The organism is Pseudomonas sp. S2_B10, assembly GCF_054668425.1.
The window spans coordinates 4,227,295-4,339,952 of sequence record NZ_CP162768.1 but is presented as its reverse complement, the minus strand read 5'-3'; the positions used below and the strand labels follow the sequence as shown (position 1 = coordinate 4,339,952).

Here is a 112,658-nt window from a genome sequence, read left to right as displayed (position 1 = left end):
TCGACCTTCGGCCTGCCTATCTACCGCTGGCAGCCGCAGGCGCAGATCTTCGCCGAGATCAATCAGTGGTGGGCGGCCAATATCGCCGCCGGCAAGGCCAGCGTGCTGTTCTGCTATTCCTTCGGCAAGGCCCAACGCATCCTCCACGGCATCGACGAAACCCTCGGGCCGATCCTCAGCCACGGCGCGGTCGAACCGTTGAACCGTGTGTACCGCGATGCCGGTGTGTACCTGCCGCCGACGATCTATGCGGGCGACGTGAAAAAAAGCGATCCGATCATGCGCCAGGCTTTGGTCATTGCTCCGCCGTCGGCGGGCGGCAGCACGTGGATGCGCCGTTTTGGCGACTTCAGCGATGCCTTCGCCAGCGGCTGGATGCGCTTGCGCGGGACCCGGCGGCGGCGCGGCGTCGATCGCGGTTTCGTCCTCTCCGATCACGCCGACTGGCCCGGCCTGCTCTGGGCGATCAACCAGACCGGCGCGGAGCGGGTGATGGTCACTCATGGCTCGATCGGCGTGCTCGTACGTCATCTGCGCGAACAGGGTCTTGATGCACAAGGCTTCACCACTGAATACGGCGATGACGAAGACGACAACATCGCCACCGAACCCACCGTTGCCGAGACGTCCCCATGAAAGCGTTCGCCGAGTTATATGCCGAACTCGACGCCACCACGTCGAGCAACGCCAAGCTGGCGGCGATGCAGGTGTACTTCGCGCAGGCCGCGCCGGAAGATGCCGCATGGGCGGTGTATTTCCTCTCCGGTGGTCGGCCTCGTCAACTGGTCCCGGTGCGCATCCTCCGTGAGCTGGCGGTAGAAGTTTCAGGGTTGGAGCCGTGGCTGTTCGAAGAAAGCTATCAGGCCGTCGGCGATCTGGCCGAGACCATTTCTCTGGTGCTGCCGGAAAATTCCCACAGCTCCGAGGCCGGTCTAGCCGAATGGATCGAAGACAAGCTGCTGCCACTGCGCGGTGAAACCCCGGAATATCTGGCGCGCCAACTGCCGATGTTGTGGGCGCAACTGGACCGGCCGAGCCTGATGCTGTGCATCAAGCTGATCACCGGCAGTTTCCGCGTCGGCGTGTCGAAGTTGCTGGTCACCCGCGCCCTGGCGTCGATGGCCGGCCTCGACAGCAAACGCGTGGCTCAGCGTCTGGTCGGTTACACCGATCTGTCGAACCGGCCCAACGCCGCGAGTTACCTGAAACTCATCGCCCCGGAATCCGCCGACGAACATGCCCAGCGCGGCGGCCAGCCCTACCCGTTCTTTCTTGCCCACGCCTTGGCGCAACCGGTCGAGGAATTCGAAGCGCTGCTCGGCCCGGCCAGCGACTGGCAGGTGGAATGGAAGTGGGATGGTATTCGCGCGCAAGTGGTCAAGCGCGACGGCAAGCTGTGGGTGTGGTCGCGCGGCGAGGAACTGGTGACCGAGCGCTTCCCCGAGTTCGATGTGCTGGTCCACGGCTTGCCGGACGGCACGGTGATCGACGGCGAAATCGTCGTGTGGAAGAGCACCCATCCGACCACCGAAGATGCCTTCGATCCGCAATCCGATGAGCCGCCGGCCGTGCAACCGTTCGCCCTGCTGCAACAACGCATCGGTCGCAAGACGCTCGACAAGAAGATTCTCGAAGAAGTGCCGGTGGTGGTGCTGGCCTACGACCTGCTGGAATGGCAGGGCGAAGACTGGCGCAACCAGCCGCAGGTCAAGCGGCGGGCGCAACTCGAGGAAGTCATCGCGCGCTGCAACAGCCCGGTACTGCTGCCCTCCCCCGTATTGACCGGCGAAGACTGGCTCGACCTCGGCCGCCAGCGCGAAGCGTCACGCAAACTCGGCGTCGAAGGCATGATGCTCAAGGCGCGCGAATCGCTTTATGGCGTCGGCCGGACCAAGGACATGGGCGTGTGGTGGAAGTGGAAGGTCGACCCGTTCAGCGTCGACGCGGTACTGATTTATGCCCAGCGCGGACACGGTCGTCGCGCCAGTCTGTACAGCGATTACACCTTCGCGGTGTGGGACGGCCCGCCGGAATCCAGTCAACGCTCGCTGGTACCGTTCGCCAAGGCTTATTCGGGGCTGACCGATGAAGAGATGCGCCAAGTCGACAGCATCGTGCGCAAGACTACCGTGGAGAAATTCGGCCCGGTCAGCAGCGTCAAGCCGAGCCTGGTGTTCGAACTCGGCTTCGAAGGCATCGCCCTGTCGCGCCGGCACAAGAGCGGCATCGCCGTGCGTTTCCCGCGCATGCTGCGCTGGCGCAAGGACAAGACCGTCGAAGAAGCGGACAGCCTCGCTACCCTTCAAGATCTGTTGGCCTAACCCCTTTTCACTGATCGTTCCCACGCTCTGCGTGGGAACGCAGCCTGGGACGCTCTGCGTCCCCCTCAGAGCCGAACGCGGAGCGTCCGTTGATGCATTCCCACGCAGAAGCGTGGGAACGATCAGTCATCGGGGACAAACCCCTTGCCACAGTTTTTCCCTGCTCTGAGCTACGCGTTTGAACCGAAACAGTGCATGCAAACAGCAATGCCCGTTTCCGTGCATTCAACTACCCTTGCCTCTCTCCGCTCAACCTTTTAAAACACCTGTTCGGCACTCTGGTTCGGAAATTGCTACTTTCTATAGGTCGTAAGCGTTGCAGTAACAATAATTCTGCGCCACAAGCGCTCATATTGGTTCTTAGGGATTGAATAATGAAAAAAGCATTGCTGACCCTTTCTGCACTGGCGTTGTGCATGGCCGCCGGCTCCGCGCTGGCCAAGGAATACAAAGAGCTGCGCTTTGGCGTTGACCCTTCGTACGCACCGTTCGAGTCGAAAGCGGCCGATGGCAGCCTGGTCGGGTTCGATATCGATCTGGGCAACGCGATCTGCGCCGAACTGAAGGTCAAGTGCAAATGGGTCGAAAGCGATTTCGACGGCATGATTCCGGGCCTCAAGGCCAACAAGTTCGACGGTGTGATCTCGTCGATGACCGTGACCCCGGCTCGCGAGAAGGTCATCGACTTCTCCAGCGAACTGTTTTCCGGCCCGACCGCTTACGTGTTCAAGAAAGGCTCCGGCATCACCGCCGACGTCACTTCACTCAAGGGCAAAACCGTCGGTTACGAGCAAGGCACCATTCAGGAAGCCTACGCCAAAGCCGTGCTGGACAAGGCTGGCGTGAAAACCCAGGCCTATCAGAACCAGGATCAGGTGTATTCCGACCTGACCTCCGGTCGTCTCGACGCCGGTATCCAGGACATGCTGCAAGCCGAACTGGGCTTTCTGAAGTCGCCAAAAGGCGCTGATTATGAAATCAGCCAGCCGGTCGACAGCGAATTGCTGCCAGCCAAAACCGCTGTCGGTATCAAGAAAGGTAACACTGAGCTGAAAGCACTTTTGGATAAAGGTATCAAAGCGTTACACGACGACGGCAAATACGCCGAGATTCAAAAGAAACACTTTGGTGACCTGAATCTGTACAGCGGCAAATAATGCCCCGGCGCCCATCCTCGATGGGCGCCTTTTCCATCCGCTCAGGTTGCTGATTTATGTTTGAAACCCTCCTGCAAAATCTGGGGCTGGCCTCGTTCAGTCTGCAGGGCTTCGGCCCGTTGCTGCTGCAAGGCACCTGGATGACCATCAAATTATCGGCGATGTCGCTGCTGGTGGCCGTGTTGCTCGGCCTGCTCGGCGCCAGTGCCAAACTGTCGAAAGTCAAACTGGTGCGCCTGCCCGCGCAGCTCTACACCACGCTGATTCGCGGCGTGCCGGATCTCGTGCTGATGCTGTTGATCTTCTACAGCCTGCAAACCTGGCTGACGTCGCTGACCGACTATATGGAATGGGAATATATTGAAATCGACCCGTTCAGCGCCGGCGTGCTGACGCTGGGCTTCATTTATGGCGCGTATTTCACCGAGACCTTCCGTGGCGCCATCCTCGCGGTGCCGCGTGGTCAGGTCGAAGCCGCCACCGCGTATGGCCTCAAACGTGGCCAGCGTTTTCGCTTCGTGGTGTTTCCGCAAATGATGCGCTTCGCTTTGCCGGGCATCGGCAACAACTGGATGGTCATGCTCAAGGCCACCGCGCTCGTGTCGATCATTGGCCTCGCCGATCTGGTCAAGGCTGCCCAGGACGCCGGTAAAAGCACCTATCAACTGTTCTACTTTCTGGTCCTCGCCGCTTTGATCTATCTGCTGATCACCAGTGCTTCGAACTTCATCCTGCGCTGGCTCGAACGCCGCTACGCCGCCGGTGCCCGGGAGGCCGTAAGATGATCGAACTTCTCCAGGAATATTGGCGCGCCTTCCTTTATACCGACGGCCAGAACATCACCGGGCTGGCGATGACGATGTGGCTGCTGAGCGCCTCGATCTGCATCGGCTTCGTCGTCTCGATTCCGCTGTCGATTGCCCGCGTCTCGCCGCACTTCTACATTCGCTGGCCGGTGCAGTTCTACACCTACCTGTTCCGGGGCACGCCGCTGTATATCCAGCTGCTGATCTGCTACACGGGCATCTACAGCCTCGCCGCCGTGCGCGAACAGCCGATCCTCGACAGTTTCTTTCGCGACGCGATGAACTGCACGATCCTCGCTTTCGCTCTCAATACCTGCGCGTACACCACGGAAATTTTCGCCGGGGCGATTCGCAGCATGAATCATGGCGAAGTCGAAGCGGCCAAGGCTTATGGCCTGACCGGCTGGAAGTTGTACGCCTACGTGATCATGCCGTCGGCATTGCGCCGCTCGTTGCCTTACTACAGCAACGAAGTGATCCTGATGCTGCACTCGACCACCGTGGCGTTCACCGCGACCATTCCCGATATTCTGAAAGTCGCGCGGGATGCCAACTCGGCGACCTTCCTGACCTTCCAGTCATTCGGCATCGCCGCGCTGATCTACCTGACCATCACTTTTGCGCTGGTCGGCCTGTTCCGCCTCGCCGAACGCCGCTGGCTGGCCTTCCTCGGGCCGACTCACTAGCACCGGTTTGAAAAAAGAGATAACAATGCGCCACCAGATCCATGACTTGCTGGCCCCGCTGCCGGGGACCGCACGGCAGATTCACAGCTTCCACTTCGGCCCACCGCAGGCCAAGGGCAAGGTTTACATCCAGGCGTCGCTGCACGCTGACGAACTGCCGGGCATGCTGGTCGCCTGGCACCTGAAACAGCGTCTGGCCGAACTGGAAGCTGCCGGCCGCCTGCGCAGCGAAATCGTCCTGGTGCCGGTGGCCAACCCGGTCGGCCTCGAACAAGTGCTGATGGACGTGCCGCTGGGCCGTTACGACCTGGAGAGCGGGCAGAACTTCAATCGCTGGTTCGTCGACCTCAGCGAAGAAATCGGCAACGCCATAGAAGGCCAACTCAACGACGACGCGCAGCACAACCTCGAACTGATCCGCGCCAGCCTGCGCAACGCCCTCGACCGTCAGAAGCCGACCACACAACTGCAATCCCAGCGTCTGACCCTGCAACGCCTGGCCTGCGATGCCGACATGGTGCTGGACTTGCACTGCGACTTCGAATCGGTGGTGCACCTGTACACCACGCCCGAGGCGTGGCCACAGGTCGAGCCCTTGGCGCGCTACATGGAAGCGCAGGCCAGCCTGCTCGCTACCGATTCCGGCGGGCAATCGTTCGACGAGTGCTTCACCCTGCTCTGGTGGCAACTGCGCGAGCGCTTCGGTGAGCAGTTCGAGATTCCGCTGGGCAGCTTCTCGGTGACCGTCGAATTGCGCGGCCAGGGCGACGTCAATCACCCGCTGGCCAGCCGCGATTGTCAGGCGCTGATCGACTATCTGATCCAGTTCGATGCCATCGTCGGCGAGACCAAGCCGCAACCGCCACTGCCGTACCCGGCCACGCCGCTGGCCGGGGTCGAACCGGTGACCACACCAGTCGGCGGCCTGCTGGTGTACTGCGCCACGCCCGGCCAATACCTGGAAGCCGGCCAGCAGATCGCCGAAATCATCGACCCGGTCCACGACAAGGTCACCCCCATTCATTGCACCGCCGCCGGCCTGCTGTATGCGCGCTCGCTGCGGCGCATGGCCACTGCCGGCATGGTCATCGCCCACGTCGCGGGCGCCCAGGCCTATCGCAGCGGCTACCTACTTTCGCCTTGAGGATGCTCGTCCATGTACAAACTGACCGTTGAAGGCCTGCACAAAAGCTATGGCGATCATCAGGTGCTCAAAGGCGTTTCGCTCAAGGCCAAAACCGGCGACGTGATCAGCCTGATCGGCGCCAGCGGCTCGGGCAAAAGCACCTTCTTGCGCTGCATCAATTTCCTTGAACAACCGAATGACGGCGCCATGAGCCTTGATGGCCAGGCGATCCGCATGGTCACCGACCGCCACGGCATGCACGTTGCCGACGCCGATGAACTGCAACGCCTGCGCACGCGGCTGGCGATGGTGTTCCAGCATTTCAACCTGTGGAGCCACATGACCGTGCTGGAAAACATCACCATGGCCCCGCGCCGGGTGCTGGGCTGCAGCAAACAGGAAGCCGAGGATCGCGCCCGACGTTATCTGGACAAAGTCGGCTTGCCGGCGCGGGTCGCCGATCAATACCCGGCGTTTCTGTCCGGCGGCCAGCAACAACGCGTGGCGATCGCCCGGGCACTGGCGATGGAACCGGAAGTGATGCTGTTCGACGAACCGACCTCGGCACTCGACCCGGAACTGGTCGGCGAAGTGCTGAAAGTGATTCAGGGCCTGGCCGAAGAAGGTCGGACGATGATCATGGTCACCCACGAAATGAGTTTTGCGCGCAAGGTGTCGAATCAGGTGCTGTTTCTGCATCAGGGTCTGGTGGAAGAAGAAGGTGCGCCCGAAGAAGTGCTGGGCAATCCGAAAAGCGAACGGCTGAAGCAATTCCTCAGCGGCAATCTTAAATAAGGTTGGCAACCCACCCCTGTGTGGGAGCGAGCCTGCTCGCGAAAGCGGTTTATCAGTCAACATCAATGTTGAATGTGCAATCGCATTCGCGAGCAGGCTCGCTCCCACAGGAGGAATCCATCGACCGACAAAGTTAAACTTGTCGCCCCGCTTCGCTGTCTCTGAAACAACACCTCCAGAGCGCACGCAGCCGGCATGGCGAAATCCCCCGACTTTGCAAAAACCTGGTTCAGCGCCCGCGACTGGAAGCCGTTCGCCTTTCAGAAACAGGTGTGGGCGGCGGTGAAAAACGGCGAGTCCGGCTTGCTCCACGCCAGCACCGGCGCCGGCAAAACTTATGCGGTATGGTTTGCTGCGCTCAATCGCTTCGCCCGCCTGCAACCGCCCGTGGCTACACCGCGCAAACGCAAACCTCCGGCCGAACCGCTGACGGTGCTGTGGATCACGCCGATGCGCGCCCTCGCCGCCGATACCGCCCGCGCTTTACAAAGCCCGGTCGATGAATTGCAGATTCCGTGGAGCATCGGCCTGCGCACCGGCGATACCAGCAGCAGCGAACGCGCGCGTCAGGGCCGGCGTTTGCCAACGACGCTGATCACCACCCCGGAAAGCCTCACTCTGCTACTAGCCCGCGCCGATGCGCGCACGGCGTTGTCGACCCTGCGCATGATCGTCGTGGATGAATGGCACGAATTGCTCGGCAACAAACGCGGCGTGCAATTGCAACTGGCCCTCGCCCGCCTGCGGCATTGGCAGCCGGAATTGATCGTCTGGGGCGTGTCCGCCACCCTCGGTAATCAATCTCACGCCGAGCAAGTGCTGATCCCACAGGGCGGCGGCGTCAGTGTTCAAGGCAAAAGCGAAAAAACCCTGCAGGTCGACACCCTGCTGCCACCGGCCATCGAGCGTTTTCCCTGGGCCGGCCACATCGGTCTGAAGATGCTGCCGCAAGTGGTCGCCGAACTTGATGCCTGCGCCAGCAGCCTGGTGTTCACCAACACCCGCGCGCAATCGGAGATCTGGTATCAGGCGCTGCTGGAAGCGCGGCCGGACTGGGCCGGGTTGATCGCGCTGCATCACAGCTCACTGTCACGCGATACCCGCGACTGGGTCGAGCAGGCATTAAAGAATGGCCAGTTGAAAGCGGTGGTCTGCACTTCGAGCCTGGACTTGGGTGTGGATTTCCTCCCGGTCGAACGCGTACTGCAGATTGGCTCGGCGAAAGGCGTCGCGCGCTTGATGCAACGTGCCGGGCGCTCCGGCCACGCACCGGGGCGCACCTCGCGGGTGACGCTGGTGCCGACTCACAGCCTGGAACTGATCGAAGCGGTTGCCGCACGCGATGCCGTCGAGCAACGGCGCATCGAGCCGCGCCTGTCACCGCACAAGCCGCTGGATGTGCTGGTCCAGCATTTGGTCAGCATGGCCCTTGGCGGTGGATTTATTCCTGAAGACTTGTACGAAGAAGTCCGAGGCGCCTGGGCCTATCGCGACCTGACAGCGGCAGACTGGGCCTGGGCGCTGGCGTTCGTACGCCATGGCGGGATGTCTCTTACAGCGTATCCGGATTACCGCCGGGTCGAGCCGGACGAACACGGCGTCTGGCGTGTGCCGGATGCGCGTCTGGCGCGGCGCCATCGCATGAGCATTGGCACCATCGTCAGCGACGCGAGCATCAACCTGAAATTCTGGAGCAAGGGCGGCGGTGGCAAACAACTGGGCAGCGTCGAGGAAGGCTTTATCGCGCGACTGAAACCCGGCGATGGTTTCCTCTTCGCCGGCCGCCTGCTGGAACTGGTGCGGGTGGAAAACATGACCGCCTACGTCAAACGCAGCACCGCGAAAAAGGCTGCCGTGCCGCGCTGGAATGGCGGACGCATGCCGTTATCCAACGAACTGGCCGAAGCGGTGGTCACGCGCTTCAGCGCCGCTGCTCAAGGTCAGTTCAAAGGCCCGGAAATGCACGCGCTGCGGCCGCTGCTGGAGACGCAGATACGCTGGTCCGGCTTGCCCACCACGGAAAATCTGCTCGCCGAGGTGCTGAAATCCCGCGAAGGCTGGCATCTTTTTCTCTATCCGTTCGCCGGGCGACAAGTGCATCTGGGACTGGCGAGCCTGTTGGCGTGGCGCGTCAGTCAGCGCCAGCCGGTGACCTTCTCGATTGCCGTGAATGATTACGGCCTGGAACTGCTCAGCGCCACGCCGGTGGATTGGGCCACGCATCTGGACGCGCACCTGTTCAATGCCGATGACTTGTTGCTGGACGTGCTCGCCAGTCTCAATGCCGGTGAACTGGCGTTGCGCCGCTTCCGCGAAATCGCGCGGATCGCCGGGCTGGTGTTCGCCGGGTATCCGGGCGCACCAAAAAGCACCCGCCAGGTGCAGGCGTCGAGTGGCTTGTTCTTCCAGGTGTTCAAACAATATGACGCCGACAACCTGCTGCTAGCCCAGGCTGGGGAAGAAGTCCTACGCGAAGAGCTGGATATTCGCCGTCTGGAACAGACACTGGAGCGCATCAATCAGATGAAACTGGACGTGCATCAGGTTAAACGTCCTACACCGTTGGGCTTTCCGCTGCTGGTGGAGCGGATGCGCGAGAGCATGAGTTCGGAAAAACTGGCTGACAGGATCAGAAGAATGGTTGGTGACCTGGAAAAAACCGCTGATAACGGGAAATCGTCGTGAGTGCGTACCCGGTGCGTTTGGCCGGTGAGGAGTTGTGGCTGCTGCCGGAGAAAGCGCTGTACTGGCCAGCGCAGGAAGCATTGCTGATCGCCGATGTGCATTTCGGTAAGGCGGCGGCCTATCGCAGCCTCGGCCAGCCGGTGCCGCATGGCACGACGGCGAGCAACATCGAGGTAATCGACGCGTTGCTGGCGCGGTTGCCGTGTCGCCAGTTGATCTTCCTCGGGGATTTTCTGCATGGGCCTGGTTCACATGTCCCGACCACGCTGAATGCGCTGGCAGAGTGGCGCGCACGGCACGCTGACCTGCCGATGACACTGATTCGCGGCAACCACGACAAACGCGCAGGCGACCCACCAGCCTCGCTGAATATACGCGTAGTGCCAGAGCCGCTGTTACTCGGACCGTTCGCCCTGCAGCATGAGCCCGATGCGCATCCGGAACGGCACGTGCTCGCCGGCCACGTGCACCCGGTCTATCGGCTGCATGGCAAAGGTCGGCAGAGCCTGCGCCTGGCTTGTTTCAGACTCGGTGAGCGCATCAGCCTGATGCCGGCATTCGGTGCGTTTACCGGCGGCTATCAGGTCGAGCGCGACGACAGTTGCAAAGTCTTCGTGATCGGCGACAACGAAATATGGCCCGTCAGCTAGATCTCACATCGATCAGACTGACGGGCCATATCCATGCCGGTGGATCAGGCGACAGGCGCCGGAGGCGGCTCGTCCGGCAGCGTCGGTTCGCCTGGTTCGGTCGGTTGTTCGTTGGGAGTATCGGGATCGGGCTGGCCGGGCACGCCGCCGGACAGACTCAAAGACGGATTCGCCAGTAACGACCAGGCCAGAACGCCTATCTGATTGGGCTCAAGCCTTGCCAGTTCAGCGCTGATTCGCGGGTCGATCTTCATAGGGCACTCCTCAGTGAAGGCCCGAATCTGTGTGTAACAAAAACGGGCAGTACACCCCATAGAGTGTCTGCCCGCCAAAGAATTCCCGACATCCGTCGGATGGTCGATCAGGTACGCGGCAAGGTCACGCCACGCTGGCCCTGATATTTGCCGCCACGATCCTTGTAGGAAACTTCACATTCTTCATCGGATTCGAGGAAGAGCATCTGCGCCACACCTTCGTTGGCGTAGATTTTCGCCGGCAGGTTGGTGGTATTGGAAAATTCCAGGGTCACATGACCTTCCCACTCAGGCTCGAGTGGAGTGACGTTGACGATGATGCCGCAGCGCGCGTAGGTGCTTTTACCCAGGCAGATGGTCAGCACGTTGCGCGGAATGCGGAAGTATTCGACGGTGCTGGCCAGGGCGAAGGAGTTCGGCGGAATGATGCAGACGTCGCTGTGGATGTCGACGAAGCTGCCGGCGTCGAAGTTCTTCGGGTCGACAATGGCCGAGTTGATGTTGGTGAACACCTTGAAGTGGTTGGTGCAACGCACGTCGTAGCCGTAGCTCGACACGCCGTAGGAAATCACCCGGCTGTCGTCGCTGCCGCGCATCTGGCGCTCGACGAACGGTTCGATCATGCCGTGTTCCTGCGCCATGCGGCGAATCCACTTGTCCGATTTGATGCTCATGGCGGGTTTGTCCTGAATAGCGAGGTGGAAAAATTCTGTCCGGCATCTTACCGGGCGCGTCGCCTCGTTCAAAGTGCGCAACGCAATTCTCGGCGAACACCCCGTATTTACGCGATGTGGCGACGAACCGTCGCACCGCCGATCCCTAAAACACAGAATCCTTTGCAAGAAACATTGGCACGTTCCGGAAAAAGGGTTAAGGTGGCGTCACTGTGTTGCTTGTGTCACTGAGAATCTCTACACGATATGTTGAATTTCGATCCAACCATCTACAAGAATTTTTCCTGCTCTTTGCACTCAGTCTCGGCCAGGGTTCTTCCTGAGTCGCAGTTATCTTTGTTCAAGGAGTTACACCATGTCTAATCGCCAAACCGGTACCGTTAAGTGGTTCAACGATGAAAAAGGCTTCGGCTTCATCACTCCACAATCCGGTGACGACCTGTTCGTTCACTTCAAAGCTATCCAATCCGACGGCTTCAAAAGCCTGAAAGAAGGCCAACAGGTTTCTTTCATCGCTACCCGCGGTCAGAAAGGCATGCAAGCTGAAGAAGTACAAGTTATCTAACTTGTAGCTTCTTTAGAAAAGAGCCCCGCCCTTAAAAGCGGGGCTTTTTTGTGGGCGCCTGTTTTGCGCTGGCAAAAAAAATCGCGACCCTTGAGGCCGCGATTTTTTTGTTTCTGCCCTTACCAGGCGACGCCAAACCCTGCGGTATAACGGGTCTTGTTCAGATCCGCATCGTTGGTGCCACTGATGATGTCGCGCTCGGCCTTGAGGTTGAGCGAGGCCCAGTCGGTGACCTTGTAGCGCAGGCCCAGCTCGGCATCCAGTGCGTAATCGGCAACGCCCGACAGCGGCTTGCCGACTTCGCCATTGGTGAAGAACTCGACCTTCTTGCCGATCAGGTAGCGGTTGTAGTCCCACTTCATCGCGACGGAGTAGAAGTTGTCCTTGCTGCCATCGCGGTATTCATAGTCGGTGCGGTTGAGCAACGAGCCCAGCGAGAACGCACCCAGTTCATCGTCCCAGAACTGGTAACCCGGACCGGTACCGACCACGCGCTGACGCGCCAGCTCTTCGATGTGATCACGCTTGTAGTTGATGCGCCCCTGCCAGAACCACTGATCGGTGAGGAAACGGTCGAGGGAATATTCGGCGCGCCAGTTGTTGGTGGTGGTTTCCGCATCCTGGACTTCGCGGTTGTACTCGCCCTCGCCGGTATGGCGCCAGCGACCATGGCGAGCCGAAGTCTTGAAGGCAACGTCGTAATCGTCGGTGTCCTTTTCGGCGCGCTGATAGTCCAGCGCCAGATCGACGCTGCCCTTCCATACCAGGTCGGTGACGATCGGCTTGGGCTTGAGAATCTGCTGAATGCTCGCCAATTCGACCGTCTTCGGCGCCTCGCCATTGGCCAGAGTAACCTTGCCATCGTCAGCCGCCGTCAGCGACTTCGACACTTCGCCGGCATAGGCGTCTTGCTTCACCAGCAGATGCTGATCGCTGTCGAGGGTCTTGACCTCTTTCCAGTCAATCGCCACTGCGCCGGCGTATTTGGTCTGGATCAACAGCTTGCCGCCGTCGAAAACCGTGATAGTGCCACTCAGCTTGTCGCCGTTTTTCAACCAGACGGTGTCGGCAAGCAGGGGCGTGGACGCGCTGAAAACAGCAAGGCACAACAGGGTTCTGGGGAACATAAGCAGATCGGGGGCTCAGAGTTGGCGAAAAGGGTCGGCATTATCCGTAGGATTTTGCCCATGACAAGGACTGACCGGACTATTTCAATTGAGTTCATTTCTCAACTGCGCCACGAGCGATTACCCTTGTCGCCATCATCACGCCAATGCTCAGGAGCCGCGTACGTGAAAGACCCGCTCGACAGCGTCGAAAACGATGCGCAAATCCGACGCACGGCACTCTACTCAACACTCGCGCAAGTGCCTGAAGGCAAAGTCGTCAGTTATGGCCAGTTGGCCGAACTTGCCGGGCTGGGCCGCGCCGCGCGCTGGGTCGGACGGACCTTGAGCCAGTTGCCCGGCGACACCAGGCTGCCCTGGCACCGCGTACTCGGCGCCGGCGGGCGCATCAGTCTGCCGGTCGGCAGCCCTTCCGGTGACGAGCAGCGCGCGCGATTGCGCATGGAAGGCATCACCGTCCAGAACAATCGTGTGGATATTCGGCGCCATGGCTGGCGTCCGGTAGAGCACAGCGGTTAGAGTGCGCGCTTTGTTTTCGCAATTTTGAGGCAGACTTCAGCCCATGCCCCGTAAAACCTGGCGCGCCGCGCTCGCCGCCTATGCCAGTCCTTCGACGCTCGTGCTGTTGTTGCTCGGTTTTGCCGCCGGCCTGCCGTACATGCTGGTGTTCTCGACGCTCTCCGTATGGCTGCGTGAAGCAGGCGTGGCCCGTGAAACCATTGGCTATGCCAGCCTGATCGGCCTGGCGTACGCGTTCAAATGGGTCTGGTCGCCGCTGCTCGATCAATGGCGCCTGCCCTTGCTGGGCAAACTCGGCCGCCGCCGTTCCTGGCTGGTGCTCTCCCAGGCACTGGTGATTCTCGGCCTGATCGGCATGGGTTTCTGTGATCCGCAGAAGCATTTATCCTGGCTGATCGCCATTGCCGTCGTGGTTGCCTTCGCCTCCGCCACGCAAGATATCGCGGTCGACGCCTATCGCCTGGAAATCGCCGATGACAGCCGCCAGGCCGCTCTCGCCGCCAGCTACATGTCCGGTTACCGCGTCGCCGCCCTGCTCGCCACCGCCGGCGCGCTATTCTTCGCCGAAGGTTTCGGCTCCACCGGCTTCAACTATAAGCACGCAGCTTGGACCGGCACCTATGTGCTGTTCGGCGCATTGATGGTGCCCGCGCTGCTGACCACGCTGTTCATGCGTGAACCACCCGTACCGCTGCGCACGCAGTTGCAGGCCGGGCGCTATACGTTCATGCATCAATTGATGTCGGTGTTCGTGCTGATCGTGCTGCTGGTTTCCGTACCGGCGATGTTCACCCAGCTATACAACACCGATTTCGCCGGCGTGCTGTTCGGCGACATGAGCCCACTCGATTTGCTGCTCGAAGACCGCGCCTTCCTGCGTGCCATCCTCTATACGTTGCTGACGGGGATGTGTCTGTCGGCCATGGGCCGGCGCGGACTGGCGCCGGTACTGACGCCGATCAATGACTTCATCCTGCGTTATCGCTGGCAGGCGCTGTTGCTGCTGGGCCTGATCGCCACTTACCGGATGTCCGACACGGTAATGGGCGTGATGGCCAACGTGTTCTACATCGACCAGGGTTTCACCAAGGATCAGATCGCCAGTGTCAGCAAGATTTTCGGCCTGATCATGACCCTCGTCGGCGCCGGCATGGGTGGCCTGTTGATCGTGCGTTTCGGCATTCTGCCGATTCTGTTTATCGGTGGTGTGTCTTCGGCAGCGACCAACCTGCTGTTCGTCATGCTCGCGGACATGGGCCCGAACCTGCAGATGCTGGTGGTGACCATTTCCCTCGACAACTTCAGCTCGGGCCTGGCGACATCGGCGTTCGTTGCCTACCTGTCGAGCCTGACCAACCTGAAGTTTTCCGCTACGCAATATGCCCTGCTCAGCTCGATCATGTTGCTGCTGCCGCGCCTGATGGGCGGCTATTCCGGCGTGCTGGTCGAGAAGTTCGGTTATCACAGCTTCTTCCTCATTACCGCCCTGCTCGGCGTACCGACGCTGTTACTGATCGCGCTGCACTGGTTCCAGGAGCGCCGCCGCGAAGGACAAACACCGACGCCCGAGCCTGCACCGACGCCCGTCACCGAAGAATCGTAGGACGCTTCGCCAATGGCGGGAGGAATCCCGCCGCTGGCGCCTTCCGCCGGCCACACTTCTGTACGTCAGCAAAACTCGCCGGTACACTGCTCCGTCATTTCCAGTCATAGCAACCGACAACGGCCAACCATGCGCACCAGTCAATTTTTGCTCGCCACACAGAAAGAAACGCCTTCCGACGCGGTCGTGATCAGCCACCAGCTGATGCTGCGCGCCGGCATGATCCGCAAGCTTGCCTCGGGCCTGTACACCTGGCTGCCGATGGGCCTGCGAGTCATGCGCAAGGTCGAAGCCATCGTTCGCGAAGAGATGAACGCTGCCGGTTCTCTGGAAGTGTTGATGCCGAGCACCCAACCGGCCGAGCTGTGGCAGGAATCGGGGCGCTGGGAAGAATACGGCCCTGAGCTGCTGCGCATCAAAGACCGCCATGGTCGTGATTTCTGCGCGGGCCCGACTCACGAAGAAGTGATCACCGATCTGATGCGCAACGAGTTGAGCAGCTACAAACAGCTGCCAATCAACCTGTATCAGATCCAGACCAAATTCCGCGACGAAATCCGCCCACGCTTCGGTTTGATGCGCGGCCGCGAATTCATCATGAAGGACGCCTACTCCTTCCACGCTGATCAGGCGTCGCTGCAGGTCACCTACGACCGCATGCATGAAGCCTACTGCAACATCTTCACGCGTCTGGGCCTGAAATTCCGCCCGGTAGAAGCCGATAACGGTTCGATCGGTGGTGCCGGTTCCCACGAATTCCACGTACTGGCCGAGTCCGGCGAAGACGATATCGTCTTCAGCAACGGCTCCGACTACGCGGCGAACATCGAAAAAGCCGAAGCGGTGCCACGGGAAACCTCGCGCCCTGCGCCAACCGAAGAGCTGCGTCTGGTCGACACACCGGACACGAAAACCATCGCCGCCCTGGTGGAAAAATTCAATCTGCCGATTGAAAAGACCATCAAGACCCTGATCGTCCATGCCGAAGAAGAAGGCAAGCTGATCGCGCTGGTGATTCGTGGCGACCACGAACTGAACGAAATCAAGGCTGCCAACCAGCCTGGCGTGGCCAGCCCGCTGGTGATGGCCTCCGATGCCGAACTGCGTGACGCGATTGGCGCCGGCGCCGGCTCGCTCGGCCCGCTGAACCTGCCGCTGCCGATCATCATCGACCGCTCGGTGGCGATGATGAGCGACTTCGGCATTGGCGCGAACATCGACGACAAGCACTATTTCGGCGTTAACTGGGAGCGTGATCTACCGGTTCCGACCGTTGCCGACCTGCGCAACGTCGTCGCCGGAGACCCAAGCCCGGACGGCAAAGGCACGCTGGAAATCAAGCGCGGCATCGAAGTCGGACACATCTTCCAGCTGGGCAACAAGTACAGCAAGGCGATGAAGTGCGAAGTGCTGGGCGAAAACGGCAAGCCGGTGACTCTGGAAATGGGTTGCTACGGCATTGGCGTTTCCCGCGTGGTCGCTGCAGCTATCGAGCAGAACAACGACGCCAACGGCATCATCTGGAGCGACACCCTGGCGCCGTTCCAGATCGCGCTGGTACCGCTGCGCTATGAAACCGAGCAGGTGCGCGAAGCCACCGACAAGCTCTATGCCGAACTGACGGCGGCCGGCTTCGAAGTGCTGCTGGACGATCGCGACAAGAAAACCAGCCCGGGCATCAAGTTCGCGGACATGGAGCTGATCGGCATTCCACACCGGATCGTGGTCAGCGACCGCGGCCTCGCCGAAGGCAACCTGGAATACAAGAGTCGTTCCGAAGCAGAGGCGCAAGCGCTGCCGGTGGCCGATGTTGTGTCCTTCCTTCAGGCCCGTATCCGCCGCTGAAACCAGATAGAGACGTCATGTTCAAGCGAAACACCTTAGGCCTCGGTGGCGCCGCCCTGTGCGGCGCCCTGCTGGTCAGCGGCTGCGCCAATCACATGTCGCAACGCAGCGAGCACGAAGAGCGGGTCGAGCGAAAGTTGCTCGATCACAGCCTGCAGATCGATGTCGGCGAGCCCAAGGTGCTCGAGCTGCCGCAGCGACGCGTGAAGATAAACGAGCAGAAGACTTTCGAAGTCACCGAGTTCGAGGTCACCCGTCGCTACGACCGCTACACGCCTTACCAACCCTGGCGCGAAGTCTACGAGATTCCGCTGGGCGCGGTGGCCGTGGTCGGTGGTGTCGGTGCCAACGTGGTCAACGTGTTTGCCCTCGGAAACCTGCCGGATAGCGTCACCCGGGATTGGCTGAGCTACGGTTTCGCCGGGCTCAACCCGTTCATGAACGTGCAGTCCAATGGTCGTGCGCAGCAGAACCTCGCGGGCATCGACGAAGTCCAGCGCGACAAGCGCACGGAGTATTCGAGCCTGCCGTGGAGCGAACGACCGGTGCAGGTCAAGGCCGGCAAGCAGACGTTCGACATGACCACCGACCGCAACGGTGTGCTGCGCTTGAATCTGCTCGACAGTCCGTTCGCCGAACATGACCTCAACCATGTCGGCCGCTTGCAGATCAGTGTCGAAGACGCCAAGGACGATGTGCATTCCGACTCGACCCTGATGCTCAGCGGCCACCTGCGCGGCAAGTTGATTGAGGCGCATGGGCTGATTTATGACGATCTGGAAGATGACGAGGTGAGCCAGTGGGTACACCGGGTCAAACGCCTGTCGGAGCTGGGCCTGGAAGAAGAAGCCAGCGAACTGGAACAGAGCCTGATCGAACTGACGCGCAACGATCCGGAGTTGCAGGCTGAGTTTCTCAAGTCTTTGGCCAAGGATGCCGGGCGCCTGGTTGCAGATCCGGGACCGAATTAAAAGCTAAAGGCATCGCGGGCAAGCCCGCTCCCACAGGGTTTATGGGTGTTCACACAATATGTGTTTCACCATCGATCAATGTGGGAGCGGGCTTGCCCGCGATGATTATCTGAATACGCCGCAAATCTACCGCTCAAACAACTCCATCTGCTCAAACCCGCCGCGCAAATCCTCCAGCCTCACTCCCACCCCCAACAGCCGCACCGGCTTGCCGCCGCGATTGAACGCCTGCGTCAGCATCAACTGGTAACTGCCCAGGTCGCGCCCTGCCCCGGCCTGCTCCAGCGTGGTCTGGGTGAAATCATGGAATTTGACTTTGACGAACGGCTTGCCCGGTCGATAACTGCCGTCGATTCGGGCCATGCGGGTTTTCAGGGTATCGAGCAGCTCGGGCAATTTGTCCAGGCAGCTGCGCAAGTCCGGCAGATCAACGTCGTAGGTGTTTTCCACGCTGATCGACTGACGGCGGCTGTCGTTGTGCACCAGCCGGTCATCGATTCCACGGGCCAGATTCCACAAGCGCTCGCCGAAACTGCCGAATTCGCGCACCAGCGCCAGCCTGCCCCACTCGCGCAGGTGCTGGCAGTCAACGATGCCGAGCTTGCCGAGCTTGTCGGCGGTGACCTTGCCGACGCCGTGCAGCTTGCTCACCGGCAGACCACTGACGAACTCCTCGACCTGATCCGGGGTGATCACGAACAAACCGTTGGGTTTTTTCCAGTCGCTGGCGATCTTCGCCAGAAATTTGTTTGGCGCAACGCCTGCGGAAACGGTGATGTGCAATTGGTTGGAGACCCGGCGGCGAATGTCTTGGGCGATGCGCGTGGCGCTGCCGCCGAAATGCGCGCTGTCGGACACGTCCAGATAGGCCTCGTCGAGCGACAGCGGCTCGATCAGGTCGGTGTAGTCGGCGAAGATCGTATGAATTTCCTTCGACGCTTCCCGATAAGCGTCCATGCGCGGCTTGACGATGGTCAGGTCCGGACACAGCTTTAATGCATGCCCGGAAGCCATGGCCGAGCGCACACCATAGGCGCGCGCTTCATAGTTGCAGGTGGCGATCACCCCGCGCCGATCCGCCGAACCACCCACCGCCAGTGGCTTGCCGGCCAGACGCGGGTCATCGCGCATCTCGATGGCAGCATAGAAACAGTCACAGTCGACGTGGATGATTTTTCGCTGGGTCATGTCGGAAAAAGACAACGTGGCAAGCCGGAGCGGCAGTATCTCATTGACACCTGTATATAGCACCAGTGGTTGAATGTTCTTTTCCGACCGTAGGAGATTTCCGATGAATTTATTTTTTCAATCACAGATCAGCGCGCAATAGAGCTGAAAGCCTTGCGCCACTTGCCCTGCGCGCCTACCGCCCGCCGTGAAAATACGCTAAGCGCTTGAACCTCAACAGATTTATCCGGATCGACGGTTGACACACTCGCGAACCTCTGTAGAATGCCGCCACACAGACGCGGGATGGAGCAGTCTGGTAGCTCGTCGGGCTCATAACCCGAAGGTCGTCGGTTCAAATCCGGCTCCCGCAACCAAACATCAGAAAAGGCTACTCGAAAGAGTGGCCTTTTTTGTGCGCGTCTGTTTTGCAAACGGGCGCCCTGCTCAATCTCCAGCGAAACGGCAATTTGTTGCATTTCCGAAACTTACGCATTAACTGCGACCGGTCGCCGCGATTTCGCAGTTATTTGGGCCATTCCAGGATTAGCGGTTGACACCTCGCCGTTCGCCTGTAGAATGCCGCCACACAGACGCGGGATGGAGCAGTCTGGTAGCTCGTCGGGCTCATAACCCGAAGGTCGTCGGTTCAAATCCGGCTCCCGCAACCAAACATCAAAAAAGGCTACTCGAAAGAGTGGCCTTTTTTGTATCTGTTGAAAAAGTCCTTTCGCAACAATGATCTGTCACTGTTCAGTGAACCGCTGGGGATCATCAGAACCACTGACTTGCGACTATGCTTGAGTCGCAGACAGGGTTTCTGCAATCCAGGAACTGCCCTCGCCGATGCCCGACGAGAGGCGTAGTATTTTGTGATTATTTTTTTCTACAGGGATTGGTAACTTGGCTGGATACCTCCATCCTGTCGCGCACAATCCAAGAGGTGATTGATGCGCGCCAACTCGTCTGATCCACAAGACACCGTTACAGCAGAACAACCGATCAAACCCGAGCGTTTGCGCTGGCTGGATCGATTAAGCAAATACCGTCAGCCGATCGGTCTGGCCGTCACGTTGCTGCTGTTTGCCATTGCCCTGATTGCCTGCCGCCATCTGCTCGCCGAGCTCGATCTCGACGCGTTGCATGACTCGATTCTCGACGTGCCGAAACCCGCCCTGCTCGGCGCCATCGGTGCGACCGTGGTCGGGTTCATCATTCTGCTCGGCTATGAATGGTCGGCCAGCCGCTACGCTGGCGTGAAACTGCCGCCGCGCACGCTCGCCCTCGGCGGCTTCACCGCATTTGCGATTGGCAATGCCATTGGTCTGTCGCTGCTGTCCGGCGGCTCGGTTCGTTATCGTTTATATGCGCGACTGGGCGTCGGTGCGTCGGAAGTTGCGCACATGACGCTATTTGCCAGCCTCTCGCTGGGCTGCGCCTTGCCGCCACTGGCAGCGCTGGCCACCCTGAGCAACCTGCCCGCCGCCTCGCAAGCGCTGGGGCTGTCCGAAATCTTGCTGGGCTCGGTCGCCGCTGCCGTATTGATCCTTGGTACGGTGCTGGCGATCGGCATCTATCGTCGTCGCCTGCCGGAACAACCCTACCCCGACAATCTGCTGGTCCGTGCCGGGCGGCGCACCCTGCGCCTGCCGGGTCGGCGTCTGACCTTTCTGCAACTGGTGATCACCGCCCTCGATGTCGCGGCTGCCGCCACCGTTCTCTACTTGTTGCTGCCGGAAGCGCCGCCGTTTGCGCCGTTCCTGCTTGTGTATCTGCTGGCGCTGGCCGCCGGTGTACTCAGTCATGTACCTGGCGGCGTCGGTGTGTTCGAAGCGATTCTGCTCGCCGCGTTTGCCGACAAGCTTGGCGCCGCGCCGCTGGCCGCTGCACTGCTGCTGTATCGCCTGATCTACGTGGTGCTGCCGCTGCTGGTCGCTTGCGTATTGCTGCTGATCAACGAAGGCCAGCGCCTGTTTCAATCCCAGACCATGCGCGCGGCGTCCGGTCTGGCCGCGCCGGTTCTGGCGGTGCTGGTGTTCCTGTCTGGCGTGGTGCTGCTGTTTTCCGGCGCGACCCCGGAAATCGATACCCGCCTGGAGCACATCGGTTTTCTGATCCCGCATCGTCTGGTCGACGCCTCGCACTTCGGCGCCAGCCTGATCGGCGTCCTCTGTCTGTTGCTCGCACAAGGTCTGCGCCGGCGCCTGTCGGCGGCGTGGATGCTGACCACCATTCTGCTGCTGGTTGGCGCCCTGCTCTCGCTGCTCAAAGGCTTCGACTGGGAAGAAGCCACGCTGATGACGTTGACGGCCGCGCTGCTCGGCGTGTTCCGCCGCTCCTTCTACCGTCCGAGCCGTTTGACCGAACTGCCGTTTTCGCCGCTGTATCTGGTCGCCAGTCTCTGCGTGCTGGGCGCTTCGGCCTGGTTGCTGCTGTTCGCCTATCAGGACGTACCCTACAGCCATCAACTGTGGTGGCAGTTCACCCTCGATGCTGACGCGCCGCGCGGTCTGCGCTCGCTGCTCGGCGCGGCGGTGTTGCTGGTGATCATCTCGCTGACCTGGCTGCTGCGCACGGCGCGCCCGGTGATTCATTTGCCGACGCCGGAGGAACTGGATCGCGCGGCAAAGATTCTCATGGCCTCGTCGCAACCCGACGGCGGCCTCGCGCTGACCGGTGACAAGGCGTTGCTGTTTCACCCCAACGATGAGGCGTTCCTGATGTACGCCCGCCGTGGCCGCAGTCTGGTGGCGCTGTACGACCCGATCGGGCCGAGCCAGCAACGCGCGGAAATGATCTGGCAGTTCCGCGATCTCTGCGACATCCATCACACCCGCCCCGTGTTCTATCAGGTGCGCGCGGAGAATCTGCCGTACTACATGGACATCGGCCTGACGGCGATCAAGCTCGGCGAAGAAGCCCGGGTCGATCTGCAACGCTTCGATCTGGAAGCCAAGGGTAAGGAGATGAAGGACCTGCGCTACACCTGGAACCGTGGCACCCGCGATGGACTGTCGCTGGAAATCCATGAGCCGGGGCAGGCGCCGATGGACGAGCTGAAAGTGATTTCCGATGCCTGGCTGACCGGCAAGAACGTGCGCGAGAAAGGCTTCTCCCTCGGCCGCTTCAGCGACGATTACCTGAAGCATTTCCGCATTGCGGTGATTCGCTTCGAAGGCCGCCCGGTAGCGTTCGCCAATCTGCTCGAGACCTACAGCCACGATCTGGCCAGTCTCGACCTGATGCGCGCGCACCCGGAAGCGCCGAAGCTGACCATGGAATTCATGATGGTCGGCCTGATTCAACACTATAAGAGTCACGGATACGCGCGCTTCAGCCTGGGCATGGTGCCGTTGTCGGGGCTGCAACCCCGGCGCGGCGCACCGCTGACCCAGCGGCTGGGCTCGATGGTCTTCCGCCGTGGTGAGCAGCTGTACAACTTCCAAGGCTTGCGCCGCTTCAAAGACAAGTTCCAGCCCGACTGGGAACCCCGTTATATGGCCGTGCCCGCCGGACTTGATCCGCTCGTGGCGCTGGCCGACACTGCTGCCCTGATCGCGGGCGGCTTGACTGGATTGGTGAAACGCTGATGATTCAACGCTCCCTGAAGTACATCCTGGCCGCCCTGCTGGTGCTGGCCGTGATTGCCGGCGGCGGTTACTGGTACCTCAAACGTCCGGCACCGGAACCGACCGTCGAACAACTGAAACCTGCCGATGGCACCGCCATGACCCGCGTGATCCCCGGCAACAAGCCGAAGGCTCAGGTGCTGGTGGCCGTCACCGACGACCAGAAGCTCTCCGAGAAACAACTGACCACCCTCAGCCGCAGCGCTTCGGCGCAGATCGTCCAGGTGATTCTGCCCAAGGACTGCCTGCTGCAAAGCCGCGCCCTGCAATCGGGCCTGCGCGAATTGAACGGCCCGGCCACCCTGGTCAGCGGCATCGGCCCGGGCGCTGTGCTGGCGTGGCGCTGGCTGGCAGAACAGAAAGACGACAAGGCCCAGGCCGTCTCCGTCGATCTGGCCCTGGAAAAACCCGGCTGCACTCACCTGCTGCCGAAATCCGCCGCCCACGGCCACTGGCTGGTGGCGTGGAACGACAACCCGGACGACGCCAGCGCGGGCTTCGTGCGCGATCAGCCGAACGCCGAAACCAGCATCAGCGACTACGACATCAACCTGCCGCAAGTGCTGAACAACGAACTGCGCAAAATCCTCGTCGGCGGCGACAAGGCCAACGGCGGCCTGGCGATCCCGGTCGTGGAAGTGCCGGCCGGTCAGGCCAACGACACCGTGACCCTGTTCCTCTCCGGCGATGGCGGCTGGCGCGACCTCGACCGTGACGTGGCGGGCGAAATGGCCAAGATCGGCTACCCGGTCGTCGGCATCGACACCCTGCGCTACTACTGGCAGCACAAGAGCCCGGAGCAAAGCGCGCTGGATCTAACCGAACTGATGCAGCACTACCGTCAGAAATGGGGCACCAAACGCTTCATCCTCACCGGCTATTCGTTCGGCGCTGACGTCCTGCCGGCGATATACAACCGCCTGCCAGAGAACGAACAGCAACGCGTCGACGCGATCATCCTGCTCGCCTTCGCCCGCACCGGCAGCTTCGAAATCGAAGTCGAAGGCTGGCTGGGCAACGCCGGCAAAGAAGCCGCGACCGGCCCGGAAATGGCCAAGCTGCCAGCGGCCAAGGTTGTGTGCATCTATGGCGAAGAAGAGACCGATGAAAGCGGCTGCACCGACAAGACTGCTGTTGGCGAAGCGGTGAAACTGCCCGGCGGCCACCACTTCGACGAGAACTATCCAGCGCTGGCCAAGCGTTTGGTGGACTTGATTCAGAAGCGCCAGAGCAAGGACTCGGTCGCCGAAGAGTGATCTGAGCCACGCCCACAAAAAGCCCCCGCAACTGCGAAGTTGCGGGGGCTTTTTACATCCCAACAGCCACCAAAATCCCTGTGGGAGCGAGCCTGCTCGCGAAAGCGGTGGGTCAGTTTACAGATTCGTCGACTGACACTGCGTCTTCGCGAGCAGGCTCGCTCCCACAGAGAAAAAAGTGCCAGGTGTTTACTTTCGTTTACTTCCAGTCTCGCAATATCAGATGACGCCCACAGACCTTGTAGGCAAACTCCGAAACTCTTGTTGGGGCGCTGTGCCGCTCTATTGCGCTGTTTTTCGACGGGATACTCTCAGGACGTCGCTGACCCATTCAGCGATCGGGTGTGGTAACCCGGAGAAACCATCGCAACAGCGCGCTCCTCAAGTTATGGCGGCTGTGCGTGGGACGCTTTCGGGCGTGCCGGTTTCCTTGGTTCCCGGTTTACCACCCTGCGTACAGTTGCCTCCCTTTCGCGTGGTAACGAAAGTCGCGGCACTTCGAACTAAGGAGTAACACGATGACCGAAACTGATCTGTACGGACTTGCAAACGCTAAAACCATCGGCTTCAGCCCTTTCCTCTACAACGCGGATCAAGCGTTCTTCAACGTCCGCTCCGGCATTCCGATCATCGATGCCTTGTCCCAATCCTCCGACCTGCTGTCCCTCGCCAAATCCTTCGCCGAGGACGCTGCCTTCATCAAAGACACCGACCGCCATGCCTGGGCTGCGCATTACCTGACCGTGATGGGCAAAGCCTTGGTTGATGACGTGATCCAAGCGCTGATCCCACGACCTGCGCGGACGAAGACTGAATCTGAAGCTGATCTGTCTGAACGCACCTCTTGATTCAACCCAATACCCTGTGGGAGCGAGCCTGCTCGCGAATGCGGTGGTTCAGCCACCACATGCTTCGACTGACACTACGCCTTCGCGAGCAGGCTCGCTCCCACAGGGAATCAGCGGTGGTTTGAGGGATTGGGCACAGGCACAAAAAAGCCCCCGCCAACCACAAGGCTGACAGGGGCTTTTCAGTTGAGGCCAGGCTTACATCTCCACCTGCGTCCCCAACTCAATCACTCGGTTCAGCGGCAGATTAAAGAACCGCAAATTGCCATTGGCATTCTTCAACATGAACGCAAACAGCGCCTCACGCCAACGGGCCATACCTTCCAGTTTCGAGGCAATCACCGTCTCACGGCTGAGGAAGTAGGTCGTGCGCATCGGGCTGAAGTCCAGATCATCCAGATGACACAGCTTCAGCGCTTGCGGCACGTCTGGCTCGTCGGTGAAACCGAAGTGCAGGATCACCCGGAAGAAGCCTTCGCCGTGCGCTTCGACCTCGAAGCGCCGCGATGGCGGTACGCGCGGGATGTCTTCGTAGACCACCGTCAGCAACACCACTTGCTCATGCAACACCTGGTTATGCAGCAGATTGTGCAACAACGCGTGCGGTACGGCGTCGGAGCGTGCGGTGAGGAACACCGCGGTGCCTTGCACCCGATGCGGCGGTTGCACGCGGATGCTGCTGATGAAGATCGGCAGCGGCAGCGCGCCTTCGTCGAGGCGTTCGACCAGCAGCTGTTTGCCGCGCTTCCAGGTGGTCATCAGCACGAACAGCGCGATACCGGCGATCACCGGGAAAGCGCCGCCCTGGACGATCTTCGGTACGTTGGCAGCGAAATACAGACCATCCACCAACAGGAAGCCGATCAACACCGGCACCGCAAGGATCGGTGGCCATTTCCACAGCAGCAGCATGACCGCCGACACCAGAATGGTGGTCATCAGCATAGTGCCGGTCACTGCGACGCCGTAGGCCGAGGCCAGTGCACCGGAGGATTCGAAGCCCAGCACCAACAGCACCACGCCGACCATCAGCGCCCAGTTCACCGCGCCGATGTAGATCTGGCCTTGTTCGTCGCTGGAGGTGTGCTGGATGTACATGCGCGGGATGTAACCGAGCTGGATCGCCTGACGGGTCAGGGAGAACGCACCGGAAATCACCGCTTGCGAAGCGATCACCGTGGCCAGGGTCGACAGGCCGACCAGCGGAATCAGCGCCCAGCTCGGCGCCAGCAGATAGAACGGGTTGCGCGCGGCTTCCGGGTTTTCCAGCAGCAACGCGCCCTGGCCAAAGTAATTCAGCACCAGCGCCGGCAGCACCAGCAGAAACCAGGCGCGGGCGATCGGCTTGCGACCGAAGTGGCCCATGTCGGCGTACAGCGCTTCCGCGCCGGTCAGCGCCAGCACTACCGCGCCGAGGATCGCTACGCCCATGCCTGGGTGCACGACGAAAAAATTCACCGCCCACATCGGGTTAAGCGCATGCAGCACTTCCGGCGTGTGGCTGATGCCGTACACACCGAGCGCGCCGAGGACGAGGAACCAGGTAACCATGATCGGCCCGAACAGAATACCGATCCGCGCGGTACCGTGGCGCTGAATCAGAAACAAGGCGACCAGCACCACCAGCGACAGCGGCACCACCCAGTGATCAATGCCGTCAAACGCCAGGCCAAGGCCTTCGATCGCCGACAGCACCGAAATGGCCGGGGTGATCATGCTGTCGCCATAGAACAGCGCCGCGCCGATCAGCCCGCACACCACCAACAGCGTGCGCAGGCGCTTGCGCCCCGCCGCTGCCCGCCGAGCCAGTGCGGTCAGGGCCATGATGCCGCCCTCGCCCTGGTTGTCGGCGCGCAGGACGAACATCATGTACTTGATCGATACCACCCAGATCAGCGACCAGAAGATCAACGACAGAATGCCCAGCACGCCGTCGTGATTGACCGGCACGCCGTAACCGCCGGAAAACACTTCCTTGAGGGTGTACAACGGGCTCGTACCGATGTCGCCATAAACCACCCCGACCGCCGCGACCAGCATGCTCAGCGGTCTGCTTGCCGAACCCTCGGCGCCCGCCGCATGACTACTTGCCTGACCCATCCAACACTCCTGATCTCGATACCGGCTTCTTTGAAGGAAGCACTATGCTTTGAGTTGCAGCATGCGCTGTTTTACCTGTTGTTACAGACCAATGATTGACTGCAAGAAATCGGCAAAGCTCAACGGCGCGAAGCATAGCGCAGCACTCGTCGTATTTCCCCGTATAAAGCTGGTCAAGTGCGTTGCCCGCCGCTAGAATTGCGCACTTTTTGATCAGAGGCGCGCCCTAAGCGCCCATCCGTCGGCTTGCGCACCAAGCAAGCGACGTCACAAAACACCGAGGTTAGACATGTCCACCACTCCTGCGCCGGCCAATCCAAAGGTTGGCTTTGTATCTCTGGGTTGCCCGAAAGCACTGGTCGACTCCGAGCGCATCCTGACCCAGCTGCGCATGGAAGGCTATGACGTGGTGTCCACCTATCAGGACGCCGACGTCGTGGTGGTCAACACCTGCGGTTTCATCGATTCGGCCAAGGCTGAGTCGCTGGAAGTGATCGGCGAAGCGATCAAGGAAAACGGCAAGGTCATCGTTACCGGCTGCATGGGCGTGGAAGAAGGCAACATCCGCGACGTACACCCGAGCGTGCTGGCCGTGACCGGCCCGCAGCAGTACGAGCAAGTGGTCAACGCCGTGCACGAAGTGGTGCCGCCGCGTCAGGATCACAACCCGCTGATCGACCTGGTGCCGCCGCAAGGCATCAAACTGACCCCGCGCCACTACGCGTACCTGAAGATTTCCGAAGGCTGCAACCACAGCTGCTCGTTCTGCATCATCCCGTCGATGCGCGGCAAACTGGTCAGCCGTCCGGTTGGTGATGTGCTCGACGAGGCGCAGCGCCTGGTCAAATCCGGCGTCAAAGAGCTGCTGGTGATCTCGCAAGACACCAGCGCCTACGGCGTCGACGTGAAATACCGCACCGGCTTCTGGAACGGCGCGCCGGTGAAAACCCGCATGACCGAGCTTTGCGAAGCGCTGAGCACGCTGGGCGTCTGGGTGCGCCTGCACTACGTTTACCCGTACCCGCACGTCGACGAGCTGATCCCGCTGATGGCCGCCGGCAAGATCCTGCCGTACCTGGATATCCCGTTCCAGCACGCCAGCCCGAAAGTCCTGAAGTCGATGAAACGTCCGGCGTTCGAAGACAAGACCCTGGCACGCATCAAGAACTGGCGCGAAATCTGCCCGGACCTGATCATCCGTTCGACCTTCATCGTCGGCTTCCCGGGCGAAACCGAAGAAGACTTCCAGTACCTGCTCAACTGGCTGACCGAGGCCCAGCTCGACCGCGTCGGCTGCTTCCAGTACTCGCCGGTGGATGGCGCACCGGCCAACGATCTGGATCTGGAAGTGGTCCCGGACGACGTCAAGCAAGACCGTTGGGAACGCTTCATGGCGCACCAGCAGGCGATCAGCTCGGCACGTCTGCAGATGCGCATTGGTCGTGAGATTGAAGTGCTGGTGGATGAGGTGGACGAGCAAGGCGCGGTCGGCCGTTGCTTCTTCGACGCCCCGGAAATCGATGGCAACGTGTTTATTGATAACGGCAGCAATTTGAAGCCGGGTGACAAGGTCTGGTGCAAGGTGACTGACGCTGACGAATATGATCTGTGGGCTGAGCAGATCTGATCTGAAGATCAAAAGCCCCTCACCCCAGCCCTCTCCCAGAGGGAGAGGGGGCTGACCGTGTTGTTCTTTCTAGGTACATCGACCTGAGCTATCCGGTCGAACTCAGGTTTGAAAAGCACGAAGTTCAGCTCCCTTCCCCCTCGCCCTCTCTGGGGAGAAGGGACTGATCGAGGTGCTCTTCAGAATGACGGCGACTTGAAATATCGAGTCGAACTCAGGCTTTGAACAGCACGAAGATCAGCTCCCTTCCCCCTCGCCCCCTCTGGGGGAGAGGGTTGGGGTGAGGGGGAGAAATCTTGCTGGCGACAGAAATAGCCAGCCAGACACCGCAACAAATCCAAAAAGCCCCGCTCTTTTCCGAGATACGGGGCTTTTTTGCGGCTATCGTTTAGCGGGGGACGGACTCCCTTGAACCGCACAAGAGGCACACGCACATGCGTCAGCATTCGGTCATCCACACACCGAAAATCAGCGATTACGAAGAACTGACCCGGGTCTGGGAGGCCTCGGTCCGTGCAACTCATCGGTTCCTGCCGGACAGCTATATCGAGCTGCTGCGCAATCTGGTGCTCACCCGCTATCTCGACGCGGTAATGCTGATCTGCACCAAGGACCGCCAGCAGCGCATCACCGGGTTTGCCGGTGTCGCGGCGGGCAAGATTGAAATGCTGTTCATCGATCCCGACCATCGTGGTCAGGGACTGGGCAAGCAATTGCTCCGCTATGCGATCGAACGGCTCAATGCCGATGAACTCGACGTCAACGAACAGAATCCGCAAGCCTTGGGCTTTTACGAGAAACAGGGCTTCGAGGTGATCGGCCGCTCCGAGGTCGATGGCATGGGCCAGCCGTATCCGCTACTGCATATGCGCTTGCGGCAGTCCCAACAGCGCGCGAACCATGCCTGACACAACCTGGAACCCTGTGGGAGCTGGCTTGCCAGCGATGCAGACGCCGCGGTGTACGAGAAATACCGAGTTGATACCATCGCAGGCAAGCCAGCTCCCACAGGGAATACCAACACCCTGCAAATGGAACCGGGCTTAACCGCTTCCACACAGGTACAATGCCCACCCCTTTTTTGTTACGGCCCCGTCATGACTGACCCGATCCGCCTCTCCAAACGCCTCATCGAACTGGTCGGTTGCTCCCGCCGGGAGGCCGAGCTGTTCATCGAGGGCGGCTGGGTCACCGTGGACGGCGAAGTCATCGATGAGCCGCAATTCAAGGTCGGCGAGCAAAAGGTCGAGCTCGACAAGGACGCCAAGGCCACCGCGCCGGAGCCGGTGACCATCCTGTTTAACGCGCCCGCCGGCATGGATGTCGACAGCGCCATGCAATCGCTCAGCGCCGAAACCCTCAGCGAAGAGCATCGCTACGGCAAGCGTCCGTTGCGCGGGCATTTCCTGCGCCTGACCGCCAGCGCCGACCTGCAGCCCAAGGCCAGCGGCCTGCTGGTGTTCACCCAGGACTGGAAAATCCTGCGCAAACTCACCGCCGACGCGGCGAAGATCGAGCAGGAATACATCGTCGAAGTCGAAGGTGAGATGGCTGCCCACGGCCTCAACCGCCTGCAACATGGCCTGACGCACAAGGGCAAGGAGCTGCCGCCGGTCAAGGCCAGCTGGCAGAACGAAAACCGCCTGCGCTTCGCCATGAAAAACCCGCAGCCGGGAATCATCGCGCAGTTCTGCGAAGCGGTCGGCCTGAAGGTCATCGGCATCCGCCGCATCCGCATCGGCGGCGTGTCGATCGGCAAGGTCCCGGTTGGCCAATGGCGCTACCTGTCCGGCAAAGAGAAGTTCTAGAACTTCCACTGCCGCCACACATTCCGGCAGTGCTTACGAGCGCTGCCCACAACGCATCAGGAATACCGACATGGTTCATAACGACGTACTGCGCAGCGTGCGCTACATGCTCGACATCAGCGACAAGAAAGTTGTCGAGATCATCAAACTGGGCGGCATGGACGTCACGCTCGCCGATGTCATCACCTGGCTCGACAAGAAAGAAGAAGACGAAGAAGGCTTCGTACGCTGCCCGGACGAAGTCATCGCGCACTTCCTCGACGGCCTGGTGATCTTCAAGCGCGGCAAGGACGAAAGCCGTCCGCCACAGCCGATCGAAGTGCCGGTGACCAACAACATCATCCTGAAAAAACTGCGCGTGGCCTTCGAACTGAAAGAAGACGACATGCACGCGATCCTCAAGGCCGCCGAGTTTCCGGTATCCAAGCCTGAACTGAGCGCGCTGTTCCGCAAGGTCGGCCACACCAACTATCGGCCGTGTGGCGATCAGTTGCTGCGTAACTTCCTCAAGGGTCTGACCCTGCGCGTTCGCCCGGCCTGATGCCCTTCTGCGGTGGCGACTGATGGTCGCCACCGCAGCGCATGACCGTTCATTCCCTTCGAAAATAGTGGCTCCGTTTTTTGCGGCTGGCGACTAGGGTGTATTGACCCCTAGCCCTCAGGATTCGCCATGCACCCGTACTTTTCCCTGCAAGGCCGCACAGCTCTGGTGACCGGCGGCACCCGTGGTATCGGCAAAATGATCGCCAAGGCCTTTGTCGAGGCTGGCGCCCGAGTGTTCGTCTGCTCCCGCGACGCCGAAGCCTGTCATCAAACGGCGCAAGAACTCAGTGCCTTCGGCACTTGCCACGGCGTGGCGGCGAATCTGGCCACTGAAGAAGGCGTGCAGGAACTGGCCGCGCGCCTGGGTGAGCAGATCACTCATCTGGACATTCTGGTGAACAATGCCGGCACCACGTGGGGCGCGCCGCTGGAGAGCTATCCGGTCAAGGGCTGGGAAAAGGTCATGCAGCTCAACGTGACGTCGGTGTTCAGTTGCATCCAGCAGTTTCTGCCGTTACTGCGCAAGGCTGGTTCGGCGGCGAATCCGGCGCGGATCATCAATATCGGTTCGGTGGCGGGGATTTCTTCGTTTGGCGAGCAGGCATATGCCTATGGGCCGAGCAAGGCCGCTCTGCATCAGTTGTCGCGCATTCTGGCGCGAGAACTGGTGAGCCAGCACATCAACGTCAACGTGATTGCGCCGGGTCGCTTTCCGAGCAAGATGACCCAGCATATTGGTAATGATGAACAGGCATTGGCTGAGGATACTGCGCTGATTCCGATGAAGCGCTGGGGGCGTGAGGAAGAGATGGCGGCGCTGGCGATCAGCCTGGCGAGTACGGCGGGGGCTTATATGACCGGGAATATCATTCCTCTTGATGGTGGGTTCAGCCTCTGACATCGGCGGTGTGACTATCGCTGGCAAGCCAGCTCCCACAGGGTTCTTGGGTGTTTGAACAATCCGGGTTCACTCAAAAACCTGTGGGAGCTGGCTTGCCAGCGATGGCGTCCGCCCTGTCACCACCAGACTTGAAGCGAGCCGGGTTATCATGCCCGCCCTACCCGCTTCGATCCCAGACCATGACTTACAGCGTCTCCCCCATCGGCTTCGTGCGCTCCTGCTTCAAGGAGAAGTTCGCCATCCCCCGCCAGCCACAACTGGCCCCGGCCGCCCGTGGCGTGCTGGAACTGGTCGCGCCGTTCGACCAGGGTGACGCCGTGCAGGGGCTGGAGCAGGTCAGCCATGTGTGGCTGTTGTTTCTGTTCCACCAAGCCCTGGAAGACAAACCGCGACTGAAAGTGCGCCCGCCACGCCTGGGCGGCAACAAGTCGATGGGCGTGTTCGCCACCCGCGCCACGCACCGGCCGAACGGCATTGGCCAGTCGGTGGTGAAGCTGGACAGGGTCGAAGGTAATCGGCTGTTTATCTCCGGGATCGATCTTCTCGACGGCACACCGGTGCTGGATATCAAACCGTATGTGCCGTATGCCGACATCATCCCTGGGGCAACCAATGACATCGCCAGCGCGGCGCCGCAGTTGATCGACGTCCAGTGGGTGGAGTCAGCCTTGAAACAAGCGCACACCCACGCTCAGCGGCTTGAAGAGCCATTGGTTGAGTTGATCGAGCAGTGCCTGGCGCAGGATCCGCGTCCGGCGTATCAGACACCGGCGCCGGAACGTGAATATGGTGCGCAGTTCTGGGATCTGGACGTGCGCTGGCATTACCCGACGCCCGAACAGATCCGCGTGCTGGAAGTCATCCCGGCCACAGCCTGAAACCGCGCTCAGTGTAGGAGCTGCCGAAGGCTGCGATCTTTTGATCTTGATTTTAAAAAGCCAGATCAAAAGATCGCAGCCTTCGGCAGCTCCTTGGATCGTGGCAGGCATGAAGGAAATGCTTCGGGCATAAAAAAGCCCCCATTGCCTGCCAAGGCAATGGGGGCTCTCTGTGGCGCTTACTTCTCTACGAACGCACGCTCGATCAGGTAATCACCCGGCTCGCGCATCCGCGCCGAGATTTTCAGGCCGAAACTGTCGAGCACTTCGCTGGTCTCGTCGAGCATGCTTGGGCTGCCGCAGATCATTGCGCGGTCGTCCTGCGGGTTGATGGGTGGCAGGCCGATATCGCTGAACAGCTTGCCGCTGCGCATCAGGTCGGTCAGGCGGCCCTGATTCTCGAACGGCTCGCGGGTCACGGTCGGGTAGTAGATCAACTTGTCACGCAGCGCCTCGCCGAAGAATTCGTTCTGTGGCAAATGCTCGGTGATAAATTCGCGGTAGGCGACTTCGTTGACGTAACGCACACCGTGAACCAGGATCACTTTCTCAAAGCGCTCGTAGGTTTCCGGGTCCTGAATGACGCTCATGAACGGCGCCAGACCGGTGCCGGTGCTCAGCAGGTACAGGTGCTTGCCCGGGTTCAGGTCATCAAGAACCAGCGTGCCGGTAGGCTTCTTCGAGATGATGATCTCGTCGCCTTCCTTCAAGTGCTGCAATTGGGAGGTCAGCGGACCGTCCTGCACCTTGATGCTGAAGAACTCGAGATGCTCTTCCCAGTTCGGGCTGGCGATCGAGTAAGCGCGCATAAGCGGGCGGCCGTTGGGCTGTTGCAGGCCGATCATCACGAACTGACCGTTCTCGAAGCGCAGGCCCGGATCGCGGGTGCACTTGAAGCTGAACAGAGTGTCGTTCCAGTGATGAACACTGAGGACACGCTCGTGGTTCATGTTGCTCATGTACGTTTGACTCCTGGAGATTGGTCTGCGCGGCTCAATGAGGCTTAACGTGCGCAATTGCATCGCATTCTAATAGCGACGACAATATCTGTTAACTGGATTATTAAGATAAGGGTTATCGGTTATATCGATATGCGATTTACTCTCCGTCAACTGCAAGTCTTCGTCGCCGTCGCCCAGCAGGAAAGCGTATCCCGTGCTGCGGGTCTGCTCAACCTCTCGCAATCGGCGGCCAGCACTTCGATCACCGAGCTCGAGCGCCAGTCCAGCTGCCAGCTGTTCGACCGCGCCGGCAAACGCCTGAGCCTCAACGCCCTCGGCAAACAACTGTTGCCGCAAGCGGTGGCCCTGCTCGACCAGGCCAAGGAAATCGAAGACCTGCTTAATGGCAAATCCGGTTTCGGCTCGTTATCAGTGGGGGCGACGCTGACCATTGGCAACTATCTGGCCACCCTGCTGATCGGCAGCTTCATGCAGCGCCACCCGGAAAGTCAGGTCAAGCTGCACGTGCAGAACACTGCCAATATCGTGCAGCAGGTCGCCCACTACGAAATTGATCTGGGTCTAATCGAAGGCGATTGCAGCCACCCGGACATCGAAGTGCAGAGTTGGGTCGAGGATGAGCTGGTGGTGTTTTGCGCGCCGCAGCATCCGTTGGCCAAACGCGGCAGTGCGACAATGGAAGAGCTGACCCATGAGGCATGGATTCTGCGGGAACAGGGTTCCGGCACGCGGCTGACCTTCGACCAGGCCATGCGTCACCATCGCAGCGCGCTGAATATTCGTCTCGAGCTGGAACACACCGAAGCGATCAAACGTGCAGTGGAATCTGGCTTGGGGATTGGCTGCATTTCGCGGCTGGCGCTGCGCGATGCCTTCCGGCGCGGCAGTCTGGTGCCGGTGGAGACGCCGGATCTGGACCTGGCGCGGCAGTTCTATTTCATCTGGCACAAACAGAAGTACCAGACTTCAGCGATGCGCGAGTTTCTCGAGCTGTGCCGAGCATTCACCGCCGGGGTGCAGCGCAGCGACGAGATCGTTTTGCCGACGATTGCTTAAAGCAGAATCACTGCCCACACCAAAGCGATCATGCTCAGTGCGACAAATTGCGCGGCACTGCCCATGTCCTTGGCGTTTTTCGACAGCGGGTGCAATTCCAGCGAGATGCGGTCAATGGCCGCTTCCACCGCCGAATTCAGCAACTCGACAATCAGCGCCAGCAAACACACGGCAATCAACACTGCCTGCTCGACACGGCTGACATTGAGGAAAAATGTCAGCGGAATCAGCACCACGTTGAGCAGCACCAATTGGCGGAACGCCGCTTCGCCGGTGAAGGCAGCGCGCAGGCCATCGAGCGAATAGCCGGACGCGTTGAGGATGCGTTTCAGGCCGGTCTGGCCCTTGAAAGGTGACATAAGAAAGAAACCAGCCAAAAAGGTGTGGGGAAGCTAGATCAACGAAAGTCAAAAAAGCGTGAAACCGCCAGCCATCACTGGCTCGGAATTGACTCAAGTTGTTGCAGCAGTAAAGCCGCTTGCGTGCGAGTGCGCACGTTCAATTTGCGAAAGATCGCCGTGACGTGGGCCTTGATGGTCGCTTCCGACACGCTCAGCTCATAAGCGATCTGCTTGTTCAGCAGACCTTCGCAGACCATGGTCAGCACGCGGAACTGTTGCGGCGTCAGGCTGGCGAGGCCATCACTGGCAGCTTTCGCCTCATCCGACACGCTGACTGCTTCGAACGCTTGCGGCGGCCAGAACACGTCGCCATCGAGCACCTTGCGCACCGCTTCCTGAATCACGCTCAGATCGCTGGATTTGGGAATGAAGCCACTGGCGCCGAACTCGCGGGATTTGACCATCACCGAAGCTTCTTCCTGGGCAGAGACCATCACCACCGGAATCTGCGGATACTGCCCGCGCAGCAGCACCAGCCCGGAAAAACCGTAGGCGCCGGGCATATTCAGATCCAGCAGGACCAGATCCCAGTCAGCCTTTTCAGTCAGGCGAGCTTCCAGTTCGGCAATGCTCGCCACCTCCACCAGTCGCACGTCCGGGCCAAGGCCCAGCGTCACCGCTTGGTGCAGGGCGCTGCGAAACAGGGGGTGATCATCGGCAATCAGGATGTCGTATGTGGCCATTTTTCAAATGATCCTGTTTTTGATGGCAGACGCGGTAGATTCCGGTCTGGCCAAAGCAACTCGAGACAACGCTTGGAAGCGATATCCACAGGGGCACGTTCGACGCCAATCAACAGCAAACACGGCGTCTCAAACCTTGGCCGCACCCTAATCGGCGCCAAGCATGCCCAGCGCAGCCGGGGTGGTCAAGCAAGATGGCCAGCGCTGTCGACAGTATGGGCCACTATCGGGCCAACTCCGGCTGCGGCTTTCGTATATAGGGCAGCAGCTCGGCATGGGCGGGCGTTGATTCATTCATGTCCAGTTGCTGCTTGGCACCGAGGTAATGCTGGCTGAACACATCGAAATAGGCGTCCAGCGCCGAAGCGGCATCGCTGTCACCGGCCAGCTCCAGGCACAACGCCGCAACTTCAGCGGTGCACAGGTGCTCGCTGCGGGTCGAACGGCGCAAGCGATAGCGCGAGAGTTTGTCGGGCAGCAGGCTGAGGATTGGCAAGCGGTCGAAATACGGACTCTTGCGAAAGATCTTGCGCGCCTCCGTCCAGGTCGCATCGAGCAGAATGAACAGCGGGCGCTTGCTGCTATCGACTGCCACCGTGTTGGTCACCCGCGACGGTTCGACATACTCGCCCGGAAACACCAGGTACGGCTGCCATTGCGGATCGTTGAGCAGTGCAAGCATCTGCGGGTCGGGCTCGGTGCGTGACCAGATGAACGCATGATTGTCGCGCACCACATCGGCAATCAGCCAACCGGTGTTGCTTGGCTTGAACACTTCCTTGCCGGTCATGATCAGGCACACGCCGGAGCGGGTGTCGACGCTTGGCCGCCACGCGCACAGGCAATGACTGATGATCACTCGGCAATCGCGGCAACGCTCGGAGCGAAAGCCGCGCGCCTGAATCGGCTTGATGCCTTCGTCTTCGCGCTGATCGCGCAGGCGGGCCACGGCGTTGGGGGCATGGTTCATCGCAGGCAACACCGGCTGACAGGGAAACTCGACACGAAAAACACTCGGCAGGGCAATAAAGGCCGGCAGTTTACCAGAGCGTCGGCCACAAGCCTGTACCGTCCAGACCGGCTCCCCTATAATTCGCCGCCACTGAACGCACCGCCCCGTGACGGGTCGAACCACCAGTCACCGAATCAGGAGAGTTTCATGCTGCGCCTTATCGTTCCCACCGCTGCCATTCTGCTGGCGTCGTCCTTTACCGCTCAGGCTGCGTCCCTGAGTGAGCAGAATCTGAACCGAGAGCTGCGCAACGTCGCCGCCCAAAGCAGCGTCGGCACGCCACGGGCGATCAATGAAGACATTCTTGATCAAGGCTACACCGTCGAAGGCACGCAGCTGATCAACCATCTGAGCGTGCAAAAGAGCCACGCCGACAAGATGCGCGCCGATCCCAAGGCTGTGTATTTCCAGTTGGGCGCGTCGGTGTGCAACAACCCGTCGTACCGCAAGCTGATGGCCAAGGGCGCGATCATGCGTTACGACTTCACCGAAGTGAAAACCAACAAAGCGATCGGCTCGGCCAGTTACCAGGAATCCGATTGCCCGAAAGCCGCGCCAGCGAAGAAGAAGTAATCAGCGCGAAGCCTTGGCGCGCCGCTGCTCATCCTCGGCGCGCAATTCCGCCACTAGCGCCTGCAGATAGCGCGAGCGACGCTCGCCGCCGGCCAATCGTCGGCAGCACTCTTCTTCGAGACTCAATTGATGCGTCTCGGCCGACTCCTGCAACATTCGATACAGCTGCGTATCGATCTCCAGAACCACTCTGACCATGCATCCCGCCTCCTTGCCACCCACGAATCCTTGAATTGCTTTGCCTTGCGCAAGCGCAAGGTTGTCTTGCGACGTCTGTATTTGAGTAAATCAGAGTGATGGCCCTTTGCGATACGTTCAGACGAGCGGCGGGGCTTTGGCGCAAATCAGTAAGCGGTTGCCAGACAAAACGTTACAGCGCACTGTTCAAGTCAGCGCGAATGCGTGCGAGGGTCTAGATTGAGAATATTCCCGATCATTCGTTAACGGCAGAAATGGAACTGCCGGCCCTGTGTGTTTTTGCAGTGCGACCCGGACGCTGGTTGTCCGGGCTACCCGCCCTGTACAGAAGGAGACGTTGAATGCCTTATCAACCGAATGACCTCTTGAGCCGTCATTTTCAGGAAAGCGGCGACCTTGTCAGCCAGGTCGAAGCCCAACTCAGTCATATTTCCACCAACAGCCCGAACATCCCCATCTACCGTGACATGATCCTGACCGTGCTGCGCATGGCTCAGGAAGACCACAACCGCTGGAACGCCAAGATCACCCTGCAAGCCCTGCGTGAACTGGAGCAAGCATTTCGTGTACTCGAGCAATTCAAGGGGCGGCGCAAAGTTACCGTGTTCGGCTCGGCACGTACGCCAGTGGAGCATCCGCTGTATGCAATGGCCCGCGAACTCGGCGCAGCACTGACACGCGCAGAGATGATGGTCATCACCGGCGCCGGCGGCGGCATCATGGCCGCCGCCCACGAAGGAGCCGGACGTGACCACAGCCTCGGTTTCAATATCACCCTGCCCTTCGAGCAACATGCCAATCCCACCGTCGACGGCACCGACAATCTGTTGCCCTTCCACTTTTTCTTCACCCGAAAACTGTTCTTCGTCAAAGAGGCTGACGCGCTGGTGCTGTGCCCGGGCGGGTTTGGCACCCTTGATGAAGCGCTGGAAGTGCTGACGCTGATTCAGACCGGCAAAAGCCCATTGGTGCCGGTGGTGTTGCTGGATGTTCCGGGCGGGACGTTCTGGCAAGGCGCGCTGGACTTCATCCGCAATCAGCTGGAAGAAAACCGCTACATCCTGCCGACCGATATGAAGCTGATGCGACTGGTCTACAGCGTTGAAGAAGCGGTGGAAGAGATCAATCAGTTCTACAGCAACTTCCACTCCAGCCGCTGGCTCAAGCGGCAATTTGTGATTCGCATGAACCACAAGCTCAGCGATACAGGCACTGGCGCGGATGCAGGAGGAGTTTGCTGATCTGTGCCTGAGCGACCAGTTCCACCAACATGCCTACAGCGGCGAAGAACACGACGATGCGCAGTTCAGCCATCTGGCACGGCTGGCCTTTGCCTTCAATGGCCGTACCCATGGTCGTCTGAGGGAGTTGGTGGACTTTATCAATCTGCCGGAAAACTGGGCCGATTCAAAACCGCCCACTGCACAACGCTCACTCGAGCCTTTCAACGTGATTTGAAGGCAAAAAAAAGGCCCGCTATTTTTTTAAAAAATAGCGGGCCTTTTTTGTTGAATCGGTCTAATCGTCCATCCCTCGACCGCTGAACAAGCGGTTGATCATCTCCATCGAGAACCCCCGATACGCCAGAAACCGGCCTTGCCTGGCCCGTTCTTTCGCATCAATCGGTAAATGTCCGGAGAACTTGCGTTGCCACGTATCCTGAAGCTGCGCCTGCCAATTGATACCACTTTCGCGCAGGGCGATTTCGATATCGGTACGTTGCAAACCCCGCTGGCTGAGCTCCTCGCGAATTCGCAGAGGGCCATAGCCGGAACGGGCGCGGTAGGAGACAAAACTTTCAAGGTAACGGGCTTCGGAAAGCAGCCCCTCTTCCGTCAAACGGTCGAGGGCTGTTTCGATCAGCTCCGCCTCGGCGCCGCGCTGACGCAGCTTACGCGTCAACTCGACTCGACCATGCTCGCGACGTGCGAGCAGGTCCATGGCGGTTCGCCGCACCGCGACGAGGGTATCCAGTACGGCGGTGGTCATCGCTGGTATCAGAGATCAGCGTCGGCCAGGTCGTCTTCGGTCTCTTTGACCGCCGAGGCCTTGGAATCCGCGATCACCGCTGGCGACAGCAGCTTGTCACGCAGCTGCTTCTCGAGCTTCGCGGCGATTTCCGGGTTGTCCGCCAGGAACTTGGCCGAGTTGGCCTTGCCCTGACCGATCTTGGTGCCTTCGTAAGCGTACCAGGCGCCGGACTTCTCGACAAAACCGTGCAGCACACCCAGGTCGATCATCTCGCCGTTGAGGTAGATGCCTTTGCCGTAAAGAATCTGGAACTCGGCCTGACGGAACGGCGAAGCCACCTTGTTCTTCACAACCTTGACGCGGGTTTCGCTGCCGACCACTTCGTCGCCTTCCTTCACCGCGCCGGTACGGCGGATGTCGAGACGAACCGAGGCGTAGAACTTCAGCGCGTTACCACCGGTGGTGGTTTCCGGGCTGCCGAACATCACGCCGATTTTCATACGGATCTGGTTGATGAAAATGACCAGGCAGTTGGCGTTCTTGATGTTACCGGTGATTTTACGCAGCGCCTGAGACATCAGACGTGCTTGCAGGCCGACGTGCATGTCGCCCATTTCACCTTCGATTTCAGCCTTCGGTACCAGTGCCGCCACGGAGTCGACGATGATCACGTCAACGGCATTGGAGCGCACCAGCATGTCGGTGATTTCGAGGGCCTGTTCGCCGGTGTCCGGCTGGGAAACCAGCAGGTCGTCAACGTTGACGCCCAGCTTGCCGGCGTACTCTGGATCGAGGGCGTGCTCGGCGTCGACGAATGCGCAGGTCGCGCCGGCTTTTTGCGCCTGGGCGATCACGGACAAGGTCAGTGTGGTTTTACCGGAGGATTCAGGACCGTAGATTTCAACAATACGGCCTTTTGGCAGACCGCCGATGCCGAGTGCGATGTCCAGACCCAGAGAGCCAGTAGAGATGGCCGGGATCGCCTGACGGTCCTGATCGCCCATACGCATTACGGCACCCTTGCCGAATTGACGTTCGATCTGACCCAGGGCCGCAGCCAAGGCTTTCTTCTTGTTGTCGTCCATTAAAGTCCTCACGTAATCAATAAGGCCTGACGGCCAACACCTGTATAAGTAGCCAGTATTATTCCACAGCGTTCGAAGATCGCCTACCCCTGATTTTCGATTTCTCGTGCCGCTAGTCGCACAAGCCCCTCTAGCGCGGCCTTCACCGTTTGTCGGCGGACTTCATCACGACCGCCGGGGAAGTGCTGAACCTCGCTATAAACCTCATCGCCGACACCCCAGGCCAGCCACACTGTGCCCACCGGTTTGTTCGGCGTGCCACCGTCGGGGCCGGCGACACCGCTGACCGCCACGGCAAAATGCGCCAGGCTGTGATGCTGCGCACCACGCACCATGGCCTCGACCACTTCACGACTGACCGCCCCTACCGTCTCGAACAAATCGCCTGGCACATCCAGCTGCCGGGTTTTCTGCCGATTGGAGTACGTCACATAACCCGCTTCAAACCAGGCCGAACTGCCCGGAATCCGCGTAATCGCTTCGGCGATACCGCCACCGGTACAGGACTCGGCGGTAGTGACATGAGCATTGAGCACTTGCAGACGTCGGCCCAGTTCTGCGGCCAGTTGAGTGGTCTCTTTCACGGCGAGCTCCGGATCGTGTGGAATGCCTCCACCGTACACGAGCCGGACGCGCTTTCAATACACAGAATCATTCAAGATGTTCGGGCGCCAGCGCTCTGACATAGGCCTGACAGGCCTGCAACGCAATCAATCCACGGTCGCCGGTGTCGGTGATGGCGATAATTCGTTGAGCATGCGCGGGGTCAAGTCGGGCGCGTACGGTTGCAGGATCCACGCCGCTGGTGCCGGCGGCGGCTGGCACCGCACAGCCGTGGGCAACGTCGCCGGCGTCGAGAAGGACTGACAGCCGCACATCGGCAGTAGCAAGGCGATCGCGCAAGCGATCCTGATCACGTTGGGCATCGCTCAGCGCTCGATAATGGGTTTGCTCACTGGCCGCGAGCCGCTGCTCCAGTGCCAGGCGTCTATCCTGCTCGGCCTGTTGCGCGGCGGCGGCGGTCTGCGTCAGTTGATTGAGGGTTTCGGCGTTTAACCGCGCCTGCTCGGCCAATTGCCGCTCGTAGCGCCAGTCCTGAAACTGCCATGCCGCTGCAAACGCCCCGGCCACCAGCAGCAACAGACCCATCACGCGCCAGGAGCCGGACATAGCACCGCCCTCGCCCGCGCCCAAATCTCGAGGCGATCCTGCAAGCCGTTCAACCCGCCGTTGATGCGCCGGGTGATGGTGTTGAACTGGTCCGCGTCGGCCAGTTCATTCAAGCCCTTCTGCGCCCAGAACCACGCCGCCGATTCGGCCGCCCATTGCGGTTGCTCGAGCAATTCGGGCAATGCCAACAGACGCTCATCGCCAAACAAGCCGAGACTGCACTGACGATAATTTGCCCGGCCGGTGATCTGAATCAGTCCACGCCCGCGATACTTTTGCCCGTCGCCATCCGCCTCGGGCGTATTGCCCAGACGCAGCGCCAGGGTGCCGGTGTCGTATTTGCTCAGGTACTGGTTGTTGCCCAGTTCGCGCACGTAACGCAATTGGCCCGACTCGTGACCGACCTGTGCCAGAAAAGCCGCGATACGTTTTGGCGTATCGATGCGCTGCCTGGCCATCGCGGTGTTGAGTGGCGAAACAAAAACGCCCGCTTGGGAGCGGGCGTTGGGCATGATGTCGATAAGGTGTTTTTCAGTTAATTGCATGATGCTTGATCCTCCCTGGATGTTGCCCCGATTGAATCACGGCTGGCGGCTGATGCTTGCCAGCCATTTATTTGCCAGAGTTTTCAGGGGACTGTTCAGGGCTGTTCCAAACGAATCGTTTGCCGGCATTACCTCGCCGCCAGATAAAAGCCAGTCTTGATAATCAAGCCAGTCGCGATTGGTTGGATCTTGCGGGATATAAGCTGCATCGCTCAGCCTCAGTACGCCACATGTAGTCAATTGATAACTCATTGTTTACTCCTAGAGCTCGGCATCCGCAGTCCATTCAATCTGCAGTATCTGTCCCGGAATACTGTCGACCGGTGTCATTGTGCCAAACGCAAAACTTCGCTCGGTCACACTTTGCACGAATGATCCGTTACATGCCTTCACAAGTGAAAAATTCCAGATTTCACCGCTGGCCTCGCCGGGACAATACATCTTGATCGTAGGCTGAACGCGCTTCTGAACCAGCATGGTTACTGCCATCCCGGATTGGGGTGACTTCGCCGCGGCGGCTTGGGTGAATGTGGCGATACAGGTACTTGGGCCGTTGTTTGCCCGGATAGGCAAGCGGTCTGCGAAAGACTTTTCAAAATAGCGCTGACACAGCATCAGTTCTTCCGCAGCTGGTCGATTTTCGAACGGGGTGGAAACTGGTCCTTCTTCCAATTGAATTCTCGCCAGGTCAACCGTTTGCACTAAGTTCAGCGGAAGATCAAAAGCCAGCCTCAGACAATCATTGGCACCGAGCATTTTCCCGGCGATCACAGGTACCTGAAAGGTGGCCGTGTACCTGGTCCAAGCCGTGGTCAACTGAAAGACCTCGACCGCTTTCATCACCGGCTCCGAGCCACCCGTTCCGAAGTACTGGGTGATGAATACCTTCAGCGGCCGCGCAGCATCGGAGCGCGCCCAAAAGGTCACGGTGGCGGTTTTACCGGCCAGGGTTCTGACCGACTCGATATATTGGGAAATTTTGTGCTCAGTGGAACCGACACCGGCTGTTGTCTGCTGCCAACGCAAAAAACAAGCGGGCTCGCCCGACACTTCGGATTGGCCTGGCGCGAAATCCTGGCGAGAGATATTCACCGCAGCATTGCCGTTCCAGTCGCAACGGAAACGATCAGCGACGTAGCCGCCGACATTCGGTGCCTGATTGGTCGTACCGCGTTGCCAGATATCGAATCCGCCGTTGATCAGCAGATTCCTGCGGTAAACCTGCACCGGAAACTGTTGCATTGGATCTGGTTTGGACAATTGCCGGATCGCTTGAGCTAACTGATCAGTTTGCTGTTCGTCCGGGCTCAGCCCCGCTGCGGTAATCGCGCTGAGTATTTCCTGCGTGACACTGTTGCCCCAACTCGCTGGAATCAGCGAGCCGGGTGTACCAGCGATCGCGTCCTCGTCAACGAACTTGCCGTTGACCAGGCCAGCGCCGGGAATGCTTTTTGGGTAATCCACTTTCAGCTCCTTTGAGGTCGCATAAAACGCCAACGCCCGCATAGGCGGGCGTTGGCAAAAATTGCTGTAACACTCTGTTTAACTCGCGTCATCAAGCCACAGCGAGCATTCGCATCAGCCAGTCCGGCGGTAAGGGTCGACTCCCGTTTGCGGGAAAACCCGTGCTCGACGGCCAGTCCCGCAGCTCTTGGCGATAGTCCAGAAGCTCCTGATGGTCCTCAATGCTCAGGCTCATCGGTCTGCCCGCGGTCTCCTCATCCCGATCACGATCAACCAGCCATTGGCTGGCCAACAGCTGCCCGTCGCGCCACTTGCGCGCCAGCATCGAAAGTTCGGCATCCGACAGCGGCGCGGCATCGATCAACACCGGCAAACCATCGGCATCATGGCTGCGGATTTTGCCGGGCGCAGGGTTGCCGATCACAGCGATGAAACGCTCCTCAGTGATCGGTACTGCATCGCTCGGCATGCTTGGATTGATGCCGGACAGGTACACACAGCCTGTGGACTGACTATAAAAACGGTTCATGGTTACTCCTCAGCGTCCGAACGCGATTGCACAAAAGCCGCAAGGCAACAGTTCCGAGTACAACGTGAAACCGTTCTGATTTTTCGCACCCAGCGAAACACTGCCCGGAGCCGATCCATTCAAAGTGGATGGAAATACCGCAAGACAAACGTTGGGAAACGCCAAGGTAAAACTCGAATATGCCCCTTGAATTCCTAAGGTCGAAAGCCCGATCCACTGAATGATGAAACCACCCAGCCAGGAAGGAAAAACAATGTAGCCGTTGGTGGTCAGACTGGCAGAAAAGCCAAAGCGGAGCGTTTTCGGCGTCACGATCGTGGTGGTATCCGCGCCACTGTCGGTCTGCACCTGAGTAGCTATCTTCGCCACTCCGGCAATGCTTTCGCTCGCCTGCACCACGCGCTTGGCGATGGCTTGAAAAACCCGCAACGGAGTCATGCGTTTAACGTTGTCGGTTCCCTGCTCCGCGTCTTGGACACTGGCCACAGGCAACACACTCTGGGTGATTTTCTGCTCGATGGCAGACTTCAATTGAGCGTTGTCCTGCTCATCCGCTGCGAGGCCAGCCGACTGAATCACATTCAGCACTTCCTCAGTGACAGCATTGCCCCACTGCGCAGGAATCAAAGACCCAATGGCGCCGGTCAACGGGTTTTCGTCGACAAACTTGCCGTTGACCAGGCCGGCGCCGGGCAAACTTTTTGGATAATCCATTTCACTTCTCCTTGTGCAAAAAAAACAGCCGTTCACCGGGGCGCCGGAATCAGCGATCCCACTGTCCCGATCATCGGGTTTTCATCAACAAGTTCCCTTTCACCATTCCGGCGCTGGGCACACTGCTTGGATAGTCCATGCGGGGGTCTCCCGTGGTATTGGGTGACTGTTCACGAAGCAGTTTGTGATGGTTTCACGTCAGAAAGGGCGTCAAACCGGCAACACAGGCCAGTCCACGTTTTGCGGATAACCGGGCTGCCTGTCGATCTTGTTTAGCGCCAGTTTGTAGGTAGCAAAAGCCCTGAACCACTGCATGTCATCGGCCTCCAACAACCCTGCGATGTAGGCGTCGGCCATACCGACGGTTTGCTGATCAGCTTCGGCCAACAACTCGTCACGCCGCGCCAGCGCCGATGCTCGCTGTTCGCTTTCAACCAACTGCGATGCGTTCGGCAATGCATGTTTGGTGACCTTGCCGTCGGTCCACTTCCAGATGCCGTCGCGCTCCTCGATCGTGCGCAGGAACAGCTCATCGGAGATCTCTACGGCAGTGGCAGGCATCTGCGTGTGAATCGCCGAGTCATAGCGCCCAAGCAGTTCGCCCTGGGCATCAAAGTCAATGTATTTCATTTCATTCACCGTTGATTTCAAAAGCCGATGGCGAACCAGTTCCAGCCGCCAGGGTCAGCATTGGAGAAGCGCTGAAACTGGCTTTGCGAGAGTCGGTAAAGGGAAAAACGCAGGTCGGAGAATGCCGGTGAAAGATCGCCGCCCGAGAGAAAGAGCACGCTTTTGGGAAAGGCAATCGGATAGGTGACGGTTTCGCTGAGTGCGCCGCCCGTGGCCAGTCCCCATTGCAGAATCAGGCCACTGGGCAACCGCTGATAGCCGCCTGCAGTGTTCAAGGAAGCGGTAAACGCTGGCGAGTACTTGAGCGCACCGTCACCAGAATCCAGGCCCCAGCCACCACCGAGCAGAAGCCGGCGAAAAGTAACGTAGCTGCCACCGACAAATGACAATGTGTTATCCGGTGCAGCAGCGCTGGCGGTGCCCAGACTCTCGCCACTCCTGACTTTCACGTTCAAAGCACCGGAACCTGCCACCAGCGACACCAAGCCTCCCGCAGGCACAGTCGACCATTGCGGCAGTGTCACCGTGCCTGGGCTAGTGAAGATCGAAAGTTTGCCGACGTCCGCGACCGTCAACGAAACATCGCCGACGTAGTTGGTTTGCCCGGCCAGACTACCGAGTGCGCGTTGGACGAATTCAGTCGTCGCGACTTTCTGGCTGACATCGAACTGGACCGGGGTCTCAAACAGGTTTTTTCCGCGAATCGCTTCCAGCAACTGCGTGTTCAAGCCTTCGGTCGGTTCGATCCCGGCAGCTTTGATAACCGCCAACACCTCTTCGGTGAGCGCATTGCCCCACTCAGCTGGAATCAACGATCCGGGTGTTCCGGTGACGGGATTTTCATCGACGAAACGACTGTTGACCAAACCGACACCGGGCATGCTTTTCGGATAATCCATCCCTCATCCCTCCCTAGTCATAATTGATGTGCACCTTGGTATGCGCCGGCGCGCTGCGGTGGATCAGGCATTCCAGCGCCGAGCCCGGGTTGACGCCGAAGCGCTCGCCCCAGTAGCTCGCGCCGTAACGGCGGCCGAGCAGCAGGCGGCCGCCGGTGTTGAGCGTCCACATGAACTGCGCTTCCCAAGTGCCCCAATGCGCCGAACCAAACCGGGCGCGGCCCATGCGTGGGGCTTCGTGTTCGGTGATGCTGGCGTTGGGGTAACCCTGGCTTTTGGCGATGTCGAGGTAGTAGCCGACAGCCTGGCTGCCGACCGCGAGCAAGCGGCGGCGTACGGCGAGGCGGCGGTCGTCGAACAGTGGCGTGGCGCCCAGGCACGGGTCGGGCAGGTTCATCACCCGCTCCCAGTCCGGCACCAGTTCGCTGACGCCGGCCGGGTCCATTTCGTTGAGCAGGTCGGCGGCGCGCGCATCCAGACGGGCCAGTTCGACGGCGACGCCTTGCAGCACTTCCTCAAGCTCGGGCACCCGCTCCGGATCCCATGCCGGGCCACTGGGCAGCAAGGCGCGCAACTGCGCCTGGTATTGCGCGGCGGTTCTTATGCCCCCCATACGCAGCCTCCGAAGGTGAGCAGTTCGCTCTGCCCGGCCGGCACGTCAGCGGCCGGAGCAGTGAGCGTGTGATCGTATTCGCCGCCGGCGCTGCTGATGGCTTCGCGGATATGGCTGATCAGCAACGGCACGCCGAGGTCAGCCTCGCGGTTGTGCAGATCGCGCAACTGCGCTTCAACGGCGGCGCGCACGGCGGTAGTGTCCGGATTGACGCTCTTGAAGCGATACACCACCGGCACCTGAACCGGTCGCTGCACGTGCACTTCCGCGGTCACCGGACGCAGCGGTTCGATGTACTCCTGAACCTCCGCCAACTGCTCATCGTTCGGCACCGGTTGCGGGTCTTCATCACGCATGATGAACACCGTCACCGTGCCCGGCCCGAGCAGGCCGCCCCGGCACCACGCCCGCGTCACACCCGGCACTTCCAGCGCCCAGGTTTCGTAGTCGCTGGCCGCGCCACCGTGGGGAATCACGCGGTAGGAACGGATGACCCGCGAGCGCAGCGATTCGAGGCTTTCCCGCGCCACACCGCCGCTGAGGCCCGGCGCCAGCACCACGAAGCTGTTGCCGACAATCCCGGCAATCGGCTGCACCTGGGTCAGCGTCAAACCCGCATCAGCGTTGCCCAGACTGCCGGCCTCCAGCGCCGCAATCGTGGTGCTGTTGCTGCCATTGACCGTGGTGCGCGCCGTGGTGACTTTGTAGGTGCGGCCATCGTTCGCTTGCAGCAGAGTGTCGACGTCGAGCACGGCGCCGGGAGTGGCGGTAAAACTGACGCTGCCGGTAGCCACCTGCGCGGCTTTGCGCGGCTGATTCAGGCGCAGCGCGGCGATGCGTTCCAGGGTTGACTCATCGGCTTTGTCGGGCAGGATCTGCTCGGCAATCCAGTCGAGATAACCGTACAAGCCATAAGCGGCACCACCGAGAGTGCGGGCCAGTACTTGCGCATCGGACTGGCGCAGCGAATCGCCGGCCAGGTCGCTTTGGGTGCGTTTGATCAGCACCGGCAGCGAAGGGGTTTCAAACGGCATAGATCACCTGCCAACTGTTATCGGGGTTGATGTCCAGACGTTCGCCGTCGGCCAGCGTGAGGATCGTGCGCAGGTTGAGGCGCTGGGCGTCGAGGCGTTCGCTGATGATGTCGATGGCGCTGCAGTGGCCGTCGTCGAGCAGCCATTGCAGGGCTTCGCGGGCATAAAATTCGGCGTCCATTTGCGTCTGCCGGGTCAGCTTGACCCGGCGCAGCAGCCACAGCCGCGAGCCGATGCGATCGTCGGCAACCGTGGGGAAACTGTCGCCCCACCAGCCGAAGCGTTCTTCGTCATCGAGGGCGTCGTCATCAGCGGCGCGACGCCAGGTGAACAGACTGATGAGCACGGCGCGGGTCAGCGCGGCGTGGAGGTTCTGGCTGATGAACATCACTGGCCTCCTGCCGGCGCGCCGGTCTGACCGTTGCCGGCCTGCACGCCAACATGCACGTGTTTGATCTGGCTGATGCCGCCAGCCAGTTGATCACCGGTGGAAACGATCTTGCCGGTCTGGTTTATCACCGGCGTTTCGAAGTTCACCGCGCTGCTGGCGCGGATGTTCAGCGTGGCGGTTTCGATGTCGATGATCCGCCCGCGCTTGAAATGAATTTTGTCGCCCTCGTCGGTGTAGATCGCCACTTCACCGGCAGCGAGCGCTTGCAGGCGATAGCGACGGTCGGCGATGACCAGGGCGATGGCGTGGGAACGGTCGCCGCCGATGAAGGTGACGACCCCTTCAGCGCCAGCCAGCGGATGGCTGGTGAAACCGTAGGGTTCGAAGTGTTCGAGGTCGTCGTTGACTTCACCGGCGGTGAGGCGCATTTGCAGCGATTGCAGCTTGGTTGCCGAATTGGCGAGCACGACAGTGCCGCGCGCCAGCAGGCGTGTCAGTAGGCTCATGGGTTTCCTTAGACTTTTTCGACACAAACCCTGTGGGAGCGGGCTTGCCCGCGATGGCGGTGTGTCAGGGAAAAAATGTATTTGTTGTCACGACCGCTATCGCGGGCAAGCCCGCTCCCACAGGGGCCATTGTCGCCAGCAGGATCCTGCGTCAGGCCTGGGATTGCTTCGGGGGCGTCGGATCAGGATCAAACGTATGCGGCGGCGCCACTTGCAGCGTGGTTACCGAACCCTGCGCCGACAACGAATAAGTGACCTTGGAAATCAGCATGTCACCATCGAAATCCAGCACCGGGTCCTTGACCCTGACCAGCGTGTTATGGCGCCACAAATCGCCATTGCTCTGCCGCCAGCCCTGCACCTGATAGGTGGTGGTCTGCGCACGGCCCATGCGAGTCGCGCTTTCCCATTGGGCACGCTGCTGCGCCAACTCAAAGGTCAGTTGCGTGCCTTCGTTGATCACCGTGGTGCGCCGCCGTTTGAAACTCAGGTCGGCCGCCGTCGACTCGACTTCGCTGACCGCCGCGCCGCTTTTCGCATCCGAGCCTTTCTGCTGGCCGATCACCCGATACTCGGAGAACACCTGGCTGAAATCCATTGGCGCACTGGCCGACAAGATATTCTTGCCCAGCTCCAGCGCATCGCTGGCGCGGCCGCCGCTGCCGGGTTTGGCCAACACCAACTGGCCCAGCTCGTTGTCGGTGGAAAACACCCGCAGCAGCGACAGCAATCGGTCGATCGACTGGAATGCCGTTTCACCCGGCACGATGGTGTGTTTGGTCAGGCGTGTGGTGTCGCTGATTTCATTGACGACCCACAGTCCATATTCGCTCGCCAGATCGCGGACGATAGTCAGCAAGGGTTGTTGCTGCCATTGGCTGGGCAGGTTACGGGCGGCGCAATCGACCAGATCCTGGGTTTTCGAACTGCCTTCGATGGTCAGGCTGATCTGCCGCCCGTCATAGCGGATCGGTGCCTTGAACACGTAACCGGTGAGCACCAGATCCTTGCCGATTTTCACCTCGCAGGGGTCGCCGGGTTTAATCGGTTTGCTCACCGCCTGCCCCGGCCATTGCCAGGTAATGTCGAGCTTGAAGGTGCGGAACTGACGCTCGAGATCGGCGGTGATTTCGACGCTTTTCCAGCCGCCGTATTCCATGCCGTTAACCGTCAGTGTGACGTGGTTATCCAACTCGTCCATGGTTCACTCCCTGGAGACTTTCACATCGCTTTGCGGGAGGTACAACGGATTGGTCACGCCGTTGCGCTGCACGACTTCGGTGACTCGCGTGGCGTCGCCAAACTGTTTGTACGCTATGACCAGTGCCGGAAGGCTTTCCTGAAAGGTTTTGCTGACCAGTCGCACGCCCGAGGACGCCACGGCTTTGAGGTGCGCAACCAAGGCATCCTGCACGTCACTGATGGCTTGATAGTGCTCAGGATCGGCCTTGTTTTTCGCCCCTTGCAGCGCCTCGACCAAATCCTTTTGCAGCGCCTGCAAATCATCCGTGGCCGGGACTTCCGGGCGGGTGACTTGCTGATGAGCCTGCTGAGCAACGGTGGGCGTCGACGGCAGTTGCAGCGCTCGGGTGGCCACTGGCATCGACGCGACCCACTGCGCCACTTTGACGATCAGCGTGTCCTGCACCAGATCGGCCATCGCCTGCGCTGCGGCATTGGTGTCCTTGCCGGTAGTGATCTTCGGCGCATCGGCCTTGCGAATCGCTTCGAGTTGCTGCGACACGTCGGCGATCACGCCCCGGTAGCCTTCCTTGGCGAACGCCTTCAGCTCCTTGATATCGCCGAGCAAACCCTTGAATTCCGCCGCCACTTCCTTGGGCAACTCCTTCACGGCCTTGACCAGTTCAGTGATCTGCCGGTACTGCTCGATCAAAGGTTTCAGTTGCTCCTTGATCACTTCATATACGCCGGTAAGGCTGTTGCGCAGGTTGGTGATGCCGATCCGCGCGGCCTTGATCAGCGTCATCGCCTGTTCGAAACGCGCCACCGCCGAACCCAGCAGCCCGTCGGCCTTGGCCAGCAGCACTTTCTGCGTGCTGACCGTGGCGGTCGGAAACGGCAGGGGTTGGTCGGGATAGAACTTCAAGGCGAACGTCACCAGCCCACCGTCCTGGCGGGTGTGAGTCATGTCGCATTCGCCGACCTTGACCTGCAGGCGTCCAAGCCACGGATGCACCAGTTCGCCACGGCCCTGCTCCAGCGCCTTGAGCAGCTTGTCGCGCTGCTCAAGGCAATCGGGGCCGATGATGAACGCGGTCAGATCGTGAGTCTTGGCCTGCTGGCCGAGGTCCTCGAAAAACGGCAGGTCGCGTTGCGGGTATTCATGCAACTGCCCTTTGCGACCGACCGGGGTTTTCGCCTGGTCGATCCAGAAACCGACACCGCGAAAGGATGCCGGCAATAAACGGTCACGCCAGTTCATTGGGAACCTCCCATCGACAGCGAGCGATAGCCGATGCGTGAAGACACGGCCAGGCCAGGTTGATTGGTTTGCGGTTGTTCGGTGCGCAGGCCGGCCGGCGCATTTTCGAAGCGCACGGTCAGACCGCCTTCGAGTTGCGTACGGTTGTTGGCGGCGCTTTGCTGGATCAGCGCGCTGGAGGTTTGTGGCAACGAACCGCTTTGCAGGGCGCCGTTGCCAGCAGGCGCCGGACTGGCAGCGAAGAACGCCGGTGCCAGTTCGCCTTTGCCTTCGGCATTGGTCTGGCGTTGTGCTTCAGTGAGAGTTTCAACTTTGCCGGTGACTTTGGCGATCAGTCCGGCGAAGCCACCGTCGAACAACTCCTTGATCGGCGCAATGACGGTTTGCAGCTTTTGCCACAACTCGCCGAACCACTCGGTGATCGGCCCCCAACTCTCGATGATCTGATCCAGCGGTTTCCATTCGAACAGGCTGTGCAGAAAGTCCACGACCGGCGCGGACAGCGCCAACACAACGCCCCAGAGCGCCGAAAAGACCTCACCGATCGGCTGCCAATACTGAGCAATCTGCTCCAGCGGCGACCACTCGAACAGGCTGGTGAAAAAGCCTCTGACTCGCTGCACAGACGTTTGCAGCGCCATCCAGATCGGTTCGAAGAACCCGACAACTCCACCCCAGGCGCTGGTGAGCATTTCCATCGGGAAAAAATCGAACAGCGTGCGCAGGATATCCCGGGTGCTTTGTACGGCCGATTGCAGCGTGGTGAACATCGGTTCGAAGAACCTCACGACACCACCCCACGCATCGGTAAGCATCTGCATCGGCGAGAAATCGAACAGGTTTCTAAGAAATGCCATCACCGGCACACTCAAGGCCTTGAGCAATTCCCAGATCGCCGAGAACAGGCCGGTCAGCGGCCCCCAGTTTTCAATGATCATCCCCGCAGGCGACCACGAGAAAACCGACTTGAAGAAGTCGATCACTGGCGCCGTCACGGCCATCACCTTGTCCCAGACTCCGGAGAAAAATGCCGTGACCGGTTCCCACAGCGCAGCCAGTGCCGCCAGCGGTCGCCAGTCGAGTACCGAGCGCAACGTCGCCATCGCACTCGCCCCGATGTTTTTCACGCCCTCCCACATCCCTGTGAAGAACGCGCTGATCGGCGTCCAGTTGGCCACGATCAAACCGGCCGCCACGGCAATGCCCATGGCGATCAGCATGATCGGGTTGGTCTTGAGCACCATGCTCATGACGTCCATTACCTGCGTCATACCGGTGACCGCGGTTTGCATAGCGGAGAAGGCAATTGCCCCCGCCGCCAGGCCTTCAACCAGTTTCGGGTTGTCGGCGAGCAGGCTGCCGACCTGCGTCAGCATCGGTTCCAGCCCGACCACCAAGGCCCCCACCGCCGGCACCAGCGCGGCGTCCACCGCCGCCGAAACCTTTTGCATCGACGCGCTGAACACGTTCATGTTCTGTGTCGCTGCTGTCGGCGCGGCGGGCAGGTCGACGGTTTTCGCCGTGTCGCTGACTTCGCTCAATTTGCCCTGGAACGCTGCGGCCGATTTGATGCCGTCTACAAACGGCGTGATCACGCTGCCGCCGTTGAACAGACCACTGATGTCCAGCTTGCCGAGGCCGGTCTGCTCGAGATTGTTTTTAAAACTCTCAACCTTCATGCGCAGGGCGCCCAGTTTGGGCGAGAGTTCATCGATGCCGGTGATCAGCACCGGTTTCGGGGTTTTCTTCTCTTCGTCTGCCATCACTGCACCTGCTGCATCGCATTGATCCGTTGCGCGTGCTCCAGCGATTCGCGGAGCACATCCAGTGGCCTGGCCATCATCTGTTCGGGGTCAACCTTCCAGAACCAGGCCAGGTCATAGGCGACGGCGATCAGGTCGGTGATGGCGCCGACGCCGCACTCATGAAAAAACTCGCAACGGCCCAGCTCAGCGCATTGAGGTCAGCCAGATCAAGCTGGTTGACCGACGACGGCGGAATGCCCGCGCACACGGCGATGTATTTGGCCGCCACGTCCATGTCGAGGCTGACTTCTTCGCTCTTGTCGATCTTGTACGGCAGCGCCTTGATCGCTCGCACTTCCTGCACCGTCGGACGACGCAGAACGAGTTCGGTCAGTGGCTCGCCGTGGGCTTCGATTGCTACTTGAAGCTTCACGGCGGCGCTCATTGCCAGGTCCCCTTGATGCCTTCGAATTTCAGTTCGATGGTGGCGTCGTCGCCCTTGGAAACTGGCTCCTCGACCAGATAGGCGCCGGCCAGCACGTAGACTTTGCCGTTGCTGAATTCGCAGGTGACGGTGATATCAGTGCCTTCGATCAGCTTCTTCAGCGGGAAGTCGGCGGTGTGCAGCGCGGTCACTTTGAACGACGGTGCGATGTCGGTTTCCTTGTAGAAACCGGGCACGACGGTTTCACGTTTGACGGCCATCAGCGGGGCTTCGCAGCCGCCATTGATGGTCAGTTGTGCGCCGTCGACCTTGACGTAGCAGGTGCCTGCAATCAGTTGACCCATGGTGTTTCTCCCTTCAAATAAAAAGCCCACGCGAGGTGGGCTGAATGCTTAGCGCCGACTGCGCGGATCAGGCCGCGTCGTCGTACTGCAGACGGAACTGGTTGAGCAGTGCGAACACGCGCAGGCCGTTGATGTAATCCGGCGGGAACAGCACGTTCACGCGGCTCGGGTCCTGCACGTCGCGCTCGACGATCAGGTGTTCGGCGAACAGCTCGGCGTTCTCCACATGGCCTTCCAGCTCTAGCTTGGCGTACTGCGCAATCAGCTCGCCGCGAATGGTCGCAGGCGTGACGATCGGCTGACCGGCGCCGAAACGGGTACCGTCGGAGGCCAGTTTGTGGCGTCCGTATTTGCTGGTGATCACGCTTTGCAGACGACGCACGATGAACGCCGACTGGTGCATGGTTTCGCTGTCCAGATAGGAGTTGTCGGCCTGGCCGTAGGCGTTCTTCTGGTAGGTGGTGATCGAGCGCTGGATGCGCACGTAACCGCCTTCGTAGTACGCAGTAGCGATGCCGTAGTTGAGCAGCGACTGACGCTCGGTCAGGGTGAAGCGCTCGCTGGCCGGCGCCGGGTCAACACCCGGCAGGCTGCCGCTTTGCGTCGGACGGCTGGCATCGGCGGAGATGAACACCGCCGTGCGCGCAGCCAGTGCCGCCGCTTGTACCCAGAACGGTTGCGGTACGCCCGGCTCCAGCGCCTGGATGGTCATGTGCTGATCGTTGCGCGCCTGGCCGGCAGCGACCAGCGTACCGACCGTGCCGCGTTTGGCGCTGTAGACGTGACCAAACAATTGCTTGGCCCACGACCAGCGCCCGGTGCTGTCATCCATCACCGCTTGCCAGGTGTTGAGGGTGGCCAGGTCGGACCACGGCAAGGCGATGAATTCGAATGGCTCATCGCCTAGAGCCGCGACGGCGGCGATCTGATCCGGCACACCGGCGCCGCCGGTCATGGCGGTGATTGCGCTGGTCAGACCGGCCGGAGTTTCTTCGCCGTTGCTCTTGCCCAGGCGATTGAATTGCAGGCTGATGTCATTGCCGCTGTCGCCGGTCCATTTGGCGGTCAGGGTGACCACGCCTTCGGCAGTGGCTGCGCTGACTGGCAGGTCGGCAGTGGCGTTGATTTTCTGCGCCAGTGCCGTGGCCGCTTGAGCGGCGGTGGCGCCATTGACCACGGTGGCCTGCACGCGCACGCCGCCGACATATAGATTGAGCATGCCCGCTTGAGTCGCGGTACCGGTCAGGGTCAACACACCCTTGGCGATGGCGCCTTCGGTGTTGTGCAGCGGCAGGCACCAGATCTCGCCGATCGGGTCAGCCTTGCGGAAGGTCTCGTACATCGAAGCGAGCATCGAGCCCTGGCCGCCGATGCTTTTCGCCAGCGCCACGCTGGAAACCAGCACCAGTTTGCCGACCTCAGTCGGGGCAATATTGTCGTTGACCTGCGCGACGATCAAACGGCGCATGGCCGAGGTCGCGCTGTTGGCGGCCGAGTTGTCCATTTCGGCATAGAACAGCGGCACACGAATGTCCGCCGGGATGTTGCTGAATCCGATCGCCATTATTTGGCTCCCTGTGGTTTAGCCGCTTTTGCGGTTTTGAGTGTGATATCGCCGTCGGCCAGACGCCGGCGCCACCAGGCGCTGTCCAGCACTTCTCGGCCTGCGGCCGGCAGCAAGTCGCCCGCCTCCGGGTCAGGTACGACACGGCCAGCGGCCGGCACTACGGTGATGCGGTTGCTCATGGGGTTACGTCTCCAGAGAAAGTCATTTCCACCCGGCCATCCGGACCCGGGCGTTGCAGATTGGGGTCGGCCGGATCGATCGCATCGACCCGCACCGTCATCCCGGTAAAGGACGACAAAGCGTCCAGTTCGCGCTCGTGCCAACTCTCCGCAGGCTGACTTGGCAGATTGCGGCCGAGCTGGAACTCGGCATAAAAACGCAGCCGATAGAAGGCGCGGCTGCTGTTGATCGAGACCATCTCGCCGCCGTCGTAGACGATGGCGCTGTAGTCGGAATCGGGTTTGAACCCCACCAGCGCGCGCCACAGTTCGGCGCGCAGGTCGTGCAACCCATCCAGCGCTTTTGTCGCGTCGGTAGCGTCAAGGGCCAGGACGATTTCAAAGCGGTCGCGGATTGGTTGGGTGGTGAGGTTTTGTGTGTTGCTGTTGCTGGCCAGATCGGCGATTGCCAGCACGTGGGCCGAAGGTGTTGGCAGATCCGGGTTGCCTTGCAGCAACGCCAGATCGACACCCACCGAAATGTGATTGGCAAGCCCAGGGCATTGCCCACGCAGTTGCGTGAGGATCGGGGTGATCTTCATGGGGGTGTTCCGAAGTAAGAGAAATTACAGTGAACGCCGCAGTCCCTGTGGGAGCGAGCCTGCTCGCGAAAGCGGTCGGATGCTGAAGCTGACGTGCCTTTCGCGAGCAGGCTCGCTCCCACAGGAATATGCACTCGGTTCAGGATTACTGTTCCGCCTTGGGATCCAGGCACGACGCATCAATCAGGCAGCGATAGCTGTTCTCGCGACTGCCGCTGGCGGTGACCTTGTCGATCGACCAGCGTCCGCGCATGAAGTCCGGCCAGCTCTCATCGAGCAATACCAGCCCTTCGGCCGCGAGCCGTGGATCCCCCGGGCAGGTGATTTGCACCTTGTACTTCTGCCGCAGCATCTTGCGCACTTCGCCCTCGCCTACTGCGATGGCATCAGCTTCGCTGGGCTGCTTCTGGCGCAGCGTCTTGAACGGCGCAACACCGGTTTCAACCCAGCGCAGCACCCCGGCCGCCGCATCCCAGAAACAGGTCTTGCAGCCCTTGGCCTGCTCGCGGGCAGATTCTTCCAGCGTGGCGCTGATGAAGGCGTGATCGCCGGGGCGATTGTTGTGGGTAACCGACAGCGTCACGTCCGGCAGAATCTGCCCCGACAACGACTTGGTCTGCCCGGGCCGCGCCAGCACATAAACATCGCCGTAAGGCTTGGCGACGACGTTGTATTTTTTCGCCAGACGCGTGACAAACCCCATGTCGGTCTCGTTGGACTGGTCAATGTGCTCGATGCGGATCAACGAAATCTCAGGCGCGACCCGAGGCGAAAAGCCGTGCAACTCCACCAGCTTGCGAAATAATCCACCCAGCGTCGTTGGCCCATGACTGGCGGTGCGGCGCTGCTTGAAGCCGGTTTCATCATCCTTGCTGAATGGCGCCGCAGTGGCCACCAGGGTGAGGCGAAACGGAAACAGTGTCGGCGTCAGACGCGTCACTTTGAACTGGCCCTTGTCGACCATTGCGGTTTCTCGATAACCAACTTGCAGGCCAATTTTTCCACCCAGACTCGGCAGCCCTTCAAGGCCCTCCAGATCGATGGTCAGCGTCAGCTGATCGGACTCGAAACCGGCGGCATCGATGTGCTCCCAACTGATCAGGCGCTGATTGAACAGGGCCGCGTTGGCCCCGTAGATATTCACTGCCGGCGTAAATCCCAGTGCCATTCAACCTCCTTAATCCCACGCCGTCGCTGCTTTGACCACGGCGGGCTTCACATCCAGTTCCGGTAGCACGATCCAGACGCCAGCGGGCAGAATTGGCCCGTGTTCGGCCAGGGTCGGGTTGAGCTTCCACAGCACTTCTTCGGCAGCGTCATCACTGCGCCCGGTTTCGCGGTAGAGAAGCAGATTCACCGAATCACCGGCCACGCTTCGTGCTTTACGCATTGTTGAACTCCGCTAGTTCGATGACCCAATCGACTACCATCGCCGTACCGTCATCGATGATCTGGGTCTGGGTTTCCTGAACGCTGCTGATCCGCCACAGGCCCCAGTTTCGACCAATCCCGTCGATCAACGGCAGCGGGATACGCAGCGCCTGCAAAGCTCGCAATTCATCGAGCCGATCCATGGCTACGGCGTACATCGACTTGCCGGTAATGGTCAGGGTTTCCGGTTTCTGTCCGGTCTGGCTGGACTTGGGTTTGCTGGTGAGGATCTGTATCTCGGTCCAGCCGCCGTCAGACTTGCGCAGCAACTGGTGGTACGCAAAGTTGCGCGACAGGCCGAAGATGAAACTGCCCAATGCCATTTGCTGTTTCATCAGGCGACTCCATCGGTCAGGGCCGCGTCGCGGCGGGTGGCAAGGGGGTTGTTGGTGAGCAGCGGGGTCATTTGCATGAACTGGTTTTGCAGATGCTGCGCGACCAACATACCGATCTTGTCCGAGCTGCCGGGGTCGCTGCAGTAGACCTGGACCGAAGGTGCGTAGGTCACGTGCTGGTCAGACGCATGGGCGCTCGCCAGATCCTTGCTCACTTGGGCGGGCGCAGAAAGCGTGTCAGGCGCGGTGATAGCAAGTCTTTCACTCAAAGCAGTTTGCGCGTTTCTGCTCGATGCCGGAATCGCCTGCGAAATAGCCTCCAGAGAAACCGTCGATGGCCCGAGGTGCGGCGTATCGACCAATGATGCTCGTTCGCCAATTGCCATTTCCGCACCGGCCGCAGGAGCCAGACTGGCAATCCCTGTCACCGGCTTGTCCGCTGCGAGCCTCGATGCAGAATCTGCTGTTGACGAAAGATCGGGGGGATTCGCCAGGGCGCTACCAGGTATCCGTTTGCGCAACCGGTCTTTCGCCTCATCGACACCGGCGTCCAACACAAGATCGAATAGCTTTTTCAGGGCTGAACCCAAAACAATGACCCCCGCCGTGATCGTCGGATGGTCCTCAGCGAATTCACTCATCCTGTCGATGCCGGCACCGGCAACGCTCAGCACTTCAGGAGAGGGCGCCACCGCCTGGGCGCTGGCGATAGCCAAGCGCTCGTTTCGAGCAGTCTGAGCATTCCACTGTCCTTGCGGGGAATTGGAGCGTGCCAGTGCAGACTGGCGCACCGAACTCCGCTCACCGATCACCGAAGTCGCGTACTGACTTTTGTCCTTTACTTGCGAAAAGGCCTCGTTGACATCGCCCGGATTCTGCGCCAACAACTGCACCGCATTGGCGCTGTCAGCAAACAGGCTTCGCGCCAGCGTGGCGCGTTGTTCGACAGGTTTTGCGTGCAGCGCGGCAAGCACCGAGAGCAGCGCACCCTGGGCATTCTGCTTGTCGGGGTCATGCATTGCAGCGGTCACGGCAGCAGGATCAAGTCCCAACTGCTTCCAGGCGCCACGTTCTGCGGCGGAGACGCTGTCACCTTTGCCCAAGGCAGCTGAAAGGCTTTTCAACGCCTGCCCGGCATCGTCTTTGCCCGTTCCGCTGCGGAGCAAGGCTGCCGACAGCGCTGCGGCCTGCTGGGGCTGCAAGCCTGCTGTGAGCGCCGCCTCGCCTGATTGCTTGAGTACGGCGCCGATGTCGGCGGACTTGACGCCACCCGGCATTTTGCCGAGCAGGTGTGTCGCATCCGCGAGGTCAAACGCCTGATCGCGAGTGAGCTTCATCGAGGTGCGCCACACCGTCATCATCTCGGCGACTTCCATCGCTGGGATTTTGAGTGCCGACGCTACGACCGCAGCGTCGCTGGCGAAGTTGAGCAGCTCAAAAGACTTGTCCGACGCGTTGGTCAGCTCATTGCCAATTCCTGAGTCGGCGGCCAGCGTTGCAACCTTGATCAGTTCGATACCGCTGGTGCCTCCCGCCGCCACCATCGGCTTACTGGCCATGATCAAGCTCGACAGTGCGATTTCGTTGGCCTGCACTGGCGTCAATTGTGCCGCGCTACCCAGATCGGCCGCCGCCGAATAAAAGTCAATCGCCGGCCTCACACTTTCTGGTGCCTTGGTCCGCTCGGCGGCCTCATCCGGCGCTGCCGACGCGCTGGTGGCTTCACCGTTCGCGGTGGAACTCAACGAGAGCATCCGCAAGTTGGACAATGCCAATCGCAATGAATCGATCGCTGTCGTCAACGCATCGATCCTGATACTTGCGGTGACGAGCGCCTGACTCAGCTGAGGATATTGATCGCCGATAATCGGTCCGGGGCCGGGGTTTGCCGCAGCCATGTTCAAGCGGATATCACCGGTTGCTGCGCCCCCCCGCTCATCGGCATTCATCGGCGCAAATTTGCTTTCTGCCATGCCGCTCTACTCCTGTTTCACGCCAAGGCGAGTGATCGCTATGTCGTAGCGGCGCAACGCCTTTTCGGCGTCCCATTCCAGAATCTCCGCTTCACTTACCGGGTAAATGAGCGGGACGATATCGAGGACTACTTCGATGTCGCGTTCCGAAAGTAGGCCGCCGGCTGGTTTAAAAAATCGTCGATGCGCACCTGCAATTGCGTCCAGTCCGGGACGGTCAGGTGGGCCAGATCGGGGATCATCAGGCCGGTGCAGTGGGCGGTGATGAATTCGGCGCGTTCCTTGGCCGTTTTCAGTTTCTTCATCACTTTGGTGGCGCGCAGCACGGGCATTTCCAGGCTCAGCGAGTCGACGGTGCGGCCGGTGACGGCGAGCGGTTGCAGCAATTGCACCTGGTCGGGATCGTCGGATTTCTCCGCGTCCTCGATCTGGTCAAGAAAGTACGCACTCGGCCGGGTCGACATCTCATGGACGTACTGAGCGATGCTCACGTAGTCCGGACGTTTGAGTTGATCGAGCTCTTTCACCGACAGGCCGGTGGCGAGCAGCGCCAGCTCGAAGAACTGATCGTCTTCGTCATCGCCGGCGCGTTCCAGCGCTTCTTTCTGTGCGGCGTAGAACAGCGGTTTGAGCTGGATCGATTCGATCTGCGAGCCATCGTCGCCGGTGATCGGCGACAGCAGTTCGTGTTGGGGGGCATCCACGGCATGTATGAATTCCTTGGTGATTCGTTTAGATCCACTGTGGGAGCGAGCCTGCTCGCGAAGGCTTTGGCACATTCGAAATTGATGTAACTGAACGACCGCTTTCGCGAGCAGGCTCGCTCCCACAGGGTTTTGTGATTTGCCGGTAAACCGGGGTTTACGGCATCAACACCGCGCGCCGTGCATCACCGAGGATGTCGACGCCGTTGAGCACGAACTTCTGCGTGCGCACGTCGATGTCGATCACCGGCACGCCGTTTTCCAGGCGGTTGTAGGTGCGGCAGGACAGTTCCAGATTGGTCTTGGGTTTCTCGCCCATTTTCACCGCGGTTTCCTCAAGGGACTTCAGCTGGCCGCCGACGGTGTGGTAGGTGAACCAGGTATTGCCGTCCTGATCCTGACCGGCTTCACGCACGTTGAGCAGGATGTCGTCGCCCAGCTTCACGCCCAGCGCCAGCAGAACCTCGGCGCCGAGGCCTTGCAGGGTCAGCTTGGCGCCGAGCGCTTTGCCGCCCTTGGCCATTTCTTCGACGATAAAGCGCCCGCCGCGCATCTCTTCCATGTCGAATTCGATTTTCGGCGGGGTGAATTCCTCAACGGTCGCCGACAACGGCAGGCCTTGCAGGGTGGCCGCGATGGCCTGTCTTACGCGGTTGGTAAACATTAGAGAACGTCCTCCAGGAACTGCTCGATGATTTCATCGCGGGCGTTGAGTTGATAAACCATGTGTTCGTTCGGCGCGTAGCGGCCGTAGTCGATGACCACGTACCAGGTGCCGTTCTTGTACTTCTCGACGCTGTTGAGTTCCGGGTGCAGATACACGCTGCCGCCGGGAATGGTTTCATCGGCAACCAGGGTCTGCAGCCAGTCGTTGATGCGCTTGACCTCCTGATCCATGAAGGATTTGGTGAGGTTCTTGGCCATGGCTTTCTGGCCGGCCTTGACCAGCTTGCGGCTGATCGCATCTTCGAGGCCGACGTAGCTGATGAACTTGCCGGTGATCGAGCGGTTACCCAGCAGCGAGAAACCGCCAAGAACGGTGCGGGCGTAGTAGCTGACGCCGTAACGGTTGAGCAGATCGCCTTCGGTGGACGTATCGAGGATGTTGTACTCGACGACCCGCGAAACGTCTTCGGCGAAAGTCACCTGGTTGCCCGGGCTCTCCCATTGCTTGACCTTGGCCAGCGCGGCAATCGCCAGACTGGAGGGCGACAGGAAGACGTTTTTCTTCGCCGCTTTCGAATACACGGCGGGCATGTTGTGCACCACCAGGCAACGGTCGAAACCGAGTTCGGCCCCGCCGAGTTCCTGGCTGTACAGGACCTGATCGGCCACCGAGACATCCTTGCCGTCCAGCACTACACGGGCCTTGATACGCTTGCCGAACGCGGCGAACTCGCCGGCCACCGCTTTAGTGCCGGTGAAGCCCGGCGCGCCGATGATGGTCAGGTCTTCCGGGACACTGCCCAGCGCCGCCAGACCGAGCTTGCGGCCAGTGGCCGGCTCGACACCGCCGATCACATTGTTGACCGTGTCGGCCGGTGTCGCGCCTGCCTCGACGATGACCACGTAGACCGGCACCTTGACCACTTTGAGGATCTGGTAGACCGCGTGGTACAGCGTGCCCTCTTCCGACCCAGTCGGATCGAGCAGCGCATGGGTGGTGAAGCTGTTGATGCGAAACGGCGCGTTTCGCGGAATCAGCGGATCGGCTTTCGGCGCGGTGCCGACCAGACCGATGACGTTGTCACCCAGGCCACCCATGGCCTCGGGGGATTCGGTGGCATTGACGGTAATGCCGTTGTGCTCGAAGTTCAGAACCTCAGCCATGTTCAGTCAGCCTTCTTGGCAGCGGCCTTTTTGGCCTGGGTGATAGGGGTTTTCGGCTCAAGTCGCCCGGCAAAGTGCAAGGCACTGGCCTCGACATCGAGCAGATCGAGTTCTTGACCAACGCTCGACCAATGCCCACCGCCGGTGGGGAATGGGACGAGCACGGTGTAGGTTTGGCGGGTTGCCATTTTTCGTTTCTCCATAAACGGGAAAGCCCCTCGGGAGGGAGGGGCTTTGGCGGGTGTTTTGGTGTTAGTGAGAAAATGCAATTGAGCGCGATTATTATTTCAGCGCTTTCCTCTAACTCAGGTTTGGGCGGGAGCACGCATCCCTCTCAGCACCTCCTGACCCAGTGAGATCTGCGCGTCGTGGTAAGCCATGAAACGAGGATCCTCCCACTCGATTTCTGCTTGATTTGGATATAAACCAGGATCTTGCGCACATCCAAATACCGCGACGATCTTTCTCATGCTGTCATCTTCAAATTGGACAAACATTGATCACCTCTTAAAAATCATATGATGTGGCGGAAACGATAAACGTGGGCGAACCTTGAAGAGTTGAGGTTGCCCAGCGGATCGTTTGAGGAGTTTTCATGTGCAAGCGTTCGAAAGGCACTGTTTGTTGCCCTCCGGCTGGCACAGTACCGTTGTTTGTTTTCTGACCTACCGAAGCATCCGAAGCAAAGAGACTCAATGAAATAGATCCGGCAGTTGTGGATGTTACGGTCGATGAGCCGCCAATCATTCGCGCATTTTTGGGAAGGGCCGGCACTACCTGGGTTGTAGGGCCTGATAAAACAGTCGTGTTCAGTACCGAAATGCCACTCACATCGACATGCCGACCGTCTTGCTGGCAGGCAGCGAAGAGCCCTGCGGATTGCGTCGGCAAAATAGACACTAGCGCCGACGCAGTAAAACCGGCTGGGATATTTATCCCGCTATAAACATTCGGCAAAACGGAATTAACTGCATTGACTGCCATTAACGCACTTACCCCTGAAGCCGGATTGTAAATAGCGTAGAGACCGACATAACCGTTTGACGGAGCCACCCCAGCATCCATTCCTCCAACGCCCACAACTGACAGGTTGACTTGTTTGTTGAAGTTGTTGAGTCGATATGACCCAGCAAAATCTTCGACGATGACCTCATCCGCCGTAAACGTTGCGGTAAGGGAGGCAGTATTAACGATCAGGGCCGCATTTCTGCTGGCTCCAGCTAGTGGACCGTTTAGCCGAAGCCTTTGCGTCTCCAGCAACAATGCACCTATATCAATGTTTCCCTGATTGATCGGCGCGTTCCAGGCCTTGATGCACCACATCACAGCCAGGTTGCGCGGGCGGGTTTCAGCGCCTACGTTTCCCGTTATCGGGATATCCGAGTTGGCGCCAGTTCCTGCACCGCTGATTACAACGGCCAGGCCGGAACCGGCTCCTGCCGCCGTAGTGACTGTATGCCGGAGAGCATGCAAATGGGACTGGAACTGGTGGTTCTGCCAACTGCCAACGGTTCGATCAGCATCCACGCCGCGCCCATGATCCCAGCCACGCAGAAACTCGCCGCGAGATTCCGGCAAGCGGAATTTGCCCGCGCCCTCGTCACCCTTGTTGTAAGTTGTACCGAGAAAAGCGGCTAGATCAGGATAGGTCGCAATGCTCTGCGCACTGCCATCCAGTTCCAGATAACCGGGAGCGACGATACCCGTCGGGAATGCCAGAACAGCACCCACCGGAACGGCAGATTTCAGCCGTTCGACCTCCTTCGCCAGCGCGGCGACATCAATGGTTCCCTGATTGACCGGGGCATTCCAGGCTTTGATGCACCACATGACGGCGATGCTGCGAGGACGGGTTTCTGTTGAGGTGCGCGCAACTCTCGAAGCATCGAAGAGCATATTGATGACGCCGGTAGCAGCTCCACCTCCGGGGATCTGCGTCCCACCGGTCGCCGCCGAGCCAAAAGCGCCGCCGACCGTGCCCACAGCTGCAAGTTGAACACCATTGTTCGCGGCATATTGTCCCGTGATGTTTTGGAGCGAATCGAGCTGCGCACTGCCGATTTCCCGGCCGACGTCCACCCCACGCCCATGATCCCAACCGCGCAAAAACTCCCCGCGCGCTTCCGGCAGCCGGAAATTACCAACCCCCTCATCGCCCTTGTTGAACTTGCCACCCAAATACGCGCCCAAGTCCGGATAAGTCGCACTGCTCTTGACGCTGTTATCCAGCTCCAGAAAACCCGGCGGTGGCGCATCAACCGGAAACGCCACAATCGATCCAACTGGCAACGCGGAAGCCTTGGCGATCAACGCCTCAACTTCAGCCTTGGTGTACGAGTCCTTGATGCCAAACCCTGCCAGCGTTTCCGGATTAGCCCCAGCCGTCGCGCGACCATATTCATCAACAGTCAGGCTCTTGTAAGTTCCCGCAGCAATCCCGGTGCGCCCTGCGAGCATCTTGAATGTCAGCGCGGTCGTGCCAAGCGTGATCGGTGCATTGGTGGTCAGGTGCCACAGCGAATCTCCATTCGCTACGCCCTCCTCCACCATGACCGTCAGGCCCGGCGTAACCTTGGCGCTGCTGTTGGCATCGGTGGCCCGCACCCAGTCGCCATTGGCAACAATCCACAGGCCGTTGTCCTTGGCCAGCGTCTGGCTCGGCAACAGCACGCGATCGCCGGCAACCACGGCAACACCATCAATCTGCTGTGCGCTGTTCATCACGACATTGCCAGTCGCCGCAACGCGCACCGACTGCTTGCCATCAAGTTTGCCGAGTTCTTCAGCCAGATAACTCATGACCCAGGCACGGGTCGCTTTAACCACCGTGTCATCAATCAACAAGGTCACCAGCGAGGCATTGCTGGTCTCGAAAATCGAGCGAATGTAAAACTCTTTACCCGAGCCCGACGCCGCCAGCACCGGTTTGAACGACTCCGGATATTTGACGATGGCATAGAGAACACCAGTGTCAGTCCATAGCCCCGCTTCCCGTACATACCAGCCGCCAACATCCGGAGGAATGGTCACTTCGGCGAGCAGCCAGCTCGGGTTTTTCTCATCCTGGAACAGTGCGTTGAGCGGTCCGCGCCAGACTTCGCGTTTCAGAGCGGTCGCGGTGGCGGCCGGGTTGTAGACCGCGCCGTTGCCGTCGCCGACGGAAATCTGCGTCAGCTTGATCGGCGTACCGGCGGCCTTGCACGCCGTTTCGTAGGCAATCCCTGCGTTGGTGAGCAGGGTGTAATAGTCAGCCATTCAGGCCCCCTGAGGATAAATAGTGGATGTTTCGACGGTGTACATGCCGGCAGCCATGAACGCCTCGCCAGAGGTTTCGAGCCCTTCGATGAACACCGGATAAACCGTGGTCAGTTCGCCGCAAAACGTCGCAGCACCAATGACGTGACTGCCGAATGCGCTCAAACCCACCGACACGGAGAGAACGTCCCTCTCGCTTTTCGCATCGGCCAGACGGCGGTCGAGACGTGCATCGATTTCTTCGCTGTAGGGTTGGTCGCTGAAGGCACGCACGGAAAAGCTGTACGGCGCGCCGGGCGGTGTCTGTTCGTACCAGGCGCGGATTTCCGGGCGCAGTTGCAAACCCTTGGCGGCGTTTTCCAGCGCCTTGCGTGTGCCGGCCTGGCGCGCGGTGGGCCAGGCCAGTTCGACGGTTACGCGCTTCTCCGCCACCGGCGCATCGGTGCTCCATTCGGCGACGCCGCGATCGGCAGCCAGATACGGCAGGAAGGCCACCGGCGTTTCGCTGGGGTTCATCAGTTCCGGGAATGGCGGTGCGATGCGATCAAGCAACGCGCCGAAGCCCAGATCCAGTCCGCGCTCAAGTGCCGAGCTGTTGGCTGGCAGTAAGGTCGGGCGCTGAGTTTTTTCACTCATAGCGTCAGCACCTCGACTTCGACCGCGGTGCAATAAGGCGCCTGAAAAGCGGTGGTGACGATGGGCGCCAGCGGTTCGAGAATCTGCAGTTGCACGGCGCCGGCGCTGTGCAACGTGTAGTCGATCCAGCTCGGATCAACCCGACCTTCGAGGCGATGGCAACTGTCGGCGTAGGCCTGCAATTGCGCTTGCGCGGCGACCTTGGTCAGGCCCGAATCGGGACCGGAATTGATCTTGGCGACGACGCGGATTTTGTAGCGCTGGATCTCGGCCGCTTTGACGGTGACAAGGTCGGTTTCCGGGCGCACGTCGGGACGAGCAAAGTGCTGACGGACGCCGTCGAGCAATGCTTCGGAAGGCGTACCATCGCCGTCTCGAGAAAGCACGGTGACTTGCACTTCGCCCGGCGCAGTGCGGCGCCCGTTGCCATCCTCGACCTGCGCGGCGAGGCCGTCCGGATTGAAGGTGTAGGTCACATTCACTACACCGGCGTCGGTGGATTCGACCTGAACTGTTGGCCGCTCGCCGAGGGTGAACACCTCGCGGCGATACTGCATCCGCGAACCTGCCGCCGGTGCATGAGGTGCCAGGTAATAACGCAGCCGAGCGTCGTCATCACTTTCATAAATCGCCGGTACCGGAGGGAACGCTGCCGGGTCGCCTGGATCGAGCAACTGCCGTTCCAGGCCCATGTCCGCCAGCCGCGCATCGAGATTGCTGCCGGTCGCCCACCACGCCAGCATCTGTTTGATGCGTGCGTTGTATTTGCGCTCATGGGTTTGCAGACGCACGCAGAACGCTTCCAGCGCGAGGGTCAGCAATTCGCTTTCGTTTTCCAGACTCGCCTTGAGTTTCACGGCGCTGGCCGGCGAGCGAGCACCCACGTATTCGACGACGAAGGCTTTGAACTCGTTGAGTAAATCTTCGAACGCTTCAACCGTGATCAGCGCGGGTTCGGCCAGTTGATTCTGGCCGGGGATCAGCATGCTCATGTCACCACCTCGAAGGTTTGTTGGCGGTTTTTCCAGGTGCCGGCAAAACGCAGCAGCAGGCCGTCGCCGTGGCGACTGGCAACAATCACTTGCGGCTGAAAATCATCGATACCGTTTTGCGGGTTATAGAACGCTTGCGCGGCGTGGCTCTGTGCCAGAAGCAGAATGTCGTCACCGAGGTTCTGTCCCAACAGCGAGGGGATCAGCGATCCGTACAAGGGCCGTTTTTGCCGAGTGCCCAGCGGTGTGGTCAGGGCTCGGGTCACGCGCTGCACGAATTGCAGCCAGTCGTCGACCGTGGCCCCGCTGTCTCTATCGATTCCGATCATGGGAGGCTCTTGAATCAGGGGCTGATGACGCGGCCCTGGTGATCGACCAAGGGGCCGCTGAAGTGCACGCCCGAGGCGTCGATACTCAGGCCGACGGCGCCCAGTTGCAGGGTGATCAGTTCTGGCGTCATGGCCAGACGTGCAGGGCCGATGCTCAGTTCGAGCGACTCGCGAGACCCGTGGAATTGCGTTGGTCCGTTGAGCCAGTGCAAGGCGTGGCTGGCGTCGTCGTAACCGCTTTCGCTGCCGTCCTGATGCACCCGACGGGTCAGCGTCGGCACAGTCGAGGCCGGGGGGAAACGGTCACTGTTCAAGCCGAACAACGCGACACTCTGCGCACCGCTTTCACCGCTGCCATAGTTGAACAGCAGGCACTGCTCGCCCACCGTCGGGATGCGCGATTCACTTTGCGCACCAGCGCTGGGGTTGAAGAACTTGATCGCAGGGGTGAGCAATCCACCATGGCTGACCTGGCAAGTGTTACTCGCCGCATCAACTGACTGGCAGATGCCAATACGACAGAAACTCTCGGCACGGCGATGCAGGTCTTCGATTTCCGCTTCCATTTCCGCCAGACGCTCAATGATCGGACCGAGCTGCATACGCAGTAATGCATCGAACATCCGTCAGCCCTCCAGCGCGGTGTACTGGTCTGGATCGTCGATGTTGCTGACTTCCCAGGTGCGAGCGAATTTCGGCATGCCCAGTGGATCGTCGAGCAAGGTCGGGCCGAGGTAGAGTGTCTGGTTGAACGTCAGGGTCCAGGCTTTGTATTGTTGATCAGCACTGATAAGCAACGATGGCAAGCCATCGATATTCATCGGCAGATCGCATTGATCGCCGGGCAATCCCCAGCGGTTGTCGGTGATCAGGTTTTTCAGCACGGCGATCAGATCGCACGCTGCAAAAGCGGTCGCTGAAAGCGCCGGGATGACTTGCAGTGACAACGTCATTACATGAGCGATACGCCCATCAGCGCCGCGCACGCCGGACGCGTTCCGGTCAAAGTCGATCAGTGCCCAGGCTTGTTCACCCGCTGCTGTGAAGTCAGCGCGACTGCCGACATTGAGGTTGAGACCGGCGGTGTTGCGCAGTGTCGTCGCGATGGCTATGAACAGTTGCGACGGCTGCTGGATCGGTGTGGGCATACATGACCTCCTTTTCAATCGTCCACGCGCAGCCCTGCCGCCAACATGGCGGCACGGAAAAATATTCAGGGTTAAGGCTGGTCGCGCGGCGGTACTTCGCAGACGCCGATACGCTTGGCCGCCCAGCGTTCGTAAAGGCCTATGGCGACATCAGCGCCGGCCATCGCCGTCAGGCAGCCAAAAGCGCCAGCGGCCCAGATCGACATGCCGGCGGCGTACAGCAGCATGATTGCCGACACCCCGCAGATCATGCAGGCGCCGGAACGCAGAGCCAGACGCCGCACAAGTGACCAGCCGCGGGCGCCCTCCTTGTCGGCGCGCCACATTTCGCCGGACACCCCGCCGACGACAGCGAGGAGGATGACCAGCCAGATCGGCATGTCCGCCAACGCTTGTTGCTCGTTTGTCATGTCACGCCTCCGTGGGTGATTGATGAGTGATGGGTTGGATTCAAACGGTTTCTCTTGAGGCAGGCATTACTGAAAAGCCCGGCGCTTGTACACCGGGCTTTTCAGTAATGCGCTCCTTCGCCTTCCTTCCAATCCTGTGTTCGAGAAGGAAGCTGACTTTTCGGCGCTACTGGCGCGGTACGAGTCCATTCAGATTGTTTTTCCGACCGCGGTCCCTGCCCGCCGGATAACTGCTTCTGGTGCTTTACGCTGCACACCTGGGTCAGTTGCCAACCCTCTGAACCGTTGAGGCCGGTTCATCGCTGCCTGTTCTTGTGGAACTAAAGAGCTTGTCTTGCCAGCCGCTTTGTCGAGCGGCTTGGTGGTAAGAATATGCATGGATGCATATACAGTCAATGCGTAAATGCATTTATTTATGCATTAAATTTGCGCATATGCATGAAACCCAAGCGGGCCAAGGGGTGGGGAGATTTCTGCAGGCGAAAAAAAACCTGCCGGGGGGCAGGTTTCAGTTGAATCGAAAGGGGCTAGCGGGCGTACATGCCCCACCAGAAGACGTGACCAAGGATAACGATCTGCTCTTCCTGGATTTCCTGGAAGCTGTAGTCCTCATCTGGATGCTCGTCTCGATTGAAGCTGCGCAGACGGATGCCGGTGGGCAGGCGATAGAGTTGCTTCACGCGCAATTGGCCGTTGTGATTGATCGCATACAGATCGCCATCAATGATGTCGCCGATGCCGCACTTGCCGGCGTTGACGCCGACGGTGGCGCCATCACGCAGAACCGGCAACATGCTGTTGCCGCGCACCGTCACGCATTTGGCCTGGTCGAACTGCACACCGTTGTGGCGCAGGCTGCGTTTGCCGAAGCGCAGGCTGGAGCGCTCGCTCTCTTCGATGACGAATCTTCCTGATCCAGCAGCCAATTCAACCTCACGTAGAAAGGGCACCGACACCTCGTCGTCATCGACGGGGGTGTCGTCGTCCCACAGGCTTATGTCCTTGAGTTCCGCATGCACGTCAGCGCGCGTGCCGGCCGCCGTTGGTGCGACATCCGCGCGCCCGCGCAACTGATCGGTGCTGACGTTGAAATATTCAGCGATCTTCGAGATGTGTTTATCCGAAGGATCGACAATCTTCCCGCTGAGAATCCGCGAGAGCGTTGATTGAGGCACGCCGGTGCGACGGTGGAGCTCCGTGGGGGAGATCCCGTGCTGGTCGAGCAGTGCTCTTAAGACGGAGGAAACGTTGCGTTTTTGCATAACGCGCATAGTGCTTGAAGTTTTTCGTGAAGACAAATGCTGATTTGCATAAATCGTGCATAGATCAACTTTTCCCTGCCAATAAATGCTCACCCGACCGCAGCGCCTGCGTCGGGCAGACTGGCCATGGTAACCTTGCGCCCATCGCGGAAAAGCCCGGCCACTGCCCGCGCTTTGCCCTACATCTTTTAACGAGTTGCCCGACAATCCGATGAATAAAGCCGTCTCCGACCTGTCCTCCCACACTCCGATGATGCAGCAATACTGGCGCCTGAAGAATCAGCACCCGGACCAGCTGATGTTCTATCGCATGGGCGATTTCTACGAAATCTTCTACGAAGATGCGAAGAAAGCCGCCAAATTGCTGGACATCACCCTGACCGCGCGCGGGCAGTCGGCGGGCCAGGCGATTCCGATGTGTGGGATTCCCTACCATGCGGCGGAAGGTTACCTGGCGAAACTGGTCAAGCTCGGCGAATCGGTAGTGATTTGCGAGCAAGTCGGCGACCCGGCCACCAGCAAAGGCCCGGTGGAGCGCCAGGTCGTACGGATCATCACGCCGGGGACGGTCAGTGACGAGGCGCTGCTGGATGAACGCCGCGATAACCTGATCGCAGCGGTGTTGGGCGACGAGCGACTATTCGGTCTGGCGGTGCTGGACATCACCAGCGGCAACTTCACCGTGCTCGAGATCAAAGGCTGGGAAAACCTGCTCGCCGAACTGGAGCGGGTCAACCCGGTGGAATTGCTGATTCCGGATGACTGGCCGAAAGACCTGCCGGCGGAAAAACGCCGTGGCGTACGCCGTCGCGCGCCGTGGGATTTCGAGCGCGATTCGGCGCTGAAAAGTCTCTGCCAGCAGTTTTCCACCCAAGACCTGAAAGGCTTCGGCTGCGAAAACCTGACCCTGGCCATTGGCGCTGCCGGCTGCCTGCTGGCCTACGCCAAGGAAACCCAGCGCACCGCCCTGCCCCACTTGCGCAGCCTGCGTCATGAACGTCTCGATGACACCGTGGTGCTCGACGGCGCCAGCCGGCGCAATCTGGAACTCGACACCAATCTGGCCGGTGGCCGCGACAACACGCTGCAATCGGTGGTCGATCGCTGCCAGACCGCCATGGGCAGCCGTTTACTGACCCGCTGGCTGAACCGGCCGTTGCGCGATCTCACCGTGTTGCTGGCGCGTCAGACCTCGATCCGCTGCCTGCTCGACGGCTACCGCTTCGAAAAGCTGCAACCGCAGCTCAAGGAAATCGGCGATATCGAGCGGATTCTGGCGCGTATCGGTCTGCGCAATGCGCGGCCGCGTGACCTTGCGCGTCTGCGTGATGCTCTCGGCGCACTGCCCGAACTGCAAGTGGCGATGACCGATCTGGAAGCGCCGCACCTGCAGCATCTGGCGGTTACCACCAGCATCTATCCGGAACTGGCGGCGCTGCTGGCAAAAGCCATTATCGACAACCCGCCTGCGGTGATCCGCGACGGCGGCGTGCTGAAAACCGGTTACGACAGCGAACTCGATGAACTGCAATCACTGAGCGAAAACGCCGGCCAGTTCCTCATTGATCTCGAAGCCCGGGAGAAAGCCCGTACTGGTCTGGCCAACCTCAAAGTCGGCTACAACCGTATCCACGGCTACTTCATCGAACTGCCGAGCAAGCAGGCTGAATCGGCGCCGGCCGACTATATCCGCCGGCAGACGCTCAAAGGCGCCGAGCGCTTCATCACGCCCGAGCTGAAAGAATTCGAAGACAAGGCACTTTCCGCCAAGAGCCGCGCGCTGGCTCGGGAAAAGATGCTTTACGAAGCGCTGCTCGAAGACTTAATCAGCCAGCTGCCACCGCTGCAGGACACCGCCGGCGCCTTGGCCGAGCTGGATGTGCTGAGCAACCTTGCCGAGCGTGCGCTGAATCTTGACCTGAACTGCCCGCGTTTCGTCAGCGAGCCGTGCATGCGCATCACCCAGGGTCGTCACCCTGTGGTCGAGCAAGTGCTGACCACGCCGTTCGTGGCCAACGATCTGAGCCTGGACGACAATACGCGCATGCTGGTCATCACCGGTCCGAACATGGGCGGTAAATCCACTTACATGCGGCAAACCGCGTTGATCGTGTTGCTAGCGCATATTGGCAGTTTCGTGCCGGCCGCCAGTTGCGAGTTGTCGCTGGTCGACCGCATCTTCACCCGTATCGGCTCAAGCGATGATCTGGCCGGCGGTCGCTCGACCTTCATGGTCGAGATGAGCGAAACCGCCAACATCCTGCATAACGCCACCGAGCGCAGTCTGGTCCTGATGGACGAAGTCGGGCGCGGTACCAGCACCTTTGACGGTCTGTCGCTGGCATGGGCGGCGGCCGAGCGCTTGGCCCATCTGCGTGCCTATACGCTGTTCGCTACGCACTACTTCGAACTGACCGTGTTGCCGGAAGCCGAGCCGTTGGTGGCCAACGTCCACCTCAACGCGACCGAGCACAACGAACGGATCGTGTTCCTGCACCATGTTCTGCCTGGGCCTGCCAGCCAGAGCTATGGCTTGGCAGTCGCGCAACTGGCGGGTGTGCCGAGCGAAGTGATCTTGCGCGCGCGCGAGCATCTGAGTCGCCTGGAAGACACTGCCCTGCCCCACGAGGCGCCGAAACCGGCGGCCAAGGGCAAGCCGTCGACACCGCAGCAAAGCGACATGTTCGCCTCACTGCCACATCCGGTGCTGGACGAATTGGCGAAAGTGGATCTGGACGACATGACGCCACGTCGAGCGCTGGAAATGCTCTATGCACTGAAGAACCGGATATAAGCACTGAAGAAGCGGATATAACGCAATTCGCTTCAAGCTGTTAGAATCTCGCGCGGTTCGGGATGCTGCTGGCTCATAGCCTGGTCAGCAGGTATCGCTCCCGAACCTGGCGACCCCAACCGTGAAGGGGCAACGCTGCCGCCGCCTGAGGAGAAAATTAGAAATGACCTTCGTCGTCACCGACAACTGCATCAAGTGCAAGTACACCGACTGCGTAGAAGTCTGTCCGGTGGACTGCTTTTACGAAGGCCCGAACTTCCTGGTGATTCACCCGGACGAGTGCATCGACTGCGCGCTGTGTGAACCAGAATGCCCGGCTGTGGCGATCTTCTCGGAAGACGAGATCCCAAGCGGCATGGAAAACTTCATCGAGCTCAATGCCGAGCTGGCGGATATCTGGCCGAACATCACCGAGAAAAAAGAATCGCTGCCGGATGCCGAAGAGTGGGATGGCCAGCCGAACAAGATCAAACACCTCGAACGCTGATCTACCCCGCGCTCGACTGAAAGGCCCCTTGCGGGCCTTTTTGCTTTTGCAGATTCTGCTTTTCTGCAGACGAAAAAAGGGGCGGTATGACCCGCCCACATTTTTTCCCTATTCCCTGTATTCCTTTTCATCGTCCTGATGAATCGCCTCCTGCGATGTCCGTTCCCCTCTTCCGTGAAGGGCGTGTCTGTCCGTCGACACAGTTGAGATATTAGAGAGTTTCTGGAGACGAGCAATTGGCCCTCGGCGTACGCGCGCTCTGTCACAAGGACATAACATTTACGAAATAATTAACAAAATCAAAAGGTTGCTCACTGTAAGTAGCGCGATCGCCTTCCACCGAAGTGTAAAAATAACGAACACTTACGACACAGTAAGCAAAGGCTTACAGCGCGAGACTACAAATTCAGAAATTGACGACCGCTTGTCTGGTGGCTGCCGAAAGCCCGATTTGCTGCACGCGAAAAACAAAAAAGCCCCGACTGATCGAATCAGCCGGGGCTTTTGCGGGCGGAGGATAAGGCGCTTATTGAAACAGCGACTCGCTCGACAGGCCGTTCTTTTCAAGGATCTCGCGAAGGCGCTTGAGCCCTTCCACCTGAATCTGCCGTACCCGCTCGCGGGTCAGACCGATCTCCAGGCCGACATCTTCCAGCGTGCTGCTTTCGTGACCACGCAGCCCGAAGCGGCGAATCACCACCTCGCGCTGCTTGTCGGTCAGCTCCGACAGCCATTGATCGATGCTCTGCGACAGATCATCGTCCTGCAGCAGTTCGCACGGATCGGTCGGACGATCGTCAGTGAGTGTGTCCAGCAGGGTTTTATCCGAATCCGGACCCAGCGAGACGTCGACCGAAGAAACCCTTTCGTTGAGGCCGAGCATGCGCTTGACCTCCCCCACCGGTTTTTCCAGCAGGTTGGCGATTTCTTCGGGTGAAGGTTCGTGGTCGAGTTTTTGCGTCAGCTCCCGTGCGGCCCGCAGGTACACGTTGAGCTCCTTGACCACGTGAATCGGCAGCCGGATGGTCCGGGTCTGATTCATGATCGCGCGCTCGATGGTCTGACGGATCCACCAGGTTGCGTAGGTCGAGAAGCGGAAGCCGCGCTCGGGATCGAACTTTTCCACCGCGCGGATCAGGCCGAGGTTGCCCTCTTCGATCAGATCCAGCAGCGACAGCCCCCGATTGACGTAACGCCGGGCGATCTTGACGACCAGCCGCAGGTTACTTTCGATCATGCGCTTGCGCCCGGCAGGATCGCCACTTTGCGACAAGCGCGCAAAATGAACTTCTTCTTCCGGGGAGAGCAGAGGGGAAAAGCCGATTTCGTTGAGATACAGCTGCGTGGCATCAAGTGCCCGAGTGTAGTCGATGTATTTATGTTGTTTGAGTGTGGCGGAGTGTCTGGATTTGGAACGAACGGAAGGTGGAGCAGCCCCTTCATCATTCAACATCGAATCCGAATCGATGCCGGTCTCCATAAGGAGAACCTCATCGTCGATGTCAAACTCCGGCACTTCTTTACTGAGAGCCATTGTTATAGTCCTTTGGTGAGTTCGACCCCAAGCTCAAGCGACGCCTTTATCCTTGGCAACGCTGGAGCCTGTCCCCTCTACGCGACGGAACAGGCTGGCCTACAAATCAACGTCTTGGCAGGAACTGCAGCGGATCCACTGGTTTACCTTGGCGGCGAATCTCAAAATGCAGTTTCACCCGGTCTGTACCCGTTGACCCCATTTCGGCAATTGTCTGTCCGACCTTGACCTGCTGCCCCTCCCGAACCAACAGCCTGCGGTTATGTCCGTAAGCACTGACGTAGGTTTCGCTGTGTTTGATGATGACCAATTCGCCGTAGCCCCTTAAGCCACTCCCGGCGTATACGACCGTCCCATCAGACGCAGCTAAAACAGGCTGTCCCAAATCTCCGGCGATATCAATTCCTTTATTCAAACTACCGTTTGAAGAGAATTTTCCAATCAGAACGCCATTAGATGGCCATCCCCAGCCGGTCGGGGCCGGGCCTGCCGGAGGCAGTGGAGCGGGTGCAGGTTTGCTCGCGACGGACGGTACAACCCCTTTGGAACCGGTGGTTGTAGTGGTTGTGGTGCCATTCGCCTGGCGCCGGATTACCGTGGTTTTACTCGACGAAGAAGGCGAGGAACTGGAGTTGCTCACCACCGCTGTCGGCGTTGAACCGCTGCGCCCGTCGAAGCGAATTGTCTGACCCGGATGGATCGTATACGGCGTAGGAATATTGTTCCGTGCGGCGAGGGTTTTGTAGTCCCAGCCGTAACGAAAGGCGATCGAAAACAAGGTATCGCCGGGACGGACTACATACTGCCCGGTGGTAACGGTAGGACGTTGCGCCACCGCATTGTTGCGATCAACAACGCGCACGTTGCTCGATTTGGTGCTGGAGCAACCGACCAGCAAGGTGCTCAAGACAAGGCCAGTCACCAGGCGCTGAAAGCTCGTGTTACCCATACGCTGCGCAATGACTGTGAGACTCACCCGCCGCTCCCTTTGTGGTGGCTGAAAAATTCTGAATGCCGCATTGCGGCATGAGGTGTCGCAAGTATAACGGGCCGAACCGGCTTTACCTTTAATGAAGCGAAATCACCGGACGCACACGTTTGCCAGGGGCAAGTACGCTGCGTTTAAACTCTGGCTGCCGGTGTAAGACCGGCGCCGTTGAAAGGAATTCAGCGCCTGCTCGCAAATGCTCAGGCCAGTGGCCCATTGAGCAAAGGCACGAAACGCACAGCGCCCAGAACGTGTCGGGAAAAGCCATGTTCTTCGCGCACGATCAGCATCAGTTGTTGCACTTCACCGGAGCCGACCGGAATCACCATGCGCCCACCGGGGGCCAGTTGATCGAGCAAAGCTTGCGGTACATCAGTGGCAACGGCGGTGACGATGATGCCGTTGTAGGGCGCCAGCGCCGGCCAGCCTTCCCAGCCATCGCCCCAGCGAAATACCACGTTGCGCAGGTTCAGCTCGACCAGACGCTCCTTGGCGCGATCCTGCAACACCTTGATGCGCTCGACGGAAAACACCCGTTCAACCAGTTGCGACAACACCGCCGTCTGGTAGCCGGAACCGGTGCCGATCTCCAACACTTTATCCAGAGGACCTGCCTCCAGCAGCAGCTCGCTCATGCGCGCCACCATGTAAGGCTGGGAGATGGTCTGGTTGTTGCCGATCGGCAGCGCGGTGTCTTCGTAAGCGCGGTGCGCCAGCGCCTCGTCGACAAACAGATGACGCGGCGTGCGGCGGATCACTTCCAGGACTTTGGCGTTCGATACGCCTTCTTCATACAGCCGTTGGATCAGTCGCTCGCGCGTACGCTGGGAGGTCATGCCAATGCCGCTGCGCAGGCGGTCGTCATGTTCACGCATCAGCTCAGCCCCCCCAGCCAGCCATCAAGACTTCTGAAGGCATCATTGAAAGTGCGATCGAGCTGCAACGGTGTGATGGACACATAGCCCTGCATCACGGCATGAAAATCGGTGCCCGGGCCGCCGTCTTCAGCGTCGCCGGCAGCGGCAATCCAGTAACCGGCCTTGCCGCGCGGATCGACCACTTTCATCGGCGCCGCCGCGCGGGCGCGATGACCGAGGCGGGTCAACTGAATGCCACGGATGTGATCGATGGGCAGATTGGGGATGTTCACGTTGAGCACCGTGCGCGGTGGCAGATCCAGCCCGGCGTGGGCCTCGACCAGTTTGCGCGCAAAGTAGGCCGCAGTCGGCAGATTGTCCACCTGACGCGAAACCAGTGAGAAGGCAAAAGATGGGCGCTCGAGAAATCGTCCTTCCAGCGCTGCCGCCACGGTTCCGGAATACAGCACGTCGTCACCAAGATTGGCGCCCAGATTAATGCCGGATACCACCATGTCCGCTTCGCGCTCAAGCAAGCCGTTAAGGCCCAGGTGAATGCAATCGGTCGGTGTGCCGTTGAGGCTGATAAAGCCGTTCGCCAGGTATTGCGGGTGCAGCGGACGGTCGAGCGTCAGCGAACTGCTGGCGCCGCTTTTGTCCTGCTCCGGGGCGATAACCACGCATTCGGTGTAATCCGCCAGCGCAGCATAAAGCGCGGCGAGACCGGGCGCGGTTACCCCATCGTCGTTAGAAATCAGAATACGCATGGGCTGTCCGTCTGCCCCACCGGCACCAGATCAACGAGCTCGCGCACCAATACGGTGGCAAAGCATCCGGCCGGGAGGACGAATTCCAGTTGCAGAATGTCAGGTTGGGGATAATGCCACGTCAACCCGCCAATGGGCAGCCGCAGGATGCGACGTTCATGGCTCATGCCGGCGTGGATCAACCAGTCACGCAGATCCGCTTCGCGGGCGGCGATCGCCTGCTCCAGTTCATGGACTGCGCCAGCGGTGGGCGAGTCACCTTCGCCCCACTGCGGACCGGTCGGGTGCAGGTCAAGAATCGCCAGACGCGGGTCGCTGCATTCGACTTCACCGGCCGGGAAAAAACTGCGGCTGTCGGTGAAGGCCAGCAGATCGCCAACCAGCGCGGTGTTCCAGGTGCCTTCGGCGACGCGCGCCGCGAGCACCTGGTTGAACAGAAAGCTACGCGCCGTCGACAGCAACCGCGAACGCACATTGCGCTGTTCCGGCAAAGCCTTGCGCGCCGCCCACGCCCGGGCATCGACAACGTTGCCGCCGTCATGGCCGAAGCGCTGGGCGCCGAAATAATTGGGGATGCCTTGTTTGGCGATCAGTTGCAGCCGCTGTTCAATCGCATCTTTGTCGCCATTGAATTGCGTCAGGCGCAGGGTGAAGCCATTGGCCGAATGCGCACCGCGTTGCAGCTTGCGCTTGTGGCGCGTGGTCTTGAGGATCTTCAGCGTGTCGTTTTCCGCGGCCGACAGATCCGGATCGGCCTTGCCCGGCAACTGCACGCTGAACCACTGTCGGGTCAGGGCCTGACGGTCCTTCAGGCCGGCATAGCTGACGGTACGCAACGGCACGCCGGCTGCCTTGGCGATACGCCGCGCCGCTTCTTCGGTATTGAGGCCGCGCTTTTCCACCCAGATCCACAGGTGTTCGCCGTCACCGCTGAACGGAATATCCAGCACTTCATCGACCTGGAAATCTTCGGCGATGGCTTTCAGTACCGCTGTGCCGAGGGGTTCGCCATAGGCCCGTGGGCCGAGTAATTGCAGTTCATTCATGCGCGCAGCAACAAGGCAACGGAGTGCACGGCGATGCCTTCTTCGCGACCGACAAAGCCAAGCTTTTCGGTGGTGGTAGCTTTGACGTTCACTTGATCCAACTCAACATGAAGATCCGCCGCGATCAGCGCGCGCATCGATTCGATATGCGGCGCCATTTTTGGCGCCTGGGCAACAATGGTGTTGTCGACGTTGCCGACTTTCCAGCCCTTGGCGTGGATCAGACTGACCACATGACGCAACAGCACACGGCTGTCGGCGCCCTTGAATTGCGGATCGGTGTCCGGGAAGTGTTTACCGATATCACCCAGCGCCGCCGCGCCGAGCAAGGCATCGCTCAAGGCGTGCAGCAGGACGTCACCGTCGGAATGAGCGAGCAGCCCGAAGCTGTGTGCAATTTGCACGCCGCCCAGAGTAATGAAATCGCCTTCAGCGAAACGGTGCACATCGTAGCCGTGGCCAATACGCATAAAAAAACGCCCCGATTTTTGTCAGGGCGTGATTCTACCTGCATTAACCGCGCAGAGCGCGTGCGTGATGCTGCAAGTGGTCGTCAATGAAGCTTGAGATGAAGAAATAGCTGTGGTCGTAGCCCGGTTGCAGGCGCAGCTCCAGCGGATGCCCCGCTTGTTTTGCGGCGTGTTGCAGGGCTTCGGGTTTCAGCTGGGTGGCGAGGAAATCGTCACGATCACCTTGATCGACCAGCAACGGCAACTTCTCCGTCGCCTCTGCGATCAGCACACAGGCGTCCCACTCCTTCCACTTCGAACGGTCCTCGCCCAAATAGTTGGAAAAGGCCTTCTGACCCCACGGGCAATCGATTGGATGGGTAATCGGCGAGAACGCCGACACTGACTGATAACGCCCGGGATTGCGCAGCGCGCAGACCAATGCGCCGTGGCCGCCCATGGAGTGACCGCTGATGCTGCGTTTGTCGGAAGCGGGGAAATGCGCTTCGACCAGAGCAGGCAATTCCTGCACGACATAATCATGCATCCGGTAATGACGTGCCCACGGCTCCTGCGTGGCGTTCAGATAAAACCCTGCGCCAAGGCCGAAATCCCAAGCCTTATCTGCATCGTCCGGAACATCCGGACCGCGTGGGCTGGTATCCGGGGCGACGATGATCAACCCGAGCTCGGCAGCCATGCGCATCGCACCGGCCTTCTGCATGAAATTCTCATCGGTGCAGGTCAGCCCTGACAACCAGTACAGCACCGGCAGCTTGCCGCCCTGCTCCGCTTGTGGCGGCAGGTACACGGCAAAGACCATGTCGCAATCAAGCACTTCGGAGCGATGGCGATAACGCTTGTGCCAGCCACCGAAACTCTTCTGACAGGAAATGTTTTCCAGATTCATAGCACTTCAGCCGCAAGCTGCGAGCTTCAAGCTGCAAGAGGCAATTGCGCCTGCTTGCAGCTTGTGGCTTGTAGCTTGCCGCTGCTCCTTAGAAATGAATGACTGTGCGGATGCTCTTGCCTTCGTGCATCAGGTCGAACGCCTTGTTGATATCTTCCAGGCCCATGGTGTGGGTGATGAAGGTATCCAGCGGGATTTCGCCGCTCTGGGCCATGTCGACGTAGCTTGGCAATTCAGTACGGCCACGCACGCCGCCGAACGCCGAACCGCGCCAGACGCGACCGGTGACCAATTGGAATGGACGGGTAGCGATTTCCTGGCCGGCACCGGCGACACCGATGATGACCGACTCGCCCCAGCCTTTGTGACAGCACTCAAGCGCGGCGCGCATCAGTTGCACATTGCCGATGCACTCGAAAGAGAAGTCGACGCCGCCATCGGTCATGTCGACGATCACTTCCTGAATCGGACGATCGTAGTCTTTCGGGTTCACGCAGTCGGTTGCACCCAGTTGTTTGGCGATTTCGAACTTGGCTGGATTGATGTCGATGGCGATGATCCGCGCAGCCTTGGCTTTCACCGCGCCGATCACGGCCGACAAGCCGATACCGCCGAGACCGAAGATGGCCACGGTGTCACCCGGTTTGACCTTGGCGGTGTTGAGCACGGCGCCGATACCGGTGGTTACGCCGCAACCGAGCAGGCAAACCTTCTCCAGCGGCGCGTCTTTGGAGATCTTCGCTACGGAAATTTCCGGCAGTACGGTGTACTCCGAAAACGTCGAAGTGCCCATGTAGTGGAAAATTGTTTCGCCCTTGTAGGAAAAGCGCGAAGTGCCATCCGGCATCAGGCCCTTGCCTTGGGTGGCGCGAATCGCCTGGCAGAGGTTGGTCTTGCCCGACTTGCAGAATTTGCACTGGCCGCATTCCGGGGTGTACAGCGGAATGACGTGATCGCCGACGGCGACCGAAGTCACGCCTTCGCCGATCGCTTCAACGATGGCGCCACCTTCATGGCCGAGGATCGACGGGAAGATGCCTTCCGGGTCTGCGCCGGACAAGGTGTAGGCATCGGTGTGGCAAACCCCGGAAGCGACGACGCGCAGCAATACTTCACCGGCCTTGGGCATGGCGACATCGACTTCTACGATTTCCAGCGGCTTCTTGGCCTCGAAGGCAACGGCGGCGCGCGACTTGATCATGCTGACTCTCCAGTGAACCCAATAAATAAAAAAGCAGACAGACAGTGTAGTTCAGCGATTCCTGAGGAATAATCCGGACCAAAGCAAAACATTATTGCCATACAGGGATAATCCAAGTGTCGGAAAACCGCTGGGAAGGCATCGATGAGTTCGTTGCCGTCGCCGAATGCAATCAATTCACCGCCGCTGCCGAGCGTCTTGGGGTTTCTTCCTCACACATCAGTCGACAAATCGTACGGCTCGAAGAGCGTCTGCAGACGCGACTGCTCTACCGCAGCACCCGGCGAGTTACGTTGACCGAAGCCGGGCAGACTTTTCTGCAGCATTGCCAGCGCCTGCAGGACGGTCGCGAAGAAGCCTTGCGCGCGGTAGGTGATCTGACCAGCGAACCGAAAGGCATGCTGCGCATGACCTGCGCGGTGGCCTACGGCGAACGTTTTATCGTGCCGCTGGTGACTCGCTTCATGGGGCTGTACCCGCAGTTGCGCATCGATATAGAGCTGAGCAATCGCCAACTGGATCTGGTGCATGAAGGGCTGGACCTGGCGATCCGTCTGGGTCGGTTACAGGATTCGCGCTTGGTCGCCACACGTCTGGCACCACGGAGAATGTACCTGTGCGCATCGCCGTCCTACCTGGAACGGTACGGACGCCCACACAGTTTGTCGGAATTGAGTCGACACAATTGCCTGATCGGCAGTTCGGATATATGGCAAATGGAACAGAACGGCAGGGAATTTTCCCAGCGGGTGCAAGGCAACTGGCGTTGCAATAGTGGGCAAGCGGTGCTGGATGCGGCGCTTCAGGGCGTCGGGTTGTGTCAGTTGCCGGACTATTACGTGCTCGAGCATCTGCACAGTGGCGCGCTGATTTCCTTGCTGGAGGCGCATCAGCCGCCGAATACGGCGGTGTGGGCGTTGTATCCGCAGCAGCGGCATCTGTCGCCGAAGGTGCGCAAGTTGGTGGATTATTTGAAGGTGGGACTGGCTGAAAGGCCGGAGTACAAACTTTGAGTTATTGGTTGCCTGTGCGACCGTTTTCGCGAGCAGGCTCGCTCCCACAATTGACCGAGCTCGACAGCTGAATGCATTCCCTCTGTGGGAGCGAGCCTGCTCGCGAAGGCAATGCCACAGCGACCCCAAATCTCAGCGGCGATTCGCCCATCGCTGGCGCAACCACTCCAGATCTTCCGGCCGGGTCACCTTGAGGTTATCCGCGCGCCCTTCGATCAGACGCGGTGCCAGACCGGCCCATTCCATCGCAGAAGCTTCATCGGTGATCACGGCATCCGCAACCAGGCTATCGGCCAACGCTCGATGCAACGCGCCGAGGCGAAACATCTGCGGCGTATACGCCTGCCAGATCACACTGCGGTCCACCGTTTCAACCACACGACCGTTTTTATCAATGCGTTTGAGCGTGTCGCGAGCGGGCACCGCCAACAGACCACCGACCGGGTCATCCGCCAGTTCGGCAAGCAACTTGTCGAGATCATCGCGACTCAGATTCGGCCGGGCCGCATCATGCACCAGCACCCAATCGTCATCGTCGGCACCTTGCGCATGCAGATGCAGCAAGGCGTTTAGCACCGAAGCAGAACGCTCAGCCCCGCCATCAACCCGCTGAATGCGTGGATCGCTGACGCATGCCAGATTCGGCCAATAGGGATCGTCAACAGCAAGACTGACCACCAGGCCCTTAAGGCTCGGGTGATCGAGGAAACAGCCGAGGCTGTGTTCGAGAATTGTGCGCCCGCCCAGTTGCAGATATTGCTTGGGACGGTCCGCGGCCATTCGGGCACCGACGCCCGCGGCAGGAATCACGGCCCAGAAGGCCGGCAGGGAATCGATCATTGGGCCAACTGGTAAAGGGTTTCGCCGTCCTTGACCATGCCCAGTTCGTGACGAGCCCGCTCTTCAACGGTCTCCATGCCTTTTTTCAATTCGCTGACTTCCGCGTCCATCACCCGGTTGCGCTCCAACAGGCCTTCGTTCTCGGCATGTTGTTCGGCGATCTGCTGTTTCAGCTCGGCGACCTGCGCCAGACTGCCATTGCCCACCCACAGGCGGTACTGCAGACCGGCCAGCAGCAAGAGCAAAACGAGAAACAACCAGTAAGGACTGCGCATCGAATATCAGGTATCCAGTGAAAAAAGACAGCCACGCATAATGTTGCAGCATCTGATAGCACGAAGCCTGGAAAGATCCAGGCTTGTGCTTAAGGCATCAGATTAGTGGCAAATCCATCGCTGTCACGACTTTTCCGACACAATCCGGTGTCCTTTGATCAGGTTGCGCTTAACCGCGGAACTCGGCACGGCCGTTGTACTTGGCCTTGCCGTTCAACTGCTCTTCGATACGCAGCAGTTGGTTGTACTTGGAAACGCGGTCGGAGCGGCACAGCGAACCGGTCTTGATCTGGCCAGCCGAGGTGCCCACAGCCAGGTCGGCAATGGTCGAATCTTCGGTTTCGCCGGAGCGGTGCGAGATCACGGCGGTGTAGCCGGCAGCCTTGGCCATCTGGATGGCTTCCAGGGTTTCGGTCAGGGTGCCGATCTGGTTGAACTTGATCAGGATCGAGTTGGCGATCTTTTTATCGATGCCTTCTTTCAGGATCTTGGTGTTGGTCACGAACAGGTCGTCGCCCACCAGCTGGGTCTTCTCGCCGATCTTGTCGGTGAGGATCTTCCAGCCAGCCCAGTCGGACTCGTCCAGACCGTCTTCGATCGAGATGATCGGGTAACGTTCAGTCAGACCTTTGAGGTAGTCAGCGAAACCTTCGGCGGTGAACACCTGGCCTTCGCCGGACAGGTTGTACTTGCCGTCTTCGTAGAATTCGCTGGCCGCGCAGTCCAGAGCCAGGGTCACGTCGGTGCCCAGCTTGTAACCGGCATTGGCCACGGCTTCGGAGATCACTTTCAGCGCGTCTTCGTTGGACGCCAGATTCGGCGCGAAACCGCCTTCGTCACCAACGGCGGTGCTCAGGCCACGGGCCTTCAGCACAGCTTTCAAGTGATGGAAAATCTCGGTGCCCATGCGCAGACCTTCCGAGAAGGACTTGGCGCCGACTGGCTGAACCATGAATTCCTGGATGTCGACGTTGTTATCGGCGTGCTCGCCACCGTTGATGATGTTCATCATCGGCACCGGCATCGAGTACACACCCGGGGTGCCGTTGAGGTTGGCGATGTGTGCGTACAGCGGCAGATCCTGATCCTGCGCAGCCGCCTTGGCCGCAGCCAGGGACACGGCGAGGATGGCGTTGGCGCCCAGGGTCGCCTTGTTTTCGGTACCGTCGAGCTTGATCATCGCTTGGTCGAGGGCTTTCTGGTCGCTCGGGTCGGTGCCCAGCAGCAGATCGCGGATCGGACCGTTGATGTTGGCTACCGCCTTGAGCACGCCCTTGCCCAGGTAACGGCTCTTGTCGCCATCACGCAGCTCGAGCGCTTCACGCGAGCCAGTGGATGCACCGGACGGCGCGCAGGCGCTGCCGATGATGCCGTTGTCGAGAAGCACGTCCGCTTCCACGGTGGGATTGCCACGGGAGTCGAGAACTTCACGACCTTTGATGTCGACGATTTTTGCCATTGTTGTAAACACTCCAAAGTTGACGAAAACGACGCAGCTAGAGGAAATCTTTATCGTCGGCAAGCGAAGTACAGCGGGCAGACTTGCAGACGACAACGCTCACGCCCGAGGGCATGAGCGACAAATCGTGCGGTACTTTACCGGAGAATCGAGCGTTACGCGGTTTCTACCGTCGGAAAACTCTTCACCAGTTCGTCCAGAGCCTTGAGCTGGGCCAGGAATGGCTCCAGTTTGTCCAGACGCAAGGCGCAAGGGCCGTCGCATTTGGCGTTGTCCGGATCCGGATGCGCTTCGAGAAACAGACCCGCCAGCGACTGGCTCATGCCGGCCTTGGCCAGATCGGTGACCTGCGCGCGGCGACCGCCGGCGGAGTCGGAACGACCGCCAGGCATTTGCAACGAGTGGGTCACGTCGAAGAACACCGGGTATTCGAACTGCTTCATGATGCCGAAGCCGAGCATGTCGACCACGAGATTGTTGTAGCCGAAGCTCGAACCACGCTCGCAGAGGATCAACTGATCGTTACCGGCTTCCACGCACTTGTTCAGGATGTGTTTCATTTCCTGAGGCGCGAGGAACTGGGCTTTCTTGATGTTGATCACGGCATTGGTCTTGGCCATCGCGACAACCAGATCGGTCTGGCGCGACAGGAAGGCCGGCAGCTGAATGATGTCGCAGACCTCAGCGACGACCGCGGCCTGATCCGGCTCGTGGACGTCGGTGATGATCGGCACGCCGAACGCTTGCTTGATGTCCTGGAAGATGCGCATGCCCTCTTCCAGGCCAGGACCGCGATACGAAGTCACAGAAGACCGGTTGGCCTTGTCGAAGCTGGCCTTGAACACGTAAGGGATACCGAGTTTTTCGGTGACCTTCACGTACTCTTCGCAAACCTGCATGGCCATGTCACGGCTTTCCAGCACGTTCATGCCGCCGAACAGCACCATGGGTTTGTCGTTGGCAATCTCGATGTCGCCGACGCGGATGATCTTCTGTGCCATCGGGTTACGCCTTCTTCTGGTGTTGAGCCAACGCGGCTTTGACAAAACCGCTGAACAGCGGATGGCCGTCGCGTGGGGTCGAGGTGAACTCAGGATGGAACTGGCAGGCGACGAACCATGGATGATCCGGCGCTTCAACCACTTCGACCAGCGCAGCATCGGCGGAGCGACCGGAAATCTTCAGGCCGGCTTCGATGATCTGCGGCAGCAGGTTGTTGTTCACTTCGTAACGGTGACGATGACGCTCGACAATCACGTCCTTGCCGTAGCAATCATGGACTTTGGAGCCCGGCTCAAGCAGGCAATCCTGTGCGCCGAGACGCATGGTGCCGCCCAGATCGGACGCTTCGGTACGTACTTCGACAGCGCCGGTGGCGTCTTCCCACTCGGTAATCAGACCGACCACCGGATGGCCGCTGGCACGATCGAACTCGGTGGAGTTGGCGTCTTTCCAGCCCAGCACGTTACGGGCGAACTCGATGACCGCCACTTGCATGCCCAGGCAGATGCCGAGGTACGGAACCTTGTTTTCGCGAGCGTACTGAACGGCAGTGATCTTGCCTTCCACGCCACGCAGACCGAAGCCGCCCGGCACCAGAATCGCATCAACACCTTCGAGCAGCGCAGTGCCCTGGTTCTCGATGTCTTCGGAATCGATGTAGCGCAGGTTGACCTTGGTGCGGTTGCTGATGCCGGCATGACTCATCGCTTCGATCAGCGACTTGTACGCGTCGAGCAGTTCCATGTACTTGCCGACCATGGCGATGGTCACTTCGTGTTCCGGGTTCAGCTTGGCATCGACCACTGCGTCCCACTCGGACAGATCGGCGCTGCCGCACTGCAGACCGAAACGCTCGACGACGAAATCGTCCAGGCCCTGCGAGTGCAGGATGCCCGGGATCTTGTAGATGGTATCGGCGTCTTCCAGCGCGATTACCGCACGCTCTTCAACGTTGGTGAATTGCGCGATCTTGCGACGCGAGGACACATCGATCGGGTGATCGGAGCGGCACACCAGCACGTCTGGCTGCAGACCGATCGAGCGCAGTTCCTTGACGGAGTGCTGGGTCGGTTTGGTCTTGGTTTCGCCAGCGGTGGCGATGTACGGCACCAGCGTCAGGTGCATCAGCATCGCGCGCTTGGCGCCGACTTCGAAACGCAACTGGCGGATGGCTTCGAGGAATGGTTGCGACTCGATGTCACCGACGGTGCCACCGATTTCAACCATCGCCACGTCAGCGTCACCGGCACCTTTGATGATGCGACGTTTGATTTCGTCGGTGATGTGCGGGATCACCTGGATGGTTGCACCCAGGTAGTCGCCACGGCGCTCTTTGCGCAGCACGTGCTCGTAGACACGGCCGGTGGTGAAGTTGTTGTTCTGGGTCATGGTCGTGCGGATGAACCGCTCGTAGTGCCCCAGATCCAGATCGGTCTCGGCGCCGTCGTGGGTGACGAACACTTCACCGTGCTGGAACGGACTCATGGTGCCTGGATCGACGTTGATGTACGGATCCAGCTTCAGCATGGTGACCTTAAGCCCCCGCGCCTCCAGGATAGCCGCCAATGAAGCCGAGGCAATGCCTTTCCCCAATGAAGAAACAACACCGCCCGTGACGAATATGTAGCGCGTCATGAAAAACCCTAGAAGTCTGCGTTAAAGCGGAACGAGCCGCCGGGGAAAGCGAAGGAAGGCCGAAGCCCCCGATCACCTGCATTAATCACAGTGCACCTTTCGAAAAAACCGCCGCGTTGTGACAGACCGGTAGATGAAACACCGGTACGTTGCTCGCTACACATTTTTTGGAATCGCCCAGCAAAGACTGCTTGGTAATCGGCAACTCCTGCAATTCAGGCGAATCCACAGAAGTTGTATCAAGAAGGGAGCGTAGTCTACCGGAATGCTCCTTTCAGCTCAAACCTTGATCTTCGTCTGTTGGCTGCCAGTGCAATGTCCAGCCTTCGTCCATCTGACCATCAAGACCCGGCAGGTTCGCCACGGCGAGCAATTCTTCGCCACGAAACAGCAGCGGCAATCTGCCACGCACGAAGGCCGGGACCGCGCGCTCGTTGAGCAGACGCTTGAGATCACGGCTGCCGCGCTCGGCCAGTTGCATGACCTCACCGCCTTGCCGATAGGCAATACGCAAAGGCCCGGATGGAGCTTGCCCGTGGAGCATGACGCGTCCGTTATCCGGCAAGCGTAGCGCTGAAGTCGGGGTCTGCCAGTCGGCGCCGATCACTGGCGCGCCCAACCAATTGCCGCTCAGCCACCAGACGCGACCGACGCTGCGGTGCAGCTCTCCGTCGGCCAGACGCCAGATCGGAGAAGCGTCGGCGCCGGCATTGCACAGCGTTGTCCAACCCGACCAATGGTCAGCATCTGGCAGCCGGGTCAACGGTTCGAGCCAGTGGCTGAGGGCATTTCGCTGGCGTGCGTCAGACAATGCCCTCAATGATGTCAGCTCCAGCGATGGCACACCCAGCCAAGCGAATTCATGGACCGTTTCGGCTTGTGCGAGATCGATCTGCGCCAGCTCATCGAGCAAGCCCTGCGCCTCACGCAGATGCGCAGCCGTGCGCGCCATGCTGGCCTGCGCTTGCGGCCAGCGTTCGGTGAGGACCGGCATGACTTGATGGCGCAGATAGTTGCGCGAAAACTGCCGGTCCTGGTTCGACGGGTCCTCAATCCAGCGCAACTGATGCGCCTGTGCATAATTTTCCACCTCGGCGCGGCTGACGTCGAGCAACGGTCGAACCAGCGTGCCCTGCCCCACTGTGCGCTGCTGCGGCATTGCGCCGAGTCCGCGTACACCGGCACCGCGCAACAGCCGAAACAGCAGCGTTTCCGCTTGGTCATCGCGGTGCTGGCCAGTCAGCAACACGTCATTGGTCTGCGTCAGCGAACTGAACGCGGCATAACGCGCATCCCGCGCCGCCCGCTCCAGGCTCGCCCCGCCCTTTACGGTTACCCGCTTCACTTGCAACGGCACGTCCAGCGCATCGCAAACGGCCTGGCAATGTTGCGGCCACGCATCGGCCGCAGCCTGAAGGCCGTGGTGAATGTGGATGGCGCTTAACGCAGGGAGGGATTCGGTGTTCGCCAGGGTGGCGAGCAGATGCAGGAGGACGGTGGAATCGAGACCGCCGGAGAAGGCGATGCGCCAGTGAGCGGCGTGGCGCCAGGGCTCAAGGTTCAGCAGAAGACGGGATGGCAAATCAATCGGGGACTGGCCCATATCTGCACCTTTGCCTAACCCTCTGTGGGAGCGAGCCTGCTCGCGAAAGCGATTTGACATTCAACAATTTCGTCGACTGTCATACCGGTTTCGCGAGCAGGCTCGCTCCCACAGGGATAGTACGCGTCTGATTAGAGACCGTAGCTCATCAGGCGATCGTAACGGCGCTTGAGCAGCGCTTCGTTATCGAACTGCTTGAGCATCGCCAGTTGCGAGCTCAGCTCGGCGCGGATCGAAGCGGCGGCAGCAGCCGGGTCACGGTGGGCGCCGCCCAGTGGCTCGCTGATCACCTTGTCGACGATACCCAGGCCTTTCAAACGCTCAGCGGTGATGCCCATTGCCTCAGCGGCATCCGGTGCTTTCTCGGCGGTCTTCCACAGGATCGATGCGCAACCTTCCGGCGAGATCACCGCGTAGGTCGAATATTGCAGCATGTTCAATTGATCGCAGACGCCGATGGCCAGTGCGCCGCCGGAACCACCTTCACCAATTACAGTGGCGATGATCGGAGTCTTCAGACGCGCCATCACCCGGAGGTTCCAGGCAATCGCTTCGCTCTGGTTGCGCTCTTCAGCGTCGATGCCAGGGTAGGCACCCGGGGTGTCGATGAAAGTCAGGATCGGCATCTTGAAGCGCTCGGCCATCTCCATCAGACGGCAGGCCTTGCGGTAGCCTTCCGGACGCGGCATACCGAAGTTGCGGCGAACTTTCTCACGCACTTCACGGCCCTTCTGGTGGCCGATGATCATCACTGGCTGGTCTTCCAGACGGGCGATACCGCCAACGATGGCAGCGTCGTCGGAGAAGTGACGGTCGCCGTGCAGTTCGTCGAACTCGGTGAAGATGTGCTCGATGTAATCGAGGGTGTACGGGCGTTTCGGGTGACGCGCCAGACGTGCGATCTGCCAGCTGGTCAGCTTGCCGAAGATGTCTTCGGTCAGCGTCTTGCTCTTGTCCTGCAGGCGGGAGATCTCATCGCCGATATTCAGCGAATTGTCATTACCGACCAAGCGCAACTCTTCGATCTTGGCTTGCAGGTCGGCGATCGGCTGTTCGAAATCTAGAAAATTCGGGTTCATAGGCGTCCGTCTTGGGTCGTGTCCCAAGTGAGCTTGGGCCGGCCGGTTGTCTATTCGCGCCCTACCTTAAGGGAGAGGCGCGCTGAGGTCGAGATTAAAAATTCAGGTTGCGGGCAAGCGCCATGATGGCACTTGCCGGTCAACGGTATTGGAGGAAGACGTTGTCTCGCCCGAACTGGTCACGCAGGGCTTGAATCAAGGCATCCGCCGGGTCGATCCGCCAGGTCTCGCCGAACTGCAGCAAGGTCTTCGCATCCGGGCTGGTGTACTCCATGGTCACCGGGCACGCGCCGCGATGACGCTTGAGCAGTTCGCCCAACCAGCGTAGCTGATCGCCTTTCAGATCCTGGGTGTGCAGCTTCAGGCGCAGGCTCTCGGCCAGATTGGTGCGCGCATCTTCCATGCTCATCACGCGCTTGACCCGCAGGCGCAGACCGCCAGAGAAGTCGTCATTGCTGACTTCGCCTTCGACCACCACCATCGCGTCGGTCTGCAGCAGCGACTGCGCCGAATGGAACGCATCGGCAAACAGCGACGCTTCGATCCGTCCGGAGCGGTCGTCAAGGGTGATGAAGCCCATCTTGTCGCCCTTCTTGTTCTTCATCACCCGCAGGGCAATGATCATCCCCGCCACGGTCTGCGTGTCGCGCGCCGGTTTCAGGTCGATGATGCGCTGACGGGCGAAACGGCGGATTTCGCCTTCGTATTCGTCGATCGGGTGACCGGTCAGGTACAGGCCCAGGGTGTCTTTTTCACCCTTGAGGCGTTCCTTGAGGGTCAGTTCCTTGGCTTTGCGATGAGACGCGTAAACGTCAGCGTCTTCTTCGACGAACAAGCCGCCAAACAGGTCGGCGTGGCCACTGTCGTGGGTCCGCGCAGTCTGCTCGGCCGCCTTGATCGCCTCTTCCATCGCCGCCAGCAGTACCGCGCGGTTACGGTCGATGTTGGCTTGATAGGCCTTTTGTTCGTCGTGGAAATACGGGCCGAGGCGATCCAGCGCGCCGCTGCGAATCAAGCCATCAAGAGTTCGTTTGTTGATGCGCTTGAGGTCGACCCGCGCGCAGAAATCGAACAGATCCTTGAACGGACCGGCCTGACGCGCTTCGGTGATCGCTTCCACCGGACCTTCACCGACGCCTTTGATCGCGCCGAGGCCGTAAACGATGCGGCCGTCGTCGTTCACCGTGAACTTGAACTCCGAAGTGTTCACGTCCGGCGCGTCGAGGCGCAGCTTCATCGTCCGCACTTCCTCGATCAAGGTCACGACCTTGTCGGTGTTGTGCATATCCGCCGAAAGTACCGCGGCCATGAACGGCGCCGGGTAGTGAGCTTTCAGCCAAGCGGTCTGGTACGACACCAGGCCGTAAGCGGCGGAGTGGGACTTGTTGAAGCCGTAACCGGCGAATTTCTCCACCAGGTCGAAAATGTTACCCGCCAGATCCGCGTCGATGCCGTTGGTCGCGCAGCCCTCGATGAAGCCGCCGCGCTGCTTGGCCATTTCTTCGGGCTTTTTCTTACCCATCGCCCGACGCAGCATGTCCGCACCGCCGAGGGTGTAACCGGCCATGACCTGGGCAATCTGCATCACCTGTTCCTGATACAGGATGATGCCGTAAGTCGGCGCCAGTACCGGCTTGAGACCGTCGTACTGGTAGTCCGAGTGCGGATAGGCCAGTTCGGCGCGACCGTGCTTACGGTTGATGAAGTCGTCCACCATGCCCGATTGCAGCGGACCGGGACGGAACAGTGCAACGAGTGCGATCAAGTCTTCCAGGCAGTCGGGCTTGAGCTTTTTGATCAGCTCTTTCATGCCCCGGGATTCAAGCTGGAACACCGCCGTTGTTTCGGCTTTTTGCAGCAACTGATAGGTCGGCTTGTCGTCGAGCGGGATAAAGGCGATATCCAGCGGCGGCTCGTTGACCTTGGCGCGGTCGCGGTTGATGGTTTTCAGCGCCCAGTCGATGATCGTCAGGGTACGCAGGCCGAGGAAGTCGAACTTCACCAGACCGGCGGCCTCAACGTCGTCCTTGTCGAACTGGGTCACCAGACCGTCACCGGCCTCGTCGCAATAGATCGGCGAGAAGTCGGTGAGTTTGGTCGGCGCGATCACCACACCACCGGCGTGCTTACCGACGTTACGCACCACGCCCTCAAGCTTGCGCGCCATCTCCCAGATTTCCGCCGCTTCTTCATCGACCTTGATGAAGTCACGCAGGATCTCTTCCTGCTCGTAGGCTTTTTCCAGGGTCATGCCGACTTCGAACGGAATCATCTTCGACAGACGATCCGCCAGGCCATAGGACTTGCCCTGCACCCGCGCCACGTCACGGACCACAGCCTTGGCGGCCATGGAACCGAAGGTGATGATCTGGCTCACCGCGTTGCGGCCGTACTTTTCGGCCACGTAATCGATCACCCGGTCACGACCGTCCATGCAGAAGTCGACGTCGAAGTCGGGCATGGAAACCCGTTCCGGGTTGAGGAAACGTTCGAACAGCAGGTCATATTCCAGCGGGTCGAGGTCAGTGATCTTCTGTACGTAAGCCACCAGCGAACCGGCACCCGACCCACGGCCCGGACCTACCGGCACACCGTTGTTCTTGGCCCACTGGATAAAGTCCATCACGATCAGGAAGTAACCGGGGAAGCCCATCTGGATGATGATATCCAGCTCGAAATTCAAGCGGTCCACATAGACCTGACGCTTGGCTTCGTAGTCTTCGGTAGTGTCTTTGGGCAGCAGCACAGCCAAGCGTTCTTCGAGACCTTCGAAGGAGACCTTGCGGAAATATTCGTCGATGGTCATGCCATCGGGAATCGGGAAGTTGGGCAGGAAGTGTGTGCCCAGCTTCACTTCGATGTTGCAGCGCTTGGCGATCTCGACGGTGTTTTCGATGGCGTCGGGAATATCGCTGAACAGCTCGAGCATTTCCTCGGCGCTTTTCAGGTATTGCTGATCGCTGTAATTCTTCGAACGACGCGGGTCATCGAGGGCGCGGCCCTCACCGATGCACACACGAGTTTCGTGGGCGGCGAAGTCTTCCTGCTTGATGAAACGCACATCGTTGGTCGCCACCAGCGGTGCGCCAAGCTTGTCGGCCAGTGCCACGGCGCCGTGCAGCTGTTCTTCATCGTTGGGGCGGTTGGTGCGCTGGATTTCCAGATAGAAGCGATCCGGGAACACCGCCATCCACTCGCGCGCCAGCGCTTCGGCTTCCGCCGGATTGCCGCCGATCATGGCCATGCCGATCTCGCCTTCTTTGGCGGCGGACAGCATGATCAAACCTTCGTTGGCCTCGGCCACCCACTCGCGCTCGACGATGACCATGCCGTTGCGCTGGCCTTCGATGAAGCCACGCGAGATCAGTTCGGTGAGATTGCGATAACCCTGAGCGTTCATCACCAGCAGGCTGAGGCGGCTCAGCGGTGCATCCGGGTCCTTGTTCGCCAGCCACAGGTCGGCGCCGCAGATCGGCTTGATGCCGGCGCCCATGGCGTTTTTATAGAACTTGACCAGGGAACACATGTTGTTCTGGTCGGTGACCGCGACCGCCGGCATGTTCATGGCGGTCAGCGCCTTGACCAGCGGCTTGATCCGCACCAGCCCGTCGACCAGGGAGTATTCAGTGTGCAGGCGTAGATGAACGAATGAAGCCGGCATAGTGATCCTGTCCAGTTACATAGAGACAACGAGGCCCGGATTGTACCGGGCCTCGAATAAAACATCAGCCTTGCGCCTAAACCTGCGTCAGGCTTTCCCGCGCCTCGTAAGCCAGGCGTACCGGGGCGAACGAGCGGCGGTGAATCGGCGTCGGGCCGAGCCGCGCCAGCGCTTCCAGATGAACGGGCGTCGGATAGCCTTTGTGGCCACCGATGCCGTAGCCCGGGTAGATCAATTCGAACGCCGCCATTTCGCGATCACGACTGACCTTGGCCAGAATCGACGCTGCCGCGATCGCCGGCACCTTGCCGTCGCCCTGAATCACCGCCTCGGCACGCATCGGCAGATGCGGGCAGCGGTTACCGTCGATCATCGCCAGTTTCGGCTGAATGTGCAGACCGGCGACCGCGCGCTGCATGGCCAGCATGGTCGCGTGGAGGATATTCAGATCGTCGATTTCCTCGACTTCGGCGCGAGCGATGCACCAGCTCAGCGCCTTTTCGCAGATCTCGTCGTAGAGCTTTTCGCGCTTGGCTTCGGTGAGTTTTTTCGAGTCATCGAGGCCGAGGATCGGCCGGTTCGGATCGAGAATTACCGCAGCTGTCACCACCGCACCGCACAACGGACCACGACCGACTTCATCAACACCAGCGACCAGTTCTTCGACTTCGGCTACCAGAGTGAAATCCAGGCCCATTTGCATGCTTGTCTTGCTCATTGTGTTTTGCCGATCAGGTCAAGGACGGCTTGCGCCGCCTGATTGGAAGCATCGCGCCGCAGCGTGCGGTGGATCTCGTCGAAGCCGCGGGTCTGTTCATCACCGCCATCGATCAATGGCGACAGCGTCTGCGCCAACGCCTCGACAGTCGCATCATCCTGCAACAACTCCGGCACCAGCAAGCGCTGAGCGAGCAAGTTGGGCAGCGACACGTATGGGCTTTTGACCATGCGCTTGAGAATCCAGAATGTCAGCGGCGCCAACCGATACGCCACCACCATCGGCCGCTTGTACAGCAGCGCTTCAAGGGTAGCAGTGCCGGAGGCGATCAACACGGCGTTGCACGCGGCGAGCGCCAGATGAGATTTACCGTCGAGCAAGGTTACCGGCAAATCCCGGCCAGCAAGCAAGGCCTCGAGTTGCACCCGGCGTTCCGGGTTTGCACAAGGAATGACAAAGCGCACGCCCGGACGCATGCCGCGCAGACGTTCGGCGGTGTCGAGGAACAGCGCACCGAGGCGACTGACTTCCCCGCCACGGCTGCCCGGCATCAGCGCTACCAGCGGACCGTCGGCCAAGCCTAGTTCGGTGCGTGCAGCGGCGCGGTCGGCTTGCAGCGGAATGGTATCGGCCAAGGTGTGACCGACGAAACGCACCGGCACGCCTTTCTCTTCGTAGAATTTCGCCTCGAACGGCAACAGGGTCAGCATCAGATCGCAGCCTTCGCGGATCTTCAGCACCCGCTTCTGCCGCCACGCCCATACCGACGGGCTGACGTAATGCACGGTCTTGATCCCGGCCTGACGCAGCTTGAGTTCGATATTGAGGTTGAAATCCGGCGCATCGATGCCGATGAACACGTCCGGCTTCGCGGCGATCAGTGTGGCAATCAGCTCTTTGCGGCGTTTGAGTAACTCACGCAGCCGACCGAGGACCTCCACCAGCCCCATGACCGACAGGCGCTCCATGGGAAAGTACGAGGTCAGGCCTTCAGCCTGCATCAGCGGACCGCCGACGCCGATGAACTCGACTGTCGGGTGCTGAGTCTTGAGCGCGCGCATGAGGCCGGCGCCGAGAATGTCACCGGAAGCCTCACCCGCCACCAGCGCGATACGCAGACTGGCCATGATCAGCGGGTGATGCCGCGAGTCGACGCCTGGATCGAATCGCGGAACACGGCGACTTCAGGGAACTGCGCAGACGGCTCGGCCAGCTCGGCCAGCGCCTGCTCGACCGTCAGGCCCTGCCGATAGACCGTCTTGTAAGCACGACGCAAGGCGTGGATCGCGTCTTCGCTGAAACCGCGACGGCGCATGCCTTCGAAGTTCATGCTGCGCGCTTCGGCCGGGTTGCCGAATACGGTGACGAACGCCGGAACGTCCTTGCCGATCGCCGTGCCCATGCCGGAAAAGCTGTGGGCGCCGATGTGGCAGTACTGGTGCACCAGGGTGAAACCGGAGAGGATCGCCCAGTCGTCAACGTGTACATGCCCGGCCAACGCAGTGTTGTTGACCAGAATGCAGTGATTGCCGATGACGCTGTCATGGCCGATGTGGGCATAGGCCATGATCAGGTTGTGATCACCCAGTGTGGTTTCCGAACGGTCCTGCACGGTGCCACGGTGAATGGTCACGCCTTCACGAATAACGTTGTGGTCGCCGATCACCAGGCGGGTTTCCTCGCCTTTGTACTTCAGATCCGGGGTGTCTTCGCCTACCGAAGAAAACTGGTAGATGCGATTGTTTTTACCAATGCGGGTCGGCCCCTTGAGGATCACGTGCGGCCCGATCACGGTACCCTCGCCGATTTCCACACCTGCGCCGATGATCGACCACGGGCCGACCTCGACGCCGTCAGCCAGAACGGCGGACGGATCGATGATTGCGCGAGGGTCAATCAAACTCATACTTTCTGTTCCGCGCAGATGATTTCTGCCGAGCAGACCGGCTTGCCGTCCACCGAAGCCTGGCACTCGAACTTCCAGATCTTGCGCTTGCAGCTGATGAAGGTCGCTTCAAGGATCAACTGGTCGCCCGGCTTGACTGGCTGGCGGAAGCGCAGCTTGTCGGAACCGACGAAGTAATACAGGGTGCCGTCGGCCGGTTTGACGTCGAGCATCTTGAAACCGAGGATCCCGGCAGCCTGAGCCATCGCTTCGATGATCAGCACGCCCGGCATGATTGGATGCGCAGGGAAGTGACCGTTGAAGAACGGTTCATTGATGCTGACATTCTTGTAGGCGCGAATTCGCTTGCCTTCAGTGTCCAGTTCCACCACCCGGTCCACCAGCAGGAACGGGTAACGGTGAGGCAGGTATTCGCGAATCTCGTTGATGTCCATCATTTCAGGGGAAAGCCTATGTAAAGATTGGGAGCGCGACTGACGCGCACTCCTCTAGCAAATCAAGGAGGCAGTCCAGAGGCTGTGCACACTTGATATGGAAATGGTATCAGCCATCAGATGAAGCATTACCGTCAGGGGTCACTTCCCCAACGCGCTTTTCCAGCTGTTTCAACCGTCGTGCGATGTCATCGAGCTGACGGATGCGGGCCGCGCTTTTGCGCCATTCGGCCGCCGGTTGCATGGCTGTGCCGGAAGAATAGGCGCCCGGCTCGGTAATCGAGTGAGTCACCATGGTCATCCCGGTCAGGAAAACGTTGTCGCAAATATCAATGTGGCCGACCAGACCAACACCGCCGGCGAGCATGCAGTGCTTGCCGATCTTGGTGCTGCCGGAAATGCCGACGCACGCGGCCATGGCGGTGTGATCACCGACCTGGACGTTGTGCGCGATCTGGATCTGGTTGTCGAGCTTCACGCCGTTGCCGATCACCGTATCGGCCAGAGCGCCGCGGTCGATGGCGGTGTTCACGCCGATCTCGACATCGTCGCCGATGGTCACGCCACCGATCTGGGCGATTTTCTGCCAGACACCTTTCTCGTTGGCGAAGCCGAAGCCCTCACCGCCGATGACTGCGCCGGACTGAATAACCACACGCTTACCGATGCGCACATCGTGATAGAGCGTGACGCGCGGAGCCAGCCAGCCGCCTTCACCGATTTCGCTGCGCGCGCCGACTACGCAATGCGCGCCCAGCGTGACCTGTGCAGCGATGCGTGCACCGGCTTCGATCACCACGAACGGACCGATGCTGGCACTTGGATCAACCACTGCGTCCGCCGCGATCACCGCTGTCGGATGAATCCCGCCAGCCGCTTTTGGCTTTGGATCGAACAGATGCGAGATGCGTGCATAGGCCAGGTAAGGGTCCGGCACCACCAGGGCATTACCGGCAAAACCCTCAGCGTCGGCCTCCTTGAGCAGCAGTGCAGCTGCCTGAGAACCGGCCAGGTATTTGCGGTATTGGGGATTTGCCAGAAAGCTCAACTGAGCTGGGCCAGCCTCTTGCAAAGTGGCTAGCCCAGTAATTTGCGTCTCGGGGTCGCCACGCAGGGTGGCGCCGAGGTGCTCGGCCAACTGGCCGAGCCTGATAGTCACGGTCATGGGTTACTTCAGCTGATTCATGCGCTCGATAACCTGGCGCGTGATGTCGTACTGAGGTTTGACATCGATGACTGCGCCACGCTCGAACACCAGGTCAAAACCACCTTTCTTGATGACTTCTTCCACGGCACTGTCCAGTTTCGGCTTCAGTTGCTTGAGCATTTCACGGTCGGCAACGGCTTTGGCTTCATTCAGTTCCTTGGACTGGAACTGGAAGTCACGAGCCTTTTGCTTGAATTCCAGCTCCAGACGCTCACGCTCGCCCTGCTGCATTTTGTCGCCACCGGCCATCAGACGGTCCTGAATGCCTTTGGCGCTGCTTTCCAGGGTTTTCAGCTTGGTCAGTTGCGGACCGAACTTCTTCTCTGCATCCACCGCGTACTTCTTCGCCGCGTCGGATTCCAGCAGAGCCATCTGATAGTTCAGCACGGCAATTTTCATGTCGGCGAACGCCGGGCCTGCCACCAGTACGGAGGCCAGGAGAACCAATTGAGTCAACTTACGCACGATGCACTCCTACAAAATCCATTGTCGTTATCTTGGGTCAGACGCTTAGAACGTCTGGCCGAGGGAGAATTGGAACACTTGAGTTTCAGCGTCATCCGGTTTCTTGATCGGCATCGCCAGGGCGAAGCTCAACGGCCCCAGTGCGGTGACCCAGGTCACGCCGACACCGACGGAACTGGCCATGTTGCTCAGGCTGATGTCGTTGCACTTGGTGTTGGACGACGAACCATTGGCGTTCGTAGTGTCCTTGCACTGCGAGTCAAACACGTTACCGACATCCCAGAAGACCGAAGTCCGCAGGGAACGCTGATCCTTGACGAATGGCAGCGGGAACAGAACTTCTACACCGCCCTGGATCAGGACGTTACCACCGAACGGCAGTGGATCCTGGTCCGGGTCTGCAATAGTGCCCGGGTTGTTACCACGGCTCGGCGTACTGCGCGGGCCGAGGGTGCTGTCCTTGAAGCCACGAACCGAGTTGAAACCACCGGCATAGTAGTTTTCATAGAACGGCAGACCATCGGTCGAACCGTAACCATCGCCATAACCGAGTTCGGAGTGCAGGCGCAGTGTGTAGTTTTCGGTGATCGGCTGGAACAGCTGACCACGGTAGTCAAGTTTGAAGAACGACAGGTCGCTGCCCGGAATGGTGGTTTCCAGGGTCAGGCTCTGGGAACGACCACGGGTCGGCAACACGCCTTTGTTCAGGGTCGACTCGGACCAACCGGCCGAGGCCTTGAAGTTCAGGTAGTTGTCGCCTTCCTTCTCGACGAAATCGAAAATCTCGTCAACGGTATAGCGACCGGTGTTGATCTTGTCCTGCTGGGCAGACAGACCGAACGTCAGACGCGAAGTCTCACTGATCGGGTAGCCGACGTTTACGCCCGCACCGAGACTGTCTACCGCATAGCTGGAAATATCGGCATCGAGTTCATCGTAGTCGGTGGTGCGATAGAACGCGTTGTAACCCAGGCTTACGCCATCAGCGGTCCAGTAGGGGTCAACGTAGCCGAAGTTGTAGCGGCTCTGGTATTCGCTGCGGGTCAGGCCGATGCTGACGCGGTTACCGGTACCGAGGAAGTTGTTCTGGGTGATCGAGCCACCGAGGATCAGACCGGCGCTCTGGGCGAAACCGACGCTGGCGGTGATCGAACCGGAAGCCTGTTCTTCAACGGCGTAGTTCACATCAACCTGGTCGTCGACACCTGGCACAGCCGGGGTCTCAACGTTGACTTCCTTGAAGAAGCCCAGACGCTCAAGACGGGTCTTGGACTGGTCGATCAGGTAGGTCGAAGCCCAGCCACCTTCCATCTGACGCATTTCACGACGCAGCACTTCGTCCTCGGACTTGGTGTTGCCACGGAAATTGATGCGGTTGACGTAGGCACGCTTGCCCGGATCGACAGCGAAGAGGATGTCCACAGTGTGGTCATCATCGTGCGGCTGAGGCACGCCGTTGACGTTGGCGAAGGTGTAGCCCTCGTTACCCAGACGACGGGTGATCAGCTCGGAGGTGGTGGTCATCAGCTTGCGCGAGAACACCTGGCCCTTCTGCACGAGCAACAGCGACTTGATCTGCTCTTCAGGGACTTTCAGGTCACCACTGAGCTTGACGTCACGAACGGTGTACTTCTCGCCTTCGGTGACGTTGACAGTAATGTAGACGTGCTTCTTGTCCGGGGTAATGGATACCTGGGTCGAAGCGATGTCCATGTTGATATAGCCGCGGTCCAGATAGTAGGAACGCAGACGCTCCAGGTCACCGGAAAGTTTTTCGCGGGCATATTTGTCATCGTTCTTGAAAAACGACAGCCAGTTGGTGGTTTTCAGTTCGAACAGGTCGGTCAGGTCTTCCTCAGGGAAAACCGTATTGCCTACCACGTTGATGTGCTGAATGGCAGCAACGGTGCCTTCATTGATCTTCACCTTCAGACCCACGCGGTTACGCGGCTGCGAGACCACTTCGGTGTCGACGGTAGCCGAGTAACGACCCTGGGCGACGTACTGACGTTGCAGTTCGTTACGCACACCCTCGAGGGTGGCGCGCTGGAAGATTTCGCCTTCGGCCAGACCGGATTGCTTGAGGCCCTTCATCAGGTCTTCAGTAGAGATGGCCTTGTTGCCTTCGATCTCGATACTGGCGACCGATGGACGCTCGACCACGGTGATGACCAGAACGTTGCCTTCGCGGCCCAGCTGGATATCTTGAAAGAAACCGGTTTTGAACAATGCACGAGTGGATTCCACCAGGCGACGATCATCCGCCTGCTCGCCGACGTTCAACGGCAAGGCACCAAAGACGCTACCCGCGGAGACCCGCTGGAGGCCATTGACGCGAATATCAGAGATAGTGAAGGACTCGGCGTGAACTTCGGCGATCATCAATACGGTGAGAACCGCAGTTAGCAGCAGACGTTTCATGAAGTCCTTTCTTATTCCAACTGGCAATAAACAAACTGCCGCAAAATGCGGCAGATTCGCAATTCAGCGAAGCGTTACAGTCGACCCAGATCGTTGACCAGAGCAAGCAACATCACCCCGACCACCAAACTGATACCGATCTGTATCCCCCAACCTTGCACCCGATCCGACAAGGGGCGACCACGCACCCACTCGATCAGATAAAACAACAAATGCCCCCCATCCAGTACAGGAATGGGCAGCAAATTCAGAACGCCCAGGCTAATACTCAGATAAGCAAGGAAATTCAGGAAATCAGCGACGCCCGACTGGGCAGAAGCGCCCGCCACTTTAGCAATGGTTATCGGTCCACTCAAGTTTTTTACCGAGAGCTCGCCGAACAGCATTTTCTTCAGTGAATCCAGCGTCAGAATGCTCATGGTCCAAGTGCGACGGGCACCCTCGCCAATCGCGGCCAGCGGGCCATAGCTGACTTCGCGGATCATTTCCGGTGGCCAGTCGATGGCTTTGACGCCAGCGCCCAGATAACCGCTTGGCGATTTGCTTTCACCGCGCGCCGCCAGGGTCACAGGGACGTCGATTTGAGCATTGTCGCGCTCGATGCGCAGCATGATTTTGGTATCAGGACGCGTACGAACGGTATCAACCACCTGCTGCCAGTCACTCAGCGGCTGACCATCAAGAGCCAGCAAGCGATCGCCGGTTTTCAGCCCGGCGGCCTGGGCCGGACCTTTCGGGTCCAGCTCGGCAAGCACCGGCGGCAAGGCCGGACGCCAAGGACGAATGCCCAGCGAGCGGATCGGATCCGGCTCGTCGGCACCTTTGAGCCAGTTATCCAGTGCCAGCGTGCGGGCCGACTCGGCAGTCGAACCCTGCTCGCGCACCAGCAATTGAATGGCACCGCTTTCACCGAGACGACGCACCAGTTGCAGATTGACCGCAGCCCAACCGGACGTTGGCTCGCCATCGATCGAGACGATCTCCTGACCCGCGTTCAGACCAGCCTTGGCGGCAATGCTGCCAGACTCGACCGCGCCGATGACCGGACGCACCTGCTCGCTGCCGAGCATCGCCAGCACCCAGAAAAACACCAGCGCCAGCAGGAAGTTGGCAATCGGGCCGGCGGCAACAATAGCAATGCGCTGACGTACCGATTTGCGATTGAACGACTGATCAAGCTGATCGACCGGCACTTCGCCTTCGCGCTCGTCGAGCATCTTGACGTAGCCGCCCAGCGGAATCGCGGCGACCACGAACTCGGTGCCTTGCTTGTCATGCCAGCGCAGCAACGGCATGCCAAAGCCCACGGAGAAACGCAGAACCTTGACGCCACAGCGACGCGCGACCCAGAAGTGGCCGAATTCGTGGAAGGTGACCAGCACACCCAGGGCGATCAGGGTGCCGGCAATCATATAGAGCGCGCTCATCTACTTTCTCCGCAATCCTGTTCAGTGTCGCGTGTCGCCGTTGTGTTGCAAAAACTATCGGCCGTGCCGACTCAACCACTGCTCAGCCAGCAATCGCGCTTTCGCGTCCGCCGTAAATACGGCGTCGAGGTCGTGCAGCGCCACTACCGGCTCCAGATTCAAGACTTCCTCGATGATACTCGCGATTTCCAGGTAGCGAACCCGTCCGTCGAGAAACGCCGCCACGGCCACTTCATTGGCCGCGTTGAGCATCGCCGGCGCGCTGTCGCCAGCTTCGGCCGCCTGACGGGCCAAACGCAGGCAGGGGAAGCGGCTTTCATCGGGCGCCTCAAAATCCAGTCGCGCAATGGCGAACAGATCCAGTGGCGGTACGCCGGAATCGATACGCTCCGGCCAGGCCAGGGCGTTGGCGATCGGTGTGCGCATGTCCGGATTACCCAACTGCGCCAGGACCGAGCCATCGACGTAATCGACCAGAGAGTGGATCACGCTTTGCGGATGAATCACCACTTCGACCTGAGCCGGCCTGGCATCGAACAACCAGCAGGCTTCGATCAGTTCCAGACCCTTGTTCATCATGCTTGCCGAATCCACGGAGATCTTGCGCCCCATGGACCAGTTCGGATGCGCGCACGCCTGTTCAGGCGAAACATCTGCCAGCTCGGCCATCGGCGTCTGCCGGAAAGGCCCGCCAGAGGCCGTCAGCAAGATCCGCCGCACCCCCACCGAGCTCAAGCCGCGGGCGAAATCCGCGGGCATGCACTGAAAAATCGCGTTGTGCTCGCTGTCGATCGGCAGCAGCACCGAACCGCTTTTGCGCACGGCCTGCATGAACAGAGCGCCGGACATGACCAGCGCTTCCTTGTTGGCCAGCAGAATCTTCTTGCCCGCCTCGACCGCCGCCAGTGTCGGACGCAAACCCGCCGCACCGACAATGGCCGCCATGACCGCATCAACTTCGGGCGCGGAGGCAACCTGACACAGCCCCTCCTCCCCTACCAGCACACGAGTCGGCAAACCGGCTGCACGCAAGTCATCCTGCAACCCACGCGCTGCGGCCACTTCAGGCACTACGGCAAATTGCGGTACATGGCGCACGCACAAGGCGAACAACTCACTGAGGCGAGTGAAACCACTCAATGCAAAAACCTGATAACGCTCAGGATGACGCGCAATCACATCCAGGGTGCTCAGACCGATCGAACCGGTCGCACCCAACACGGTAATCTGCTGGGGACGACTCACGGTGCGGCCATCCAGAGCAATACGGCGAACACCGGAATGGCTGCGGTCAGGCTGTCGATGCGATCCAGCACGCCACCATGCCCGGGCAGCAGATTACTGCTGTCCTTGATGCCGGACTGGCGCTTGAACATGCTTTCGGTAAGGTCACCGACCACGGAAATGAAGACGATCACTGCCGCGCCGACCAAGCCTTTGAGCAGTTCGGCCACGGTCCAGTCGCGCACCAGCCCGACGATCGCGGTAATCACCAGACTCAGCGCCAGACCACCGTAAACACCTTCCCAGCTCTTGCCCGGACTGACCTGCGGCGCGAGCTTGCGCTTGCCGAACTTGCGCCCGGAAAAGTAAGCGCCGATGTCCGCGCCCCAGACCAACACCATCACCGCCATGATCAACCAGTTACCCAGCGGGTACTGCTTGATCTGCACCAGACCCTGCCACGCAGGCAGCAGGATCAGCAGACCAATCAGCAGTTTGGTTGCCGCAGTGGACCAGTGCGCGCTGGAGCGTGGATACGTCAGCACCAGATAAGTCGCAATCGCCCACCAGATCACCGATGCACCGAGCACCCAAGGCGCAAGGCCCGGTAGCACATACATGACGAACAGCATCAGGGCGACCACAGCGGCAAAGCCGACGCGGAACGATTGTGCGGTGAAGCCGGCCAGACGCGCCCATTCCCACGCACCGAGACTGACTACCAGACCGATGAACAGCGCGAAGCCTGCACCTTTGAGCAGGAAAAACCCGCACAAGGCGATCGGCAGCAGGATCAGTGCAGTGATGATTCGTTGTTTAAGCATTAAACCCGGGCTCCAGCTTCGACCTGCTCGCTCGTTTTACCGAAGCGACGCTGGCGTGAAGCGAAATCGGCCAGCGCGGTGCGCATGGCGTCGTGTTTGAAGTCCGGCCAGAACAGGTCGGAAAAGTACAGCTCGGCGTAGGCCAGCTGCCACAGCAGGAAGTTGCTGATGCGATGCTCGCCACCGGTACGGATGCACAGGTCAGGCAACGGCAGATCGCCGGTCGCCAGACAGGTCTGCAGCAGATCCGGGGTAATGTCCTCCGGGCGCAAGTGCCCGGCCTGGACTTCACGCGCCAGACGCTGCGCGGCCTGAGCGATATCCCACTGACCGCCATAGTTGGCGGCGATCTGCAGGACAAAGCGGTTGGCACCGACCGTCATGGCCTCGGCCTCGCGCATCGCCGCCTGAAGCTCAGGGTGGAAGCGCGAGCGATCGCCAATGATGCGCAGGCTGATGTTGTTGTCGTTGAGACGCTTGGCCTCACGACGCAGCGCCTTGAAGAACAGATCCATCAAGGCACTGACTTCATCGGCCGGGCGCTGCCAGTTTTCACTGGAGAAGGCGAACAGGGTCAGGACTTCGACCTTGGCCTCAGCGCACACCTCGATCACCGCCCGCACAGCATCCACGCCCGCTTTATGCCCGGCGACACCCGGCATAAAGCGTTTTTTCGCCCAGCGATTATTGCCATCCATGATGATCGCGACATGGCGCGGCACCGCGGACGGCGCAGTCTGCTTGGTCTTGTCCATTTAAAGCTCGACCCTTATACGGCCATCAGGTCTTTTTCTTTCTCGTCCGTGGCCTTGGTGATCTGGGCCTCGGATTCTTTGGTCAGCTTATCGATATCAGCGATGGCACGACGTTCTTCGTCTTCGCTGATTTCCTTGTCCTTGACCAGTTTCTTCAGCTCGCCCAAGGCATCACGACGGATGTTGCGCACAGCAACGCGCGCGTCTTCCGCTGCGCTGCGCGCCTGCTTGGTGAAACCTTTGCGCGTTTCCTCGGTGAGGGCCGGCATCGGGATCAGCAGCAACTCGCCCAGGTTGGTCGGGTTGAGGTTCAGCCCAGCGCTCTGGATCGCCTTGTCGACGGCAGCGAGCATGTTGCGCTCGAAGGCCACGACCTGCAGGGTGCGCGAATCTTTCACGGTGACGTTGGCAACGCCGCTCAGCGGAGTGTCAGTGCCGTAGTAAGGCACCATGACGCTACCCAGAATGCTCGGGTGAGCCTTGCCGGTACGAATCTGGCCGAACGCGTGGTTCAGAGATTCCAGGGATTTCTGCATACGCGCTTGGGCGTCTTTCTTGATTTCGTTGATCATTGTTGGCCTTCCTCGATCAAAGTCCCTTCAGCGCCGCCGTGCACGATGTTCAGCAGGGCGCCGGGCTTGTTCATGTTGAATACGCGCAGCGGCATCTTGTGATCGCGGCACAGGCAGATGGCAGTCAGATCCATTACGCCCAGCTTGCGATCCAGTACTTCATCATAAGTCAGATGATCGAACTTCTCGGCATGCGGGTCTTTGAACGGGTCTGCGGTGTACACGCCATCAACCTTGGTGGCCTTGAGCACAACGTCGGCGTCGATTTCGATTGCACGCAGGCAGGCTGCCGAATCCGTGGTGAAGAACGGATTGCCGGTACCGGCCGCGAAGATCACGACGTCTTTGGAGTTCAGGTGACGCATGGCTTTGCGGCGATCGTAGTGATCGGTCACACCGACCATGGAAATGGCCGACATGACGATGGCCGAGATATTGGCACGTTCCAGCGCATCGCGCATGGCCAGGGCGTTCATCACAGTGGCCAGCATGCCCATGTGGTCGCCCGTGACCCGATCCATCCCGGCCTTGCTCAGGGCTTCGCCACGGAACAGGTTGCCACCGCCGATGACCAGACCGACCTGCACGCCGATGCCGACCAGCTGGCCGACTTCCAGCGCCATGCGATCCAGTACCTTCGGATCGATCCCGAACTCTTCCGAGCCCATCAGGGCCTCGCCGCTAAGCTTGAGTAGAATGCGTTTATAGCGAGCCTGATAACCACTGCCCTGCTGAGCCATTGCGAATCTCTCCTGCGGCGTATTTAAAATTCTTTGCGAGCTGTTTACAGCTGGCGTTCACTCTAGCTTGGCGCTGCTGCAGCGCCATCGGAACATGGCTTTGTAAGTCAGTTCCGGGTGGAAACCAAATAAAAAATTGGTACCCCATCTGAAAAGAGGCTGCGCGCGTTAGCGGGCAGCCTCTTTCGGGCGACAGTTGAAAAACCGTCTTATTGCTTGGCGGCAGCCAGCTGGGCAGCAACTTCTTCAGCGAAGTTGTCGACCGGCTTCTCGATGCCTTCGCCTACTTTGAAGTAAGTGAAGGAAACGATTTCAGCGCCGGCTTTCTTGGCCAGCTCGCCAACCTTGACTTCAGGGTTCTTGACGAACGCCTGCTCGACCAGGCTCGCTTCTGCCAGGAACTTGCTGATACGGCCTTTGACCATGTTCTCAACAATGTTTTCTGGCTTGCCTTTGATCTTTTCTTCGTTCAACTGCAGGAATACAGCTTTCTCACGCTCGATCGCTTCGTCGGAGACTTGCGAAGGCAGCAGGAACTCAGGGTTGCTTGCAGCAACGTGCATAGCGATGTCTTTGGCCAGCTCGACGTCACCGCCTTTCAGGACAACAGCAACACCGATCTTGTTACCGTGCAGGTAGGTGCCGACAACGTCACCTTCTACGCGTACCAGACGACGGATGTTGACGTTCTCGCCGACTTTGGCAACCAGCGCTTCACGAGCCGCTTCCTGAGCGGCGATCAGCGGAGCTGCGTCGGTCAGTTTTTCGTCGAAAGCTTTTTCTACGCTGGCAGCAACGAAGTTCTTGAAATCGTCTTGCAGAGCCAGGAAGTCGGTCTGCGAGTTGACTTCCAGCAGCACGGCTGCCTTGTCATTCGATTTGATGGCGATTGCGCCTTCAGCGGCAACGTTGCCAGCTTTTTTCGCAGCCTTGATGGCGCCCGAAGCACGCATGTCATCAATGGCTTTTTCGATGTCGCCGTCAGCCTTTTCCAGGGCTTTCTTGCAATCCATCATGCCTTCGCCGGTACGCTCGCGCAGTTCTTTGACCAACGCTGCAGTAATTGCTGCCATTTTCAAATTCCTCTTGGATAGGTTTTCAACCATTCCACCCGATCGAACGGGCGTTCAATTCTTCCCGAACCACCCATGTTGGCTGCCGCACATGACAAATACAGACGTGGGCGCCGACAAATGGTTTTCGAGGTGGCAAAAAGGGGGCCAAGCCCCCTTTTTGCTTACTGAGTCAACGCCAGGGGCGTCGATTACTCAGCTGCAGCCTGAGTTTCTTCAGCTGCGAATTCAACAGTACCGCCAGCAACGTTGTTGCGACCGCGGATAACTGCGTCAGCCATCGAACCCATGTACAGCTGGATAGCGCGGATGGCGTCATCGTTGCCTGGGATGATGTAGTCAACGCCTTCCGGGCTGCTGTTGGTATCGACAACGCCGATGACCGGGATGCCCAGCTTGTTGGCTTCGGTGATCGCGATGCGCTCGTGGTCAACGTCGATCACGAACAGTGCGTCTGGCAGACCACCCATGTCCTTGATGCCGCCCAGCGAACGATCCAGCTTCTCAAGATCACGGGAGCGCATCAGCGCTTCTTTCTTGGTCAGCTTGGCGAAAGTACCGTCTTCGGCTTGAACTTCAAGGTCACGCAGACGCTTGATGGAAGCACGAATGGTCTTGAAGTTGGTCAGCATGCCGCCCAACCAGCGGTGATCGACGTACGGCGAACCGCAACGTGCTGCTTCTTCAGCAACGATCTTGCCAGCGGAACGCTTGGTGCCGACGAACAGAATCTTGTTTTTGCCCTGGGCCAGACGCTCTACGAAAGTCAGAGCTTCGTTGAACATTGGCAGGGTTTTTTCAAGGTTGATGATGTGAATCTTGTTACGCGCGCCGAAAATGTACTTACCCATTTTCGGATTCCAGTAACGGGTTTGGTGACCGAAGTGCACACCGGCCTTCAGCATATCGCGCATGTTGACTTGGGACATGATAGTTCCTTGATAAGTCGGGTTTGGCCTCCACGTATCCCAATGACCAACCAGAGGCATAAAGCCCAAGGCACCCAGGTCATCGTGTCGACACGTGTGTGGATTTAAGCTTTTCGGGGCATCCCCGGAAAGCGGCGCATTTTATACCACAGGGTGCGCAGAAACGGAACCCGGAATCTGTATTCGCACCGGCGACATGGGCGCAGCCCCCTTGGAATCGGCTCGATGGGCACCATTGTATAGACACAAGCCAGACATGCAGGCGCGGATTTGCGCCTCTCGTCTGTTAGAATCGCGTTTTTCAGGGTCGCAAAAATACACCTGCCACCCAATTCGTATCCGTAAGCGCCGCCGAGCGCAGAGAGAGCCTGTATGACCGTCAACCTCAAAACCCCCGAGGACATCGCTGGCATGCGTGTCGCCGGCAAACTGGCCGCCGATGTGCTGGAAATGATTGCCGAACATGTCAAACCGGGCGTGACCACTGATCAGCTCAACCAGATTTGCCACGACTACATCGTCAATGTGCAGCAGGCCATCCCTGCCCCGCTCAACTACAAGGGCTACCCGAAGTCGATCTGCACTTCGATCAACCATGTGGTCTGCCACGGCATCCCGAACGACAAACCGCTGAAAAACGGCGACACCCTGAACATCGACGTCACGGTGATCAAAGACGGCTACCACGGCGATACCAGCCGCATGTTCCACGTCGGCGAAGTGCCGGTCTGGGCCGAGCGCCTGTCGCAGGTCACTCAGGAATGCATGTACAAGGCCATCGAGATCGTCAAACCCGGCTGCCGCCTCGGCGACATCGGTGAAGTGATCCAGAAGCACGCGGAAAAGAACGGTTTCTCGGTGGTGCGCGAGTTCTGCGGCCACGGCATCGGCAAGGTCTTCCACGAAGAGCCGCAGATCCTGCACTACGGTCGCGCCGGCACTGGCATGGAACTGAAGGCAGGCATGACCTTCACCATCGAGCCGATGATCAACCAGGGCAAGGCCGACACCAAGGTTCTCGGCGACGGCTGGACCGCGATTACCAAGGACCGCAAGCTCTCGGCACAGTGGGAACACACCCTGCTGGTCACCGACACCGGCTACGAGATCTTCACCTTGCGCAGCGATGACACCATCGCGCGCATCTCGGCCTGACACCCAGAACGCTCCCAGCCTATAGAAGGAAAGCCAATCGATGCCGCAGGTGGATCCCGAACTCTTCGACCGCGGCCAGTTCCAGGCTGAACTGGCCCTTAAAGCGAGTCCGATCGCGGCGTTCAAGAAGGCGATCCGCCAGGCTCGCGAGGTCCTTGACACGCGTTTTCGCAATGGCCGCGACATCCGCCGGCTGATCGAAGACCGCGCCTGGTTTGTCGACAATATCCTGCAAAAGGCCTGGGAGCAGTTCAACTGGAGCGAAGACGCCGACATCGCCCTTGTGGCAGTGGGCGGCTACGGTCGCGGCGAGCTGCATCCCTATTCCGACATTGATCTGCTGATCCTGCTCGACAGTGCCGACCACGAAGTTTTCCGCGATTCCATCGAGCGTTTTCTGACGCTGTTGTGGGACATCGGTCTGGAAGTCGGCCAGAGCGTGCGCTCGGTCGACGAATGCGCAGAAGAGGCCCGCGCCGATCTGACCGTCGTCACCAACCTGATGGAAAGCCGCACCATCTGCGGCCCCGAGCGTTTGCGCCAGCGCATGCTCGACGTCACCAGCACCGCGCACATGTGGCCGGCCAAGGAGTTCTTCCTGGCCAAGCGTGCCGAGCAAAAGGCCCGTCACCACAAATACAACGACACCGAATACAACCTCGAACCCAACGTCAAAGGATCGCCCGGCGGTCTGCGTGACATCCAGACGATCCTCTGGGTCGCCCGCAGACAGTACGGCACCCTGAACCTGCGCGCCCTCGCCGGCGAAGGTTTTCTGGTCGAAAGCGAAAATGCCCTGCTCGCCTCCTCCCAGGAATTTCTGTGGAAAGTGCGCTATGCCTTGCACATGCTCGCCGGCCGCTCCGAAGACCGCTTGCTGTTCGATCATCAACGCACCATTGCCGGCCTGCTCGGCTTTGAAGGAGACGACGCCAAACAGGCGGTCGAAAACTTCATGCAGCAGTACTTCCGCACCGTGATGAGCATCGCCCAACTGAGCGATCTGATCATCCAGCACTTCGAGGAAGTCATCCTCGCCCCGGAAGATGAAGCGCCGCCGCAACCGATCAATTCGCGATTCCAGCTGCATGACGGCTACATCGAGGCGCGCAATGACAATGTGTTCCGCCGCACGCCGTTCGCCATGCTGGAAATTTTCGTGCTGATGGCCCAACAGCCGGAAATCAAAGGCGTGCGCGCCGACACCATTCGTCTGCTGCGCGAACATCGTCATCTGATCGATGACAGCTTCCGTAACGATATCCGCAACACCAGCCTGTTCATCGAGCTGTTCAAATGCAAGATCGGTATCCACCGCAATCTGCGGCGGATGAACCGTTACGGCATTCTCGGCCGTTATCTGCCGGAGTTCGGTTTTATCGTCGGGCAGATGCAGCACGACCTGTTCCACATCTATACGGTCGATGCGCACACGCTGAACCTGATCAAGCACCTGCGCAAACTGCAGTACACCCAGGTCTCGGAGAAATTTCCGCTGGCCGCCAAGCTCATGGCCAAGCTGCCCAAACCTGAGCTGATCTACATGGCCGGCCTGTACCACGACATCGGCAAGGGCCGGCATGGCGATCACTCGGAGATTGGCGCGGTCGATGCCGAGGCGTTCTGCCAGCGCCATCAGTTGCCGGTGTGGGACAGCCGCCTGATCGTCTGGCTGGTGCAGAACCACCTGGTGATGTCCACCACTGCGCAGCGCAAGGATCTGTCCGACCCGCAGGTGATCCACGATTTCGCCCAGGCGGTCGGCGACGAAACGCGCCTCGACTACCTCTACGTGCTGACCGTGGCCGACATCAACGCGACCAATCCGACGCTGTGGAATTCATGGCGCGCCAGCCTGTTGCGCCAGCTCTACACCGAGACCAAACGAGCCCTGCGCCGGGGTCTGGAAAATCCGGTGGATCGCGAAGAGCAGATCCGCCAGACGCAAAGCGCGGCACTGGACATTCTGGTGCGCGGCGGCACCGACCCGGATGACGTCGAGCAACTGTGGGCGCAATTGGGCGATGACTATTTCCTGCGTCACACCGCCGGCGATGTAGCCTGGCACAGCGATGCGATCCTGCAGCAACCGGTGGATGGCGGGCCGCTGGTGCTGATCAAGGAAACCACCCAGCGCGAGTTCGAGGGCGGCACGCAGATCTTCATTTATGCACCGGACCAGCACGACTTCTTCGCCGTGACCGTGGCGGCGATGGACCAGCTCAACCTGAACATTCACGATGCCCGGGTCATCACCTCGAGCAGCCAGTTCACCCTCGACACCTACATCGTGCTCGACAACGAAGGCGAATCGATCGGCGACAACCCGGCGCGGATCAAGCAGATCCGTGAAGGCCTCACCGAAGCCCTGCGCAACCCGGACGACTACCCGACAATCATCCAGCGCCGGGTGCCGCGTCAGCTCAAACACTTCGCCTTTGCGCCGCAAGTGACCATTCACAACGACGCCCAGCGTCCGGTGACCGTGCTGGAACTGACGGCGCCTGACCGGCCGGGCCTGCTGGCGCGGGTCGGGGGGATCTTCCTCGAGTTCGACCTGTCGCTGCAGAACGCCAAGATTGCGACCCTGGGCGAGCGCGTGGAAGACGTGTTCTTCATCAC

General features: G+C 59.8%; 109 protein-coding genes, 2 tRNA genes and 4 pseudogenes (2 of these 115 only partly in view). 33 read left to right on the top strand and 82 right to left on the bottom strand.

All coding sequences use genetic code 11. The annotated features are described in order from the left end of the window. The 9 genes from AB4O45_RS19330 to pdeM all read left to right on the top strand — a co-directional run. Positions 1-636: the 3' portion of a ligase-associated DNA damage response exonuclease gene (locus tag AB4O45_RS19330; protein ID WP_041478061.1), read on the top strand. 399 nt of this gene lie to the left of the window's left edge; 636 of the gene's 1,035 nt are visible here — the last part of the coding sequence; its start codon lies off the left edge, out of view; it ends in the stop codon at positions 634-636. Next, positions 633-2,321: an ATP-dependent DNA ligase gene (locus AB4O45_RS19325; protein ID WP_252877599.1), complete on the top strand. Its 1,689-nt coding sequence runs from the start codon at positions 633-635 to the stop codon at positions 2,319-2,321. Before AB4O45_RS19330 ends, AB4O45_RS19325 begins: the two co-directional genes overlap by 4 nt. Positions 2,322-2,695: 374 nt before the next feature. Beyond that, positions 2,696-3,478: a transporter substrate-binding domain-containing protein gene (locus AB4O45_RS19320; RefSeq protein ID WP_041478063.1), complete on the top strand. Its 783-nt coding sequence runs from the start codon at positions 2,696-2,698 to the stop codon at positions 3,476-3,478. A 56-nt stretch (positions 3,479-3,534) separates the two neighbouring features. Beyond that, the gene (locus AB4O45_RS19315) at positions 3,535-4,263 is read left to right on the top strand and encodes an ABC transporter permease (protein ID WP_016771383.1); all 729 of its coding nucleotides are present in this window, start codon (positions 3,535-3,537) and stop codon (positions 4,261-4,263) included. After that, positions 4,260-4,970, top strand: coding sequence for an ABC transporter permease (locus AB4O45_RS19310; protein WP_150743349.1), 711 nt, complete (start codon positions 4,260-4,262; stop codon positions 4,968-4,970). Before AB4O45_RS19315 ends, AB4O45_RS19310 begins: the two co-directional genes overlap by 4 nt. A 25-nt stretch (positions 4,971-4,995) precedes the next feature. After that, positions 4,996-6,114, top strand: coding sequence for a succinylglutamate desuccinylase/aspartoacylase family protein (locus AB4O45_RS19305; RefSeq protein WP_041478065.1), 1,119 nt, complete (start codon positions 4,996-4,998; stop codon positions 6,112-6,114). Between the two features lie 12 nt (positions 6,115-6,126). After that, positions 6,127-6,891 (top strand): ABC transporter ATP-binding protein, encoded by a 765-nt coding sequence (locus tag AB4O45_RS19300; protein ID WP_056783337.1) that lies wholly within the window; start codon positions 6,127-6,129, stop codon positions 6,889-6,891. A 195-nt stretch (positions 6,892-7,086) separates the two neighbouring features. Next, positions 7,087-9,576: a ligase-associated DNA damage response DEXH box helicase gene (locus AB4O45_RS19295; RefSeq protein WP_460160434.1), complete on the top strand. Its 2,490-nt coding sequence runs from the start codon at positions 7,087-7,089 to the stop codon at positions 9,574-9,576. After that, positions 9,573-10,226 carry a ligase-associated DNA damage response endonuclease PdeM gene (gene pdeM, locus AB4O45_RS19290; protein ID WP_016771388.1) on the top strand — a complete coding sequence of 218 codons (654 nt, stop codon included), beginning with the start codon at positions 9,573-9,575 and terminating at the stop codon, positions 10,224-10,226. Before AB4O45_RS19295 ends, pdeM begins: the two co-directional genes overlap by 4 nt. A gap of 44 nt (positions 10,227-10,270) precedes the next feature. On the opposite strand, the gene AB4O45_RS19285 is transcribed toward pdeM, so the two are convergent. Next, the gene (locus tag AB4O45_RS19285; protein WP_016771389.1) at positions 10,271-10,480 is read right to left on the bottom strand and encodes a hypothetical protein; all 210 of its coding nucleotides are present in this window, start codon (positions 10,478-10,480) and stop codon (positions 10,271-10,273) included. Between the two features lie 107 nt (positions 10,481-10,587). Beyond that, positions 10,588-11,154 (bottom strand): dCTP deaminase, encoded by a 567-nt coding sequence (gene dcd, locus AB4O45_RS19280; RefSeq protein ID WP_007940589.1) that lies wholly within the window; start codon positions 11,152-11,154, stop codon positions 10,588-10,590. Positions 11,155-11,509: 355 nt separating this feature from the next. On the opposite strand from dcd, the gene AB4O45_RS19275 reads away from it, so the two are divergent. Continuing rightward, the gene (locus AB4O45_RS19275; protein WP_002554837.1) at positions 11,510-11,719 is read left to right on the top strand and encodes a cold-shock protein; all 210 of its coding nucleotides are present in this window, start codon (positions 11,510-11,512) and stop codon (positions 11,717-11,719) included. Positions 11,720-11,838: 119 nt separating this feature from the next. On the opposite strand, the gene AB4O45_RS19270 is transcribed toward AB4O45_RS19275, so the two are convergent. Further along, a complete protein-coding gene (locus AB4O45_RS19270; protein ID WP_460160433.1) occupies positions 11,839-12,846 on the bottom strand; it encodes a DUF481 domain-containing protein in 1,008 nt (335 codons plus the stop codon). Between the two features lie 165 nt (positions 12,847-13,011). Between AB4O45_RS19270 and AB4O45_RS19265 the strand changes: the two genes are divergently transcribed. The 4 genes from AB4O45_RS19265 to AB4O45_RS19250 all read left to right on the top strand — a co-directional run bounded on the left by AB4O45_RS19265 (position 13,012) and on the right by AB4O45_RS19250 (position 17,784). After that, entirely contained in the window at positions 13,012-13,365 is a 354-nt protein-coding gene (locus tag AB4O45_RS19265) for an MGMT family protein (protein ID WP_071174585.1), read from the top strand. A gap of 43 nt (positions 13,366-13,408) precedes the next feature. Continuing rightward, positions 13,409-14,968 carry an AmpG family muropeptide MFS transporter gene (locus AB4O45_RS19260; protein WP_041478070.1) on the top strand — a complete coding sequence of 520 codons (1,560 nt, stop codon included), beginning with the start codon at positions 13,409-13,411 and terminating at the stop codon, positions 14,966-14,968. 129 nt (positions 14,969-15,097) lie between these two features. Then, positions 15,098-16,813 carry a proline--tRNA ligase gene (locus AB4O45_RS19255; protein ID WP_041478071.1) on the top strand — a complete coding sequence of 572 codons (1,716 nt, stop codon included), beginning with the start codon at positions 15,098-15,100 and terminating at the stop codon, positions 16,811-16,813. A gap of 17 nt (positions 16,814-16,830) precedes the next feature. Then, the gene (locus tag AB4O45_RS19250; RefSeq protein WP_056783330.1) at positions 16,831-17,784 is read left to right on the top strand and encodes a hypothetical protein; all 954 of its coding nucleotides are present in this window, start codon (positions 16,831-16,833) and stop codon (positions 17,782-17,784) included. Positions 17,785-17,910: 126 nt separating this feature from the next. Here AB4O45_RS19250 and dinB read toward each other — a convergent pair whose 3' ends face one another. Beyond that, positions 17,911-18,972 carry a DNA polymerase IV gene (gene dinB, locus AB4O45_RS19245; protein WP_095180864.1) on the bottom strand — a complete coding sequence of 354 codons (1,062 nt, stop codon included), beginning with the start codon at positions 18,970-18,972 and terminating at the stop codon, positions 17,911-17,913. 279 nt (positions 18,973-19,251) lie between these two features. Here dinB and AB4O45_RS19240 point away from each other — a divergent pair. The 5 genes from AB4O45_RS19240 (at position 19,252) to AB4O45_RS19220 (ending at position 24,684) form a co-directional block, all read left to right on the top strand. Further along, positions 19,252-19,328, top strand: a tRNA-Met gene (locus AB4O45_RS19240). 217 nt (positions 19,329-19,545) lie between these two features. After that, a tRNA-Met gene (locus AB4O45_RS19235) sits at positions 19,546-19,622 on the top strand. Between the two features lie 279 nt (positions 19,623-19,901). Beyond that, a complete protein-coding gene (gene mprF, locus AB4O45_RS19230; RefSeq protein ID WP_252868894.1) occupies positions 19,902-22,541 on the top strand; it encodes a bifunctional lysylphosphatidylglycerol flippase/synthetase MprF in 2,640 nt (879 codons plus the stop codon). Continuing rightward, entirely contained in the window at positions 22,541-23,836 is a 1,296-nt protein-coding gene (locus AB4O45_RS19225) for a virulence factor family protein (protein WP_353188725.1), read from the top strand. The genes mprF and AB4O45_RS19225 overlap by 1 nt, the downstream gene beginning before the upstream one ends. Before the next feature lie 518 nt (positions 23,837-24,354). Continuing rightward, positions 24,355-24,684, top strand: coding sequence for a DUF3077 domain-containing protein (locus AB4O45_RS19220; protein WP_315436165.1), 330 nt, complete (start codon positions 24,355-24,357; stop codon positions 24,682-24,684). Between the two features lie 198 nt (positions 24,685-24,882). Here the strand turns inward: AB4O45_RS19220 and AB4O45_RS19215 are convergent, their stop codons facing one another. Continuing rightward, a complete protein-coding gene (locus AB4O45_RS19215) occupies positions 24,883-26,724 on the bottom strand; it encodes a potassium transporter Kup (RefSeq protein ID WP_370695135.1) in 1,842 nt (613 codons plus the stop codon). 349 nt (positions 26,725-27,073) lie between these two features. Here AB4O45_RS19215 and rimO point away from each other — a divergent pair, with 349 nt between their 5' ends. The 6 genes from rimO (at position 27,074) to tsaA (ending at position 32,541) form a co-directional block, all read left to right on the top strand. Next, positions 27,074-28,411 carry a 30S ribosomal protein S12 methylthiotransferase RimO gene (gene rimO / locus AB4O45_RS19210; RefSeq protein ID WP_024011887.1) on the top strand — a complete coding sequence of 446 codons (1,338 nt, stop codon included), beginning with the start codon at positions 27,074-27,076 and terminating at the stop codon, positions 28,409-28,411. 434 nt (positions 28,412-28,845) lie between these two features. Further along, positions 28,846-29,319, top strand: a complete 474-nt coding sequence (locus AB4O45_RS19205; protein ID WP_095180524.1) for a GNAT family N-acetyltransferase — start codon at positions 28,846-28,848, stop codon at positions 29,317-29,319. A gap of 189 nt (positions 29,320-29,508) precedes the next feature. Beyond that, a complete protein-coding gene (locus AB4O45_RS19200; protein ID WP_095180523.1) occupies positions 29,509-30,219 on the top strand; it encodes an rRNA pseudouridine synthase in 711 nt (236 codons plus the stop codon). A gap of 70 nt (positions 30,220-30,289) precedes the next feature. Continuing rightward, on the top strand, positions 30,290-30,760 hold the full coding sequence (locus tag AB4O45_RS19195; RefSeq protein WP_056783315.1) for a YehS family protein: 471 nt from the start codon (positions 30,290-30,292) through the stop codon (positions 30,758-30,760). Between the two features lie 129 nt (positions 30,761-30,889). Continuing rightward, positions 30,890-31,660 carry an SDR family oxidoreductase gene (locus AB4O45_RS19190; RefSeq protein ID WP_236168037.1) on the top strand — a complete coding sequence of 257 codons (771 nt, stop codon included), beginning with the start codon at positions 30,890-30,892 and terminating at the stop codon, positions 31,658-31,660. Positions 31,661-31,842: 182 nt separating this feature from the next. After that, positions 31,843-32,541, top strand: coding sequence for a tRNA (N6-threonylcarbamoyladenosine(37)-N6)-methyltransferase TrmO (gene tsaA, locus AB4O45_RS19185; RefSeq protein ID WP_095180522.1), 699 nt, complete (start codon positions 31,843-31,845; stop codon positions 32,539-32,541). Positions 32,542-32,720: 179 nt separating this feature from the next. Here the strand turns inward: tsaA and fpr are convergent, their stop codons facing one another. After that, on the bottom strand, positions 32,721-33,500 hold the full coding sequence (fpr, locus tag AB4O45_RS19180; RefSeq protein WP_007908723.1) for a ferredoxin-NADP reductase: 780 nt from the start codon (positions 33,498-33,500) through the stop codon (positions 32,721-32,723). A 132-nt stretch (positions 33,501-33,632) separates the two neighbouring features. Here fpr and AB4O45_RS19175 point away from each other — a divergent pair, with 132 nt between their 5' ends. After that, positions 33,633-34,559 (top strand): LysR family transcriptional regulator, encoded by a 927-nt coding sequence (locus AB4O45_RS19175; protein ID WP_024011881.1) that lies wholly within the window; start codon positions 33,633-33,635, stop codon positions 34,557-34,559. On the opposite strand, the gene AB4O45_RS19170 is transcribed toward AB4O45_RS19175, so the two are convergent. The 3 genes from AB4O45_RS19170 to AB4O45_RS19160 all read right to left on the bottom strand — a co-directional run bounded on the left by AB4O45_RS19170 (position 34,556) and on the right by AB4O45_RS19160 (position 36,613). Further along, positions 34,556-34,918: a diacylglycerol kinase gene (locus AB4O45_RS19170; protein WP_042607041.1), complete on the bottom strand. Its 363-nt coding sequence runs from the start codon at positions 34,916-34,918 to the stop codon at positions 34,556-34,558. The two genes, AB4O45_RS19175 and AB4O45_RS19170, sit on opposite strands and share 4 nt — an antisense overlap. A gap of 74 nt (positions 34,919-34,992) precedes the next feature. Continuing rightward, positions 34,993-35,643, bottom strand: coding sequence for a response regulator transcription factor ErdR (gene erdR / locus AB4O45_RS19165; protein WP_016771412.1), 651 nt, complete (start codon positions 35,641-35,643; stop codon positions 34,993-34,995). Positions 35,644-35,866: 223 nt separating this feature from the next. Beyond that, positions 35,867-36,613, bottom strand: a complete 747-nt coding sequence (locus AB4O45_RS19160; protein ID WP_460060068.1) for a tRNA-uridine aminocarboxypropyltransferase — start codon at positions 36,611-36,613, stop codon at positions 35,867-35,869. Positions 36,614-36,802: 189 nt separating this feature from the next. On the opposite strand from AB4O45_RS19160, the gene AB4O45_RS19155 reads away from it, so the two are divergent. Further along, positions 36,803-37,228 carry a PA3611 family quorum-sensing-regulated virulence factor gene (locus AB4O45_RS19155; protein ID WP_007908738.1) on the top strand — a complete coding sequence of 142 codons (426 nt, stop codon included), beginning with the start codon at positions 36,803-36,805 and terminating at the stop codon, positions 37,226-37,228. Here AB4O45_RS19155 and AB4O45_RS19150 read toward each other — a convergent pair whose 3' ends face one another. Further along, positions 37,229-37,426 (bottom strand): hypothetical protein, encoded by a 198-nt coding sequence (locus tag AB4O45_RS19150; protein ID WP_016770569.1) that lies wholly within the window; start codon positions 37,424-37,426, stop codon positions 37,229-37,231. Between the two features lie 341 nt (positions 37,427-37,767). Between AB4O45_RS19150 and AB4O45_RS19145 the strand changes: the two are divergent. Continuing rightward, positions 37,768-38,884, top strand: a pseudogene (locus AB4O45_RS19145) (LOG family protein). Between the two features lie 60 nt (positions 38,885-38,944). Here the strand turns inward: AB4O45_RS19145 and recX are convergent. The 41 genes and pseudogenes from recX to AB4O45_RS18940 form a co-directional block, all read right to left on the bottom strand. Beyond that, positions 38,945-39,415 carry a recombination regulator RecX gene (recX, locus tag AB4O45_RS19140; protein ID WP_041478085.1) on the bottom strand — a complete coding sequence of 157 codons (471 nt, stop codon included), beginning with the start codon at positions 39,413-39,415 and terminating at the stop codon, positions 38,945-38,947. 8 nt (positions 39,416-39,423) lie between these two features. Next, positions 39,424-40,482, bottom strand: coding sequence for a recombinase RecA (recA, locus tag AB4O45_RS19135; protein WP_024011876.1), 1,059 nt, complete (start codon positions 40,480-40,482; stop codon positions 39,424-39,426). Positions 40,483-40,565: 83 nt separating this feature from the next. After that, positions 40,566-41,066, bottom strand: coding sequence for a CinA family protein (locus AB4O45_RS19130; RefSeq protein WP_256810425.1), 501 nt, complete (start codon positions 41,064-41,066; stop codon positions 40,566-40,568). A 67-nt stretch (positions 41,067-41,133) separates the two neighbouring features. Continuing rightward, on the bottom strand, positions 41,134-41,652 hold the full coding sequence (locus AB4O45_RS19125; RefSeq protein ID WP_236168041.1) for a lysis system i-spanin subunit Rz: 519 nt from the start codon (positions 41,650-41,652) through the stop codon (positions 41,134-41,136). After that, positions 41,631-42,197: a glycoside hydrolase family 19 protein gene (locus AB4O45_RS19120; protein ID WP_150636355.1), complete on the bottom strand. Its 567-nt coding sequence runs from the start codon at positions 42,195-42,197 to the stop codon at positions 41,631-41,633. The genes AB4O45_RS19125 and AB4O45_RS19120 overlap by 22 nt, the downstream gene beginning before the upstream one ends. A 36-nt stretch (positions 42,198-42,233) precedes the next feature. Further along, complete coding sequence (locus tag AB4O45_RS19115) at positions 42,234-42,449, bottom strand: hypothetical protein (RefSeq protein ID WP_081932444.1); 216 nt, start codon at positions 42,447-42,449, stop codon at positions 42,234-42,236. A 9-nt stretch (positions 42,450-42,458) separates the two neighbouring features. Beyond that, the gene (locus tag AB4O45_RS19110; RefSeq protein WP_041478217.1) at positions 42,459-43,661 is read right to left on the bottom strand and encodes a carbohydrate binding domain-containing protein; all 1,203 of its coding nucleotides are present in this window, start codon (positions 43,659-43,661) and stop codon (positions 42,459-42,461) included. Between the two features lie 91 nt (positions 43,662-43,752). Beyond that, positions 43,753-44,190 carry a phage tail assembly chaperone gene (locus AB4O45_RS19105; protein WP_041478088.1) on the bottom strand — a complete coding sequence of 146 codons (438 nt, stop codon included), beginning with the start codon at positions 44,188-44,190 and terminating at the stop codon, positions 43,753-43,755. Between the two features lie 9 nt (positions 44,191-44,199). Beyond that, positions 44,200-44,628, bottom strand: a complete 429-nt coding sequence (locus AB4O45_RS19100; protein WP_420480644.1) for a gp53-like domain-containing protein — start codon at positions 44,626-44,628, stop codon at positions 44,200-44,202. A 75-nt stretch (positions 44,629-44,703) separates the two neighbouring features. Beyond that, positions 44,704-44,904, bottom strand: a pseudogene (locus AB4O45_RS19095) (hypothetical protein); the annotation flags it as partial. Between the two features lie 210 nt (positions 44,905-45,114). After that, positions 45,115-45,534 (bottom strand): tail fiber assembly protein, encoded by a 420-nt coding sequence (locus AB4O45_RS19090; protein ID WP_052392153.1) that lies wholly within the window; start codon positions 45,532-45,534, stop codon positions 45,115-45,117. Between the two features lie 17 nt (positions 45,535-45,551). Then, a complete protein-coding gene (locus tag AB4O45_RS19085; RefSeq protein WP_052392154.1) occupies positions 45,552-46,433 on the bottom strand; it encodes a gp53-like domain-containing protein in 882 nt (293 codons plus the stop codon). Positions 46,434-46,446: 13 nt separating this feature from the next. After that, positions 46,447-47,046 carry a YmfQ family protein gene (locus AB4O45_RS19080; RefSeq protein ID WP_041478090.1) on the bottom strand — a complete coding sequence of 200 codons (600 nt, stop codon included), beginning with the start codon at positions 47,044-47,046 and terminating at the stop codon, positions 46,447-46,449. Further along, positions 47,034-48,080 carry a baseplate J/gp47 family protein gene (locus tag AB4O45_RS19075; RefSeq protein WP_056783281.1) on the bottom strand — a complete coding sequence of 349 codons (1,047 nt, stop codon included), beginning with the start codon at positions 48,078-48,080 and terminating at the stop codon, positions 47,034-47,036. Before AB4O45_RS19075 ends, AB4O45_RS19080 begins: the two co-directional genes overlap by 13 nt. Continuing rightward, positions 48,070-48,468 (bottom strand): phage GP46 family protein, encoded by a 399-nt coding sequence (locus AB4O45_RS19070; RefSeq protein WP_041478092.1) that lies wholly within the window; start codon positions 48,466-48,468, stop codon positions 48,070-48,072. Before AB4O45_RS19070 ends, AB4O45_RS19075 begins: the two co-directional genes overlap by 11 nt. After that, positions 48,468-48,977 (bottom strand): phage baseplate assembly protein V, encoded by a 510-nt coding sequence (locus AB4O45_RS19065; protein WP_460060061.1) that lies wholly within the window; start codon positions 48,975-48,977, stop codon positions 48,468-48,470. The genes AB4O45_RS19070 and AB4O45_RS19065 overlap by 1 nt, the downstream gene beginning before the upstream one ends. Positions 48,978-49,128: 151 nt before the next feature. Beyond that, the gene (locus tag AB4O45_RS19060; protein ID WP_460066610.1) at positions 49,129-50,178 is read right to left on the bottom strand and encodes a phage baseplate assembly protein; all 1,050 of its coding nucleotides are present in this window, start codon (positions 50,176-50,178) and stop codon (positions 49,129-49,131) included. A gap of 3 nt (positions 50,179-50,181) precedes the next feature. Next, the gene (locus AB4O45_RS19055) at positions 50,182-51,420 is read right to left on the bottom strand and encodes a DNA circularization protein (protein WP_460160432.1); all 1,239 of its coding nucleotides are present in this window, start codon (positions 51,418-51,420) and stop codon (positions 50,182-50,184) included. Continuing rightward, positions 51,407-53,183, bottom strand: a pseudogene (locus AB4O45_RS19050) (phage tail tape measure protein). The gene AB4O45_RS19055 and the pseudogene AB4O45_RS19050 overlap by 14 nt, the downstream one beginning before the upstream one ends. 130 nt (positions 53,184-53,313) lie before the next feature. Next, a complete protein-coding gene (locus AB4O45_RS19045) occupies positions 53,314-53,610 on the bottom strand; it encodes a phage tail assembly protein (protein ID WP_024011858.1) in 297 nt (98 codons plus the stop codon). Further along, entirely contained in the window at positions 53,607-53,954 is a 348-nt protein-coding gene (locus AB4O45_RS19040; protein ID WP_007908779.1) for a phage tail tube protein, read from the bottom strand. Before AB4O45_RS19040 ends, AB4O45_RS19045 begins: the two co-directional genes overlap by 4 nt. A gap of 67 nt (positions 53,955-54,021) precedes the next feature. Then, complete coding sequence (locus tag AB4O45_RS19035; protein WP_305382324.1) at positions 54,022-55,518, bottom strand: phage tail sheath subtilisin-like domain-containing protein; 1,497 nt, start codon at positions 55,516-55,518, stop codon at positions 54,022-54,024. Next, positions 55,518-55,700, bottom strand: a complete 183-nt coding sequence (locus tag AB4O45_RS19030) for a DUF2635 domain-containing protein (RefSeq protein ID WP_024011856.1) — start codon at positions 55,698-55,700, stop codon at positions 55,518-55,520. The genes AB4O45_RS19035 and AB4O45_RS19030 overlap by 1 nt, the downstream gene beginning before the upstream one ends. Beyond that, on the bottom strand, positions 55,697-56,281 hold the full coding sequence (locus AB4O45_RS19025; RefSeq protein WP_252877582.1) for a phage tail terminator protein: 585 nt from the start codon (positions 56,279-56,281) through the stop codon (positions 55,697-55,699). Before AB4O45_RS19025 ends, AB4O45_RS19030 begins: the two co-directional genes overlap by 4 nt. Before the next feature lie 145 nt (positions 56,282-56,426). Further along, entirely contained in the window at positions 56,427-57,449 is a 1,023-nt protein-coding gene (locus AB4O45_RS19020; RefSeq protein ID WP_460160431.1) for a phage late control D family protein, read from the bottom strand. A gap of 9 nt (positions 57,450-57,458) precedes the next feature. After that, positions 57,459-57,671, bottom strand: coding sequence for a tail protein X (locus tag AB4O45_RS19015; RefSeq protein WP_056783262.1), 213 nt, complete (start codon positions 57,669-57,671; stop codon positions 57,459-57,461). Beyond that, positions 57,664-58,047, bottom strand: a complete 384-nt coding sequence (locus tag AB4O45_RS19010) for a phage tail protein (RefSeq protein WP_041478101.1) — start codon at positions 58,045-58,047, stop codon at positions 57,664-57,666. The genes AB4O45_RS19015 and AB4O45_RS19010 overlap by 8 nt, the downstream gene beginning before the upstream one ends. Next, a complete protein-coding gene (locus tag AB4O45_RS19005) occupies positions 58,047-60,020 on the bottom strand; it encodes a phage tail tape measure protein (protein ID WP_095180503.1) in 1,974 nt (657 codons plus the stop codon). Before AB4O45_RS19005 ends, AB4O45_RS19010 begins: the two co-directional genes overlap by 1 nt. Before the next feature lie 128 nt (positions 60,021-60,148). Next, a pseudogene (locus AB4O45_RS19000) lies at positions 60,149-60,729 on the bottom strand (phage tail assembly protein). A gap of 152 nt (positions 60,730-60,881) precedes the next feature. Further along, entirely contained in the window at positions 60,882-61,388 is a 507-nt protein-coding gene (locus tag AB4O45_RS18995) for a phage major tail tube protein (protein WP_039762530.1), read from the bottom strand. Beyond that, positions 61,388-62,554, bottom strand: a complete 1,167-nt coding sequence (locus AB4O45_RS18990) for a phage tail sheath protein (protein WP_016771437.1) — start codon at positions 62,552-62,554, stop codon at positions 61,388-61,390. The genes AB4O45_RS18995 and AB4O45_RS18990 overlap by 1 nt, the downstream gene beginning before the upstream one ends. Before the next feature lie 2 nt (positions 62,555-62,556). Then, a complete protein-coding gene (locus AB4O45_RS18985) occupies positions 62,557-62,742 on the bottom strand; it encodes a hypothetical protein (protein ID WP_039762525.1) in 186 nt (61 codons plus the stop codon). A 117-nt stretch (positions 62,743-62,859) separates the two neighbouring features. Next, on the bottom strand, positions 62,860-63,051 hold the full coding sequence (locus AB4O45_RS18980) for a hypothetical protein (RefSeq protein WP_095180500.1): 192 nt from the start codon (positions 63,049-63,051) through the stop codon (positions 62,860-62,862). 10 nt (positions 63,052-63,061) lie between these two features. Further along, on the bottom strand, positions 63,062-65,809 hold the full coding sequence (locus AB4O45_RS18975) for a phage tail-collar fiber domain-containing protein (RefSeq protein WP_460160430.1): 2,748 nt from the start codon (positions 65,807-65,809) through the stop codon (positions 63,062-63,064). Beyond that, complete coding sequence (locus AB4O45_RS18970) at positions 65,810-66,445, bottom strand: phage tail protein I (RefSeq protein WP_236168056.1); 636 nt, start codon at positions 66,443-66,445, stop codon at positions 65,810-65,812. Next, the gene (locus AB4O45_RS18965) at positions 66,442-67,437 is read right to left on the bottom strand and encodes a baseplate J/gp47 family protein (RefSeq protein WP_460160429.1); all 996 of its coding nucleotides are present in this window, start codon (positions 67,435-67,437) and stop codon (positions 66,442-66,444) included. The genes AB4O45_RS18970 and AB4O45_RS18965 overlap by 4 nt, the downstream gene beginning before the upstream one ends. Further along, positions 67,434-67,766, bottom strand: a complete 333-nt coding sequence (locus tag AB4O45_RS18960; RefSeq protein WP_236168058.1) for a phage baseplate protein — start codon at positions 67,764-67,766, stop codon at positions 67,434-67,436. The genes AB4O45_RS18965 and AB4O45_RS18960 overlap by 4 nt, the downstream gene beginning before the upstream one ends. Positions 67,767-67,780: 14 nt before the next feature. Continuing rightward, on the bottom strand, positions 67,781-68,389 hold the full coding sequence (locus tag AB4O45_RS18955; RefSeq protein WP_217852612.1) for a phage baseplate assembly protein V: 609 nt from the start codon (positions 68,387-68,389) through the stop codon (positions 67,781-67,783). Positions 68,390-68,392: 3 nt separating this feature from the next. Then, entirely contained in the window at positions 68,393-68,914 is a 522-nt protein-coding gene (locus tag AB4O45_RS18950) for a hypothetical protein (RefSeq protein WP_460160428.1), read from the bottom strand. A 71-nt stretch (positions 68,915-68,985) separates the two neighbouring features. Next, complete coding sequence (locus tag AB4O45_RS18945) at positions 68,986-69,324, bottom strand: phage holin family protein (RefSeq protein WP_024011844.1); 339 nt, start codon at positions 69,322-69,324, stop codon at positions 68,986-68,988. 527 nt (positions 69,325-69,851) lie between these two features. Continuing rightward, entirely contained in the window at positions 69,852-70,595 is a 744-nt protein-coding gene (locus tag AB4O45_RS18940; protein ID WP_056783238.1) for a LexA family transcriptional regulator, read from the bottom strand. Positions 70,596-70,797: 202 nt separating this feature from the next. Between AB4O45_RS18940 and mutS the strand changes: the two genes are divergently transcribed. Both mutS and fdxA read left to right on the top strand, forming a co-directional pair. Then, a complete protein-coding gene (gene mutS, locus AB4O45_RS18935) occupies positions 70,798-73,380 on the top strand; it encodes a DNA mismatch repair protein MutS (RefSeq protein WP_460160427.1) in 2,583 nt (860 codons plus the stop codon). A 163-nt stretch (positions 73,381-73,543) separates the two neighbouring features. Beyond that, positions 73,544-73,867, top strand: a complete 324-nt coding sequence (gene fdxA / locus AB4O45_RS18930) for a ferredoxin FdxA (protein WP_056783233.1) — start codon at positions 73,544-73,546, stop codon at positions 73,865-73,867. Between the two features lie 526 nt (positions 73,868-74,393). Here fdxA and rpoS read toward each other — a convergent pair. The 8 genes from rpoS to AB4O45_RS18890 all read right to left on the bottom strand — a co-directional run bounded on the left by rpoS (position 74,394) and on the right by AB4O45_RS18890 (position 81,619). Then, entirely contained in the window at positions 74,394-75,401 is a 1,008-nt protein-coding gene (gene rpoS, locus AB4O45_RS18925; protein WP_016771451.1) for an RNA polymerase sigma factor RpoS, read from the bottom strand. Between the two features lie 106 nt (positions 75,402-75,507). Further along, on the bottom strand, positions 75,508-76,377 hold the full coding sequence (locus tag AB4O45_RS18920) for a peptidoglycan DD-metalloendopeptidase family protein (RefSeq protein ID WP_041478115.1): 870 nt from the start codon (positions 76,375-76,377) through the stop codon (positions 75,508-75,510). A 212-nt stretch (positions 76,378-76,589) separates the two neighbouring features. Beyond that, a complete protein-coding gene (locus tag AB4O45_RS18915) occupies positions 76,590-77,225 on the bottom strand; it encodes a protein-L-isoaspartate(D-aspartate) O-methyltransferase (RefSeq protein ID WP_160768345.1) in 636 nt (211 codons plus the stop codon). A gap of 38 nt (positions 77,226-77,263) precedes the next feature. Further along, the gene (gene surE, locus AB4O45_RS18910; RefSeq protein WP_024011837.1) at positions 77,264-78,013 is read right to left on the bottom strand and encodes a 5'/3'-nucleotidase SurE; all 750 of its coding nucleotides are present in this window, start codon (positions 78,011-78,013) and stop codon (positions 77,264-77,266) included. Further along, entirely contained in the window at positions 78,001-79,059 is a 1,059-nt protein-coding gene (gene truD / locus AB4O45_RS18905; protein ID WP_460160426.1) for a tRNA pseudouridine(13) synthase TruD, read from the bottom strand. Before truD ends, surE begins: the two co-directional genes overlap by 13 nt. Further along, positions 79,056-79,529 carry a 2-C-methyl-D-erythritol 2,4-cyclodiphosphate synthase gene (gene ispF / locus AB4O45_RS18900; protein WP_460160425.1) on the bottom strand — a complete coding sequence of 158 codons (474 nt, stop codon included), beginning with the start codon at positions 79,527-79,529 and terminating at the stop codon, positions 79,056-79,058. Before ispF ends, truD begins: the two co-directional genes overlap by 4 nt. A gap of 43 nt (positions 79,530-79,572) precedes the next feature. Then, complete coding sequence (gene fghA / locus AB4O45_RS18895) at positions 79,573-80,418, bottom strand: S-formylglutathione hydrolase (protein ID WP_460160424.1); 846 nt, start codon at positions 80,416-80,418, stop codon at positions 79,573-79,575. An 88-nt stretch (positions 80,419-80,506) separates the two neighbouring features. After that, complete coding sequence (locus AB4O45_RS18890; protein WP_110600129.1) at positions 80,507-81,619, bottom strand: S-(hydroxymethyl)glutathione dehydrogenase/class III alcohol dehydrogenase; 1,113 nt, start codon at positions 81,617-81,619, stop codon at positions 80,507-80,509. Positions 81,620-81,735: 116 nt separating this feature from the next. On the opposite strand from AB4O45_RS18890, the gene AB4O45_RS18885 reads away from it, so the two are divergent. After that, positions 81,736-82,632 carry a LysR family transcriptional regulator gene (locus AB4O45_RS18885; protein ID WP_460160423.1) on the top strand — a complete coding sequence of 299 codons (897 nt, stop codon included), beginning with the start codon at positions 81,736-81,738 and terminating at the stop codon, positions 82,630-82,632. 132 nt (positions 82,633-82,764) lie between these two features. Here AB4O45_RS18885 and ispD read toward each other — a convergent pair whose 3' ends face one another. The 23 genes from ispD to rpsB all read right to left on the bottom strand — a co-directional run bounded on the left by ispD (position 82,765) and on the right by rpsB (position 108,881). After that, positions 82,765-83,472, bottom strand: coding sequence for a 2-C-methyl-D-erythritol 4-phosphate cytidylyltransferase (gene ispD, locus AB4O45_RS18880; protein ID WP_353188288.1), 708 nt, complete (start codon positions 83,470-83,472; stop codon positions 82,765-82,767). Then, complete coding sequence (gene ftsB / locus AB4O45_RS18875) at positions 83,469-83,747, bottom strand: cell division protein FtsB (RefSeq protein WP_016771460.1); 279 nt, start codon at positions 83,745-83,747, stop codon at positions 83,469-83,471. Before ftsB ends, ispD begins: the two co-directional genes overlap by 4 nt. A 169-nt stretch (positions 83,748-83,916) precedes the next feature. Next, positions 83,917-85,206, bottom strand: a complete 1,290-nt coding sequence (eno, locus tag AB4O45_RS18870) for a phosphopyruvate hydratase (RefSeq protein WP_041478121.1) — start codon at positions 85,204-85,206, stop codon at positions 83,917-83,919. A gap of 155 nt (positions 85,207-85,361) precedes the next feature. Then, entirely contained in the window at positions 85,362-86,207 is an 846-nt protein-coding gene (gene kdsA / locus AB4O45_RS18865) for a 3-deoxy-8-phosphooctulonate synthase (RefSeq protein WP_007954807.1), read from the bottom strand. A 4-nt stretch (positions 86,208-86,211) separates the two neighbouring features. After that, positions 86,212-87,843 carry a CTP synthase gene (locus AB4O45_RS18860; protein WP_016771462.1) on the bottom strand — a complete coding sequence of 544 codons (1,632 nt, stop codon included), beginning with the start codon at positions 87,841-87,843 and terminating at the stop codon, positions 86,212-86,214. Between the two features lie 274 nt (positions 87,844-88,117). Next, a complete protein-coding gene (gene tilS, locus AB4O45_RS18855; RefSeq protein WP_252868874.1) occupies positions 88,118-89,446 on the bottom strand; it encodes a tRNA lysidine(34) synthetase TilS in 1,329 nt (442 codons plus the stop codon). Positions 89,447-89,577: 131 nt separating this feature from the next. Further along, positions 89,578-90,525 carry an acetyl-CoA carboxylase carboxyltransferase subunit alpha gene (locus AB4O45_RS18850; protein ID WP_016771465.1) on the bottom strand — a complete coding sequence of 316 codons (948 nt, stop codon included), beginning with the start codon at positions 90,523-90,525 and terminating at the stop codon, positions 89,578-89,580. A 139-nt stretch (positions 90,526-90,664) separates the two neighbouring features. Further along, positions 90,665-94,186, bottom strand: a complete 3,522-nt coding sequence (gene dnaE, locus AB4O45_RS18845; RefSeq protein WP_056783220.1) for a DNA polymerase III subunit alpha — start codon at positions 94,184-94,186, stop codon at positions 90,665-90,667. A 76-nt stretch (positions 94,187-94,262) separates the two neighbouring features. Continuing rightward, positions 94,263-94,889, bottom strand: a complete 627-nt coding sequence (gene rnhB / locus AB4O45_RS18840; protein WP_016771466.1) for a ribonuclease HII — start codon at positions 94,887-94,889, stop codon at positions 94,263-94,265. An 11-nt stretch (positions 94,890-94,900) separates the two neighbouring features. Then, on the bottom strand, positions 94,901-96,031 hold the full coding sequence (gene lpxB / locus AB4O45_RS18835) for a lipid-A-disaccharide synthase (protein ID WP_370695114.1): 1,131 nt from the start codon (positions 96,029-96,031) through the stop codon (positions 94,901-94,903). A 2-nt stretch (positions 96,032-96,033) separates the two neighbouring features. Then, positions 96,034-96,810 carry an acyl-ACP--UDP-N-acetylglucosamine O-acyltransferase gene (gene lpxA / locus AB4O45_RS18830; RefSeq protein ID WP_150636319.1) on the bottom strand — a complete coding sequence of 259 codons (777 nt, stop codon included), beginning with the start codon at positions 96,808-96,810 and terminating at the stop codon, positions 96,034-96,036. Next, positions 96,807-97,247 carry a 3-hydroxyacyl-ACP dehydratase FabZ gene (fabZ, locus tag AB4O45_RS18825; protein ID WP_016771469.1) on the bottom strand — a complete coding sequence of 147 codons (441 nt, stop codon included), beginning with the start codon at positions 97,245-97,247 and terminating at the stop codon, positions 96,807-96,809. The genes lpxA and fabZ overlap by 4 nt, the downstream gene beginning before the upstream one ends. Before the next feature lie 106 nt (positions 97,248-97,353). After that, a complete protein-coding gene (lpxD, locus tag AB4O45_RS18820) occupies positions 97,354-98,409 on the bottom strand; it encodes a UDP-3-O-(3-hydroxymyristoyl)glucosamine N-acyltransferase (protein ID WP_056783213.1) in 1,056 nt (351 codons plus the stop codon). A 3-nt stretch (positions 98,410-98,412) separates the two neighbouring features. Beyond that, complete coding sequence (locus AB4O45_RS18815) at positions 98,413-98,916, bottom strand: OmpH/Skp family outer membrane protein (protein WP_003222140.1); 504 nt, start codon at positions 98,914-98,916, stop codon at positions 98,413-98,415. 45 nt (positions 98,917-98,961) lie between these two features. Further along, positions 98,962-101,337: an outer membrane protein assembly factor BamA gene (gene bamA / locus AB4O45_RS18810; protein ID WP_125925190.1), complete on the bottom strand. Its 2,376-nt coding sequence runs from the start codon at positions 101,335-101,337 to the stop codon at positions 98,962-98,964. Positions 101,338-101,411: 74 nt separating this feature from the next. Continuing rightward, positions 101,412-102,764 (bottom strand): sigma E protease regulator RseP, encoded by a 1,353-nt coding sequence (gene rseP, locus AB4O45_RS18805; RefSeq protein WP_252868873.1) that lies wholly within the window; start codon positions 102,762-102,764, stop codon positions 101,412-101,414. Between the two features lie 54 nt (positions 102,765-102,818). Further along, a complete protein-coding gene (gene ispC, locus AB4O45_RS18800) occupies positions 102,819-104,009 on the bottom strand; it encodes a 1-deoxy-D-xylulose-5-phosphate reductoisomerase (protein ID WP_252868872.1) in 1,191 nt (396 codons plus the stop codon). After that, positions 104,006-104,812, bottom strand: coding sequence for a phosphatidate cytidylyltransferase (locus AB4O45_RS18795; protein ID WP_073476058.1), 807 nt, complete (start codon positions 104,810-104,812; stop codon positions 104,006-104,008). Before AB4O45_RS18795 ends, ispC begins: the two co-directional genes overlap by 4 nt. Further along, on the bottom strand, positions 104,812-105,567 hold the full coding sequence (uppS, locus tag AB4O45_RS18790; RefSeq protein WP_016771475.1) for a polyprenyl diphosphate synthase: 756 nt from the start codon (positions 105,565-105,567) through the stop codon (positions 104,812-104,814). The genes AB4O45_RS18795 and uppS overlap by 1 nt, the downstream gene beginning before the upstream one ends. Before the next feature lie 14 nt (positions 105,568-105,581). Next, a complete protein-coding gene (gene frr, locus AB4O45_RS18785; protein WP_007954771.1) occupies positions 105,582-106,139 on the bottom strand; it encodes a ribosome recycling factor in 558 nt (185 codons plus the stop codon). Continuing rightward, positions 106,136-106,879 carry a UMP kinase gene (pyrH, locus tag AB4O45_RS18780; protein ID WP_003222124.1) on the bottom strand — a complete coding sequence of 248 codons (744 nt, stop codon included), beginning with the start codon at positions 106,877-106,879 and terminating at the stop codon, positions 106,136-106,138. The genes frr and pyrH overlap by 4 nt, the downstream gene beginning before the upstream one ends. 209 nt (positions 106,880-107,088) lie before the next feature. Next, the gene (tsf, locus tag AB4O45_RS18775) at positions 107,089-107,952 is read right to left on the bottom strand and encodes a translation elongation factor Ts (RefSeq protein WP_041478130.1); all 864 of its coding nucleotides are present in this window, start codon (positions 107,950-107,952) and stop codon (positions 107,089-107,091) included. A 191-nt stretch (positions 107,953-108,143) separates the two neighbouring features. Then, on the bottom strand, positions 108,144-108,881 hold the full coding sequence (rpsB, locus tag AB4O45_RS18770) for a 30S ribosomal protein S2 (RefSeq protein WP_003222119.1): 738 nt from the start codon (positions 108,879-108,881) through the stop codon (positions 108,144-108,146). Positions 108,882-109,253: 372 nt separating this feature from the next. On the opposite strand from rpsB, the gene map reads away from it, so the two are divergent. Both map and AB4O45_RS18760 read left to right on the top strand, forming a co-directional pair. Further along, positions 109,254-110,036, top strand: coding sequence for a type I methionyl aminopeptidase (gene map, locus AB4O45_RS18765; protein WP_056783207.1), 783 nt, complete (start codon positions 109,254-109,256; stop codon positions 110,034-110,036). A gap of 40 nt (positions 110,037-110,076) precedes the next feature. After that, positions 110,077-112,658 carry the 5' portion of a [protein-PII] uridylyltransferase gene (locus AB4O45_RS18760; protein ID WP_056783205.1) on the top strand. The gene runs 121 nt beyond the window's last position, so only the first 2,582 of its 2,703 coding nucleotides appear in the window; its start codon is at positions 110,077-110,079; the stop codon falls past the right edge of the window.

What these genes read in the sequence shown, in the direction of transcription:
- AB4O45_RS19325 (WP_252877599.1), top strand. Translation starts at nt 633, where the DNA reads ATGAAAGCGTTCGCCGAGTTATATGCCGAACTCGACGCCACCACGTCG.
- AB4O45_RS19320 (WP_041478063.1), top strand. Translation starts at nt 2,696, where the DNA reads ATGAAAAAAGCATTGCTGACCCTTTCTGCACTGGCGTTGTGCATGGCC.
- AB4O45_RS19315 (WP_016771383.1), top strand. Translation starts at nt 3,535, where the DNA reads ATGTTTGAAACCCTCCTGCAAAATCTGGGGCTGGCCTCGTTCAGTCTG.
- AB4O45_RS19310 (WP_150743349.1), top strand. Translation starts at nt 4,260, where the DNA reads ATGATCGAACTTCTCCAGGAATATTGGCGCGCCTTCCTTTATACCGAC.
- AB4O45_RS19305 (WP_041478065.1), top strand. Translation starts at nt 4,996, where the DNA reads ATGCGCCACCAGATCCATGACTTGCTGGCCCCGCTGCCGGGGACCGCA.
- AB4O45_RS19300 (WP_056783337.1), top strand. Translation starts at nt 6,127, where the DNA reads ATGTACAAACTGACCGTTGAAGGCCTGCACAAAAGCTATGGCGATCAT.
- AB4O45_RS19295 (WP_460160434.1), top strand. Translation starts at nt 7,087, where the DNA reads ATGGCGAAATCCCCCGACTTTGCAAAAACCTGGTTCAGCGCCCGCGAC.
- AB4O45_RS19285 (WP_016771389.1), bottom strand. Translation starts at nt 10,480, where the DNA reads ATGAAGATCGACCCGCGAATCAGCGCTGAACTGGCAAGGCTTGAGCCC.
- dcd (WP_007940589.1), bottom strand. Translation starts at nt 11,154, where the DNA reads ATGAGCATCAAATCGGACAAGTGGATTCGCCGCATGGCGCAGGAACAC.
- AB4O45_RS19275 (WP_002554837.1), top strand. Translation starts at nt 11,510, where the DNA reads ATGTCTAATCGCCAAACCGGTACCGTTAAGTGGTTCAACGATGAAAAA.
- AB4O45_RS19270 (WP_460160433.1), bottom strand. Translation starts at nt 12,846, where the DNA reads ATGTTCCCCAGAACCCTGTTGTGCCTTGCTGTTTTCAGCGCGTCCACG.
- AB4O45_RS19260 (WP_041478070.1), top strand. Translation starts at nt 13,409, where the DNA reads ATGCCCCGTAAAACCTGGCGCGCCGCGCTCGCCGCCTATGCCAGTCCT.
- AB4O45_RS19255 (WP_041478071.1), top strand. Translation starts at nt 15,098, where the DNA reads ATGCGCACCAGTCAATTTTTGCTCGCCACACAGAAAGAAACGCCTTCC.
- AB4O45_RS19250 (WP_056783330.1), top strand. Translation starts at nt 16,831, where the DNA reads ATGTTCAAGCGAAACACCTTAGGCCTCGGTGGCGCCGCCCTGTGCGGC.
- dinB (WP_095180864.1), bottom strand. Translation starts at nt 18,972, where the DNA reads ATGACCCAGCGAAAAATCATCCACGTCGACTGTGACTGTTTCTATGCT.
- mprF (WP_252868894.1), top strand. Translation starts at nt 19,902, where the DNA reads ATGCGCGCCAACTCGTCTGATCCACAAGACACCGTTACAGCAGAACAA.
- AB4O45_RS19225 (WP_353188725.1), top strand. Translation starts at nt 22,541, where the DNA reads ATGATTCAACGCTCCCTGAAGTACATCCTGGCCGCCCTGCTGGTGCTG.
- AB4O45_RS19220 (WP_315436165.1), top strand. Translation starts at nt 24,355, where the DNA reads ATGACCGAAACTGATCTGTACGGACTTGCAAACGCTAAAACCATCGGC.
- AB4O45_RS19215 (WP_370695135.1), bottom strand. Translation starts at nt 26,724, where the DNA reads ATGCTGGTCGCGGCGGTCGGGGTGGTTTATGGCGACATCGGTACGAGC.
- rimO (WP_024011887.1), top strand. Translation starts at nt 27,074, where the DNA reads ATGTCCACCACTCCTGCGCCGGCCAATCCAAAGGTTGGCTTTGTATCT.
- AB4O45_RS19205 (WP_095180524.1), top strand. Translation starts at nt 28,846, where the DNA reads ATGCGTCAGCATTCGGTCATCCACACACCGAAAATCAGCGATTACGAA.
- AB4O45_RS19200 (WP_095180523.1), top strand. Translation starts at nt 29,509, where the DNA reads ATGACTGACCCGATCCGCCTCTCCAAACGCCTCATCGAACTGGTCGGT.
- AB4O45_RS19195 (WP_056783315.1), top strand. Translation starts at nt 30,290, where the DNA reads ATGGTTCATAACGACGTACTGCGCAGCGTGCGCTACATGCTCGACATC.
- AB4O45_RS19190 (WP_236168037.1), top strand. Translation starts at nt 30,890, where the DNA reads ATGCACCCGTACTTTTCCCTGCAAGGCCGCACAGCTCTGGTGACCGGC.
- tsaA (WP_095180522.1), top strand. Translation starts at nt 31,843, where the DNA reads ATGACTTACAGCGTCTCCCCCATCGGCTTCGTGCGCTCCTGCTTCAAG.
- fpr (WP_007908723.1), bottom strand. Translation starts at nt 33,500, where the DNA reads ATGAGCAACATGAACCACGAGCGTGTCCTCAGTGTTCATCACTGGAAC.
- AB4O45_RS19175 (WP_024011881.1), top strand. Translation starts at nt 33,633, where the DNA reads ATGCGATTTACTCTCCGTCAACTGCAAGTCTTCGTCGCCGTCGCCCAG.
- AB4O45_RS19170 (WP_042607041.1), bottom strand. Translation starts at nt 34,918, where the DNA reads ATGTCACCTTTCAAGGGCCAGACCGGCCTGAAACGCATCCTCAACGCG.
- erdR (WP_016771412.1), bottom strand. Translation starts at nt 35,643, where the DNA reads ATGGCCACATACGACATCCTGATTGCCGATGATCACCCCCTGTTTCGC.
- AB4O45_RS19160 (WP_460060068.1), bottom strand. Translation starts at nt 36,613, where the DNA reads ATGAACCATGCCCCCAACGCCGTGGCCCGCCTGCGCGATCAGCGCGAA.
- AB4O45_RS19155 (WP_007908738.1), top strand. Translation starts at nt 36,803, where the DNA reads ATGCTGCGCCTTATCGTTCCCACCGCTGCCATTCTGCTGGCGTCGTCC.
- AB4O45_RS19150 (WP_016770569.1), bottom strand. Translation starts at nt 37,426, where the DNA reads ATGGTCAGAGTGGTTCTGGAGATCGATACGCAGCTGTATCGAATGTTG.
- recX (WP_041478085.1), bottom strand. Translation starts at nt 39,415, where the DNA reads ATGACCACCGCCGTACTGGATACCCTCGTCGCGGTGCGGCGAACCGCC.
- recA (WP_024011876.1), bottom strand. Translation starts at nt 40,482, where the DNA reads ATGGACGACAACAAGAAGAAAGCCTTGGCTGCGGCCCTGGGTCAGATC.
- AB4O45_RS19125 (WP_236168041.1), bottom strand. Translation starts at nt 41,652, where the DNA reads ATGTCCGGCTCCTGGCGCGTGATGGGTCTGTTGCTGCTGGTGGCCGGG.
- AB4O45_RS19120 (WP_150636355.1), bottom strand. Translation starts at nt 42,197, where the DNA reads ATGCAATTAACTGAAAAACACCTTATCGACATCATGCCCAACGCCCGC.
- AB4O45_RS19115 (WP_081932444.1), bottom strand. Translation starts at nt 42,449, where the DNA reads ATGAGTTATCAATTGACTACATGTGGCGTACTGAGGCTGAGCGATGCA.
- AB4O45_RS19105 (WP_041478088.1), bottom strand. Translation starts at nt 44,190, where the DNA reads ATGAACCGTTTTTATAGTCAGTCCACAGGCTGTGTGTACCTGTCCGGC.
- AB4O45_RS19100 (WP_420480644.1), bottom strand. Translation starts at nt 44,628, where the DNA reads ATGACTCCGTTGCGGGTTTTTCAAGCCATCGCCAAGCGCGTGGTGCAG.
- AB4O45_RS19090 (WP_052392153.1), bottom strand. Translation starts at nt 45,534, where the DNA reads ATGAAATACATTGACTTTGATGCCCAGGGCGAACTGCTTGGGCGCTAT.
- AB4O45_RS19085 (WP_052392154.1), bottom strand. Translation starts at nt 46,433, where the DNA reads ATGGATTATCCGAAAAGCATGCCCGGTGTCGGTTTGGTCAACAGTCGT.
- AB4O45_RS19080 (WP_041478090.1), bottom strand. Translation starts at nt 47,046, where the DNA reads ATGGGGGGCATAAGAACCGCCGCGCAATACCAGGCGCAGTTGCGCGCC.
- AB4O45_RS19075 (WP_056783281.1), bottom strand. Translation starts at nt 48,080, where the DNA reads ATGCCGTTTGAAACCCCTTCGCTGCCGGTGCTGATCAAACGCACCCAA.
- AB4O45_RS19070 (WP_041478092.1), bottom strand. Translation starts at nt 48,468, where the DNA reads ATGTTCATCAGCCAGAACCTCCACGCCGCGCTGACCCGCGCCGTGCTC.
- AB4O45_RS19065 (WP_460060061.1), bottom strand. Translation starts at nt 48,977, where the DNA reads ATGAGCCTACTGACACGCCTGCTGGCGCGCGGCACTGTCGTGCTCGCC.
- AB4O45_RS19060 (WP_460066610.1), bottom strand. Translation starts at nt 50,178, where the DNA reads ATGGACGAGTTGGATAACCACGTCACACTGACGGTTAACGGCATGGAA.
- AB4O45_RS19055 (WP_460160432.1), bottom strand. Translation starts at nt 51,420, where the DNA reads ATGAACTGGCGTGACCGTTTATTGCCGGCATCCTTTCGCGGTGTCGGT.
- AB4O45_RS19045 (WP_024011858.1), bottom strand. Translation starts at nt 53,610, where the DNA reads ATGAGCGCCGCCGTGAAGCTTCAAGTAGCAATCGAAGCCCACGGCGAG.
- AB4O45_RS19040 (WP_007908779.1), bottom strand. Translation starts at nt 53,954, where the DNA reads ATGGGTCAACTGATTGCAGGCACCTGCTACGTCAAGGTCGACGGCGCA.
- AB4O45_RS19035 (WP_305382324.1), bottom strand. Translation starts at nt 55,518, where the DNA reads ATGGCGATCGGATTCAGCAACATCCCGGCGGACATTCGTGTGCCGCTG.
- AB4O45_RS19030 (WP_024011856.1), bottom strand. Translation starts at nt 55,700, where the DNA reads ATGAGCAACCGCATCACCGTAGTGCCGGCCGCTGGCCGTGTCGTACCT.
- AB4O45_RS19025 (WP_252877582.1), bottom strand. Translation starts at nt 56,281, where the DNA reads ATGAAGATCACCCCGATCCTCACGCAACTGCGTGGGCAATGCCCTGGG.
- AB4O45_RS19020 (WP_460160431.1), bottom strand. Translation starts at nt 57,449, where the DNA reads ATGGCACTGGGATTTACGCCGGCAGTGAATATCTACGGGGCCAACGCG.
- AB4O45_RS19015 (WP_056783262.1), bottom strand. Translation starts at nt 57,671, where the DNA reads ATGCGTAAAGCACGAAGCGTGGCCGGTGATTCGGTGAATCTGCTTCTC.
- AB4O45_RS19010 (WP_041478101.1), bottom strand. Translation starts at nt 58,047, where the DNA reads ATGAAACAGCAAATGGCATTGGGCAGTTTCATCTTCGGCCTGTCGCGC.
- AB4O45_RS19005 (WP_095180503.1), bottom strand. Translation starts at nt 60,020, where the DNA reads ATGGCAGAAAGCAAATTTGCGCCGATGAATGCCGATGAGCGGGGGGGC.
- AB4O45_RS18995 (WP_039762530.1), bottom strand. Translation starts at nt 61,388, where the DNA reads ATGTTTACCAACCGCGTAAGACAGGCCATCGCGGCCACCCTGCAAGGC.
- AB4O45_RS18990 (WP_016771437.1), bottom strand. Translation starts at nt 62,554, where the DNA reads ATGGCTGAGGTTCTGAACTTCGAGCACAACGGCATTACCGTCAATGCC.
- AB4O45_RS18985 (WP_039762525.1), bottom strand. Translation starts at nt 62,742, where the DNA reads ATGGCAACCCGCCAAACCTACACCGTGCTCGTCCCATTCCCCACCGGC.
- AB4O45_RS18980 (WP_095180500.1), bottom strand. Translation starts at nt 63,051, where the DNA reads ATGTTTGTCCAATTTGAAGATGACAGCATGAGAAAGATCGTCGCGGTA.
- AB4O45_RS18975 (WP_460160430.1), bottom strand. Translation starts at nt 65,809, where the DNA reads ATGGCTGACTATTACACCCTGCTCACCAACGCAGGGATTGCCTACGAA.
- AB4O45_RS18970 (WP_236168056.1), bottom strand. Translation starts at nt 66,445, where the DNA reads ATGAGTGAAAAAACTCAGCGCCCGACCTTACTGCCAGCCAACAGCTCG.
- AB4O45_RS18965 (WP_460160429.1), bottom strand. Translation starts at nt 67,437, where the DNA reads ATGAGCATGCTGATCCCCGGCCAGAATCAACTGGCCGAACCCGCGCTG.
- AB4O45_RS18960 (WP_236168058.1), bottom strand. Translation starts at nt 67,766, where the DNA reads ATGATCGGAATCGATAGAGACAGCGGGGCCACGGTCGACGACTGGCTG.
- AB4O45_RS18955 (WP_217852612.1), bottom strand. Translation starts at nt 68,389, where the DNA reads ATGTTCGATGCATTACTGCGTATGCAGCTCGGTCCGATCATTGAGCGT.
- AB4O45_RS18950 (WP_460160428.1), bottom strand. Translation starts at nt 68,914, where the DNA reads ATGCCCACACCGATCCAGCAGCCGTCGCAACTGTTCATAGCCATCGCG.
- AB4O45_RS18945 (WP_024011844.1), bottom strand. Translation starts at nt 69,324, where the DNA reads ATGACAAACGAGCAACAAGCGTTGGCGGACATGCCGATCTGGCTGGTC.
- AB4O45_RS18940 (WP_056783238.1), bottom strand. Translation starts at nt 70,595, where the DNA reads ATGCGCGTTATGCAAAAACGCAACGTTTCCTCCGTCTTAAGAGCACTG.
- mutS (WP_460160427.1), top strand. Translation starts at nt 70,798, where the DNA reads ATGAATAAAGCCGTCTCCGACCTGTCCTCCCACACTCCGATGATGCAG.
- fdxA (WP_056783233.1), top strand. Translation starts at nt 73,544, where the DNA reads ATGACCTTCGTCGTCACCGACAACTGCATCAAGTGCAAGTACACCGAC.
- rpoS (WP_016771451.1), bottom strand. Translation starts at nt 75,401, where the DNA reads ATGGCTCTCAGTAAAGAAGTGCCGGAGTTTGACATCGACGATGAGGTT.
- AB4O45_RS18915 (WP_160768345.1), bottom strand. Translation starts at nt 77,225, where the DNA reads ATGACCTCCCAGCGTACGCGCGAGCGACTGATCCAACGGCTGTATGAA.
- surE (WP_024011837.1), bottom strand. Translation starts at nt 78,013, where the DNA reads ATGCGTATTCTGATTTCTAACGACGATGGGGTAACCGCGCCCGGTCTC.
- truD (WP_460160426.1), bottom strand. Translation starts at nt 79,059, where the DNA reads ATGAATGAACTGCAATTACTCGGCCCACGGGCCTATGGCGAACCCCTC.
- ispF (WP_460160425.1), bottom strand. Translation starts at nt 79,529, where the DNA reads ATGCGTATTGGCCACGGCTACGATGTGCACCGTTTCGCTGAAGGCGAT.
- fghA (WP_460160424.1), bottom strand. Translation starts at nt 80,418, where the DNA reads ATGAATCTGGAAAACATTTCCTGTCAGAAGAGTTTCGGTGGCTGGCAC.
- AB4O45_RS18890 (WP_110600129.1), bottom strand. Translation starts at nt 81,619, where the DNA reads ATGATCAAGTCGCGCGCCGCCGTTGCCTTCGAGGCCAAGAAGCCGCTG.
- ispD (WP_353188288.1), bottom strand. Translation starts at nt 83,472, where the DNA reads ATGATCGATTCCCTGCCGGCCTTCTGGGCCGTGATTCCTGCCGCGGGC.
- ftsB (WP_016771460.1), bottom strand. Translation starts at nt 83,747, where the DNA reads ATGCGCAGTCCTTACTGGTTGTTTCTCGTTTTGCTCTTGCTGCTGGCC.
- eno (WP_041478121.1), bottom strand. Translation starts at nt 85,206, where the DNA reads ATGGCAAAAATCGTCGACATCAAAGGTCGTGAAGTTCTCGACTCCCGT.
- kdsA (WP_007954807.1), bottom strand. Translation starts at nt 86,207, where the DNA reads ATGGCACAGAAGATCATCCGCGTCGGCGACATCGAGATTGCCAACGAC.
- AB4O45_RS18860 (WP_016771462.1), bottom strand. Translation starts at nt 87,843, where the DNA reads ATGACGCGCTACATATTCGTCACGGGCGGTGTTGTTTCTTCATTGGGG.
- tilS (WP_252868874.1), bottom strand. Translation starts at nt 89,446, where the DNA reads ATGGGCCAGTCCCCGATTGATTTGCCATCCCGTCTTCTGCTGAACCTT.
- AB4O45_RS18850 (WP_016771465.1), bottom strand. Translation starts at nt 90,525, where the DNA reads ATGAACCCGAATTTTCTAGATTTCGAACAGCCGATCGCCGACCTGCAA.
- dnaE (WP_056783220.1), bottom strand. Translation starts at nt 94,186, where the DNA reads ATGCCGGCTTCATTCGTTCATCTACGCCTGCACACTGAATACTCCCTG.
- rnhB (WP_016771466.1), bottom strand. Translation starts at nt 94,889, where the DNA reads ATGCAAATGGGCCTGGATTTCACTCTGGTAGCCGAAGTCGAAGAACTG.
- lpxB (WP_370695114.1), bottom strand. Translation starts at nt 96,031, where the DNA reads ATGGCCAGTCTGCGTATCGCGCTGGTGGCGGGTGAGGCTTCCGGTGAC.
- lpxA (WP_150636319.1), bottom strand. Translation starts at nt 96,810, where the DNA reads ATGAGTTTGATTGACCCTCGCGCAATCATCGATCCGTCCGCCGTTCTG.
- fabZ (WP_016771469.1), bottom strand. Translation starts at nt 97,247, where the DNA reads ATGATGGACATCAACGAGATTCGCGAATACCTGCCTCACCGTTACCCG.
- lpxD (WP_056783213.1), bottom strand. Translation starts at nt 98,409, where the DNA reads ATGACCGTGACTATCAGGCTCGGCCAGTTGGCCGAGCACCTCGGCGCC.
- bamA (WP_125925190.1), bottom strand. Translation starts at nt 101,337, where the DNA reads ATGAAACGTCTGCTGCTAACTGCGGTTCTCACCGTATTGATGATCGCC.
- rseP (WP_252868873.1), bottom strand. Translation starts at nt 102,764, where the DNA reads ATGAGCGCGCTCTATATGATTGCCGGCACCCTGATCGCCCTGGGTGTG.
- AB4O45_RS18795 (WP_073476058.1), bottom strand. Translation starts at nt 104,812, where the DNA reads ATGCTTAAACAACGAATCATCACTGCACTGATCCTGCTGCCGATCGCC.
- uppS (WP_016771475.1), bottom strand. Translation starts at nt 105,567, where the DNA reads ATGGACAAGACCAAGCAGACTGCGCCGTCCGCGGTGCCGCGCCATGTC.
- frr (WP_007954771.1), bottom strand. Translation starts at nt 106,139, where the DNA reads ATGATCAACGAAATCAAGAAAGACGCCCAAGCGCGTATGCAGAAATCC.
- pyrH (WP_003222124.1), bottom strand. Translation starts at nt 106,879, where the DNA reads ATGGCTCAGCAGGGCAGTGGTTATCAGGCTCGCTATAAACGCATTCTA.
- tsf (WP_041478130.1), bottom strand. Translation starts at nt 107,952, where the DNA reads ATGGCAGCAATTACTGCAGCGTTGGTCAAAGAACTGCGCGAGCGTACC.
- rpsB (WP_003222119.1), bottom strand. Translation starts at nt 108,881, where the DNA reads ATGTCCCAAGTCAACATGCGCGATATGCTGAAGGCCGGTGTGCACTTC.
- map (WP_056783207.1), top strand. Translation starts at nt 109,254, where the DNA reads ATGACCGTCAACCTCAAAACCCCCGAGGACATCGCTGGCATGCGTGTC.